We start from the raw sequence: 99229 nt of genomic DNA, 5'->3' as shown, positions 1-99229 counted from the left end.
GGGCCTGTCAGGAATTTTGTGTTTAAGGCATAACATGCTCCCAAGGAGAATTTATGCCTCGCAAACCGAAAGCCCAGCCGGCGGCTCTGCCGGCGATTCCGGCCGAGTTGCTTGAGCAGTTCGGCAACGGTCCGATGACGGCTGAAGCCATCAATGCCGCGACGCTGGCGCTCAAGAAGGCGCTGATCGAACGGGCACTGGGCGGCGAGATGAACCATCATCTCGGCTACCCTCCCGGTGCTGCCAAGCCGGCCAACGCCACGAATCAGCGCAACGGCAAAGGGGCCAAGACGGTTCTGACCGAAGACGGTCCGATCCGTATCGAGGTGCCGCGTGACCGCGACGGCAGCTTCGAACCCATCCTGATTCCCAAGCATGAACGGCGCTTCACGGGCTTCGACGACAAGATCGTCGCCATGTATGCCCGAGGCATGACCGTACGCGAGATCCAAGGCTTCCTGCTGGAACAGTAAGGCACTGAGGTCTCGCCCGACTTCATCAGCTCGGTCACCGACGAGGTCATGGCCGAAGTAACCGCCTGGCAGGCCCGGCCGCTCGAGCCAATGTATCCGGTCGTGTTTTTCGACGCACTGCGGGTCAAGATTCGCGAAGACGCCGTCGTGCGCAACAAGGCGGTGTACCTGGCGCTGGGTGTGCTGCCCGACGGCACGCGAGAGATCCTGGGCCTGTGGATCGAGAATACCGAGGGCGCCAAGTTCTGGATGAAGGTGTTCAATGACTTGAAGACGCGCGGCGTTCACGACATCCTGATCGCCGTCACTGACGGACTGAAGGGCATGCCCGAAGCGCTGGCAGCAGTGTTTCCGGCCACGACGCTGCAAACCTGCATCGTCCATTTGATCCGCAACAGCCTCGATTACGCCAGTTGGAAGGACCGCCGAGGACTGGCCGCCGCGATCAAACCGATCTACGCCGCCCCCAGTGCGGAAGCCGCTCAGGCCGAACTCGATGCGTTTGCGGATGGTCCGTGGGGCCAGAAATTCCCGACCGTCAGTAGCGCGTGGCGCAACGCCTGGGATCGCGTGATCCCGTTCTTTGCGTTTCCGCCGGGTGTGCGCAAGATCATCTACACGACGAACGCGATTGAAAATATCAACTCGCAGTTGCGCAAGATCATCAAGACCCGTGGTCACTTCCCGACCGACGAGGCCGCCACCAAGCTCATCTGGCTGGCCTTGCGCAACATCACCGCGAATTGGGGAAGTGCCGCGCATGACTGGAAGACGGCCATGAACCAATTCGCTATCCTTTATGCAGATCGGTTCGTCCGACCTTCCGTGTAATTGTTCCACCCGCCTTGAACACGGAAATCCTGACACTCCCTGCAGGTACGCTTCGAGCGTGTGATGACACGGCATCGTGAGCGCCTTGCCGCGTTTTTCGTACAGATGCACCTACAGTCAGTGCTGTCGCACATAGACGTCGTCGACTCGCATCGTGAGCGCTGCGCCGATCTGCGTGAACGAAAGCACCATCAACGCGATCAGCGCGCGGTCACGTAGCCCGATCGGCATCCTCACATCGACACTGTCGAGCAGTTGCCCCGCTTCGGTCGCGTCGAGCACCGTCATCTTGCCCTGCTTTGTGGTGTAGTTCGGGCCCTTCATCGGCGCAACCGGGTTGCACGACACAACGTGGCCGGTAACGCGCCAGTCGAACAGGTGACAGATCGCTGCCAAGCGCTGCTTGACGGTCGTGATCGACGATACTTTTTGCGTGAGCGAGATCGCACGTGGAATGGCGAATGAGCGCCTCCAATGCGACAACGTTGATCTGATACCGTCGATCAAACATTGCGTCATATACCACCATCGCCAAATATTCTCCGATCATTTTCTGCCTGCTGACATGGGCTACATCCCTCACATGTAGAAAGTAGCCAATTATTCAAAGACAACTTATTGAGACTGCGGACATCTTTTCTGAGAGACAACAACAAAAGCACACGCCCGCAACCCCATCCCCCTCCCCCCGTACCGGCATTCGTCAACCCATCTGTACCGGTACTGTACAGAAAACCGTCGCTAAACTGACCTCCATCCCAGTCCAGAACCGAATGGAGAATCCGCGATGGAATTCCTCACCCTCAGCGCGTTGCCCGCCGGCATGCTGTTCGCGCTCGTCACGTCGATCACACCCGGCCCGAACAACACGATGCTGCTCGCATCCGGCGTCAATTTCGGTTTCCGCCGCACCATGCCGCACCTGTTCGGCATCAGCATCGGCGTCGCGATCCTGATGCTCTGCGTCGGCTTCGGCCTCGGCGAAGCGTTCAAGCGCATGCCGCTGCTGTACACGATCCTCGAAGCCGCGAGCGTCGCGTACCTGCTGTACCTCGCGTGGCGCATCGGCACGTCGGGCGAAGTGAAGGCGCACGGCGGCAAGCCGCGCCCGATGACGTTCATCGAAGCCGCCGCGTTCCAGTGGATCAACCCGAAGGCCTGGATGATGGTGCTGACCGCCGCGACGACGGTCCGCCTGTCCGCCGACTACGGGATGAACGCCGCATGGATGGCCGTCGTGTTCATCCTGATCGGCTTCCCGTGCATCTGCCTGTGGGCCGCTTTCGGCCTCGGCCTGCGCCGCTTCCTGTCGAACCCCCGCGCGCTGCGCATGTTCAACATGACGATGGCCGTGCTGCTGATCCTGTCGCTGTATCCGCTGGTCGCGCACCTGCTGGCGTAGTGAGCGCTCACCGCGCGCCCGTTGAGATTCGCCCGATGCAGGCGTACCCTTTTGATACGGGCGCGCGCCGCCGTTTCGCCGGTTGCGCCGCTGCTGCCGGGAGAGTATCGATGAAGCCATTGCTGAGGGCGGGCGAACACATCGAGGGGATGCACTGGATCGCCGAGTATCACCCGCTCACGCACGAGATTCGCGTGCTGCGCGAGGACATCGAGATCGGTATCTACAGCGCGCCGCCGACGATGTTTGGCGAAGAGGAAGACATGGGCGCCGCGAATCTCGCCGATCATCGCAGCCGGGAGGCCGCGCTGCGCGCGTATCTGCGCGACTTCGTGAAGAAACACGACGCGGAGGAATAGCCGGCGGCCCGCCGGCCGCCGTATCGACGGGCCGGCGCATCGCACCGGCCCGCGCTTCGCTCAATGCCCGAGCGATTCGATCTTGCCTGCCGGCTGCGTCACGCCATGCGGCCGCGCCATCTGCTTGATCAGCAGCGCGACACACGCGAGCAAGCCCGCGACGGCGATTGTCGCGAACACGCCCGCGAACGAGAAATGCCGGCGCGTCAGCTCGGCGACGAGAAACGATCCCGCAATCCCGCCGAAGCGGCCGACGCCGAGCATCCACGCGACACCCGTGCCGCGCCCTTCGGTCGGATAGAACGCGGCAGCCAGCGCCGGCATCGACGATTGCGCGGTATTCATCAGCACGCCGGCCACGAACACGACCAGCACGAGCAGCCCGACGTTACCGGCCGCCTGCCCGATCGCATAGACGCTCACCGCGGTCAGCGCGTAGCACACCGCGATCACACGGTTCGCGTTGAAGCGGTCCATCAGCACGCCGCACAGCACTGCGCCGACGCCGCCGAGCGGGAACAGCGCGGAGATCAGCGTCGCGCTCTTCGGCGTCAGGCCGGCATCCTTCAACAGGATCGGCATCCAGTTGATCGACGCGTAGAAGATCACGAGGCCCATGAAGTACGCGAGCCACAGCATCACCGAGCCGACGATGTACGAGCGCGACAGCACGACGCCGAGGCCCTTGCTGCCGGTCTGCGGTGCGGCTTCGGTCATCGCGAACGAGCCGGCGTTCAGCGCATCGCGCGAGATGCGCGCGAGCGTCGCGCGAACTTTATCGACAGCGTGGTTGTTGGCGACCATGAAGCGCACCGACTCCGGCATCTTCAGCAGCAACAGCACGCCGAGCAGCAGCGGCGTCACGCCGCCGAGGATCAGCACGCTGCGCCAGCCGAAATGCGGAATCATCCATGCAGCCAGGAAACCGCCGAACGCGGCGCCGAGCGGAAAGCCGCAGAACATCAGGTTGATCACGGTCGCGCGGCGCTTGTCCGGGCAGAACTCGCCCATCATCGTGACCGCGTTCGGCATCGCCGCGCCCAGCCCGACGCCGGTGATGAAACGCAGGATCGTCAGGTGTCCGATGGTCGTCGAGAATGCGGACATCAGGCATGCGACGCCGAACAGGAATACCGAGCCGAGCAGCAGCGAGCGGCGCCCGAGCTTGTCGGACAGCGGGCCCGACACGAGCGCACCGCACGCGAGGCCGAACAGCGCGGCGCTCAGCACCGGTGCGAGATCCGGTTTGGTGAGGTTCCATTCGCCGAGCAGCGACGGCGCGATGAAGCCGATCGCAGCCGTATCGAAGCCGTCGAGCAGCACGATCACGAAACACATGAGGAATACGAGCCATTGAAAACCGCCGAACGGCTGCTCGTTGATGAAGGTCTGGACATCGACCACGGGTGCGCGATTCATCGCGAGTCTCCTGATATATAAGCGACGCGGCCTCGGAACCACGTCTTGCCCTTGTTCGCGCACCAGCCATCCGGTGCGCCGCGCGCCGATGCTCTGCCGGCGCGTTCATTCATCGTCGAGGCCCGCCAACCATCAGCGGGCCCCGACTTCAACATCGCACTACAGCCGGCACTTAACCAGCCGCATCCTGTTCCTTGAAGATCTTGTCCGCGAGATGAAACGCGGAATTCGCGGCCGGCACCCCGCAATAGATCGCGGTCTGCAGCAGCACTTCCTTGATCTCGTCACGCGTCACGCCGTTGTTGCGCGCGGCGCGCAGGTGCAGCGCCAGTTCCTCGCCGCGGTTCAGCGCCACCATCATCGCGATGGTCAGCAGGCTGCGCGTATGGCGCGGCAAGCCGTCGCGCGTCCAGATCTCGCCCCACGCATAGCGCGTGATCAGGTTCTGGAATTCGTCGGTCACCTCGGTGCGGTTCTCGAGCGAACGGTCGACGTGCGCGTCGCCGAGCACCGCGCGACGCACCTTCATCCCTGCTTCATAACGTTCCTGGTCATCCATCGCCGGTGCCTCACGCGGTCAGGAAATCGAGCAGCGCGCGGTTGAAGCCGTCGGTGCACTCGATGTTCGAAATATGCGCGGCGTCGAATTCGACGTGCTGCGCACCCGGAATCGCGGCAGCCAGCGCGCGGCCCTGATCGGGCGGCGTCGACATGTCCTTCGCGCCGGTCACGACGAGCACCGGCAGCGCGATGCCTTTCACTTCTTCGCGCAGGTCGGCCGCGTTCAGCGCGTCGCAGTTCGCCGCGTAGCCGTCCTTGTCGGTATGCACGAAAGTGTCGCGGATCGCGTCGAACAGGCGCGGCTCGCGTTCGACGAACGCGTCGGTGAACCAGCGCGGCAGCACGGCGTCGGCGAGCGCGGCCATCCCTTCGGCACGCGCCTTCTGCGCACGCGGCGCCCACACTTCCGGCGAGCCGATCTTCGCGGCGGTGTTCGACAGCACCGCGCGAACGATGCGCGACGGGAAGCGTGCGGCCAGCGCAGCCCCCGTCAGCCCGCCCATCGAGATCCCGCAGAAATGCGCGCGTGCGATGCCGACGTGGTCGAGCAGGCCGATCACGTCGCCGGCGAGCTGCTCGATCGTGTACGAACCGGCCGGCGCGTCGGAATGGCCGTGGCCGCGCGTGTCGTAGCGCAGGATGTTGAAGTGCTGCGTGAGCGGGCGGATCTGCGGCGCCCACATCTGCAGGTCGGCACCGAGCGAGTTCGAGAAGACGAGCCACGGCGCGTCGTCGCGCGCGGCACGGTCGATCCGGTAATGCAGTTTCACGCCGTTGACAGTGGCGAAAGGCATCAATGTTCTCCTGGTGATTGCGCGCCCGCATGCAGCGCGAGCACGGCGTCGACGTAGGCCTGCGCCTCGCCGACGTATTGAGCGGGATCGAGCAGCCGCGCGAGCGCGTCGCCCGACAGATGCGCCGACACGGTCGCATCGGCGGCGAGCACGTCGAACAGCGTCGCGCCCGTGCGCACGGCTTCCTTCGACGCCTGTTCGACGACGTGATGCGCGTCGAGCCGGCCGATCTTGTCGCCGAGCGCGAGCATCACCGCTTCGCCGAGAATCAGCCCGCGCGTCAGGTCGAGGTTCGCGGCCAGGCGTTCGGTGTTCACGTCGAGGCCCGCGACGATCTGCGCGATCTGCGCCAGCGCGCCGCCGGTCAGGCGCGCGAGATCGGGCAACGCATCCCACTCGGCCTGCCAGCCGCCGAGCGCGCGTTCATGTTCCTGGACCATGCCCGCGAACACGGTCGCGACGAGGTTCGGCGCACGTACGGCAGCCGTCAGCACGGCTGCGCAGCCGACCGGGTTGCGCTTGTGCGGCATCGTCGACGAGCCGCCCTTGCCGGCGGCGGCCGGCTCGCCGAGCTCGCCGACTTCGGTCTGCATCTGCAGCGACACGTCGCGCGCGATCTTGCCGAGCGTGCCCGTCAGCATCCCGAAGCAGGACGCGGCTTCCGCAATGCGGTCGCGCTGCGTGTGCCACGGCACGGCCGGCGCCGCGAGCTTCAGGTCCGCCGCCAACGCAGCCGTGACGCCGGCCGCCTGCTCGCGCAGGCTCGCGAGCGTGCCGGCCGCACCGCCGAACTGCAGCACGAGCGCACGCTCGCGCAATTCGGCGACGCGCGCGCGATGGCGCAGCAGCGCATCGAGCCATTGCGCGAATTTCAGGCCGAGCGTGATCGGCAGCGCCTGCTGCAGCCATGTGCGGCCGATCATCGGCGTCGCGCGATGCGTGCGCGCGAGCGCCGCGAGCGATGCGCATGCTTCGTCCAGCATCGGCTCGAGCACATCGAGCGTGTCGCGCAACTGCAGCACGGTGGCGGTATCGATGATGTCCTGGCTCGTCGCGCCCCAGTGCACGAACTTCGCGGCCTCGGGATCGTCGGCCTTCACCTGCGCGGTGAGCTGCTTGACGAGCGGAATCGCGAGATTGCCGCCGAGCGCCGCACCGTGCGCGAGCGCGTCGGCGTCGAGCCGGCTGGCATCGCATGCGCGTTCGATCGGCGCGACCGCGGCGGCGGGAATCACCTGCTGCGCGGCGAGCGCACGCGCGAGCGCGGCCTCGACGTCGAGCATCCGCTGGATCGTCGCGCGGGGCGACCAGATCCGGTTGAGCGGCTCGGTGCCGCAGATGAGGGAGGTCAGGCGGGCGCTGTCTTCGAGCATGGCATCAGATTGGGGAAACGGCGTGCGCCTATTGTCCACCCAAGCGTGCCGGCATGCGCGCAAGCGCACGCGCCGGCACGCCCGGGGTTCAGGCAGCGGCCTTTTGCGTCGCGTCGATCAGCGGCACGCCGGTCAGCTTCTGCAGTTCGTCGAACGACAGGTCGGTGAAGATCTCGCTCACCGCGAGGCCGTCGGCCGTCACGTCGAGCACGGCGAGATCCGTATAGATGCGGCTCACGCACTGCACGCCGGTGACCGGATACGAGCACTGCGCGACGATCTTGCTCTCGCCCTGCTTCGTCAGGTGCTCCATCATCACGAACACCTGCTTCGCGCCGATCGCGAGGTCCATCGCGCCGCCGACCGCCGGAATCGCATCGGGCGCACCCGTATGCCAGTTCGCAAGGTCGCCGGTCGCGGATACCTGGAACGCGCCGAGCACGCAGTAGTCGAGGTGGCCGCCGCGCATCATCGCGAACGAATCCGCGTGGTGGAAATACGCGCCGCCGGTGAGCAGCGTCACGTGCTGCTTGCCGGCATTGATCAGTTCGTCGTCTTCCTCGCCGGGCGCGGGCGCGGGGCCCATGCCGAGCAGGCCGTTCTCGCTGTGCAGGAAGATTTCCTTGCTCGGGTCGAGGTGGTTCGCCACCAGCGTCGGCACGCCGATACCGAGGTTCACGTACGCGCCTTCGGGGATGTCCTGGGCGACGCGCTTGGCCATTTCATCGCGGGTCAGTCGTTTCATGTCGAATTCCTCGAGGCAATCAGGCGGCTTGGGACGTGGCGTGTTCGGCGGCCAGCTCGGCCGCGTGCGCGGCCTGCGGCACCTCGACGACGCGCTGGACGAAAATGCCCGGCGTCACGATGTGTTCCGGGTTCAGCGCGCCGAGCGGCACGACTTCCGACACCTGCACGATCGCGACCTTCGCGGCGCTGGCCATGATCGGCCCGAAGTTGCGTGCCGTCTTGCGATACACGAGATTGCCCCAGCGGTCGCCCTTGTACGCCTTCACGAGCGCGAAATCGGCGTGGATCGGCGTCTCGAACACATACGGCTTGCCGTCGATCACGCGCGTTTCCTTGCCTTCCGCGAGCTTGGTGCCGTAACCCGTCGGCGTGAAGAAGCCGCCGATGCCGGCGCCCGCCGCGCGGATGCGCTCCGCGAGGTTGCCCTGCGGCACGAGCTCCAGCTCGATCTCGCCCGCGCGGTACAGTCCGTCGAATATCTGCGAGTCGCTCTGGCGCGGGAACGAGCAGATGATCTTGCGCACCTGCTTCGCCTTCAGCAGCGCCGCGAGGCCCGTCTCGCCGTTACCCGCGTTGTTGTTGACGATCGTCAGGTCGCGCGCGCCCTGTTCGATCAGCGCGTCGATCAGCTCGGACGGCATGCCTGCCGTGCCGAAGCCGCCGATCATGATTGTCGCGCCGTCGTGGATGTCGGCCACCGCCGACTGAAGCGATTCGAAAATCTTGTTGACCATGTCTCTTCCTGATACGAACCCGCGGCTCGATGCGCGGCCTGTCGAGGGGACACGCGCGTGCCGCGTGCCGCGCCGGGGCCGATGTCGATCCCGGTTTTGTTCGCTATTCGAACCTAGATTCGATTAGCGAACGATGGGCCGATCATAGAGTCGCGCACAGCGCGTTGTCAAGGCGGGTTGCCTCGGGGGCCGCTGCGTCGTCGAACGGCAAGCCGACGTAGTTTTCGGCGAGCGCCTGCGCGGCGGCCCGCGAGCGCGTCACGTATTTCAGCTCGGCAAACTTCAGGCGATTGACGAACGGCGAGTCTTCCGGCGACGAATGCAGCATGTTCGTCATGAAGTACGAGAAGTGCTCGGCGCGCCACACGCGCTCGAGGCAGGTCGCGGAATACGTGTCGAGCAGCGTCGCGTCGCCGTTGCGGTAGCGCGCACCGAGCGCGCGGGACAGCGCGCGGACGTCGGCCACCGCCAGGTTCATCCCCTTCGCGCCGGTCGGCGGCACGATGTGCGCGGCGTCACCGGCGAGGAACAGGCGCCCGTGCTGCATCGTCTCGGACACGAAGCTGCGCATCGGCGTCACGCTTTTCTGCGTGATCCGGCCCTCGGTCGGCGTCCAGCCCGTATCGTTCGAGAAGCGCGTGTGCAATTCGTCCCAGATCCGCGTGTCGGACCATTCGGTGAGGTCTTCGTCGGGCTTGCACTGCAGGTACAGGCGCGTGACCGTCGGCGAGCGCATCGAGAACAACGCGAAACCGTTGTCGTGATGCGCGTAGACGAGCTCGTCGAGAGACGGCGCCGCGTCGGCGAGGATGCCGAGCCACGCGAACGGGTAAACGCGTTCGAACGTGTTCAGCCGCTCGGCCGGAATCGTCTGGCGTGCGACGCCATGGAAGCCGTCGCAGCCGGCGATGTAGTCGCAGTCGATGCGGTCTTCGCGGCCGTCGGCATGCTTGAACGTGACGAACGGGTGCTCGCCCTCGACGTCGTGCAGCGCGACGTCGCTCACTTCGAAGTGCATCGCGTGGCCATGCTCGACGCCGGCCGCGATCAGGTCGCGCACCACTTCGTGCTGGCTGTAGACGGTAATCGCGCGCCCGCCGGTCAGCTCCGACAGGTCGATGCGGTGGCGCTGGCCCGAGAACAGCAGTTCGATACCGTGATGTTCGAGCCCTTCGCGGCGCATCCGGTCGCCGAGGCCGGCTTCGTTCAGCGTGTCGACCGTGCCCTGCTCCAGCACGCCGGCGCGGATGCGGTTCTCGCAGTATTCGCGCGAACGCGCTTCGACGAGGATGGAATCGACGCCTTGCAGGCGCAGCAGATGGGAAAGCAAAAGGCCGGACGGGCCGGCGCCGATGATGGCGACCTGGGTACGCATTGTTCGTCTCCTGAACATTGGTTCGAGTAATGGAACACATTTGAGCGCTTTCCCGACTATGCGGCAACGCGATTCAGGAGATATGTTGTATACGTTTTGGAGATACTGGCCCGGCGATGGATGCGCTCGATCTGAACCTCATTCCCTACCTCGTCGCGCTCGACGACACGCGCAACGTGAGCCGCGCGGGCGACCTGCTCGGCGTCAGCCAGCCGCGCGTGAGCACCGCGCTCGGCCGCCTGCGCGAGTACTTCGGCGATCCGCTGTTCGTGCGCACGTCGCGCGGGATGGAGCCGACGCCGCGCGCGCTCGCGCTGCTGCCGGCCGCCCGCGACGCGCTCGCGCAGATCGAGCGCGGCCTCGTCGCACCGCACGATTTCGACCCGGCCGCGAGCACACACACGTTTTCGATCGCGCTGTCGGACGTCGGCGAGATCGTGTTCCTGCCGAAGCTGCTGCAGGCGTTCGCGACGCGCGCGCCGCACGCAAACCTGCGCTCGGTCTCGCTCGCGCACGACGAAGTCGGCCGTGGCCTCGAAGCCGGTTCGATCGATCTCGCGGTGGGCTACTTCCCGGATCTCGACGGCAACAACTTCTTCCAGCAGCGCTTGTTCACGCACCGGTTCGTGTGCCTGATGCGACGCGGCCATCCGTTCGAGCAGGCGCCGCCGTTCACGGTCGAGCAATTCCTCACGTGCGGGCACGCGGTGGTGCGGGCCGAAGGCCGCAGCCAGGAAGTGCTCGAGAAATATCTCGCGAAGCAGCGCATGCAACGCCGCGCGGTGCTCGAGACACCGCACTTCATGAGCCTGCCGTTCATCCTGAGCCGCACGGACCTGATCGCGACGGTCCCGCATGCGATCGGCTACGCATATGCGGCCGAGCATGCGTTCATCGTGCCGGTCGAGCCGCCGCTGGCGCTGCCGCGCTTCGACCTGAAGCAGCACTGGCATCGCAAATATCACAACGATCCGCGCACCGCGTGGCTGCGCGGCGTCGTCGCGTCGCTGTTCAACGACGAGCAGGACGAATGGCCGAAGTGAAGTGAGTGCCGGGCCGCACACGCGCCCCGCGAAAGCATGAAACAATGCCCGGATTCCGCGCCGCCCCGGCGGCGGCATTCAATGGAGCAGATAGATGGCTAAAAAGAAGTCCGCGCGGCCCGAGCCGGCCGCATCCCGCCCGAGCCGTGAAGAAGCGGAAGACGCCGTTCGCGTGCTGTTGCGCTGGGCCGGCGACGATCCCGCGCGCGAAGGCCTGATCGACACGCCCGCACGTGTCGTGCGCGCCTATGAGCAGTTCTTCGCCGGCTATGCGCTGGAGCCGCGCGACATCCTCGCGCGCACGTTCAGCGAAGTTGACGGCTACGACGAAATGATCGTGCTGAAGGACATCCGCTTCGAGAGCTACTGCGAGCACCACATGGTGCCGATCATCGGCCGCGCGCACGTCGCCTATCTGCCGAACCATCGCGTGGTCGGCATCTCGAAGCTCGCGCGCCTCGTCGACGCGTTCGCGAAGCGCCTGCAGATCCAGGAAAAGATGACCGTCCAGATCGCCGACACGCTGTTCGACGTACTGGAGCCGAAGGGCGTCGGCGTGATCCTCGAAGCCGCGCACCAGTGCATCTCGACGCGCGGCGTGCACAAGCCGGGCGTCGAGATGGTCACGTCGCGCATGCTCGGCTCGTTCCGCACCGATCCGTCGACGCGGCGCGAATTCCTGTCGATCGTCGCGAATCCGTCTTCAGTGAACCTGACGAATACGTAATGGAGCAGACGAAGCAAGCGGCGCACGCGCCCGTCGTGCTCGTGACCGGCGCCGCGCGCCGGGCCGGGCGCGCGTTCGCCGAGTATTTCGCCGCGCACGGCTATCGCACCGCGGTGCATTACGACCGGTCAGCCGATGCCGCGCAGGCAACGTCCCGTGCGATCGCCGACCGCGGGCACGATTCGGTAGCACTGCAGGCCGACCTGTCGGATGCCGCGCAGATCACCGCGCTGATCGACCAGGTGTATGCGCGTTTCGGGCGCCTCGACGTGCTCGTCAACAACGCATCGGTGTTCTGGCAGGACCATTTCCCGAGCTTCGACCTCGCGGCGTTCGACCAGGCGTGGGCCGTCAACTGCCGCGCGCCGATCCTGCTCACGCGCGCGTTCTACGAACGGGCTCGCGCGGCCGGCGCGCAGGGTGTCGTCGTGAATGTGGTCGATCAGAAGATCAAGGAAAACTTTCACCGCGACCATTTCAGCTATACGGTCGCGAAGGCCGCGCTCGGCAACCTCACGCAGATGCTCGCGCTGTCGTCCGCGCCGGTGCTGCGCGTGAATGCGGTGTTCCCCGGGCTGATGCTGCCGAGCGACGACCAGACGCAAGCCGACTTCGAACACGCGAGCCGCGCATCGACGCCGCTCGCGCGCATCGCGGGCCCCGACGATGTCGCGAGCGCGATCCTGATGCTGACGGGCAATGCGTACAACGGCGTGGATTTCGTCGTCGATGCGGGGCAGAACCTGATCCGCGTCGACCAGGACGTGCTGTACAAGCACCGCGCGCCCGACGGCAAGCACTGACCGGTGCGCGCCGTGGCGGCCGGCAGCCGTCGGCCGCGCGCCGCGTTACGGCTTGTCGGCGCTCCCGCCTTCGCGAACCTTGCCCTGCGCGACGCTCGTGCCGGGCGGCACGCTGTGCGTGAGCCACACGTTGCCGCCGATCACCGAGCCGCGCCCGATCGTCACGCGGCCGAGAATCGTCGCGCCCGCGTAGATCACCACGTCGTCCTCGACGATCGGGTGCCGCGCATTGCCCTTGACCAGCGCACCGTCGCCATCGGCGGGGAAGCTCTTCGCGCCGAGCGTGACGGCCTGGTACACGCGCACGCGCTCGCCGATGATCGCCGTCTCGCCGATCACGACGCCCGTGCCGTGGTCGATGAAGAAGCTCGGGCCGATCTGCGCGCCCGGGTGGATGTCGATGCCGGTAGCCGAGTGGGCGATTTCATTGATGAATCGCGCCAGCAGCGGCACGCCCAGCCGGTGCAGCGCGTGCGCGAGCCGGTGATGCATCATCGCCAGCACGCCGGGGTAGCACAGCAGGATCTCGGTGATGTGCTGCGCGGCCGGATCGCCGGCATACGCGGCCTGGATATCGCTGACGAGCAGCGCGCGGACCGCCGGCAACTGCCGGCCGAATTCGCGCGCGATTTCGAACGCGCGTTCGTCGAGCTCCGCGAACGGCGTATCGGCATGCTCGGGCAGGAACGGCAGCGCGCGGCGGATCTGTTCGGACAGAATGCGCAGCGTGCTCTCGAGCGTGTGGCCGACGTAGAAGTCGACGCTTTCGTCGGTCAGATCGGGGGCGCCGTAGTGCGTCGGAAACATCGACGCGCGCAGGCCGGTCACAATCTTGCAGATCGCATCGCGCGACGGCAGTTCGCGAATGCCGCGTGGATGGCGCGTGCGATGGAGTTCCTCGCGCGACTCGCGCAAGCCGGCAACGATTTCTTCAAGGCCCCACTGACGGGCGGGTGATGTCGACATATGCCAATGCAGGCGGCCGCGCTCGGTCGCACGGCCGCTAATAAAGTGACGGGTTCCGCAAGATTACCGCGTTTTCCGTCCGGGAGCGGCACGCCGGGGATCGGCCGGACGGCCGATGGCACTGGATCGCGACGGCGTCAGATCGTGATGCTGCTCGCGTCGATCCATCGCACGGCCCAGTCGCGCGCGTGCGCGATCGCGTCGCTTTCGTCGTTGAACTGGAGCTCGATCGGGAAAAATCGGTTCGCAACGAGTTCCCCGTCGCTCGATCGGGAGATCACGACGTAGGGTTTGAACGAACCGTCACTGGTACGCGCGGGCGCGCAGTTCAACAGATAACCGCGGTGCGTGAAGGCAGTAGTCGCTTGCATGAATCCGCCACCTCTAGTCCCTTGCTTTGTTGTTCACTACCCGTCTTTAAGGGTGCTGCGGCCCCCGGCGCGGGCAGAGGCGGCGCGACCGAATCCCCTGTCGCCGCTTCGCAGGAAAAGAATCATACTCTGTAGAAAACGGGTCTTCTAGCTGAAATAAATCATGACAAATCAGTGCGCGTCGCGCGACCGCGGCGATCGCCCGCGCGCCTTTTCCCGTCACGCCCGGAACGGGATTTGCTTCGATCCGGAACGCTTCGCCGCGAGGAGAGCCGCGATGGAATCATCCGATCAAACCGATCGTTCGCGTCCGCGCAGCATCGAGCTCGACAACGACGACACGCACGACAGCACGGTCGACACCGACGGCAAGAACCGAGAGGCGTCGCGCCTTGCCGGCGGCGGACCGATCTCGCCCGACGAAATCACGCGCAGCAACGCGTCGCTCGTCAATGCGATGCCGGAAGCCGGCGACGGCTTCGCCGGTTTCGACAGCCGCCCCGGCGGCAATCATCCGGCGTTCGCGCTGCGTGCCGGCTACATGGTGATCGAGAAGGGCTTCGACGCGCCGCCACCCATGAGCGACGCGCTGTTCGGCCCCGTCCACCGGATGTACGGCAGCACGTACTGGCCCGGCCACCAGCGTCGGCCGGAACGCGTCTTCGAGCTGACCGCCGTGCCGAGATAGCCGGCGCGGCGTTTGAATCGATCGTTCGATTGCGCACCGGTATCGGCCGGCAGCCGATGGCCGGGGATCGGCATACGCGATCGTGTGCCGATCCTGCACCGGCAACCGCACGATGCACGAACGAACGATTCCACGCAGCGGCACCGGCAGTGCCATGCACGCCGTGAATTGCGCTGACGCACATGCGTTGATCGAGGTCATGTCGAAACGCCGCGGTTGCGATTGAATGGCGATGCGGGCAATGCATCCGCGTGACCGTCGTGCCGTGTCGATGCGATCGGCGTGCGCGTGTGCGTGCGCCACGCGCGACGCCGATGCGCGCGCATGCCTTCCCGTCGACGATGCAGACGACAGCGACCACCACGTCGCACGACACGCGTCGCGCGTCGCGCGTCGCAGCATGCGCCAGATGCATGGCAGTGCGCCGCGGAAACGGAAGCGGCGCCGCCGCGCGGCACGACCGGCACCTCACTGCAAAGTCCCGGTCATTGGTTTACTCTGCCTCGCAGCCTGCGCATTGCCCAGCCCGATCGGCCATCCGGCCGACTTCGTTTCAACCCGCCACTCGGAGACACTATGTACAAGCGTATTCTGGTTGCCGTCGACGGCAGCGACACGTCCCGCCATGCGTTCGATGCCGCACTGGCGCTCGCGAAATCGCACGGTGCCGAGCTGCAACCGTTCTACGTCGTCGAGAACGCCGCGATCTACTACAACGTGCCCGGCTACGATCCATCCGTGCTGCGCGATCAGCTCGTCGCGCAGGGCAACGCACTCGCGAAGGATTTCACCGCGCTGATGCAGGCAGCGGGCGTGAAAGGCGAGACGAAGCTGGGCGAAGCGACGTCGCTCAACGACGTGTCGTCACTGATCCTCGACGGCGCGAAAGCGTTCGGTGCCGATCTCATCGTGCTCGGCACGCACGGCCGCCGCGGGTTCCGCCGTCTCGTGCTCGGCAGCATCGCCGAGCAATGCGTGCGCCACGCGACGCTGCCCGTGCTGCTGATTCCGGCGGCCGCCAACGTCGACGAACCGGCCGCGTGAGCAGCGTTCGGCATGCGCGCGCGTCGCGACGTTTTGTCACCCGACAGCGCCAAGTTGCGGTGGGACAATGATTCCGTCGATTCAACGCCGGAGTAAACGATCATGCTGACGCCCGTCGCCACACGTCCCGCCGCCACGCCTCATGCCGGTAGCTGGGCTCCTCGCCAGGCCGCGCACTGCTCGTCGTGCGCAATGCGGCACCTGTGCATGCCGCAGGGCCTGGCGCCCGAGGCGCTCAGTCGCCTCGAGTCGGTCATCTGCGCGGCGCGCCCCGTCAAGCGCGGCGAAGCGCTGTTCCGCGAAGGCGACGCATTCGACAACCTGTACGCCGTGCGCTCGGGTTCATTGAAAACCATCGCGACGCGCCACGACGGCCGCGAGCAGGTCACCGGCCTGCATCTCGCCGGCGAAGCGCTCGGCCTCGACGGCATCTGCGACGACACGCATCCGCGCACCGCGGTCGCGCTGGAAGACAGCTCGGTCTGCGTGATTCCATACAGCGCGCTCAAGACGCTCTGCTCCGAAGCCGGTTCGATGCAGCTGCGCATGCACAAGCTGATGAGCGAACAGATCGTGCGCGAAACGTCGCAAACGATGCTGCTCGGTTCGCTGAATGCCGAAGAACGTGTCGCCGCATTCCTGCTCGACGTCTCGTCGCGCTACCTGAAGCGCGGTTACTCGCCGTCGGAATTCAACCTGCGGATGACGCGCGAAGACATCGGCAGCTACCTCGGCATGACGCTCGAAACGGTCAGCCGCACGCTGTCGAAATTCCAGAAGCGCGGCCTGATCGAAATGCAGGGCCGCCACGTCCAGATCGTCGATTTCGACGGTTTGCATCACGTCTGATGTGATGCCGCACGGCGCGCCCCTCTCGCGCGCCGCCTGCGTCACGCGATCAGTCAATCGAGAAACAGCGCGGCGCGCGCCTTCAGCGCCGCGCTGAAATCGTCGAGCCAGCCGATCGACAAACGCCAGCTCTGCCAGTAAAGGTCGATGTCGATCGTTCGCCCGCGCGACATGTCGACCAGTTCACCCGCCACCAGCTGGCGGTCGACCATCCGGTCCGGACACATCCCCCATCCCAAGCCCGTTTCGCACGCACGCAGGTAGCCCGCGACGTGCGGTATCCAGTGCTGCGGCGGATCGAGATCCGCACGCGTCACGCGCCGGATGAAACGCGCCTGCAGCCCGTCCTTCGGATTGAACATCACGCACGGTGCGCGGCGCAGCGCATCGCGCGTAATGCCCGCGTCGAAGTAGCGTTCGTAAAAAGCCGGCGAGCACACCGCGCGATAGCGGATGCGCCCGAGCCGCTCCGACCGGCACCCCTGGATCGGCTCCGCCTGCGCGGTCACCGCGCCCTGCACGCTGCCGTCGCGAATGCGCGACGCGGTGTAATCCTGGTCGTCGATCACGAGGTCGAGCAACGTCTCGCGCTCCGTGCAGAACGGCCCGACCGCGTCGATGAACCACGTCGCGACGCTGTCGTCGTTGACGGCCACGCGCAACGTCGGCCACGCGCTCGCGATCTGGCCCGGCAACGCCGGCATCCGGCCCCCCAGTTCGGCCTCGAGCAGTTGCACGCGCTCGGTGTGCCGGCACAGCAGCGCCCCCGACGTCGTCGCAACGCATGGCTGCCCGCGCTTGACGAGCACGCTGCCGACCCGCTCCTCCAGCAGTTTCACGCGCTGCGACACGGCCGACGCCGTGACGTTCAGTTCCTTGGCCGCCCGCTCGAACGAGCCGTGCCGGATCACGGCCGCGAGGGCATCGAGCAACGCGTAGTCGAGCATTAGATTTCCTTAATCCGCATTAGGTGATTTAGCTTCTCTTATTTTCAAGCTGACCGCAGACTAGCGCTACCCGATTCATCCGTCCACTGCTTCCACTGTTGTCACCCACCATGAACTGGCTCGCTTTTTCCCACGGCGCCGTACTCTGCGGATCGCTCATCGTCACCATCGGCGCGCAGAACGCATTCGTGCTGCGGCAGGGCATCATGCGCTCACACGTCGGCAAGATCGTGCTGCTGTGCGCACTGTCCGACATGATCCTGATCGGCGCGGGCGTGGGCGGCGCATCGGTGCTCGTCGAACGCTATCCGACCTTCGTCCACGCGGTGCTGTACCTCGGCCTCGCGTATCTCGCGTGGTTCGGCATCAACGCGCTGCGCCGCGCGTTCAAGCCGGGCCACGAAACGCTCGACGTGCGCGGCGACGCGGTCGCGCCGCCGCCGCAGAGCGGCCTCGCGATCGTGCTGATGACGCTCGCGTTCACGTGGCTCAACCCGCACGTGTATCTCGACACGTTCCTGCTGATCGGCACGGCCGGCGCACGCGAGCCGGAAGGCGCGCGGCTCGCGTTCGCGATCGGCGCGATGTCGGTCAGCGTCGTGTGGTTCCTCGGGCTCGGCTACGGTGCGCGACTGCTGGCACCGTGGTTCCGCAAGGCCATGGCGTGGCGCGTGCTGGATGGCGCGATCGGCAGCATGGTGCTGTTTCTCGCGGCGGTGCAGTTGCGCTGACCGGTTCACCGTCGCACGGGCGGCCGCTCGCCGCCCGTCGTCCCGCCCGCTCCGGCGCCACGCTGGAGCATCCCTTCCCGCCCTTCCACCCGCTCCCGCCCACGCGCGGTTCCGCGCCCCGCCACGCCAGCCGCAACAAAAATCGGTTCCTGATCGAACGCAGCCACGCGAAGCGCTCACGCAACGGACGGGGTGTCCGTCAACTGCGTCAAATCGCCTGCCATCGCGACGGCGCGCCGCCTGCACGAATCGGAGCGATCGGCGAGAATGTCCGGCGTCCCGCGACAACGGCGTGACCGCACCGCGTACCCCGTCGTCTCGCCGTGATCGTTGCGGCCCATCCCGAAGTTCCATTCCGTCACCCCGCAGATATCGGAGCAGAACATGGCACTACGCACCCTCGGCACGTCGAACATCCAGGTTTCGCCGCTAGCGTTCGGCGGCAACGTCTTCGGCTGGACCGTCGACGAGAACACGTCGTTTGCGCTGCTCGACGCGCTCGCCGACACCGGCATCAACTTCATCGACACGGCCGACGTCTATTCGGCCTGGGTTCCCGGCAACAGCGGCGGTGAATCCGAAACGATCATCGGCAAATGGCTCAAGCGTACCGGCAAACGCGAGCGGGTCGTGATCGCGACCAAGGTCGGGCTGCTGGGCGCGCGCGCGGGGCTGACCCGCGACAACATCCTGAAAGCCGCCGACGATTCGCTGCGCCGCCTCCAGACCGACTACATCGACCTGTATTTCTCGCATCGCGACCTCGCCGATACGGCCCCGCTCGAAGAAACGCTCGGCGCCTATCAAACGCTGATCGACGCGGGCAAGGTGCGCATCATCGGCGCATCGAACTACAGCGGCGCACGCCTGCGCGAAGCCGCCGACATCAGCCAGCGCGACGGCCTGCCCGCGTACCAGGTCATCCAGCCCGAATACAACCTGCTCGACCGCGCCGACTACGAGCGCGATCTCGAACCGGTCGTGCGCGACCTGAAGCTCGGTGTCGTCAACTACTACGCGCTCGCGAGCGGCTTCCTGTCGGGCAAGTACCGCAGCGAGGCCGACCTGAAGAAGAGTGTGCGCGGCGATCGCGTCGCCGGGTATCTCAATGAACGCGGGCTGCGCATTCTCGCCACGCTCGATGCGGTGGCCGAGAAGCACGGCACGCAGCCGGCCGCGATCGCACTCGCGTGGCAGATCGCGCGGCCGACGATCACCGCACCGATCGCGAGCGCGACGTCGCTGGCGCAGCTGGCATCGCTCGGCGAAGCGATCCGGGTTCAGCTCGATCAGGATGACATTCGCCGGATCGACGAAGCCAGCGCGGGCTGAAGTCGCTGGTAGCAGGCCGGTCGATCGGATCGCACGTCGTCGTCGAATCCGGCGCGTTCGTCGACACCACCGGCAGCGGCCGCCCGGACATTCAGTTCCACGTGCTGCCGACGCTCGTCGGCGACGTCGATCGCGAACCGCTGCCCGGCCATGGCCTGTCGATCAACCCGTGCCTGCTCAGGCCGCGCTCGCGCGGCTCGGTGCGACTGCGCGGCAACGATCCGGCCGCGCCGATGCTGTTCGACAGCGGCGCGCTGTCCGACCCGGCCGATGTCGACGGCCTCGTGCGCGGCGTCGCGCTCGCGCGGCAGATCATCCGCGCGCCGTCGCTCGCGCGCATCGTACGCGAAGCCGAGACGTTGACCGATACGGCACTCGCCGACTACGTGCGGCACCGCGCGAAAACCGTCTATCACCCGGCCGGCACCTGCCGCATGGGCAACGACGAGCAGGCGGTCGTCACGCCGCGACTCGCGGTGCAAGGTGTCGACGGATTGCGGATCTGCGATGCATCGGTGATGCCGCGCATTGTGTCCGGCAACACGAACGCGCCGACGATCATGATCGCGGAGCGCTGTGCGGAGTTCATGCTGACGGAATAACGCAACGCCGCACGCAGGCGCTTTCGTTCACGACAATAAAAAACGGCGCGTGAGACACGCGCCGCCACATCAACTGCCGGAATCAGCCCCTGTCCGCCCGCGCCGCGTCGCGCAGCGCCATCGGCGACGCGCCATAGCGATCTCGAATCGCACGGCTGAAGTGCGCCTGGCTCGAAAAGCCCCAGCGAAACGCGATTTCGCCGACGCTCGTCTTGCGCAGCCGCGCATCGGTCAGCTCGCGATGCGCATGCGACAGCCGCTCCGACCAGATGTGCTGCGTGATCGACTCGCCTTCGGCCGCAAAGAGCCGGCTCAGATGCCGCAGCGACAGCCCGACCGCGTCGGCGACGGCCTGGGGCCCGAGCTCCGGGTCGCCGAGATGCGTCGCGACGTACTGCTTCGCGGTCAGCAGATACGACAGCGACGCACGCGACGCGCCTGCACCGTTCACCTCCGCATCGATGAGTTCGGCGATTAGCGTGCGCGTGTGTTCGGCGAACCGCGCAGCGTCACGCTCGACCGGATCCTTCATGAAGCGCACGACGCTCGCGCGCAAGGTCGTGCCGAGCATCGCGCCCGCGCCGGGTTTCGGCGCGATCCGCAGCGGCAGCGCCGCCAGTTCCGCATCGAGCCGGTCGTCGAACGTCGTGATCGGAATATCGATCAGCAGCTGCCGCATCGGCGTCAGGAATCCGAACAGATAAGGGACGCGCGTGTCGTAGACGACGACATCGCCGGCGTCCGCGAGCAGGCAACGATCCCGCTGGATGAAATACGCACGCCCGCTCAGGATCTGGCACGCGAACAACGACTCCTTCGGCAACTGGCGCACCAGCGCGGGGCTGCGCTCGATCACGTGATCCTGGCCGCTGATGTCCGCGATGCCGAGGCCCGGCAGTGCGATATCGGTCTTCTCGACCTCAAGCCCGGCCGGCGACAGCGACGAGCAGCGCAGCCCGACCAGCGTCGCCGCATTGAACGCATCCCAGTACGCCATCCTGTCGCGCGCCGGCACGTCGGCCGTCGAGCCTCGCGTGCGGGAAAAAACGGTCGTATTCGTCACGTCGCCTCCTGCTGGCGCCTGTCGTGCGGAGCAGCACGGATTGGGGGATGGTTCGTCCGGAATTTGTTGCGATGCAATGTCCGGCGCGATCAAGCAATGCGTCCAGCCCAGTCAAGAGCGGCGCGCACCGGCTGGCTAAAGTCGAGCCCACGACACCCCCTATACCAGGAGACAAACCGTGGTCGACAAAGCCGTAGCCGAATTCTGGCAAAACATTCCGCCGATTGCCAATCCGTTCAAGCCCGATGCACTGCCCGAAGCGTACATCGCGAACGCGGCCACCGACGACGAGCGCTATTACGTTCCGTTCACCGAAACGGTTTCGTCGCGGCCGCTGTGGATCTCGCCGTCGCAGAACAAATGGTGCGACATCCTGATGGCCAAGGAAGCAGGGCTCGTGAACCGGCACTATCACCCGCACGAGGTGTTTGCTTACACGCTGTCGGGCAAGTGGGGTTATCTGGAGCACGAATGGACCGCGACGCGCGGCGATTTCGTGTACGAAACACCGGGCGAAGGCCACACGCTCGTCGCGTTCGATCACCCGGAGCCGATGCGCGCGTTCTTCATCGTCAAGGGGCCGCTGATCTGGCTCGACGAAGCAGGCAATCCCGACGGCTACTTCGACGTGCATTCGTACATCGCGATGTGCAAGGCGCATTACGAGAAGGTCGGCCTCGGCGCGCAAGCGATCGAGAAGCTGTTCCGCTGACGCGCGGCGAGGCTCACCATGACATCCCCTTCCTCCTCCCGATCCGCGTGGACGTACGAGAACAGGCTGCTGCTGATCCTGTTCATGACGTTCGGCTTCGTGTTCTTCGACCGCCTCGCGCTGTCGTTCCTGTTCCCGTTCATGTCGGCTGAGCTGCACCTGACGAACACGCAGCTCGGCATGGTGTCGTCCGCGCTCGCGCTCACGTGGGCATTGTCCGGCGCCGCGACGGGCGCGTGGTCCGATGCACGCGGCACGCGCAAGCCGCTGCTGATCGCGGCCGTGCTCGGCTTTTCCGTGTGCTCGGCGCTGTCAGGGCTCGTCGGCGGCTTCGCGAGCCTGATCGCGTTCCGCGCGCTGATGGGCATCGCCGAAGGCCCCGTGCTGCCGCTGTCGCAATCGCTGATGGTCGAAAGCTCGACGCCGAGCCGCCGCGGGCTGAACATGGGCCTGCTGCAAGGCTCCGCCGCCGGCCTGCTCGGCGCGATGATCGGCCCGCCGGTGGTCATCGGCATCGCGACCAGGTACGGCTGGCGCGAGGCGTTCTACGTGTCGTGCATTCCGGGCTTCCTGATCGCGTTCTGCATCTGGCGCTGGGTGCGCGAAGTGCCGCCCGGCGGCGTGCGGCACGCGCAGGCCGAACCCGCCGGCGCACCGGCCGCGAGCGGCGCGGCAGTCAGCCGCTGGGCGTTGCTGAAGGAGCGCAACATCCTGCTCTGCATGCTGATCAGTTGCTTCTTCCTGACGTGGTTCATCGTGATCATCTCGTTCGCGCCGGTGTTCCTCGTGGAAAGCCGCCATCTGTCGCCATCCGACATGGGCGTCGTGATGACCTGCCTCGGCGCCGCGTGGGTGTTCTGGGGCTTCGCGGTGCCGGCGATCTCCGACCGGATCGGCCGCAAGCCGACGATGATCGCGTTCGCGCTGATCGCGGCCGTGTGCCCGGTCGTGATGATCCATGCCGGCTCACTGTGGGCGCTCGGCGCGCTCGTGTTCGCCACGTACACGGGCCTCGGCTGCTTCACGCTGTTCATGGCGACGATCCCGGCCGAAACGGTGCCGCCGCGCGCGATCGCCAGCGCGCTCGGCCTGATCATGGGCGCCGGCGAACTGATCGGCGGCTTCGTTGCACCGACCGTCGCCGGCTTCGCCGCGGACAAGTACGGCCTGCCGTTCGCGATGTGGACGTCGGCCGCCGGCGCGATCCTCGCGTGCGTGCTGTCGTTCGGCCTCGTCGAGACCGCACCCGCCGTGCTGCGCAAGCGCGCGCTCGCCGGCTCGGCCGCGAGCCGTCTCGATGCACAAAACCTCGGAGGCCACTGACATGCGGGCACTTCAATGGCATGGTCCGCGCGACGTCCGTCTCGTGGAAATCGACACGCCGCGCGTCGGCCCCGGTGACGTACGCATCGCGGTCGCGTACTGCGGAATCTGCGGCAGCGACCTGCACGAATATGCGGACGGCCCGCACGCGATTCCGGTCGACACGCCGCATCCGCTGTCGCGCCGCACCGCGCCGCTGACGCTCGGCCACGAGTTCTGCGGCACCGTCGTCGAAGTCGGCGACGGTGTGACGGCGCTGCGCGCGGGCGATCGCGTCGCGGTCGAGCCCGAGTATCGCTGCAGCCAGTGCGCGTATTGCCGCTCGGGGTCATACAACCTGTGCGTGTCGATGGGCTTCGCCGGGTTGATGGGCGACGGCGGCATGGCCGACTTCGCGGTCGTGCCGGCGTATATGCTGCATCGCCTGCCTGATGACGTGAGTCTCGAACAGGCCGCGGTGATGGAGCCGGCGGCTGTCGCGCTGCACGCGTTGCGGCGTGGCGAACTGCGGCTCGGCGAGACCTGCGCGGTATTCGGGCTCGGGCCGATCGGCCTGCTGCTGATCATGCTCGCGAAGCTGCAGGGGGCGACCACGATCGTGGCCGTCGACGTCTCGCCCGAACGGCTCGCGGCGGCCGTGCGCTTCGGCGCCACGCACACGTTCGACGCGCGCGCACTCGGCGCATCCGCGCTGCAGGACGCGATCCGCGCGGCCACGGGCGGGCTCGGCGTCGATGCGAGTTTCGAAGCGGCCGGGCTGCCGGCCACGTTCGAATCGGCGATGCAGGCACTGCGCAAGGGCGGCCGCGTCGTAATGGTCGGCCTGATGCCGCATGCCGGCTTCGACGCGTTCCGCGCGGTCAACGACGAGCTGACCTTCACGGCGAGCGTCGGCTACCGGCATGCGTACGAAGACCTGCTGCGCATCGTCGCGTCGGGCGCGCTCGACCTCACGTCGATCGTCACGCGCACCGTGTCGCTCGAAGACGCCGTCACCGACGGCTTCGACGCGCTGCTCGCCGACCGCGCGCAAATCAAGATCCTCGTTTCACCCGCGCAACGGCCGGCCCGTCGCGCACACACCATCGGGAGCGTCGAGCATGAGTCGTCAGTGGGCGTTTGAAGGCAAGACCGTCGTCGTGACGGGCGGCACGTCGGGCATCGGTGCGCGCACGGCGATGCGGTTCGCGGAAGCCGGCGCGTCGGTCGTCGCGCTCGGGCTCGATGCGGGCGGCCCGCATGCGCCCGTGCATGCGGGCGTTCGCTGCGTGGAACTCGACGTGACCGACAGCGATGCGCTGACGCGCACGATCGCGGCCCTGCCGCGGCTCGACGTGCTCGTCAACGGCGTCGGCATCAGCCGGCACGCGGACGAATACCGGATGGACCAGTTCGAGCTCGTGCTGAACGTGAACCTGACGTCGGTGATGCGGGCCTCCGACGCCGCGCGGCCAGCGCTGTCGGCGCATGGCGGCAGCATCGTCAACGTCGCGTCGATGTACACGTACTTCGGCAGCAAGGACCGCCCCGCGTACAGCGCAAGCAAGGGCGGCATTGCGCAGCTCACGCGCTCGCTCGCGCAGGCGTGGGCCGAGCGCGGCATTCGCGTGAACGCGGTCGCGCCCGGCTGGATCGACACGCCGCTCAGCAGCGGCCTGATGGCCGACATGCAGGCATCGCGGCGCATCCTCGAACGCACGCCGCTCGGGCGCTGGGGCACGGCCGACGAAGTCGCGGACGTGATCCTGTTCCTGTGCTCGCCCGGCGCGTCGTTCGTAACCGGCGCGGTCGTGCCGGTGGATGGCGGATATTCGACGGTCTAGCGCGCGGCTCGGCTGACATCGGCAGGCATCGGCGGGCCCGCGACTTCTGCCGATGCCCGTCACACACCGGCTTCCTTCGGTTACGGCTGAACCGGAATTCGTCCGGCCCAGCCTTGTTCAAATCAATCAGTAGTCCAATCAAAAATATCCGATCCAATCGGAAACATGTGAGGAGCATATTGGAGATGACGAAAAAGACCTTTCTGGCGCTCGCGGCATGCGCCATTCCCGCCGTGTCGTTTGCGCAGAGCAGCGTGACGATGTTCGGGCTGATGGATGCCGGCATCAGCTACGTCAGCAATCAAGGCGGCCACGGCGCCGCGAAGTTCGACGACAACATCTTCTTCCCGAACCTGCTCGGTTTCGAAGGCAAGGAGGATCTCGGCGCGGGCACGCGCGCGATCTTCCGGCTCGTCAACCAGTATTCGCTCGGCAACGGCTCGATCATCGGCGGCGGGCTGTTCGCGCGCACCGCCTATGTCGGGCTGCAGAACGACCGGTACGGCACGCTGACGCTCGGCAACCAGTACGAGTTCATGGTCGATTCGCTTGCCGCGGGCGGCAACGAGATCGCGCAGGATCTCGTCGGCCTGTACGGCTTTCGCAACGGCCCGTTCGACAAGCTCGCGTTGCCGAACAACCCGACCGGCGCCTTCGACTGGGATCGCGTCGCGGGCAGCAATCGCGTCGCGAATTCGGTCAAGTACACGAGCCCGTCGCTGTCGGGCCTGACCTTCGGAGCGCTGTACGGCTTCGGGAACGTCGCGGGGTCGGTCGGCGCGAACAACACGGTCAGCGTCGGCGCGAGCTACGACAACGGCCCGTTCGGCGCGGGCGCGGCCTATACGAACCAGAAGTACGGCGCGACGGACGGGCTGCCGCCGACCAGCGTGCGCAACTGGGGCGCGGGCGTGCATTACACGCTCGGTACGGTCACGGGGAAGGCGCTCGTCACGACCGTACGCAACGCGCGGAACGGCGCGGGCGCATGGTCGGCGGAAGCCGGCGCCGCATGGCGGCCGTCGCCGGCGTGGGTGATCGGCTCGAGCTACACGTACATGAAGGGCAACGACACGCTCGGCAACGCGCACGCGCACCAGCTCCTGGCCGCCGTCCAGTACTGGCTGTCGAAACGCACGATGGTGTACGTGGCGGGCGTGCATCAGCGCGCGAACCACGGCAGCAACGCACAGATCAACGGCGTGATGGATGCGAACGGCGCGTCGAGCCGCGCGCTGCAGTCGATTGCGCGGATCGGGTTCAGCACGCGGTTCTAGGCCAGCCTCGGCGGATTCTGGCGGCGGACCCGCGTACGGATCGCCTGACGACGCAGGCGCGGTGCCGGCCCGCGCGGCCGCGTTCGTCGTCACACGCTGCCGGCCATCCTCCGATCGAGTCGGTTCGAATCGCAACGAATGCACGCCGCGACTAACCCGACGATCCCGCACCGCCCCCGTCCTGCATCGCCGCATCCCGACACTGCGACGGCGTGACCCCGAAGCGCCGGCGAAACAGGCGCGCGAAATACGCCGGATCGGAAAAACCCGACTGCAGCGCGAGGCGCGTAATGCTCGCCCCGTCGGCGCCGGTCTGCGACAGCACTTCGTGGCACTTCTCGAGCCGCAGTCGCTGGATCATCGCCTGCGGCCGCTCGCCGATCGATTCGAATGCCTGGTAAAGCGTGCGGCGGCACACCTTCAATGCGGCGGCAATGCGATCGGGCGAGAGTTCGCCGTCATCCAGATGCCGATGGATGTATTGCTGCGCGTCGCGCAGCAACGTCTCGCGGATCTTGCGCCGCGAAGCGGGCGCCGTGCCGTCCGTGAAATCGATGGTCTCGGCGAGCAACGTCGCCACCAGTTCCAGCACGCCGAAGCGGCTGCGCGGATTCATGCGCCGGCCCTCGGCGATCATCGCCTGCAGGCTCGCGAGCGCCACGGCCGCGCCGCCCGTCGTCGGCATCGCGCGGCCGATCGCTTGCCGGGCCAACGCCAGCAGCGCGTCGTGGTCGGCCACTTCGCACAGCATCGTGACGAATTCGCCGTATGCGTCGTTTTGAATCCAGTACGGGCTGCTCGCCTCGTACAGCGTGAAATGCCCGGGCGGCACGATCACTTCGCTGGCACCCTGCTCGAGTCTCGCCACGCCGCTCAGTTGCCAGATCACCTTGACGTAGCGGTGCTTCAGCGTCTTGCAGGCGTCGCGCCCAATGGAGGCGCTATGCGCGCTGGCCGCAATGCGCGCCACGCGGCAGCGCGCATGATCGAACACGTCGACGCTCGCGTCGAATTCGCCGGACGCGCCGGCGTTCAGCTCCAGCGGAAAGAACCGATGCCGGATCTGCTCCGACCAGCACGACACGCCGCCCGCCTGCAGCGGCGGATGCGCTTCCGAATCGATCATGACGTTCGCCTCCAGAAAAATCCGGCTTTCAAGTACGTCCGTTGCGTGGCCGCCTGCATGCACAAGCAGCGGGTGCGGCGATCGACTCGCCCGACTTCCGGTCATGTGCGACGCCACGCGCCCGGCCGGCATCGATGAGAGGGGATCGGCTCGTAGCGTACGGCGCGTCGACACAAAAGAACATTCGCACAACTCCCATGCACGGCCGGAGCGCTACCTGACGCCGTAAAGATTTCACCTAGATGCACCGCACTCCTGATGGCGCTGCACGCAAACACATGCGAGCGGGAAACTGGCGCGGCACCCTGCTGACGGGCGGAAACCGGCTTCCGGCCACGCTTCGTGCGCGTGGCCCATGCCGTCCCGCACGCCGCCCGAAGACAAACGGCGGCCGCTCGTGCGCCGCAGGAGGAGACAACCGATGAAACGACGATCCCTTTCCGTGATGCTGTCCGCGCTCGTCGTCGCGCACGGCGCTCACGCAACCGAAGGCGGCGGCTCCGTCTACCCGACCGGGGCGGAAGGCTTTCTGTGCTGCGCACTGCCGCCGCCGGGGCTCTATGCACTGATCTACGCGGAGCGCTACCACGCCGGCGAACTGCGCGACAACGACGGTCGCAATGTCGCGCCGCCGGACTTCAGCCTCACCGCCTATTCGGTGACGCCGCGGATCGTGTGGGTCACGCCCTACACGTTTGCCGGCGCGTCGCTGGCCATGCATGCGCTGCTTCCGCTCGTCACGCTCGACGTGCACGCGGGCGGGCAATCGCAGCGGCGCACCGGCACCGGCGACATGACGTTCGGGCCGGCGCTCGGCTGGCAAGTCACGCCGACGCTTCACACGCTGCTCGCCGTCGATGTCTTCGCGCCGACTGGCCGGTACGACAAAAGCGACCTGGCCAACATCGGCCGAAACGTCTGGGCGATCCAGCCGATCGCGGGGATCTCGTACGGCGGCCGTACCGGGCCGGTGTTCGATGCAAAGCTGATGTGGACCTTCAACCAGCGCAACCACGCGACCGACTACCAGTCCGGCAAGGAGTTCATCGTCGACTACTCGGTGGGCTGGGGTTTCGGCAACGGGCTGACGGTCGGCGCGGGCGGCTATGTCTACCGGCAGATGACCGACGATTCACAGGCCGGGCAGACCATCGCCGGCAATCGCGGCCGTGCGTTCGCGATCGGGCCGTCGATCAAGTACGACAGCGGGAAGGGCTGGTTCGTGACCGCCAAATACCAGATGGAAACCGATGTGCGAAACCGCCCGGAAGGGGCGGCGTTCTGGCTCAAGGCCGTGTTTCCGCTCTGATGTGAGCGGCTTCGCGTCGGCGTCGCCCGACGCGAAGCCCACGCGAAAGCCGCGCAGGTCATCCCCGCGCCGCCCGTTTCAACGACCGAGCAACAGATCGGCGCCGCGTTCGCCGATCATGATCGCCGGCGCATTGGTATTGCCGCTCGGCACCTGCGGGCAGATCGAGCAATCGATCACGCGCAGATTGGCGAAGCCGTGCACGCGCAGCGTCTTCTGGTCCACCACCGACGTCTGCGGGTCCGTACCCATCCTGCAGGTGCCGGCCGGGTGATAGACGGTCTTGATGTCCTGCCGCACGAATCGCTCGATCGCCGTCAGATCGTCCGGATCGATCCGGGCCGGCGCGACGATTTCCTTCACGTGCGCCTGCAGCGCCTTCGCCGACAGGATCCTGAGCCCGGCCTGAACGGCCCGGATCTGGCCGTCGAGGTCGGCCGGGTCGCTCAGGAAGTTCGCATCGATCCTCGGCAGATCCGACGGATCCTTGCTGCGCAACGCCACCCGCCCGCGCGATTTCGGTTGCAGATGGCCGACCTTGACCGACATGCCGTGCTCGCTCGCCGGTGGCTTCTCTCCCGGCGTGTTGTCGAAGTTGTCGAGCAGCGGCAGGAAATGGAACTGAACGTCCGGCCGCCCGGTGCCCTGCGTGTCGATGAATGCGCCGCCTTCGAGGATGTTGCTGGTCAGCAGCCCGCTCCTGAAGCACTTCCATTGCAGGAAATGGCGCATCGCCCGGAGCCCGGTGTTCTCGCCGTAGAGGCTCGCCGGCGTGCGAATCGACGCCTGCACCGACATGTGCAGATGATCGTGGAAATTCCGGCCGACCGGCAACGCGGCAACCGTATCGATCCCGAGCGCCGCAAGCTGCTCCGCCGGCCCGATGCCGGACAGCATCAGCACCTTCGGACTCCCGATCGCCCCCGCGCTCACGACGACCTCGTTGCGCACGCGCACCGACACGGGCGCATGACCGCCTTCGCTGAATTCGACCGCGACCGCACGCCCCGCATCGGTCCGGATCCAGTGCACGAGCGCGCCGGTCACCACCTTCAGCTTCGCGTCGTTGCGCACCGACGCCAGATAGGTCTGCGCGGTGCTTGCGCGTTCGCCGTTGCGCGTCGTCGTCTGGTAATAGCCGATGCCCTGCTGCACTTCGCCGTTGAAATCGTTGACGTAGCGCAGCCCCATCTCCTGCCCGGCCCGGATGAACGCAGCCGTCAACGGATGGCGATAACGGTTCTCGCTGACCGGGAGCGGGCCCGTCTGGCCGTGATACGCAGGCCCCAGGCTTTCGTTCGCTTCCGCCTTCATGAAATACGGCAGCACGTCGTCGTAGCGCCAGTCCGTGCATCCCCACTGCGTCGCCCAGTCGTCGTAGTCGTCGCGCTGCCCGCGGATGTAAATCATCCCGTTGACCGAACTGCCGCCGCCCAGCACCTTGCCCTGCGCGATGATCATGCTGCGGCCGTTCGCGTTCGGTTGCGGGTCGGTCATGTAGGGCCACGATTTCTTCTGGAACACCTGCATCACGCCGCCCGGAATCCGGTGAAACGGATTGTCGTCGCGCGTGCCGGCTTCCAGCAGCAGCACCGAACCGGCGTTCTGCTGGATCAGCCGCGCGGCCACGACGCAACCGGCCGAACCCGCGCCGATGACGACGTAATCGAAGGTCAGGTCTTGAGTAGTCATGTGTCTGTCGAATGGGATAGGCGGGCGAGCAACGCCCGCGATCTTGTTGTTGTGGGGTCTCCGTGCCGGCACGTGCGAGGCTACATCGCGATCGTGACGACCTTTTCCTCCAGGTACGCATCGAGCCCGCTTTGCGACAGGTCGCGCCCGACGCCGCTTTCCTTGAAGCCGCCCCACGGCAGCCGTGCGTCGAGCGGGCTCCACGCGTTCACCGCGACCGCGCCGACCCGCAGACGGGCGGCAGTACGGTGCGCGGTCGCGAGATCGCGGGTCCACAGCGTGGCGGACAACGCGTAGACGGTGTCGTTCGCCAGCGCGACGGCCTCGTCTTCCGTATCGAACGGCATGATCGTGCCGACCGGCCCGAACACTTCGTCGCGCGCGATGCGCATCGCCGGATCGACGTTCGCGAACACCGTCGGCCGCACGAAGAAGCCTTGCGACGGCACCGGCTCGTCGCCCGCGACCATCGTCGCGCCGTCGCGCAGCGCCGCTGCGATATGCGTCTTCACGCGATCGGCATGGCGGGCGCTGATCAGCGCGCCCATCTGCGTCGCCGGGTTAAACGGCGTGCCGACCCTGACCGACCGGGCCGCATGCGCGAGCGCGCCGACGACGTCGTCGTAGTGACGGCGCTGCACCAGCACGCGCGTGCCGGCCGCGCACGTCTGCCCCTGGTTGACGAACAGCCCCATCGCGACGCCGGCGATCGCCTGCTCGAGATTCGCATCGTCGAAGATGATCTGCGGCGCCTTGCCGCCGAGCTCCAGCGTCAGCCGCTTGAACTGTGCACCGGCTTCGCGCGCGATCGTGCGGCCGACCTCGGTGCTGCCGGTGAAACTGATCTTGTCGACGCCCGGGTGATTGACCAGCGCGGCGCCGACCGACGCGCCGATGCCGTGCACGAGATTCACAACACCCGGCGGAAAGCCCGCCTGCACCGCCAGGTCCGCCAGCGCGCCGACCGCGAGCGGCGCGTCCTCCGACGGCTTGATCACGACCGTGCAGCCGGCCGCGAGCGCAGGCGCCAGCTTCCAGCACGCGATCATCAGCGGCGCATTCCACGGCACGATCAGGCCGGCGACGCCGACCGCTTCGCGCACCGTGTAGTTGACGGTCGGGCGCCCCATGAAGCCGCCGGTCGGAATCTGGCGGCCTTCGAGCTTGTCCGCCCATCCGGCGAAGTAGCGCAGCGTGTCGATCGACATCGGCAGGTCCATCATGCGCACCTCCATGGCCGGGCGCCCCTGTTCGCGCGCCAGCAGCTCGACGAAGCGTTCCGCGTCGTGTTCGAGCAGGTCGGCCAGCCGATGCAGCAGCTTCGCCCGTGCCGCGCCGGGCAACCGGCTCCAGTGCCCGCCGTCGAATTCCGCGCGGGCCGCGCGCACGGCGCGGTCGACGTCGGCGCCGGTGCCGGCCGCCACGCGTGCAAGCAGGTGTCCGGTGCACGGTTCGAATTTCTCGAACCACTCGCCCTGCGCGGCGTCGCATGCCTCGCCCGCGATCCGGTGTTGAAGGGTGTACTCGGCTGTCATGGGGTTGTCTCCAGATGATCGAACGCCGATCCCGCGCTGAAAGCCGGATCGGCCTATCTGGCCCACTGTAGGACGCGGGTTGCGGCGCCGCTGGGACATCCGTGCATCGAATGCAGGATTCAGATGCACATGCGCGTGACGTGTTCGTCGGCGCCGAACGCGGGTGCGTCCGCGCCGCGATCGGCTTGCGCGGCCAGCGCGCGGTTGACTCGCGCATGGTTGGCGCGCCGCACGGCCGGCGGCATCGACGCGTACGCCGCGTCGCGAATCAACGCATGGCGGAACGAATAGAACACGCGATCGCGCCGATGTTGCGCGTACATGACGCGCTCTTCGAGCAGCAGCTGCAGATGCGCGTCGAGCGTGACGCGATCATGCGGCGAGGCCGCGGCCAGCAGTTGCGCATCCACCTCGAGCCCGATCGTCGCGGCGAGCTGCGCGGTGTCGCGCGCGTCGTCGATCCGGTCGAGCGCGCGACCGAGCATTCCGCCGAGACTGAGCGGAAGCGGGCACGGGTCCATCGTCCGCAGCCCCGCGAGCGAGCCGTCCGCGCCGCTCATCGTCAGCTCGCATGCAACGGCTTCGATGAACAGCGGAATACCCGCCGTACGACGGACGAGCAGGTCGAGCCAGGCCGGATCGAGCGCGCCCTGGCCCAGGTGCGCCGACATCAGGCGCCGCGCGTCGTCGCGCGGCAGGCGGCGCAGTATCAGGCGATCGGTCGCGCCACGCCAGCGCGCGAGCCTGGCGGGCCGCGACGTGAGCACTATGCAGAGCGCCGCCGCGCGCGGCGAGCGCTGCAGGTACGCCAGAAAATCCTCGGTCGAGCGGTCGATCCACTGGACATCCTCGACGACGAGCAACACCGGCGCGCCATTGCCGAGCGACACGATCAATTGCTCGAGCACATCGAACAGCGCGTCCTGTTCGCGCGCGCTCGGCCACCTCACGGCCTTCGCATCGCAGGGCAGCCCCAGCCAGGTCGCGAGCGCGACACCGGCCGCCACACGATCGCATTCGAGCGCCGCGAGCATCGCGTCGATCGCCGCATGCGTGATGTCGGCCGGACTGTCGGCGTCGAGTTGCCAATGCGCGCCGATGAACCGCAGGATCGGAAACAGCGCATGATTCTGCCGCTCCGGCAGGCACCCGCAATGCGCCAACGCGTGGCCCTGTGTCCGCACGGCCTCGCACAGCCCGTGTACGAGGCGCGACTTGCCGATTCCCGCATCGCCGACGACGAGCCGCGGCACGCTGCGTATCGCACGACGATGGTGTGCGGGCGTCGCCTGCCACGCGCGCAGCAGCGCATCGAGTTCACGCGTACGGCCGATCATCGGCGCCCGCATGCCGCCGTCGAGCGAATCGAACGGCGTGCCGGACCGACGCTCGCCGAGCAGTTCATGCACCGGCTGCGGCGCGAGGCCCGCCCGTGCCAGCCGCAACCCGGTCGGCCGGAAGTCGGCATGCCGTTCGAGCGCGAGCCGCGCATCGTCGCTGATCAGGATCTGCCCGGGCCCGGCCAGCCGCAACAGCCGTGACGCGGCGGCCGGCGTCGATCCGCCCGCCCTCTGCGCCGCATGCACGAGAACCTGCCCGACGTGAATCGCAGCGGCCACTTCGACGTGCCAGCCTTCGCCGCCGACGGCATCGCGGGCGTCGGCGGGTACCGGCAACCGCGCGCGCCCGGCCACCCGCACCATGTCGAGTGCCGCACGCGCCGCGCGGCGCGCGGGCCAGTCGAGATCGCCTTGCAGGCCGAAATGGAACAGCAGCGTATCGCCGAGCCGCTCGTCGACCTGCGCGCCATAGCCGACGGCGATATCGGCGCACTTCGTCAGCCATTGCGCCTCGTAGCGGTCGAGCAGGGCGCCGTGATCGGTTCCCGCATGGCGTTGCCGGCCGTCTCCGGCGATCGTCACGCAACAGCACAGCGTGGTGACCTGCCGGTATTCGCCCGCCGTTGCGACCGCATCGCCGCGCGGCGCGAACGGATGCGGCCGTGTGCGGCGGCTTGCGCGGCCGGCATCGAACGGGCCGACGAGCGCGGCGAAATTGAGCGCGCGAAACTGCGCCGCGAGTTCGTCGGCCGAGGCGGCACGCCGCGCCGGATTCTTGTTCAACGCGTGCCGCAGCACCGAGCCGAGCGGATGCGACGCGATCGACGGGGGAAGCGCGACATCCACCGGGCTGAGTTGCTGATAAAGAATGTCGGCCACGCTTGCGCCCTGCATCACGACTTCGCCCGTCAGGCATTCGATCACGACCAGGCCCCACGCATACAGGTCGCTTCCGGGCGTCGGCGGTTCGTGGCGCAATTGCTCGGGCGCGCAGTATGACGGCGAGCCGATCACCTCGGCCGCGAGCGTCGCCGCCTGGGGCGCGATATCGGTCGTGCCGGGCAACAGCGCGCCGATCCCGAAATCGAGGAGCTTCGCATGCGGCCCGTCTTCGGCCATCGCGAGCACGATGTTTTGCGGCTTCAGGTCCCGGTGCACGATGCCGCGGCGATGTGCAGCCGCGAGCGCATCGAGCACCTCCGTCATCAGCCGTCCGGTGTCGACGGCCGACAGCGGCCCCTGCGTTGCAAGCCAGTCGTGCAGAGTCTGGCCCTGCACGCGTTCGAATACGGCGAACAGCCGCCCGTCGGGCGCTTCCCCCTTGTCCAGCAGCGCCACGATGTTCGGGTGCCGCAGCGCCTCGCACAGGCTCGTCTCGCGCCGGAAGCACATGCGCTGGCGGGTGCGCTCGGCTTCGGTCCGCGCGACATCGTCCCGCATCAGCTTGATCGCGACGTCTTGCGCCGTCTCGCCGCAGGTCGCGCGAAACACCACGCCACTGCCGCCTTCGCCGAGCAACGCACCGAGCCGGTAATGCCGCTTGCCGGCCAATGTCGCGAAAGGCGCGGCGGGCCGCTGCGATTCTCGCGCATGAGGCACGACACGTGCGCGTGTCGCGGTCGGCAACCCGGGCTGTCGTTCTTGCGCGTTCACGAGCAATGGACGAGCTGATCCGGCACCGGACGATGCATGCCGATGCGCGGCTCGACGCCCGGCACCGACTGGCATTCGAGGCGCTCGCCGCGCATGACGCGGAACGGGAAATCGCCGAAGCGGACGCTGCCGCGCCGCCGCTCGACCAGTTGACTCGCGTCCAGCCCCGGCAGCGCCGCGAACTGGCTCCGGGCGCGATGAATCTGCACGTTGAGATGGGACGTATCGATACCGAGCATGCGCGCCAGCCGGTCGAGTTCGATCCAGCCTTGCGTGGCCGCGTCATAGCCGGCCTGCATGTCGGCCGAGCGGGCGCGGGCGAGCGTGACGAGACTATAGTGATGCGCGCGCTCGCCGAGATCGACCACGCCGCCGCGAACATGCAGCAGCGCACGCGCGTGCTCTTCGTCCCGGCTGACGAGGAATTCGAGCAATCGGGCCGGTGCGGCCGGATCGGCAGGCGCGCGCAGCGTCATCGTCGAGCCGTGGCGCACGAGCGCCACGCGCCACGTGACGTCGCCCGTCGACACTTCATCGCCGTCATGGAGCGCGCGCGGCGGCAACGTGTCGTCGCACAGCCAATCGCCGGCCGGCGAACGGACGATCGTGACCGGCTGCGCGGCGTGGGCAGCCAGGATCTGGCGCGGTGTGAGCACGATCGGATGCACGGCGCCCCGTACCGGCCATAGCGTATCGGCCGGATCGTCGAGCGCATCGACGCGCCAGGGCGCGACACCCGCCCTGCCGAACCGGATCACGTCGCCTCGCTGCAGCACCGCGTGCTCGCCGTCGCGCAACGGCACGCCCGATACCGACGTGCCGTTGCTGCTGTGATCGTGGAGCTCCCATTGCCCGCCGACCCAACGGATATGGGCATGGACCCGGGACACCGACGCGTCGCGGATGACCGTATCGCAGCGCGCGGCATCGCGGCCGAACACGTGATACGCGCGGAGCAGGCACACTTCTCCGGAAGAATCGTTCTTGAGTATCGCCATGACTGCCCCGTATCGGCTTCGCCCGGATCGCTCGAGTAACGCGTCGACGCCCGGAAAGCGACTGATTCAATGATCGCGAACGGTGTCGACCGTTCGCCGCCTCGTTACCAGTTTCTTCGTCAGCTTCCTTTCGAATCGTTGCTCATCCGGTGTGTGTTATTTCGACTGATTGAATAGCCGGTCATTTTGTTGTTTTAAATCCGAGCAACCTGATGAAAATCCTGCCAAACAAAATCATGCGTCGCAATCGAAATGCTCAAATCCCGCTTTGATATTGCAATGCTTTACATTTTCAACGAAGCCTCACTTCAAATATAAAGGGTCGAAAATCTTCACCGTCTCGCGACCCAATGCAGGCTTGCGTCAAGCAGAAGCACATTGAATGACGGGGTGCATTTAAACACCTTTGCCGGCGCGGAAATTTTGTTTGATCAAAAGAAAATAAATTAAACAGTTCAAACGATTTAAATAATGAGCGTCGGTGTTTTAATAGATCGTATTACGTGAATTACTGCGAAGCCCAGGTCCATCACGGCCAATGTCTCGCGGTGTCGTCGGCACGCGGATACATGCCGGCACGCCGCTGCATCACGATCAACGGCTGGCGAAGGCTGCAGAAGCCGGCAAGGCATCGACCGTCCGATCGTCGTGGCCGACTCGCCCAAGAGCCAGATGACGCACATCGACGGCAATCTCCGCCGCAAGCGGCCCTCCTCACCCCACCATCCAGCCCCCAATAAATCCCCTTGACGACCTATCTTTCGATATATATCTTTAGATATGTTTTACGACATATAGGACTCGATCATGCGACACACCCCTTCCCGCGGCCATGCCCGATGCGACGGTCATGGTGCGCATGCGCGCCCTGACTGGTTCGCCGGTCTCTGGTACGCGATCGGCCGCCATCGGCGCGGCGGCGATCCGTTCGGTGGCGGCCCGTTCGGTGGCCGTGGCGGGCGCGGCGGCTTTGGCGATTTCGGCGACGACGGCATGCCGCGCGGCCGCCAGTTCAGCTCCGACGATCTCCAGCTGCTGTTGCTCGCGCTGGTCGCCGAGCAACCGAGCCACGGCTACGAACTGATCAAGGCGCTCGACACGCGTTCGAACGGCTTCTACAGCCCGAGCCCCGGCATGGTGTATCCGGCGCTCACGTATCTCGAAGAAGTCGGCTTCGTCGCATCGCAGGCGGAAGGCAACCGCAAGCGCTATGCACTGACCGACGCCGGCCGCGCGCATCTCGACGCGCAGCGCGAACGCGTCGACACGCTGTTCGCGCGCCTCACGCACCTCGCGCGCAAGATGGAGTTCATGCGCCGCGCGTTCGCCGGAGAATCGGCGGGCAACGAAACGCCGGACGAAGCGCAAGCAGGCTGGCTGCCGGAGTTCGTCGAGGCACGCCTCGCCCTCAAGCGCGCGCTGCTGCACAAGAGCGCCGCCGACGCCGACGAACAGCGCCGCATCGCCGCCATCATGCGCCGCGCGACGGCTGAAATCGAAGGCGGGTCCGGCGCGTAATCCGCGTCGCCCCTTCAAACCCTAAGGAGAACGGATCGATGCAGAATACATCCGACCGCACCGTGACCCGCGTGCGCCACACCCTGAAGTTCCGCTTGCTGCAAGTCCTGCGCGTGCACGCCGTGACGCCGCACCTGCTGCGCGTCACGCTCGGCGGCCCCGATCTCGCGGATTTCGAATCCGCGTCGTTCGACGATCACGTGAAGGTATTTTTCCCGCCGCCCGGCGCTGAACGGCCCGTGCTGCCGACGCTCGGCACGAACGGTCCCGAGTTTCCGGAAGGCGAACCGAAGCCGGTCGCGCGCGACTTCACGCCGCGCCGCTTCGACCGCGCCGCCGGCGAACTCGATCTGGAATTCGTGCTGAACCACCCGGGCCCCGCGTCGCAGTGGGCCGCCCAGGCACGTGTCGGCCAATGGCTCGGCATCGGCGGCCCGCGCGGTTCATTCGTCGTCCCGACCGGTTTCGACTGGCACCTGCTGATCGGCGACGATACGGCGCTGCCGGCGGTCGCGCGGCGTCTCGAGGAATTGCCGGCCGGCGCGCGTGTAGCCGTCGTGATGGAAGTCGCGGATCGTACCGCGCAGATCTCGTTCGACACGCACGCCGACGTGCATGAAATCTGGCGCTTCCGCGCCGAAGCCGACGCGGCGGACGGCGACGTGCTGCTGAATGCCGTGCGCGACCTGCCGCTACCGCCGTCCGGCGACGGCTACGTGTGGGCGGCGGGCGAAGCGCTGTCGATGCGCGCGGTACGCCAGCACCTGACCGGCGAGCGCGGCGTCGACAAATCGCGCATCCGTGCGGCGGCCTACTGGAAGCGCGGCGCGGCAGCCGTGCACGAAACGCTGGAAGACTGATGGATGCGGGTGCCCGGCAAACGGGTACCCGATCGAGGTTGAGCGGCCGATGACACAATCGTGGCGTCGGCGCACCAGCGGGCTTGGCACCGCTATCGCGACTGGTATATATCTGTGGGTGCGACGCCGCTGTCGGGCGACAGCCGCCGCAGCCCGCCCAGGAGCGCCCGGTCATGACAAAAGAAAGCCACGCTTCGCCGTTCCTTCGCAACCTGAAGATCGCCGGCTATTGCGGCCTTGCCGCGGTGGTACTCGCTCTGTTCGTCGCGATGTGCGCGATCCTGAAGGAAAGCGCCCTCGACCGCGACGCCGCGCAACACCCGGCCGATACCCCTGAACTGCACGATGCGGGCGGTGGCCCGTCCGCATCGGCCGAATCGGCCAAGACGCCCGGCTGACGGCGTCCTGCCCGATCTCCTGCCGCTTACGGCGCGTGCCGGCGGCCCATCACGACGGCATGCACCGAATCGCCGAGCCGTTCGAGCAGCGCGATCACGCGTTGCCCGTACAGGTGCGCAGCCAGCGCGCCGGCCGTGCCGACCAGCACGCCGCCTGCCATGTCGAACGGCCAGTGCACGCCCGCATAGATACGTCCCCATGCAATCGCCGCGGCCATCGCGACCATCACGAACCCGGTGAAGCGGGTCGTGCCGCCGAGCATCAACCCGACCGCCATGCTCCACGCGAACGTCATGTGATCGCTCGGAAACGAGCTGTCCGGCGCGTGCGGAATCAGCTGCGTGCCGACGCCCGCCATGAACGGGCGCGGCGAGAACCAGAAATGTCCGATGACCTGCGCGAGCGCGAGCGCCACGCACACGCCGACGCCGGCTTCGATCGCCTGGCGCCGCGTCGGACGCGCGCCGAAGATCCAGGTCAGCAGCAGCATCGCGGGCAACGCATAGACGAGCCAGTCGGCGGCGAAGATGGCGAGGCGGGCAACGCCCGGCTGCGGCGCAACCCCGGCGTTGATGGCGGAAAAGAGGGTGAGATTGAGGGTATGCATGAATCCGGTTGCGTGGGGCGTAAAAAATCGGCCGGTTGCCCGGCCTGATACGAACGATGCTAAGGCGCACCCGCTTAAGTGATGCTTAATGAGACGACCGCGCGCGACGAAGCCCGCCGCGGCGAACGCACTTAGAGCCTGCACTGCAACACAAGTTCACACAATTGTCACATTCCCGCGCGACCGTCTCCCGGAAAGGCTCACCTGGCATCCCGTAAAGGCTCACCTTTTTTACATCGCGGCGTCATCGACGTGTGCAAACATCGGGGCGCCGGATGCCATCCAGACCGTTTACGTCATTCATCTCAATATTTACGCGGCGAATGCTTCGAAATCGGCAACAATTAATTCCATATGCGGCATCGCACAACGGCAACGCACAGGCATAGGATTACGAGCTTACGAGCACTCATCCACGAAGCGATCAACAACAAGGAGTCCGCATGAAACCCAGCGATGTCCGATCGAAAGCGTTTGCGATGCCGTTGACCAGCCCCGCCTTCCCGATGGGCCCTTACCGTTTCGTCGATCGTGAGTTCCTGATCATCACGTATCGCACCGATCCGGACCGTCTCCGCGAAATCGTCCCCGAGCCGCTGCAGGTCACCGAGCCGCTCGTGCATTACGAATTCATCCGCATGGCCGATTCGACCGGCTTCGGCGACTACACCGAAAGCGGTCAGGTGATTCCCGTCGAATACAACGGCCAGCCGGGCGGCTATACGCTCGCGATGTATCTCGACGATCACCCGCCGATCGCCGGCGGCCGCGAACTGTGGGGCTTCCCGAAGAAGCTCGCGTCGCCCACGCTGCACGTGAACACCGACCACCTCCTCGGCACGCTCGATTACGGCAAGGTGCGCGTCGCCACCGGCACGATGGGCTACAAGCACAAGGAACTCGACATCGACGAGCAGGCCAAGCGTCTCGCCGGCCCCAATTTCCTGCTGAAGATCATCCCGCACGTCGACGGCACCGCGCGCGTCTGCGAACTGGTGCGCTACTACATGCAGGACATCAAGATGAAGGGCGCGTGGACGGGCCCCGCATCGCTCGAGCTGGCGCCGCACGCGCTCGCGCCCGTGGCCGACCTGCCCGTGCTCGAAATCGTCGAGGCCCGCCACCTGGTCGCAGATTTGACACTGGGCCTCGGCGAAGTCGTCTACGATTACCTGGCTCAGTAACACGTCCGCAGTCCTTTCTCCCTGTCAATCCTTTCACCACGGGAATTCGAACATGAGCAACCTGAATGGCAAGACCGCAGTCGTCACGGGCGCCGCGAGCGGCATCGGCAAGGAAATCGCACTCGAGCTCGCGAAAGCGGGCGCGGCCGTCGCGATCGCCGACCTGAACCAGGACGGCGCGAACGCAGTCGCCGACGAGATCGTCAAGGCGGGCGGCAAGGCGATCGGCGTCGCGATGGACGTGACGAACGAGGACGCCGTGAACAGCGGTATCGACAAGGTGGCCGAAACGTTCGGCTCGGTCGACATCCTCGTGTCGAACGCGGGCATCCAGATCGTCAACCCGATCGAGAACTACGCGTTCTCCGACTGGAAGAAGATGCAGGCGATCCACGTCGACGGCGCGTTCCTGACGACCAAGGCGGCCCTCAAGCACATGTACAAGGACGATCGCGGCGGTGTCGTGATCTACATGGGTTCGGTGCACTCGCACGAAGCGTCGCCGCTGAAGTCGGCGTACGTGACGGCCAAGCACGGCCTGCTCGGCCTGGCGCGCGTGCTGGCGAAGGAAGGCGCGAAGCACAACGTGCGTTCGCACGTCGTGTGTCCGGGCTTCGTGCGCACACCGCTGGTCGACAAGCAGATTCCGGAGCAGGCGAAGGAGCTCGGGATCAGCGAAGAGGAAGTGGTGAAGAAGGTGATGCTCGGCAATACGGTCGACGGCGTGTTCACGACCGTTCAGGACGTCGCGCAGACGGTGCTGTTCCTGTCGGCCTTCCCGAGCGCCGCGCTCACGGGCCAGTCGTTCATCGTCAGCCACGGCTGGTTCATGCAATGAAGCCGCACGCCCGCACCGAAAAGCAGGCCGTCGATGCGGCGGACCTGCATCACGAGGCCGGCGCACCGGCCGCCGCGCGCACGCTGCCGTACGAGACGATCGCGCTCGTGCTGCAAGGCGGCGGCGCGCTCGGCGCGTACCAGGCCGGCGTGTTCGAAGGGCTGCACGAGGCGGGCATCCCGCTCGACTGGATCGCGGGCATCTCGATCGGCGCGCTCAACACCGCGCTGATCGCGGGCAATGCGCCCGAGCATCGTGTCGAGCGGTTGCGCGAGTTCTGGGAAACGATCTGCAAGCCGGCGTTCTTCCCGACGATTCCGGCCGCGTTCGAGTTCGCGCTGTTCAACAGCATCGACCAGGTCCGCACGTTCTTCACCGCGTCGCAGGCTGCAAGCGCGATGATGCAGGGCCAGCAGGGCTTCTTCGTGCCGCGCTTCCCGCCGCCGCTGCCGGGCGTGTCGGATCATCCGGAGAAGATCAGCTGGTACGACACGTCGCAACTGCGCGCGACGCTGCTGAAGCTGTGCGATTTCGACCGGATCAATTCGGGCGAAACGCGCGTGTCGGTCGGCGCGGTCAACGTCGGCACCGGCAACTTCGTGTACTTCGACAACTCGCGCATCCGTCTCGCGCCCGAACACTTCATGGCGTCCGGCGCGCTGCCGCCCGCGTTCCCGCCGGTCGAGATCGACGGCGAGTACTACTGGGACGGCGGAGTGGTGTCGAATACGCCGCTGATGGAAGTGCTCCGCGCACGGCCGCGCCGCGACACGCTCGCGTTCCAGGTCGATCTGTGGAGTGCGCGCGGGCCGCTGCCGCGCACGATGGCCGACGTCGCCGAGCGCACGAAGGACGTGCAGTATTCGAGCCGCACGCGTTTCGTCACCGACACGCTGCAGCGCGAACAGCGCTACCGCAACGTGCTGCGCCACGTGCTCGACCAGGTGCCGGAAGAGCAGCGCAAGGCGGATCCGTGGTGCGTCGAGGCCGATGCGATGTCGTGCAGCAAGAAGTACAACATCCAGCACCTGATCTACCAGCAGAAGGCGTACGAGCATCACTACAAGGACTACCAGTTCGGTCTGTCGACGATGCGTGACCACTGGTCCGCGGGTCTCGACGACATCCGCAAGACGCTCGCAGTCAAGGACGGCCTCGCGCTGCCCAACAACGACGCGGGCTTCGTGACGCACGACATTCACCGCAAACGGTAATGCCGTGCGCGACGGATCGGCGCGATGCATGCGCCGGTCCGTCCTCTTCTCCGACCAGACATGCCGATTTTCATTGCACTGTTCGCGCTCATCGCTGCCGGATGGGGCGCGGTTCATCTGTTTCACGTCATCGCCGCGCAGTTCGGCCAGCCGGTCGCGATCGCGGCCGCCGTGCTCGCCGCCGCGATCCTGATCGCGCTCGTCGCCTGGTGGATCAAGCGCCGCCGCGACATCGCACCGAATACGAAGGAAGAAGGCTGGACCCACGTCGTGCACCGCGCGTGGGGCGAGCTGCGTGTGTCCGCGACGCAGGGGTTGCTGTGGCTGTCGCACGACGGCGCAGACGGCCGCTATACGCTGTCGCAGCTCGACGGCTGCCAGGCCGCACCGATCGGCGGTCGCTGGCATCTCGTCGTGCGCGTGCGCGACGCCGTACGCAGCGAATGGAAGCTGCCGATGATGGACAAGCGCGATGCGCAACGCTGGGCGCGCGTGCTGACGCTCGCGAAGGACAACCGGCTCTGACACGGCGCGCGGCCGATGCGCACGTGCGCCCGGCACGAACCGCCGCGCCGGCTGTCCCGCATGCCACGCGCTAGCGCGCCTTCAGCGCCCACAACGCATCGAGCACGTGCTGTGTCGCCCGCTCGACCGGCCCCGCCCGATGCGCAATACCCAGTTCCCGCCACAACGCCGGGCGCAACGCCCGCATGACGATGCGTGCGTCGGGTAGCGGCGCACCCGCCTCGTGCGGCAGCAGCGTCGCGCCGTAACCGGCCGCGACCAGGCTCTTGATCGCATCGTTGTAGTTGAGTTCGATCCGCGGCTCCGGCCGGTGGCCGCCGAGCGCGAACCATTCCGTCGTGAGCCGCGACAGGCGCGTGGTCGCATCGTTGAGTATCAGCGGGCGGGCAGCCAGATAGCCGGGCGTGACGCGCGCCGGAAGCGGCCAGTCCGCCGGCAGAAACGCCATCACCGGATCGCGCCGCCACGCGCGGATCGACAGCCCCGCGACCGCCGTCTGCGGCAGCGCCACCAGTCCGACATCGAGCGTGCCCTGCGCAATGCGCGCCAGCGTGTCGTGCGACGTGAGCACCGCGATCTGGACATCGATGTCCGGATGCGCGTCGCGCAACCGGGCCACCGCCTGCGGCAACAGGTGCGCGATCGCCCCGGTCGATGCGCCGAGGCGTACGCGCCCGGACAGCCCCTGCACCTGCCGCTGCACATCGTCCAGCGTGGATTCGACTTCGGCCAGCAGGCGGCGTGCCCGTTCCACCAGCACTTCACCGATGGGCGAAGGCCGCACGTTTCCACGCGCACGGGACAGCAACGGCGCGCCGATGCGGCTTTCCAGTTCGGCAATGTGAAGGCTGACGGTCGGTGGCGCGAGATGCAGCCATTGCGCCGCCGCGACAAAGGACCCGTGGTCCGCGATGGCGACCAGCGTGCGCAGGCGGTCCAGGCTGATCTCTCGCATCCTTCACCTCTCGTTCAAGAAAACTGAATTTCGCAGTCAGCAAATTCAACTTTTCCTATTCTAGGTGTTCGGCGGAAGATATGGCTTTCCCGACGACCGAACCGAAGGAACGCGACCATCATGAGCCAGCCCACTGTCTACATCGACGGCGATCAAGGCACGACCGGATTGCTGATCCACGAACGCCTGCGCGGGCGCGACGACCTGCAGCTCGTTACGCTGCCGGATGCCGAGCGCAAGGATCCCGTGCGGCGCGCCGAAGCGATCAACGCAGCCGACATCGCGATCCTGTGCCTGCCCGACGCGGCCGCGCGCCAAGCGGTCGGCTTCATCCGGAATCCGGCGGTGCGCGTGATCGACGCGAGTTCGGCCCATCGCACGCAGCCGGATTGGGTCTACGGCTTTCCCGAGATGGCGATCGGGCACGCGCGGACGATCGCGCACGCACGGCGTGTCACCAATCCGGGCTGCTACCCGACCGGCGCGATCGCGCTGCTGCGGCCCCTGCAACAGGCCGGCCTGCTGCCGCGCGACTACCCGGTGAGCATCCATGCCGTCTCCGGGTACTCGGGCGGTGGACGGGCTGCCGTCGACGCATTCGAGTCGAGCGATGCTTCGCAAGCGAAACCGCTACAGGTCTACGGCCTCGCACTCGCGCACAAGCATGTGCCGGAGATCCAGCTGCATGCCGGTCTGACGAATCGCCCGATGTTCGTGCCGGCCTACGGTGCCTATCGGCAAGGCATCGTGCTCACCATACCGATCGAGCTGCGCCTGCTTCCTGCCGGCGTGACCGGTGAGCAGTTGCATGCGTGTCTTGCGCACCATTACGCCGGCGCGCGTCACGTCGACGTCACGCCGCTCGCGGAGACGCAAGCAATCACGCATCTCGATCCGCAAGCGCTGAACGGCACCAATGACCTGCGGCTCGGCGTGTTCGTCAATGCGGATCACGGCCAGGTGCTGCTGTCCGCCGTGTTCGACAATCTCGGCAAAGGGGCGTCCGGCGCGGCCGTGCAGAATCTCGACCTGATGCTCGGTGCGGCAGACGTGGCGAAAGCGGCGTGAGTCGCGTGCGGGCACCATCGTCAGCCGGCCCGGTACATCGTGGCCGCGATGCGTGAGTGCCCGTTGGACGCTACCGGCTCGCGACGCGGTTGCGAGCCGGAAACGGGGGCCTGTCGATGCTCCGCACATGCCCCCGTAAAAGCTCACCTTTAGCCGGTTTCAGGCCATCTCGTCACCCGCGGCGGCATTCAAGCCGGCCAGCGTCTCCACCAGAAAATCCACGCATACGCGCACTTTCGCCGACGCCGCAACGCGCTCCGGATACACGGCCCAGATGTTCGCGGGCTGGATGGCGTCCGGCAGCACGCGACACAGTGCGCCGCGTTCGATCAGCGGCGCGGCTTCCCAGATCGAACGCAGCACGATTCCGCGCCCGGCCAGTGCCCACTGCACCGCCACTTCGCCATGGTTCGTCGACAGCGCGCCGCCGACCTTCACCGTTGCCGTTTCGCCGCGCACGTTCAGCCGCCACACGCCGAACGGGTGGTCGCGCTCCTTGATGGCCAGACAGTCGTGCGACGCGAGATCCGCGAGCGAGCGGGGCGTGCCGCGCCGTGCGAGATAGTCGGGCGATGCACACAGCACGCGGTAGTTCGCGGCGAGGCGGCGCGCGATCAGGTGATCGGCGATCTCGTCGCCGATGCGCACGTCGAGATCGTAGCCTTCGCCCGCGACATCGACGAGCCGGTCGAACAGATCGAGCCGCACGTTCAGCTGCGGAAAGCGCGCGGTGAAGTCGAGCAGCGCCGGCGCGACGATGTGCCGGCCGAAGCCGAAGCTGCTCGAAATGCGCAGCGTGCCGCGCGGCACCGTGCGCGTGGTCGACACGTCCTCGACGAGATGATCGACGTCGTCGAGGATCTTCTCGGCGCGCGCGTACACGCGTTCGCCGGCTTCCGTGACCGTCACGCGCCGCGTCGAGCGATGCAGCAGGCGCGTGCCGAGCTGCGCCTCGAGCAACGCGATGCGCTTGCTGACATAGGCGGGCGATACCGCGAGCTGCTCGGCGGCCGCGCTGAAGCTGGTCAGGCGGACGACCAGGCTGAACACGCGCAGGTCGTCCAGATTCGGCGATTTATTCACGATTCGTGGAAAGTCGATTAACCTTTCACGCGATTTTAACCTGAATGGAAATAAATAGAATGGTGTAACGCGCCGCTACCGCCCCAGGCAGCCGGCCGCCCAGCCAAGGAGATTTGCATGACCGACAGGACTTACAAGATTGCCGTGATTCCCGGTGACGGTATCGGCCGCGAAGTGATGCCCGAGGGCCTGCGCGCACTCGACGCCGTGACCGCGCGCTTCGGCGTCCGCTTCGACTTCGTCCAGATCGACTGGGCGAGCTGCGACTACTACGCGCAGCACGGCAAGATGATGCCGGACGACTGGAAGGCGCAACTGTCGGACATGGACGCGATCCTGTTCGGCGCGGTCGGCTGGCCGGCGACGGTGCCCGATCATATTTCGCTGTGGGGCTCGCTGCTGAAATTCCGCCGCGAGTTCGACCAGTACATCAACCTGCGGCCCGCACGCCTGTTCGACGGCGTGCCGTCACCGCTCGCCGGCCGCCGCGCGGGCGACATCGACTTCATGATCGTGCGCGAGAACACCGAGGGCGAGTATTCGTCGGTCGGCGGCACGATGTTCGAAGGCACCGAACGCGAGATCGTGATGCAGCAGTCGATCTTCACGCGTCACGGCACCGAGCGCGTGCTGAAATTCGCGTTCGACCTCGCACAGCGGCGCGCGAAGCGCCTTACCGTCGCGACGAAGAGCAACGGCATCGCGATCAGCATGCCGTGGTGGGACGCGCGCACGGCCGAGATGGCCGAACGCTATCCCGACATCGCCGTCGACAAGCAGCACATCGACATCCTGTGCGCGCGCTTCGTGCTGCAGCCTGACCGCTTCGACGTCGTCGTCGCGTCGAACCTGTTCGGCGACATCCTGTCGGATCTCGGGCCGGCCTGTACGGGCACGATCGGCATCGCGCCGTCGGCGAACCTGAATCCCGACCGCAAGTTTCCGTCGCTGTTCGAACCCGTTCACGGCTCCGCGCCCGACATCGCGGGGCAATACATCGCGAACCCGGTCGCGATGATCTGGTCGGCAGCGTTGATGCTCGACTTCCTCGGCAACGGCGCGGGCCGCGAACGCGAAGCGCACGACGCGATCGTCGCCGCGATCGAGGACGTGCTGCGCACGGGGCCGCATTCGCGCGATCTCGGCGGCAACGCGGGGACGCAGGAAGTGGGTGAGGCGATCGCCGCACGGATCGCGGGCTGACGATCATGCCCGGCGCGTTCGCACGCGCCGCGGAGTGACTGCGTGAATCGGTGAGCGGTGAGCGAAGTGCGGTGAGCAACACGCAACACATTTGCGCACGCGTGCGAATTCCGTCGCCTGCACGGTGAAGTCGAGTGGTGAGCAACACCGCACCGCAACGCGCACGGCTCTCGCTATCCGTCGTCGACGTCGACACGGTCGGTGAGTTGCACATCGCGCGCGTGCACACCGATCGTCACTCCACTGCCGGCGCCGTGCGATCGGTGAAATGCATCACGCGGTAAAGCACACCGTTGCGTGCAAACACGTGCATCACGTGATGCCACCATGTGCGGCGCGTCCGCTTTGCCCGATGCGATGCCGCGTCGAACGGCTCACTGCACACAGTCCGACGCAACATTTCACCTCCTCCCGAAAAATCTCACCTTCGACGCGCCGACTCCCGGATTTCCTCACCGTTGCATCCCGGTGATGCGTTCGTCGATCCGTCGAGTCGAGCCGACGCGCGCATCACAACCCGAGGTCGGACAGCCCCGGATGATCGTCCGGACGGCGACCGAGCGGCCAGTGATAGAGACGATCCTGCTCGCGGATCGGCAAGTCGTTGATGCTCGCGTGACGATGCGCCATCAGGCCGTTCTCGTCGAACTCCCAGTTTTCGTTGCCGTACGAACGGAACCAGTTGCCGGCGTCGTCGTGCCATTCGTAGGCAAAGCGCACCGCGATGCGATTGCCGTCGAACGCCCACAGCTCCTTGATCAACCGGTAGTCGAGCTCGCGCGTCCACTTGCGCTGCAGCAGCCCGACGATCTCGTCGCGGCCGGTCACGAATTCCTCACGGTTGCGCCATCGGCTTTGCGGCGTATAGGCGAGCGACACGCGCTGCGGGTCGCGCGTGTTCCACCCGTCCTCGGCGGCGCGCACCTTCTGGCGCGCCGTTTCGAGCGTGAAGGGCGGAACGGGCGGACGGACTTCGGGGGAAGCGGACATGGATTGCTCCTGTTCAGGTTCAGGCCGCGGACAATCGCGGCCGGTTCGGATTCGCTGCTTCGACTAGCGGGACACCGCGTCGAGCAGCAGTTCGGCCGTTGCGCGCGCGTCGCGCGCAGCGTTTGCATCGCCGGTTACGAGTGCCACGCCGATTGCACCGTCGATCAGCACGAGCCACTGGCGCGCCAGTCGCGCGAGCCCGCGACGCTCGATGCCCGTTTCGTCGGCATACGCATCGAACCGCTCGCGTACGAATGCCAACAGGCGTGCCTTGTGCTCGCGTGCGACGACGCGCACGGGGTCATCCGCGTCGGGAATCTCGCCCGACGCGTTCAGGAACGCGCAGCCGTGAAAGTCGTGCTGCCCGAACCAGTCGCGCAGCACGTCGAACATGCCGAGCAACTGCACGCGTGGCGCCTTGCCGCGCGCCAGCGTTGCATCGACGAACCAGCGCATCCAGCGCTCGTCGCGACGTTCGAGCGCGGCCACGACCAGCGCCTCTTTCGATTCGAAATGCGAATAAAAGCTCTTTCGGGCCGCGCCGGATCGCTTGACGATCGCATCGACGCCGGTTGCATGGATACCGCCCGAATAGATCAACGCTTCGGCTGCATCGAGCAGCCGGTCGCGAACGCCCGGTTCGGCGGAGGAGTCGTGAGGTGTGTTCATGGGTTTACGGTAGAACGATCGTTCTCCGTCGTCAACACCCGCATGCAAAAGCCCTGTCGGCGAGAGGGCTGAACCGCGGCCTGGACGGGCAACGTGGGCCGCTTCGTTTACGACATTTTTTCTTGAAGCGGACGCGCGACGCTCACTACACTTCGGTCACCCTGTCTGGGCGAAAGGACATCATGCAGCAACCGGAATCCGCGCGCCCCGTGCGCGCCTATGCGGCTTATGCGAAGCGGCTCGACGGCCGCGTCGTCGTGCGGCGCTTCGACCCGCGCAACGATTCGTACGACACGTTGACCGCGCTGCTGCATCGCGCGTTCGCACCGCTCGGCGCACTGGGCTTCAACCACCCGGGCGTCGATCAGCCGGCCTCGGCGACCCGCGAGCGCGTGCTCACCGGCGAGTGCTTCGTCGCGCTCGGCAATGCCCACCTGGTCGCGACGATGACGATGCGTTCGCACGATCCCGATTCCCGCTGCGATCCGTACCGCAGCCGGCACGTCGCGACACTCGGCCAACTGGCCGTCGATCCCGTCTGGCAGGATCGCGGCATCGGCCGTTCGCTGCTCGCGTTCGCGCAACGGCGGGCCGCCGCGCGCGGCGCGACGCACCTCGCACTCGACGCGCCGTACGCAGCAGTCCGGCTCATCGATTTCTATCGCCGCGAAGGATTTCAACCGGTCGACGTGATGCGCTTTCCGGGACACAACCACGACAGCACGATCCTGTGCAAATCCGTCAGCGTCGGGAGCAGTCGCATCGTTGCCGGCGATACGGCGCAGTTCGACGTCACGCGGCACGTCGGAGCCGCTTCATGAAACACGACATGCCGAAGCGCGAGGGCGACGACGATCACACCCGGCTCGACGTCCGGCAGGCACGGTTGCGTGCGGCGCGGCGGCTGCGCGGTGTGTTGAAGCTGACGATTCTCACGATCGCGGTCGCCCAAGCGCTGGCGTTCGCGTTCGAAAGCCTGCTGGTGATGGCCGGCTTCGCGCCGGATGCCGCGACGGTGCTGCTGTTCCGCTTCGTCACGTGCGCGCTCGTCAGCTTCTGGCTGCAGGCGGACGCGTTGCGCGCCTATCAATACGCGGCACAACACGGGTTCGTCACCGTTCCCGGCGCGCACGGCGATCCGGCCGACATCGCGCCGCAGTGCCCAAAGCGCTGGCTCGTCATGTTGAGTCTTCAGCTCGACCCGCGCGGGTTGAATGGTGAGCGGATCAAGTAGCGGCCTGCGCACCGGTCGATGTCGATTGATATCGATCGCTTCGCGCATGAGTGAGTCGCAACGACACGTGAAGGCTCACGGTTGATGGTGCGGTTCGGCATGGCATCACATGGCGTGCGTAGCGCACGATCACGCGGCAAGTCACGAGGGAAGTGCCGGGAAGAGGGGGAGCAAGTGCCGAACGGCGTAATGGCGTGATGGCGGGAAGCGGGACGACTGCCGACAGGTGAAGTGAACGTGCGATTGCAGGTCACCGATGTGCGATCGTGTCGCGATTCGGCGCGCAAACACAGCTCCCGAATAATCTCACCTTGAGCGCGGCTTCGCGTGTTTCGACTCGAAAACGCAGACGTAAAACAAAGACGGGGCAGGCGGCAAACACGCCGCACCGCCCCTTCGGCACTCAGACCGTCCAGTCGAGAATCACCTTGCCGCTTTCGCCGGACAACATCGCGGCGAAGCCTTTCTCGTAATCGTCGGCCGCGAAGCGGTGCGTGATGATCGGCGACAGGTCGAGGCCGCTCTGCAGCATCGCAACCATCTTGTACCAGGTCTCGAACATCTCGCGACCGTAGATGCCCTTGATCTCGAGCCCCTTGAAGATCACCTGGTTCCAGTCGATCGCCGTCTGCGCGGGCGGAATGCCGAGCAGCGCGACCTTGCCGCCGTGGTTCATCGCCTCGAGCATGCTCGTGAACGCGCTCGGCACGCCCGACATTTCGAGGCCGACGTCGAAGCCTTCGGTCATGTGCAGGTCGGACATCACGTCGCGCAGCGACTCGCGCGCGACGTTGACCGCGCGCGTCGCGCCCATCTTGCGCGCGAGTTCGAGCCGATAATCGTTGATGTCGGTGATGACGACGTTGCGCGCGCCGACGTGCTTCGCGATCGCGACGGCCATGATGCCGATCGGACCCGCGCCGGTGATCAGCACGTCTTCGCCGACGAGGTTGAACGACAGGGCCGTGTGCGTCGCGTTGCCGAACGGATCGAAGATCGATGCGAGATCGTCGGAGATCTCCGGCGGAATCTTGAAGGCGTTGAACGCAGGAATCGCCAGATACTCGGCGAACGCGCCTTCGCGGTTCACGCCGACGCCGACCGTGTTGCGGCACAGATGCCGGCGCCCCGCGCGACAGTTGCGGCAGAAACCACACGTGATGTGGCCTTCGCCGGACACGCGATCGCCGATCGCGAAGCCGCGCACCTCCTGCCCCATCTCGACGATCTCGCCGACATACTCGTGACCGACGTGCATCGGCACGGGAATCGTCTTCTGCGCCCAGTCGTCCCACTTCCAGATATGGATGTCGGTGCCGCAGATCGCCGTGCGGCGGATCTTGATCAGCACGTCGTTGTGGCCGACTTCGGGGCGCTTCACGCGCGTGAGCGTGAGGCCGGGGCCGCGCTCGAGCTTTGCCAGTGCTTTCATGATCGCGCCTCCGTCAGATGATGCCGAGCGACTTGCCGACGCGCACGAACGCGGCGACCGTTCGGTCGATCTGCTCGGGCGTATGCGCGGCGCTCATCTGCGTCCGGATGCGCGCGCGGCCGCGCGGCACGACGGGGAACGAGAAGCCGATCACGTAGACCCCTTCGTCGAGCAGCTTGTCGGCCATGTTCGTCGCCAGCTGCGCGTCGCCGAGCATCACCGGGATGATCGGATGCGCACCCGGCACGAGCGTGAAGCCGGCTTCGGTCATCTGCTTGCGGAACCGCGCGCCGTTTTCGCGCACGCGCTCGCGCAGCTTCGTGCCTTCGTCGCTGCCGAGCAGCTCCAGCACCTTCAGCGATGCCGCGGCGATGCTCGGCGTGAGCGTGTTCGAGAACAGGTACGGGCGCGAGCGCTGGCGCAGGAGTTCGATGACCTCGCGACGCGCGGCGACATAGCCGCCCGATGCACCGCCGAGCGCCTTGCCGAGCGTGCCCGTGATGATGTCGACGCGGCCTTCGACGCCGCAGTGCTCGGGCGTGCCGCGGCCGTGCGTGCCGATGAAGCCGACCGCGTGCGAATCGTCGACCATCACGATCGCGCCGTAACGATCGGCGAGATCGCAGATGCCTTTGAGGTCGGCAATGATGCCGTCCATCGAGAATACGCCGTCGGTCGCGATCAGCTTGTGGCGAGCGCCCGCCGCGTCGGCTTCCTTGAGCTTTGCCTCGAGGTCGGCCAGGTCGTTGTTCTTGTAGCGGAAGCGCTTCGCCTTGCAGAGGCGAACGCCGTCGATGATGCTCGCGTGGTTCAGCTCGTCGCTGATCACCGCGTCGTTCTCGTCGAGCAGCGTCTCGAACAGCCCGCCGTTCGCGTCGAAGCAGCTCGAATAGAGGATGGTGTCCTCGGTGCCGAGAAACGCGGCCAGTGCGCTTTCCAGTTGCTTGTGCACGGTTTGCGTGCCGCAGATGAAGCGTACCGATGCCATGCCGAAGCCGTCCTGGTCGAGGCCGGCCTTCGCCGCGTCGATCAGGCGCGAATCGTTCGCCAGACCCAGATAGTTGTTCGCGCAGAAATTGAGCACGCCGGCACCGCCGGCGAGCCGCACGTCCGCCGCCTGGGGACTCGCGATCTCGCGCTCGGTCTTGTAAAAACCGTCCGCGCGGATCTGGTCCAGCGTCCCGCGCACCTGGGCGAGAAAGGCATCACGCATCGCAAAGCTCCTGACAGGGTTTCGCATTCCGCAACGCGCCACTCGTGGCGGCGGCGCAACGGCCTGCTACTGTTATAGTCGGTCGTTCGGTTGACCGCATTTATCCAATATTCCGAACTAGAATTCGAAATATCGAACAACTCTAAGCGAACGGAATCCAAATGGCAAGTTCCTCCGGTTCGCGGCGCACGCCTGCCAGCGCCGCACCGCAACCGCCGGCCGCCACGCCGCCGCGTGTCGGCGAGCAGATCCAGCGGCTGCGCAACGAACGCAAGCTGACGCTCGACGACCTGTCGCGCGCGGCCGGCGTATCGAAATCGATGCTCTCCGAGATCGAACGCGACAAGGCCAACCCGACGATCGCCGTTGCGTGGCGGTTGACGAACGCGCTCGGCATCACGCTCGACGAACTGTTCTCGCAGCCGAAGGCAGCCGAGACGATCCGCGTAGACGGCCCGCACGACATCCCGACGCTCGCCGGCCACGACGGCCGCTACCAGTTGCGCGTATGGGGCCCGATCGACCTCGCCGGCAAGTTCGAGTGGTACGAGCTGACGCTGCCGGGCGGCGGCGCACTGATATCGAACGCCCACGAGCCCGGCACGCGCGAGCACCTCACCGTGCTGCAGGGCGCGATGGAAATCGAAGCCGCGGCAGCCAGCCGGCGCCTGAAGGTAGGCGACACCGCGCGCTACCCGGCCGATGAGCCGCACGCAATCCGCAATCCCGGCAAGACCGAGGCGCGGGCATTGCTGATCGTGATCCATCGCTGACGGCGCGAATAGCTGGCCGAACGGCCAATTGCAGGCCAGTTGCGGAAAACACTGTATGTTTGTACAGTATACGGACATTCCGCCATGCATGGGCCGGAGCCGGCGCACCGAGGCGCCTGCCCGGTCGACAGGAGCCTGCAATGACAGAAGAACAAGATTTGGCCGCGCTCAGCTTCAAGGCTGCCGCGCACGACCTCGAGCTGATCGTCCGGCATATCGCCGGGCGCTACATCCACCAGCGCGTCCCGCTGACGTGGCGGCTGCTGCACGCCATCGAGGCCGAGGCGCTTGCCGATCTCGGCTTTGCCAGCCGGCACGAGGCCGGCATGCGTCAATTGTTCGAACGGCAGTTGGACATGACGTTTCCCGAAACGGACGATCCGATCGACTTCGGGCGCTCGAATGCGCTGCCCGCCGTATTTTCGTTCGCGGTTCTCGCCTATGAAGCAGCGTCAACTGCGTCGAACGACACGGCGTCGCACGGGCGCGTTCATCGCTCGTCCAAGGCGTGGGGTGACTGACTCCCAGCCCGGGCCGCTTCGTATGGCGGCCTTGTCCAGCCTCTTGCTGCCCGAGACGTTGCGGAAAGGGCTACCATATACGCAACTAACGGAATAAATCACATGTCTCTTCCCACCTCTCCCGACACCCCGGCACGCCCGGAAGAAACAGATCTGTTCGACCGCGGCGCATCCGACTGGATCGTCTCGCCGGAAGCCGCATTCGATGCCTGGCTGGCGATGCAGGACTATCGCCGCTCGTCAGCCGACGTCTATCGCGCGCAATGGGGCGCGTTTCTCACATGGATGCGCGCACACCAGAAGAATCTGGCCACGGTCGATACCGCAACCATCGCAAATTTCGTCGGCGAACTTCCGATCCGGAAAACCCAGCGAATGCGCTATTTGCGGCTGATCGAGCGCGTGCTCGACCACATCCGGCGCGCCGAATACGCGTCGACCAACCCGGCCCGGTTCATTGCTCAGGATGGCGAAGCGAACTGGCGCAAGGCGCGCGATAACGAACCGACCGGTTTCCTCACGCCGGCCGAGCGCGCGACGTTGCTCGCGTACCTGTTTTCGCCAATCGGCGTATCCGGTTCCGCGTACTGGAAAGAGCGGCGCGACCGCGCGCTCGTTGCCGCCTTTCTCGGTGCCGGCATCAAAACCGGCGAAGCGCGAGCGCTCACCATTAGTTGCATCAATACGAGTGGAACGTCACTGCAGATCGAGTCGACACATCCGGATTTCGCACGCGAAACCCACCTGGCATCGTTCGCGATCGCCCTGCTGGAAGCCTGGCTCACCGAGCGCAAGCGCCAGGATATTCCGGGGGAGCTCGTGTTCCCGGCATCCCATGCCGGGCGGCCGATGCACAAGGCGACGATGCTGCGCGCGATCGACGCAATCGTCGAATCCGCCGGGCTCACGTCGTCACGCACCGCGCGCGCGAGCCCGCAAACGCTGCGCAATACCTATGCGGCTGAACTGTTCGAACACGACGTGCCGCCCGAACGGGTCGGCAAATGGCTGGGCTTCATGCGGCCGATCTCGTCGAACCGCTTGCATCGTGCATGGAAGAACTGGCGTGACGGGCTGGCCGACGGCAACGGTGACGCGTCCGATAGCGACGAAACTCACTGATCACTCATTGGCTGCTCACGCGAAGCGATCCGTGAGCAGCCTTGTGTAGCGTAGCCTCACCGTTTCACAGCTCCCGAAAAACCTCACCTCAAGCTTCCCGGATCGTCTCACCTGTGTGGCGCGGCCTATGCTGGCGTCACGTGTGCGCGAATCGCGCGACCGCTTCGAAGCGGGACGGCCATGCGCCCGAAGCATGCTCGCACTCGGGGCAGGCCACTTCGAAACCTTCTTCGCCGTGTGACAGCTCCGGCTCACCGTCGCAATGCGGACAATGGGCCGGCACCGGAATCTCCTGATCCAGCGAGGTGCCGATCGCGGCGAATGCCTCCGCATCCAGTTGCCCGGCATCGGCCAGGCGGCGGATCAGCGCGGCGATTTCCGGATTCATGCCGCGGCTCGCGCGCAACGAACTCACTTCGCGCGTCGCACGTTCCAGTTCATCACCCTGGCTGCGCAACTGTTCTTCGAGCCGGTCGGCGCGTGCCTTGGCCGAACTGAGTTGCTGCAGGAAATCGAACTCCTTGCGTTGAACGTCGCGCAAACCGCTCTGGTAGGACGACGCCATGCTGCGCAACGAATCCAGCTCGACCAGCATCGGCTTGACGCGGCGTTCGGCTTCGGCCACTGCGTCCTTGATTTGCTGCGCGTAGTGCTCGGTGCGCTGCTGCAGTTCGGCCTGCAGCGCATCGATGCGATCGCGCAGCGTCGCATTTTGCGTCTGCTCGGCTTCGACGCGACCGGCGGCCGCGGCCAGTTCCTTCTCCAGTCGGGCGACTGTGGCGAGCAGCGTCGCTTCGCTGGCCGAACCGTGCGTCGTTTGCGACGCGAGCTGGATCTCGAGTTCGGTCACACGAGCCTGCAACTGCTCGTTTTTCGCTTCGCCACGCGCGAGCGCGCCTTCGAGCGTCTCCTGGCGGACGGTTGCGTCGCGCAACCGCTGTTCGGCCTCGGCAATGCCGGCGCGAACCTGCTCGCGATCTCCATCGAGACTGTCCCGCGCGGCTTTCAACGCTTCTTCATAGAGTGCGCCGAGCAATGCCCCCGCCTTTTCCTCGACGGCTTTCGGGATGGCGGCACCGTCGAGCCTGATTTTGGAGGCGGAACGGATGCGCTCCCAGAAATGGTCGATGTCTTTCGGGATATCGCTGGCGCTGCCGGTCTGGGTGAGATCGCGAACGTTGGCAGCCGACGGCCTGATGCCGAGATCGAAGAACAACCGCTTGCATGCGTGGAGCGACAGTTCCTGCCGTCGTGCACCGTTCGCACGCAGCGATTCCAGTTCGTCCCGAATGGCTTGGCGTATGTCGTCCAGGGTCATCGCTGTGCTCACAGACATTGAAATGTTGCAATCATAACGAAATACGTATCTATTGATACTTGTTTCAGCTTGCCGTTGTGAATTTACGTCGCTTTGCACAGAAATCAGGTCTGTGAGCCAATCCGGACGACTGTGGTCCAGGATCCCGTGAAACAAAGCGAAGAAAGTCAGCCAAGTCCTTGTCTCGCAAGCATTTTCCTGCAGACCCCGAATTTCGGCATTTGTTTCACATGACAGCGGATCCGATTGCCTGTCGGTGTTCAGGGGTTGGGGTGTCTGTGGAAAACTCGTCAGCCGATGTCTTGAGAGTATTAGAAGTAAACACCCTTGAACCCTTAGTTAAAAACGTTAACGCCACGGCACAGCCTTATGCTGCAAGGCTTTCCGGCCGACAAGGTGAAGTTTTACGGGAGCCAAGGTGATCTTCTGCGGGAGCTGACGTGATTGGGTTCAGGGAGCTGCGTGAGCCGTTGCGGGAAAGGTCGTGAGCGGATTCGGGATCACAGTGAAACACGAGATTTGCCAAAGGTGAGGTTTTTCGGGGCCTCACAGCCACAGAACCCGCGCGGTGCCTGACTGCACAGTTTTCTGCCTGTGCAGACATAGGTGAGAATTTGCGGGACCTTCTTCGCGCCCCGATTCTGCCCATCTTTTAGGCAGTTTTTCCGAAAGGTGAGGTTTCACGGGACTCCACGGGTGTTTGGTGTGAGGATTTCCGGGAAACGACCGCCATTTTGCACCGCAAAGGCGCTCGTGGGGGCCGGTGAAGCCCTAAAGGTGAGGCTTTTCGGGAGGGAAATCCGGGTTTTCCTGCCCGGATCCCCTTGAGGTGAGATTTTTCGGGGCCCCGATCATAGGCTGTGATTCCGGCCACAGGTGAGACTTTTCGGGAATGGAATTTGCCCGAAAAATGGTCAAAGGTGAGGTTTTTCGGGACCTGTGAGCGGCTGAATTCGTCGAAAAGCCCGCCAGGACTGGAAGACATCTCATTTTTGCTGTGCCACTTTTTGGCACAGGTGAGATTTTTCGGGGCCTGACATGAGGTTGTCGCATGAAGGAATTTGGTCGAAAGGTGAGGCTTTTCGGGGGATGCCGGCGACGCACAGCCAAATGCCTTCTGTGCATAAGTATCGGAAGGCATTGGGATTTTTGATACCGAGGCGGTTACGGTGAGGTTTTTCGGGAGTCATTCCCGTGCCTGGGGCGGCACAGCGATTTTTAGGTAAGGTGAGCCTTTTCGGGAGGCCTTGGTAGTGAATCCCGCGCGTGTCGGGCATTCGCCGATATCCGGACAAATGAAGACACTGTGCTTGAGGTGAGTATTTTCGGGACCCGATACGGTTGGTGCGCTGTACAATGCGCGCCCGGGCCGGCAAAGCACGCCTGATCGGGTCGCGCGGGCCGGTTTCGCAGGCGTCTTTCGGGAAGTCGGATCCGATTCCGATTACCCGGTAAGTCACGCCTGTACATGCATACAGGCCGATGGAGGGCGATCGGGAGGCGCGCCGACGTGGGATCGCAACGCTGTGCCGAACGCACAGCTGCGCAGTCGTAAAATTACGACAAATCGAAAGGTGAGCCGATACGGGAGCTCATTCCGCACGTGTCGTGCACAGGTGAAATTCTGTGAATCGGCGCATCCCGCAGCACGTCTGGACGAGTCCGGAACGCTGCAAATCCGGAGCGGTGAGGGTTTTCGGGAGCGCCTGGGGTGAGTGCCGTTTTGCACGCGCACTTCACCCGCTATGGTGAGCATGTCGTTCTGGACGCACTTCACCGCAGGCGCTATCCTTCCGGGAAACTTCTCCTCCGACCCGACGTATGGCCACGACGAAGCGCGCCAAGAAAACCGATGTGGATGTGGTGAGTGCCAGTTCAGCCGAATTGCGGAAGGCCGTCGAGGCGATCGCAATTCAGCCGAAGAGCGGCAAGATCACGCTCCTCACTCGCAAGCTGTTCAATGTCCTGCTGGCCGTGGCGCAGCAGGCCGACGACTCGGGCGATACGTATCGCGCGCTGCTGTCGGACATCGTTGCCAACTCCGCCTTTGATTCGAACGACACCGCGCTGGTGAAGGAACACCTGCGCCGTATGGTGTCGGTGCAGGTCGAATGGAGCACGGGGACGTCGAGCCAGAAGCCGGGCCGCAAGTGGGGGATCTCGACGCTGATCGCCGATGCGGAAATTCTCGAGGATCCGGCGACCCGCCGCGTGTGGGTCGAATTCTCGTTTGCGCCGAAGATCAAGAAGAAGCTGCTCGACCCGGTCCAGTATGCGCGTCTGAGCCTGCAGTTCCAGAGCCAGCTGCGCAGCAGCGCCGGTCTCGCGCTGTACGAAATCTGCGTGCGCTACCTGACGAACCCGAGCCACCTGACGATGCGCGAGCCGTGGGAATGGTGGCGGCCGATCCTGTCGGGCACGCCCGACACGGAAGCCGGCGACGAGGCGAAGCGCGAGTACAAGTACTTCAAGCGCGACTATCTGCGTCCCGCGATCGCGGAAGTCAACGCGGTCACCAACATCTTCGTCGAGCTGATCGAGCACCGTGAAGGGCGCCGGGTTGCGGAGATCCAGTTCCGCGTGACCGAACGCAAGCAGCCGATGCTCGCGCTCGACGAACACCCGAATGTGTTCGACAGCACGCTGGTCGACCGGATGGTGAAGCTCGGAATTCCGTTGAAGGAAGCGCAGACGCTCTATGCGGACAGCGAGGAGAACCGCATTCGTGCCGCACTGCAGATGACCGAGCAGCGGATGCGCAGCACCACGCTGCCGCCGGTGCGCAGCGCGCCGGCGTTGTTCAAGGATGCACTGAAGAAGGGTTATGCGCCGCCGGTCGAGTCGGTCGACGCGCTGCCTTCCGGCACGCCGTCCCCGAAGATTGCAGCGGCCCAGCCGGACGATCTGAAGGCGCGCCTGCTGAGCGAGTTCGCGGCGTTCCGCCGCAAGGAAGCGAAGGTGCTGTACGAAGAGCAGGGCGACGCGGAGCGCGAAGTGGCACGCGAGTCGTTCGAATCAGAGGCGCTGCCGACGATGGGCACGCATCTGCGCGATGACTGGCGCAAGCGCGGCCTCGATTCCAAGCTGGCCGAGACGGCCTTCTTCGACTGGCTGGCCCAGAGGACCTGGGGCGAGCCGACGGACGGCGACCTGCTGTCGTTCACGCTGAATCAGTCGCGGGCCGCCTGAGGCCTGCTCAGGCCCGCTGACGGGCCGCCGCCGGCCCCGCCCTCGATTGGCGGGCCCGGCGTCCTCACCAGGCCCTGCCGGCCGTTTCCATCACTCCGACAACAGCATCCGCTCGAGCTGCTCGAGGATCGCGTCGCGCTTGTCCTTCGGGAGACCGCGCAGGCGCAATTCGATACGATCTTCGCCATACGACTTCAGGTCGCCGACCGACTTGCCGCCGAGCTTGATCTCGAGACGCTGCGCATAGCGCTGACGGCCCGTGGCCTTCGGCGTTTCCTGCGCCGCGACGCGGCCCTTGACGATGTCCGACACCTGGCGCGTGCTGAGATCGTCGGACACGATCTTGTTGATCAGCCGCAGCGTCGCCTCGGTGCCGCGCGCATTGTGATATCGGCCGACCTGATACGCCATGTTCGAACCGAAGCGATCAGGGCGCGCGACCATTTCCTGCATGATCGCTTCCGGCAGCTTGCCGATCGACAGTGCGACGGCCACCGTCGATTCGTCGAGGCCGAGGTGCTCGGAGAGCTCCTTCTGGCTCTGGAAATGCTTGTCGTCGAGGAAGCGGCGCCATACGACGGCGTTGTCGAACACCGTTTGTGAATCGCGCTGGACGTTGAGATCGTAGCCGAGCTTGTAGCTCTGGATGCCGATCGGCACGTCGATCACGATCGCCTTGACCGATTCCTTGTTCGCTTCCTTCAGTGCCCGCACGCGGCGGCCGCCGTCGCTGACGAAATACGTGCCCGGGTTCTCATAGTCCGGAATCACATGGATCGCCTGCTGCTGCCCTTGCTTGGCGAGGTTGACCGCGAGTTCGGCGATCGACGACTTCAGATAGAAGTGCCGCGGATTGAACGGGCTATGCTTGATCGCCTTCAGCGGCAGCTCGATCACCTGCCCCGGTGCATAGCGGTTCTCGAGACGCCACGCGCGATATTGCGCCGATTCATCGATCGACGGATCGAGCGTGAGTTCAGGAGCGGACGGCGGCGCGATGTCTTTCTTTGCCGACTTGGTCGGTGCCGGAGTGGGCGTCTCGGACTTGACGATGCCGTCGATCGCATTGAGTCGATCAAGCGCCGTGCGCTTCTCGCTCGTCGTGATATCCGGGCGCGCTTGGAATCCTTTGGCAAATTGGGAGGGTTTCATGTGACTCCTTTGTGCGCATAAAGTCAGGGCAGCATGGCGACGATTTCGTCGGCGCATGCGCGAATTTCTGCGGCGGCCAGCTTACCGCCACGATCGTTCATCTGCAGCACGGTCTGACCGAGCGCCATCGCCTGCTTGTACGCCTCCCGGGTCGGGATCTGCGTTTTCAGCAACGGGAAGCCGAGTTCCTCGAGCGCACGCTTGAGCTCGCGGGTCAGCATGCGCTTCTCTTCGGTCTTGTTCAGCAGGAAGACGGCGCGGAGGTCTTCGTTCATGACCTGCGCCTGCTGGATCAGTTTGACCAACCCGACGCTCGACCAGTAATCCGCCGGCGACGACGACGTCGGGATCACGGCAATCGATGCGGCCAACAGGACCACGCCCGATACCTTCTCGGTGATCGACGGCGGGCAGTCCACGACGATGATGTCGTAGTCGTTGATGAACTTCTTGATCTCGCGATGGATCTGGCCATCGGCTTCGGCCAGGTTGACGACCGGAAACGGAATGCCGGTGTCGCTGTCGCCGGATGCGCTCGACCAGTGAACCAGTGTGTTTTGACGGTCTGCGTCGATGACGAGGACGCGCTTCCCTTTTTCATGGAACGCGGCACCGAGGTGCATGGCAATCGTGCTTTTGCCGACGCCACCTTTTTGTTGAGTGACTGCAATGATTTCCGCGGCCAATTTTCACTCCTATTTTGGTCGTTGGAATTCTACAGGACGATATTTGGATTTCAATGAAATTGTCGTTCGACAACTACGTATTGGCCATTTGGGCTATCGGTTTATGCGCATAAACGAACCGACGATGGATGATGACTCGATCGCATGGTGAGGCGGATGGCTGAGAGGTCGGTGAGCGACTCGGTGGGGTTCCAAGTGGTGCCGTCGGTGTGAGTAGCGAGTTGCCGCGCGTGCCGTGTGCACTGCCCTATCGCTCGATGAGGTAGCCTCGGCTGAGAGCTGGAGAGTTTGTGCGCATAAACTCTCCGCGGAAACCGTGGCGCGGGATCGTGCCGGGAGGGCAGGCGCTTCTGATCGTAGGTGTGAGTGGTACACCCTGGCTGGGTATGCAGCATCGAGGTATGCCACTTGACCTGCGTACGTCGACCCAACGCGCTATCCAGGCGCTACGTTTATGCGCATAAACCGCGAGCGATAGATGGCGAGTAACGAAGGTCACCTCCCGACCGCACCGGAATCCAGTGCCGGGCGACTGACTTGCGGGGCAGAATACCGACGCAGCAATCCCACCGAGCAGGCATCACACCGAGCAGGCATCACACCGAGCAGGCATCACACCGACGCGCCTGCATTCACCGCTCCGCGAATTGCGAGGTCCCCGTGCTCGGCAGTCGCCCGCTTTATGCGCATAAACCGGCCGTCCTACGAAGCCACCGGCTACACCCCTTGCAGACCGAACCCCACCGTATTGGCCACACGTGCAGACCTTTATTCATCATCCCGCGATTGAGTCCCGCTCGCCTTTATGCGCATAAACCCACCAATTCATTGAAGCGCATTCCGACCAACACTCCCCTCTCGCGATCCATCGCACCGCCTCATCCACGTGGCGTTACGAAGCAGCGAATCCGCGCCCGATCTCCCGATTCCTCGTCGCCTGCCCCACCAAGCCCCCAATACAGACTGGCTACAATACAGGGCTCTACCTTCCAGGCCTGAATGATGATCACGATCTACCACAACCCCCGATGCTCGAAGTCACGCGAGACGCTTGCGTTGGTCGAGTCGCTGAATACCACCGGTGCGCCGTTGAATGTCGTCGAGTACCTGAAGACGCCGCCGACGGTCGAGGAACTGGAAGCGCTGCATCGGCAGCTTGGCCGCCCGGTTCGCGACATGCTTCGCGACGGTGAGGAGCCATACAAGGCGCTGAATCTGGCCCGCACCGATCTGACCGATGCGGAAGCCTATGCGGCAGTTGCCGCTCATCCGATTCTGCTGCAGCGACCCATCGTCGTTTATCGCGGCAAGGCCGCCATCGGCCGCCCGCCCGAATCGGTGCAGGCGCTGTTCGAATAATTCTTGCCCGTCGTATTTTTCTGATTGCGTCAGCCCGGCGCAAGCACTAGCACTAGCGCGAGCATCGGCAATCGAAGCCCGCTCGCTCGATCACCGGGCTGCACGCGACCACGGCCCTCACGATCGCCGTCACGCGATCCGGGCCTAGCCTTCCCCGGACGACACTCCGTCATCATCCGGGGCAGGCCCCCGCCCCGCCGCCGCTTTCGCGGCCGTCCGCAGCAGCGCGATCTGTCCGCGATAGGCCCTGCAGCCACTACAGGTCGGCAGGTGTATGCGCACCTGCAGGCGCTCATGCAGGGTCAGATGGCGGTCGAGCGCATCCGACAGCAGTCGCGTCACGTCAGTACATTTCCCCGGCAGCATCTTCGGTCGTCAGTCCTTGTTCGCTCAGGCAGGTTCGCAGGCGCGTGCGCGCCCGGTAAAGCAGCACGCTGCAATGATTCGTCGTCAGCGTCAATTCGCTGCAGATGTCCGTCATTTCGAAGTCGAGGAATTCGCGCATCATGAACACGCGCCCGATCTGCTCCGGCAGATGATCGAGGCAGGCCTCGAACAGCGTCCAGAACTGCTGCTGCTGCAACAGCGTTTCGGGGCGTGGCCACGGTCGCGGCTTCGCATGCGCGGCCCAGTGCCCGTTTTCCTTGAACAGCTCGCGATCGAGCACCGACTCGCCGTCGAGCTCGGCATCGAGCGCGGACAAGCTCACCGTCCGCTGCCGCGCGCGCAGCACGTCGATCAGCTTGTTGCGCAGGATGCCGAACACCCAGGTCTTGTGCGCCGACAGCCCCGCGAAATCGCCCGCATGCGACCACGCGGCGGCGAGCGCTTCCTGCACGGCGTCTTCGGCCGCATCGGCATCACGGAGCTGGAGCCGCGCGAAGCGCAGCAGGTCGCGCCGCAATTGGGCGAGATAAACGGGATCGTCGAAGGCGGACGGCATGGATGGGTTGCAAGTGTCTCGAGGCGATCGCGCGTGCGCCACAGGGCAGGCGCATCGCAGTGCGAGCAGCTTACTGGGCGCGGTGCCGGCCTGCAATGCATGTTCCGACACGAATTCACGAAACCGGCCGGCGCGCTGCGCTATGCTTGCCGAACCCTGTGTCGCGTGTCGGCAACGACCCGCGGTAGGCAATCTGTAACGTCAGAACATCACGGCCGAGTTATCCACAATTTCTGTGGAAAACCTTGTGGAAAGTCGGCCGGACGGCCCCGTGGGGCGGTTCGCGGGCTGGCTTGCCTATAAACAGACCTTTGTCGCCCGTTCGGAAGCAATCGATCCGATTCCTCACTCACCGGAAGGAGAATGCCATGTCCTATCGCATTGCTGTGGTCGTCGGCAGCCTGCGTCGCGCTTCGTGGAACCGCGCGCTCGCACACGCCGTGATCTCGCTCGCGCCCGCCGATTTCTCGTTCGAGTTCGTCGAGATCGGCGAGCTGCCGCTGTACAGCCAGGACTACGACGCGGATTTCCCGGAAGTCGCGAAGCGCTTCAAGCAGTCGATCGAGGCCGCCGACGCGCTGCTGTTCGTCACGCCCGAGTACAACCGCTCGATTCCGGGCGTGCTGAAGAATGCGCTGGACTGGGGCTCGCGCCCGTGGGGTTCCAACTCGTGGGCGGGCAAGCCGGGTGCCGTGCTCGGCACGTCGCCGGGTGCGACGGGCACCGCGCTCGCGCAGCAGCACCTGCGCAACGTGCTCGCGTATCTCGACGTGAAGACGCTCGGGCAGCCCGAGATGTTCATCAAGCACGATCCGGCACGCATCGACGACCAGGGCCAGATCGTCAGCGAAGACACCCGCAAGTTCCTGCAGGGCTTCGTCGATCGCTACACGGGCTGGGTGCGCTTGCTGAAGTCGGCCTGAGCGCCACACCCGATCACGCCGCCGGCACCGGCGCGGGCCCGCACGCAGCGGGTCACGTGCCTGCGTGCCGCGCGTGTTGTGCATCGCGCGCTTCACGGATGCCCAGCAGGATCTCGTCGAGCAGCGCGATGTCGAACGGCTTCGACAGCACGCGGACGTTGACGGTGCGCGTGCGGTCGAGCTCCTCCGCGTAACCCGTGACGAGTATCACGGGCAGTTTCTCCGGCCGCTGTTCGACCGCTTCGGCGAGGTCGATGCCGTTCAGGCTGCCCGGCATGTGGATATCCGAAATCACGAGATCGAACGCGTCGTTCGCGGCCGCGCCTTCGATCAGGCGCAACGCGTCGTCGGCGGTGGGCGCGTAGGTCACGCGGTGCCCGAGCAGCGACAGCAGCGCTTCGGTGCCGGCCGCGACTTCGCTGTTGTCCTCGACGAGCAGCACGTGCAGCCCGGCGAGCGCCGCCGCCCCCGCATCGTGCGCGACCGCCGGCGGACGCGCGACGACATCCTCGACGCGTGCGCGCGGCAGGTAGAGGCGCACCGACGTGCCGGCGCCGACCGCGCTGTCGATCGTCGCGAGGCCGCCCGAGCGTTCGCAGAACGCGAACACCTGCGGCAGGCCGAGCCCCGTCCCCATCCCCTGCGCCTTCGTCGTGAACAGCGGCTCGAACGCGCGCGCGAGCACGTCGGGCGCCATGCCCGAACCCGTATCGTCGAGCGAGATCTGCACGAAATCGCCGGTGAGCGGAAAGCCGTCCTCGCGACGCAGCGTCACGTTGCGCGCGCCGACCGTGAAGCGGCCGCCGGTCGTCATCGCGTCGCGCGCGTTGACCGCGAGGTTGATCACCGCGAGCTCGAGCTCCGCGACGTCGACGCGGATCGGCCAGACACCGGGCTCGATCGCGACGACCAGCGACGATTTCGAACCGAGCGATGTCTTCAGCAATTCGCGGCACGTGTCGACCCATTGTCCGACGTCGATCGTTTCGTTGTGCAGCGGCTGCTTGCGCGCGACACCGAGGAGCTGGCGCGTGAGCGACTGCCCGTTCTTCAGCGCGCGTTCGATCGCACCGAGTTCCTTGTCGAGATGCTGGACCCCGCGCCGCCGCGCGATCTGCACGTTGCTCGAGATGATCATCAGCAGGTTGTTGAAGTCGTGCGCGACACTGCCGACGAGGTTGCCGAGCGCCTGCATCTTGCGCGACTGCCGGTACGCCGATTCGATCGAGCGCCGCATCGACGCTTCGGCCTGCCAGCGGTCCCACGCCTCCTCTTCCGCTTTCAGCCGCTTGAGCGACAGCCAGATCACGGACCACAGCGCGACCGACGGCGCGAACATCGAGAGGAACAGCACGCTCAGGTGTTCGTACCATTCATGCCAGATCGCCGATGTGCGGTACGAGCACGTCACGTAGACGGGATAGCTGCCGACCTGGCGATACGCGACGATTTCGCTGCTCGCGCCGTCGTGGCGCACGCGCACGACGCCGGCGCGCGGATCGTTGCGCGCGTCGCCGAACGTGATCGCGCGATCGGTGTGCGCGAGTGCCGGCGGCGGCGGATACGACGCGATCACCGCGCCGTCCGAGCGCGCGAGCGCCATCGTCATCGGCGTGCTCGCTCCGCCGAGCAGGTCGCGGTAGAACGCGTTGAAATACGACGACTTCAGCGCGATCGACACCATCCCGGCGAACGAACCGTCGCTATGGCGCCGCGCGACGCCCGTGTTGAACACGGGAATGTTCTCGAGCTTGAGCGGCCCCATCATCAGCCGCGAGATGTGTTCGATGACCTTGCCGTCGCGGATGCCGGCGAAGTCGTCGCGGTTCGCGATCGACGCATAGGGCGCCGGATAGTAGAGGCTGTTCGCGAGCAGCATCCCGCTCGCGCCGAAGATCGACACGGCGGCCACCTGCGGATAGCCGCCGCCGATCGTGTTCAGCGCTTCATGGATGTCGGACTCCCGGTTGCGCACGGTCGCGTCGTCCATGTCCTGCACGAGATCGACGATGCGCGCATCGAGCGTCTCGCTCAGGTCGAACACCTTGAGCGCATGCTCCTCGGCCACCCGCACCGTGCGCATCGTCACGTCGCTTGCAGCGGCCTCGCGCGTCTTCAGGTCGTTGTACGCCATCACCACGACGTAGATGCACGGCAGCACGATCGCCGCGACGAGCAGCACGATCAGCGTCACGCGACGCACCGCGAAATCGTGCTCGGGCGCACCGGACGCATAGGTGCCGTCGTCCTGCCAGTCGTCGGCGGGTGGAGAGGCGGGAGCGTGGGAATCGGCGGGCCGGTCGGACGTCATCGAGGAAGCGGGTGAAGCGGAAGTGTCTGCCATCATAAACGAGTTGCGACGGCCCGCTGCGCGGCCCCGGACGTCAGCCATCCTGTCGATTTCGACAGGGGAAATTGTCAGATTGAAAACGCGACGAATCCGGCAGCGCAAACGTACACAAGGAAAAATTTTGCGTACTTATCTCGAAAATGGTCGTGGCTGTTTTCGGAATGGCGCGTGTTCGGACCAATTCTGTTCGAAATGGTGAAAATGGCGAGTTGCATCGCCTCCGGTTTACTCAGAGAATCGCGCCTTGCTTTCCCTATGACAGATATATGCGCCCGCCGGTGTTCGCCGCGCGGTGCGTCGCGCGCACCCGCGCCGCGGCGCCCGCGCGCGGCCGCCAGACGGTTGCCCGCACCCGAACGCATGGCGCCTAAAGAAGTGCGCCGCGCGGTCGTTAACGCGAGAGAGACCATTCCGTATACCGCATCGCCCCATGCCTTTGCCGATTGTAATTGCCGACGATTCGCTGCTCGCTCGCAAACTTCTGACAAAGGCGCTGCCGGGAGGCTGGGACGTCGAAGTCGCGTATGCCGCGAATGGTCGAGAGGCTCTGGCGCTCTATCGTGACGGCAAAGCTTCCGTGATGTTTCTGGACCTGACGATGCCCGACATGAGCGGATATCAGGTTCTCGAGACACTGCGCCACGAAGATCTGAACACGTTCGTGATCGTGGTATCCGCCGATATTCAGCCGCAGGCGCAAGCACGCGTGCGCGAATTGGGCGCGATCGCATTCGTAGCCAAGCCCGTGACGTCGGAGGCATTGCTGCCCATTCTCAAGGAGTATGGGTTGTATGCCTGACTCGGTGTTCACGGCGGAGCAACGCGACGCGTTGCAGGAGATCGCCAACCTCGCAATGGGCCGCGCCGCCGCGCGGCTCGCGTTGTTGCTCGAGCACTTCATCGAGCTGTCGGTGCCGCGCGTGCGGGTCGTGAAAGCGACCGACGCGGGTGACGCGCTGCGCGAGATGACGGGCATTCACGACAACGTGACCGCCGTGCGCCAGGGTTTTCGTTCCGACATCAAGGGCGAAGCGATCGTGTTGTGCCGCACCGCGAGCATCGCGCGGCTCATGTCAGTCGTCGACCGCACGTTCGGCGATGGCGTGTACGGCGGGATGGCGACACCCGACGAAGTCGTGTTCGACGTCGCGAACGTGCTGATGGGCGCGTGCGTCGCGTCGATCCTCGACGAGCTCGGCCGCAAGCCCGTGTTCTTTCCGCCGGGGCTGCTCGGCGCAAACGTGTCGTTCGACGACGTATTCCAGCCGACCGAGCTGGCATGGAGCGTGGCATTGCTGCTGGAAGTGAACTTCGGGCTCGAGGACCACGCGTTCCGGGCCCACTTCGTGATGCTGATGGCCGAGGATTCGATCCGGCTGATGGGCGACGCGCTCGACGCGTTGCTGTCCGCGCTATGACGGCCGCCACCTCGTCGCTGAGCGACCTCGTGATCGAGCGGGTGGGCTTCGGCCTGTTCGTGCTCGACCGCGCGATGACCGTGCTGATGTGGAATCGCTTCATGCAGGACCACAGCGGCATCCCCGCCGCGGACGTGATCGGCCGCAACCTGTTCGACTGTTTTCCCGACCTGCCGCGCGCGTGGCTGTCGCGCAAGCTCGAGAGCGTGTTCCAGCTCGGCAGCTTCGCGTTCAGCTCGTGGGAGCAGCGGCCCTACCTGTTCCGCTTCGAGCACGACCGGCCGATCACGGGGGGCGTCGACTACATGCAGCAGGACTGCACGTTCATGCCGCTCACGCGCGGCCGCGACGTCGAAGCCGTGTGCGTGACGATCTCGGACGTCACGCATGTGAGCGTGATGCAGCGCGAGCGCGAGGAAGCGGTCGCGAAGCTGCGCGAGCACGCGAATCGCGATGGCCTGACCGGCATCGCGAACCGGCGCTTCTTCGAGGCGCGGCTCGGCGACGAATTCGCGCGCTGGCAGCGCTACGGCGGCGACATGTCGGTGCTGCTGTTCGATCTCGACCACTTCAAGACGATCAACGACCGTTTCGGGCATGCGGCCGGCGATGCCGTGCTGCGCGAGACCGCGCGTCGCGTCGCGTCGATCGTGCGCGCGCAGGATACGTTCGGCCGTTTCGGCGGCGAGGAATTCGCGCTGCTGCTGCCGTGCACGAATCTCGACGAGGCGATGCTGGTGGCCGACAAGGTGCGCGATGCGATCGGCAGCGTGCCGGTCGATGCCGAGGGGGTCAGCGTGCCGGTGACGGCGAGCGTCGGCGGCGCGTGTGCGAAGGCGGGCGCGCCGTCCAGCGATGTGCTCGTCAACGAGGCCGACGCCGCGCTCTATCGCGCGAAGCGGCTCGGGCGCGATCGGTCGGTCGCGTATGCATAGGTAGCGCATCCGCCCCGCGGTGCGTGGCGCGGATGCCCTGGGCGCGTGCCGCGCTCAGCTTTTCGCGATGTCGGCCAGTACGCCGGCGAGCACGGCCGGCTGCGACATGAACGGCGAATGGCTGCTGTCGAGCTGGTGCACGTGGGTCGGGTTGCCGGGCGCGAACGCGTCGGCTTCGTCGATGAAGCGCTGCTGCAGCGCGGGCAGGATCACGCGATCCTGCAGGCACTTGATGTAGTGACGATCGATCGCGCCCCAGCGTGCGGCCGTCGTCGGGATCGCGGTCGCGAACGGCGCGGCCGGCACGTCGCAGCTCATCAGGTTCGCGACGGCCTCGAAGTCGGCCTGCGGCACGTCGTCGTACAGCGCGCGCTTCGCGAGGTCGCGATACGCGGCGTCGCCGCTGCGCGGATCGATGCGCAGCGCACCGGCGACGCGCGGGCTCGCCAGCATCAGCGGGCCGAGCATTTCACCCTTGTTTTCAGGTGCGCGCACGTAATCGAGGCCCGGCACGCCCGACGCGGGCATGAAGGCCGCGAGATAGACGATCTTCGCGATCTTGTCCGGCGCGCGTTCGGCGGCCGCCGTGATCGCGAGGCCGCCCATGCTGTGCCCGACGAGCACGACCTTGCCGTGGCCGAGCGCGTACGCGTCGTCGACCGCCTGCATCACCTGCGTGGCGTAATCGTCGAGCGTCGTGTTCGCGACCGGCGACGGCTCGGCGCCGAACGCGTCCTTGTCGAGCGGGCGTGCGAAGTAGGAAGCGGGAAAGCGGGCATGGATGCCGTGCGCGGGCAGGTCACGCGCGATCGACAGGTGGCCGCGCGCGGCCAGCGCGGCCGCGACGTGCGCGTAGCACCACGCGCCGTGCCAGGCGCCGTGCACGAGCACGAAAACGGGATGATCGGACTGCGGGGTGGCGCTTGCGTTCGTCTCCATGGTGTCCGGGTCTTCAGATCTTGAGAAAGGTGTCATCTTAGACGAACCTGTATGCGCCCAGACGGGCCGGATTCGATCTGTCCCTCTTGTCTCGTACAGGCCACATTTCGTTCGTATCTGATTTGAATTTATCGCGAAGCACGCTACTTTGTTGCTTTGCCTGCGATTGCGCCCCATGAACGTCGACTATCTCTTCTACCGGAGGCCGGACAAGCCCGGCCCCTATTCGCTCGACGACCTCGGCGACATCGCGCCGCCGATCGGCCCGGGCGACCTGGTGCGTGCGGGCATCGCGCGCGTGTTCGCGCAGATCGACTGGCAGGAATCGCCCGATGTGCCGGGCGCGTGGTTCGGCACGGGCGGCGCGACATTCCAGTTCACCGCGGAGCCCGACGGCCGCGTGACGAGCTTCATGGGCTCGCGCCTCGAACGCCGCTCGATGCTGCAGCTCACCCGCGAAATGGGGCTGATTGCGCTCGACCTGCAACGCGACATCGTTTACGGCTGACGCGCCGCCGGCGCCGGGGCCAGCCCGGGCCGGCCAACGGCTTCCGGCATGCCGCCGCACGCGGCGCGTGTCCGCCATCGAACTTCAAAGATTGCTATACTTTCGCCCAATTCCGGCTTCCGGCCGGTAATTTGTGCCTGTCTGCGTCGATCGTTCGCATATCTCGCACGCATTTGACACCCTGACCATCCCAGCCGGGCATGGCTTCTTCAATCGCCCCGCGTGGGTGTCTCCGTGGAGCTTGTCTTGGCCGTTTCCAATTCCGTCGTGGACGAACAAGAAACCGACGCCGCTGCCGTCACATCGGGCAGTTCTTTCTATCTTGCGATGCGCATCCTGCCGGCCGTGCAGCGCGATGCGATGTTCCAGGTCTACGCGTTTTGCCGCGCGGTCGACGACATCGCCGACAGCGACCTGCCGCGCGCCGAGCGCAACGCGGGCCTCGACCGCTGGCGCGCGGACATCGACGCGTGCTTCGCCGGCCGCCCGCCGCGCCACCTGGCCGCGCTCGACCGCGAGATCCGCGCATTCGACCTGCAGCGCGACGACTTCCACGCGATGATCGACGGGATGGCGATGGATGCGGTCGAAGACATCTGCGCGCCCGACGAACCGACGCTCGACCTCTTCTGCGATCGCGTGGCGAGCGCGGCCGGCCGGCTGTCGGTGAGGATATTCGGGATGCCGGAAGCCGAAGGGATCAAGCTGTCGCATCACCTCGGCCGCGCGCTGCAACTGACGAACATCCTGCGCGACATCGACGACGATGCGGCGATCAACCGTTGCTACCTGCCGCGCGAACTGCTCGCGCGCGAAGGCATCGCGATCACCGCCCCGGCGACGATCGTGCGCGATCCGGCGCTGCCGCGCGTGTGCGCGACGCTCGTCGAGCGCGCGCTCGAGCACTTCCGCCAGGCCGACGCGGTGATGGACACCTGCGCGCGTGCGCAGGTGAAGGCGCCGCGCATCATGTCGGGTGCATATCGCTGCATTCTCGAAGCCGCGATCGCACGCGGCTTTGCCTTCCCCCGCGCGCCGCTGCGCAAGCCGAAGGCGCGCATGCTGATGATCGCCGCGCGCTACGCGCTGTTCTGAGCCGACCGAGTCGATGCCCAGGACCGTCCACGTGATCGGCGCCGGCGTTGCCGGCCTGTCGGCCGCGGTCGAGCTGCAACGCCGCGGGCGACGCATCGTGCTGCACGACGCGCACGCGCATGCGGGCGGCCGCTGCCGCTCATGGTTCGACGGGACGCTGAACACGACGCTCGACAGCGGGCTGCACACGGTGTTCGCGGGACAACCGGCGACACAGCGCTACCTGCGTGCGATCGGCGCGGCCGACCAGCTCGTGGGGCCCGCGCAGCCTGAATTGCCGGTCGTCGACGTCGCGTCGCAGCAGCGCTGGACGCTGCGCTTCGGCAACGGGCGCTGGCCGTCGTGGCTGTTCGATGCCGCGTCGCGCGCGCCGGACACGACGCCGCTCGACTACCTCGCGCTCGCCCCGCTCGCGTTCGCGCGCATGGGCCGCTCACTCGCACAGACGATGCGATGCGACGGCATGTTGTGGGAACGTTGGCTGCGGCCGTATTTCCTCGGTGTGCTGAACGTCGAGCCGCGTCACGCGAGCGCCGAGCTCGCGCGTGCGGCGCTGTGCAGCACGTTTGCCATGGGTGGCCCCGGCTGCCGTCCGCTCGTCGCGCGACACGGCCTCGGCAGTGCATTCGTCGAACCGGCGCTGCGGATGCTGCAGCACGGCGGCGCGCAGATCCGGCTGAACTCGCGGCTCGACGCGTTCGAATTCGGCGCGCACGGCAATGCGGTCGATGCGGTCTCGGTCGGCGGCGAGCGGATCGATCTCGCGCCGGGCGACGCTGTCGTGCTGGCCGTGCCGCCGGAGGTCGCGCAGCCGCTCGTGCCCGAACTCACCGCGCCAGATACCTTCAGCGCGGTCGTGACCGCGTATTTCGCGGCTGAAGCGCCGGCCGGTCACCCGTTGCAGACGTCCGTGGTCAACGGTGTGGTCGATACGGTGCGCACCGGCGGCGGCCAGCTCGCGGCGACGATCCGCGACGCGGGCCGCTGGCTCGACACGCCGCGCGACACGCTCGCGCGGCGCATCTGGGAAGACGTCGCGCGCGTGACCGGCGCGAACCCGGAAACCATCCCCGCGTGGCAGCTCGTCGTCGAGCCGCGCGCGGGCTTTGCGGCGGTGCCGTCGCAGGAAATGAAACGTCCGGCCGTGCGTACGCGCTGGACGAATCTTGTGCTGGCGGGCGACTGGATTGCCACCGGCTTGCCCGCCACGATCGAGGGCGCGATCCGCTCCGGCCAGCTGGCCGCGGACGTGCTCCAGACACAGTAAGTAAAAGAGGGACCGATGAACGATCTCACCGAAATGGCTACCTTGTCCGCCGGCGCCGTGCCGGCCGGCGTCGACACGGCCGTCGCGCGTGCGACCGACGCGCTGCTGGCCGCGCAGAACGCGGATGGCCACTGGGTCTACGAACTCGAAGCCGATTCGACCATTCCCGCCGAATACGTGCTGCTCGTCCACTATCTCGGCGAGACGCCGAACCTCGAGCTCGAACAGAAGATCGGCAAGTATCTGCGCCGCATCCAGCAGGCCGACGGCGGCTGGCCGCTGTTCACCGACGGCGCGCCGAACATCAGCGCGAGCGTGAAGGCGTATTTCGCGCTGAAGGTGATCGGCGACGACGAGAACGCCGAGCACATGCAGCGTGCGCGCCGCGCCATCCACGCGATGGGCGGCGCCGAGATGTCGAACGTGTTCACGCGCATCCAGCTCGCGCTGTACGGCGCGATTCCGTGGCGCGCGGTGCCGATGATGCCGGTCGAGATCATGCTGCTGCCGCAGTGGTTCCCGTTCCATCTGTCGAAGGTGTCGTACTGGGCGCGCACCGTGATCGTGCCGCTGCTCGTGCTGAACGCGAAGCGCCCGCTCGCGAAGAACCCGCGCGGTGTGCGCATCGACGAACTGTTCATCGATCCGCCCGTCAACGCCGGGCTGCTGCCGCGCCAGGGCCACCAGAGCGCCGGCTGGTTCGCGTTCTTCCGCGTGGTCGACCATGCGTTGCGCGCGGTCGACGGGTTGTTCCCGAACTACACGCGCGAACGCGCGATTCGCCAGGCCGTGTCGTTCGTCGACGAGCGCCTGAACGGCGAGGACGGCCTCGGCGCGATCTATCCGGCGATGGCCAACTCGGTGATGATGTACGACGCGCTCGGCTACGCGGAAGATCACCCGAACCGCGCGATTGCGCGCAAGTCGATCGAGAAGCTGCTCGTCGTGCACGATGACGAAGCGTATTGCCAGCCGTGCCTGTCGCCGGTGTGGGACACGTCGCTCGCCGCGCATGCGCTGCTCGAAACGCGCGACGCGCGTGCCGAGGATGCCGCGATCCGCGGCCTCGAATGGCTGCGCCCGCTGCAGATCCTCGACGTGCGCGGCGACTGGATCTCGCGCCGGCCGCACGTGCGGCCCGGCGGCTGGGCGTTCCAGTACGCGAACGCGCACTACCCGGACGTCGACGATACGGCGGTGGTCGCGGTGGCGATGGAGCGCGCGCAGCAACTCAAGCAGAACGACGCGTATCGCGATTCGATCGCGCGGGCGCGCGAGTGGGTCGTCGGGATGCAGAGCAGCGACGGCGGCTGGGGCGCGTTCGAACCGGAAAACACGCAGTACTACCTGAACAACATCCCGTTCTCGGATCACGGCGCGCTGCTCGATCCGCCGACGGCCGACGTGTCGGGCCGCTGCCTGTCGATGCTGTCGCAGCTCGGCGAGACGCCGCTGAACAGCGAGCCGGCGCGTCGCGCACTCGACTACATGCTCAAGGAGCAGGAACCGGACGGCAGCTGGTATGGCCGCTGGGGGATGAACTACGTGTACGGCACGTGGACGGCACTGTGCTCGCTGAACGCGGCCGGCCTGACGCCGGACGATCCGCGCATGAAGCGCGGCGCGCAGTGGCTGCTGTCTATCCAGAACAAGGACGGCGGCTGGGGCGAGGACGGCGACAGCTACAAGCTGAACTATCGCGGTTTCGAGCAGGCGCCGAGCACCGCGTCGCAAACCGCGTGGGCGCTGCTCGGCCTGATGGCGGCCGGCGAGGTGAACAACCCGGCGGTGGCGCGTGGTATCGGCTACCTGATCGCCGAGCAGAACGAAGAAGGCTTGTGGGACGAGACGCGCTTCACGGCGACGGGCTTCCCGCGCGTGTTCTACCTGCGCTACCACGGCTATCGCAAGTTCTTCCCGCTGTGGGCGCTTGCCCGCTTTCGCAACCTGAAGCGCGACAACACGACGCGCGTGACGGTCGGGCTGTAACGCGTGGCGACGCAATCCACCGGCTCGTTGCCCGTCATCGCCGTGACGGGGATGGCGTTCGAGGCGCGCATCGCGCGCGGCGACGGCGTCGAAGCCGTCTTTGCCGCACGGGCCGACCGGCTCGAACGCGCGCTGACCGAGGCGACCGCACGCGGTTGCGCGGGCATCGTGAGCTTCGGCACGGCAGGCGGGCTCGCGCCCGACCTGGCACCCGGCGCGCTCGTGGTCGCGAGCGCGATCGACGGGCCGTTCGGTCGCGTCGAGACCGACGCGGGCTGGAGCGCACGGCTCGTCGCCGCGCTGCACGACACGCCGGTCTGGGCGCGCGTCACGCGCGGCACGATCGCGGCCGTCGGCGCACCGGTCATCAGCGAGCAGGAAAAGACGTCGCTGTATCGCGCGAAGGACGCACTTGCCGTCGACATGGAGTCGCATATCGCTGCGGCCTTCGCGGCGGCGCGCGGCGTACCGTTCGCGGTGTGCCGCGCGATCGTCGATCCGGCGTGGCGCACGTTGCCGCGCGCGGCGACGGCCGGCCTGCGCGACGACGGCAGCACGGCGATCCTGCCGATCCTGCGCGAACTGCTGAAGCAGCCGTCGCAACTCGGCCCGCTGCTCCAGGTCGCAAGCGATGCGCGCGCGGCGCGTACGACGCTGATCCAGGCGCGGCACGCGTTCGAGCGTGCCGGTGCGATGCGGATCGTCTGAGCGGCTCGCGCCGCCTTTCTCGCCCTTCTCCCCCCGGTTTTCCGTTTCTCGCGGACAAAAAAAGAGCGCTGCATTGAACTGCAGCGCTCTTTGTCTTTGTGGCGACCGCCGTTGCAGCGTTACTGCTGCGCGGCCGGAGCGCTCGCAGGCGTCGCCGGTGCGACCGCCGATGCCGCAGCCGGTGCCGATGCCGGTGCAGCGGCCGAAGCAGCGGCAGGCGCGCTCGCCGGCATCGCGTTGTCCGCACCCGGATCGTCGTACTGCGGAAGCCCCGGCGCGGCCGGTGCGTTGTTCGGCGTGGCGCCCGATGCGCCGCCCGCATCGCCCGGATCCTCGTAGTTCGGCAACCCCGGCACGGCCGGCGTCCCGGCCGGCACGGCGCCCGATTCACCCGGTTCGTTGTAGGTCGGCACCGTGGCCGACGACGACTGGCTGCGATACGTTAGCGACTTGCGCTGCTGCAGGTACGCGTCGCGCACGAACGAATACGGATCGAGCGCGGCCTGCTTCAGCAGGTCGGTCGCACCGAGCAGGTCCGAACGCGCGCTGATGAACTGCGCGATGTACATCGGGTTGCGCGCGGCCGGTTCGATGTAGTTCAGCAGGTTGAAGCGCACGTCCACCGCGCGGCCGACGCCGTCGCGGATCGTGCTCGGCCCGAACACGGGCAGCACGAGATACGGGCCCGACGGCACGCCCCAGCGCGCCATCGTCAGGCCGAAGTCCTGGTGATGCTTCGGCAGCCCGGCGGGCGTCGCGATGTCGATCAGGCCGGCGACGCCGAACACCGAGTTCATCGCCACGCGCATCAGATCCTCGGTGGCATCGGTGATGCGGAGCTGCAGCAGGTTGTTCGCGATGTTGCCGAGATCGCCGAGGTTCGAGAAGAAGTTGCTGATCGCGGTGCGCACGGGCGTCGGCGTGACCTTCTGGTACCCCTTCGCGATCGGCTGGGCGATGTTCGTGTCGACGGTGTCGTTGAACTTGTACATCGCCCGGTTCATCGGCTCGAGCGGGTCGTTGGGGTTGCGGTTCGGTCCCGTCGCGCAGCCGGTCAGCGCTGCGCTGGCGGCAACGGTCGCCGCAATGATTCGCACCTTATTCATTGATTCCTTGCGATTGGTTCTTGGCGCGTTTGACGCGCGGTTTGCCCATCAGGACGGGCTGGAACACCACGGCGCCGATCAGCGTGCAGGTCAGGGCCAGCGCGAGCAGCTTGCCCATGCTCGACGTGCCCGGGTGGTGCGACAGCCACAGGCTGCCGAATGCGGTCGCCGTCGTCGCGGCGCTGAACAGGACGGCATGCGTGAGGCTCGAGTGCAGCAACCCGGTTTGCCCCGCGCGCCACGCCATCACGAAATACACCTTGAACGCGACGCCGACGCCGAGCATCAGCGGCAGCGCGATGATGTTCGCGAAGTTGAGCGACATGCCGAGCACGACGCACAGCTCGAGCGTCACGATACCCGACACGAGCAGCGGCACCAGCGTGCGCAGCACGTCACCGAAGCGGCGCAGCGTGACCCACAGCAGGACCGTGATCGAGATGATCGACCACAGCGCCGCATGCAGGAACGCGTTGATGATCGTGTCGGCCGAATGCAGGATCGAGATCGGCCCGCCGGTCGTGCCCGGTTCCGCGGCTTTCACGGCCTTCGCGAAGCGGCGCAGCATCGTGTCGTCACCCGGGTCGACGCCCTTCGGCACCTTCGGCGAGATCTGCACGAGCGCGTGGCCGTCCGGCGCGACCCAGTCGCGCACGATTTGCGGCGGCAGCGATTCGCGCGTGACGTCCTGCGGCTGCAGCAGCGACGCGAGCTGGTTGAGCGCGATGCGCAGCGTATCGGAGAACGCGCGTTCGGCGCGGTCGCGCGTCGCGGCATCCGCGGCGGCGAGCTTCGCGAGCGACGCCGACAGGTGCTGCGCGGCGGCCGCGCCCGGGCCCGGGTGATCTTCGGCCGCGTAGCTCAGCAGGTCCGACACGCGCTTGAGCGCGGCGACGCGCTGGACATCGGTCGCGGGCGGCGCGGGCGGCTGCGTCAGCGCAGGCAGCAGGTCGCTCGCGGCGGCGGCGATCGCCGCGCGCTTGGCCGGCTGGTCGGAGGGGATGAAGGTCGACAACGTGGTCGTGCGGCCGACCTCGGGCAGCGCGTCGAGGCGCTTCGCGGCCGCATCGGCCTCCGCCAGCGACGGCGCGAGCAGCGTGACGTCGTTGACGGCGGCTTCCGGCGAATCCTTCAGGGCGAGCAGCGTCGCCATCGATTCGCTGTTCGGGTCCTTCAGGTGCAGCGGATTGAAGTCGAAGCGCAGGAACGCGAGCAGCGGCAGCGCGCCGATCACGACCACGAGCGTGCCGATCAGGATCGGCTTGCGATGGCGGTCGAGGTAATCGTCGACCGGCGCGAGCCACGGAAAGCCCGGCGTCTTCGATTCGCCCGGCGGCGCGAACAGGCGCAGCAACGCGGGCAGCAGCGTGATCGTGGTGAGCAGCGCGACGAACATCCCGACGCCCGCGATCAGGCCGAGCTCGGACACGCCGCGATAGGCGGTGGGGATGAACGAGAAGAAGCTCGCCGCGACGGCCGCGGTGGCCAGCGCGAGCGGCATGCCCATCGAGTGCGCGGCGCCGATCAGCGCGTGGTCGATGCGCGGATCGCGGAAGCGCTCCTCGCGGTACTTCACGCCGTACTGGATCGAGAAATCGACGCCGAGGCCGACGAACAGCACCATGAACGCGACCGAGATCATGTTCAGCGAGCCGACCATCGCGAGGCCGAGCGCGGCGGTCACGACGAGGCCGACGAACAACGTGACGAGCACCGAGCCGATCATCCGCTTCGAGCGCAGCGCGAGCCACAGGATGACGAGCACGGCGAGCAGCGTGAAGACGCCGTTGAGCGCCGCGCCATCCTCGACCGATGCGAATTCGTCGTCGGCGAGCGGCTGTTCGCCGGTCAGGCGCACGACGGCGCCGTAGCGCTTCTCGAGGTCGATCGCACGGGCCGCGTCGCGGATCACCTGGCTGGTTTCCGCGCCGGCCTTCAGCGCGCCGTAGTTGACCACGGGCTGCACGGTAACGAACGCGCGCGCAGGCTGCCGCGCGGCATCGTTGTCGACCAGCGCGCGCCACGAGAACGCGGCCGGCTTGCCGGCCAGCACGTCGTCGACCGTCGCGGCGCTGCGGGCGAGCAGCTTCGCCATCGTGGGCAGCTTCACCTGGCCGGTCAGCAGCGGCTGGCCGAGCGTGGTGGAGAGCGTCGTGGCGAGCCCGGTCAGGCTCGGGTTCTTCGCGAGTTCGTTGACGAGCGGGCGCGCGCTCGCTAGCTGCGAGGTCGTATCGGTGACTTCCTGCGGCGACAGGAACAGCAGCCCGTTGTGCTCGAAGAACGGCCCGCCGCCGGGCTCGGCGACCTGGCCGATGCGGCCGGCGGCGGCATCCTTCTGCAGCGCTTCGGTCAGCGCCTGCGCGGCGGCATTCGCGAATTCGGGCGCGGGCGCCTCGACGACCGCGAGGATCGTGCCGTTGCGTTGCGGGAACGCTTTGTCGACGGCGTGGCCGAGCGCGGCAAATTGCGGTTCCGCATCGACGAGCTTGCTGATGTCGGTGTTGATCTTGAAATGCTGCGCGACATAGACGCCGCTGAGCGCGGCGATGACGAGCGACAGCACGACGACCCAGACGGGTCGGCGTACCGACCATGCAACGAGTCGGACGATGAGAGATGTCACCATGTGGCGGTGGGGAGCGGCTGGAAAGGGCAAAGTAGCCAAGTATACCGGCGCAGCGTGGCGGCGGTCGTGACGTTGGGGGTTGCGAGAAGGGAAGGAGATTTGTTCGCGGCGGCGGAATCGATACCGCCGGCCGAACCGTTTGTAAGGGGATCTTTACATAAACGGCGCCGCGCTGCTTCGACGCGCCGCCGCGGGGCCTGTGACAAAGGATCTGAAAGGTAACAGTCGGTCACGGCGGCACACCGGGGCGTCAGGCCCGGTATACTTTGCTTCGTCGGCCGGTGCAACGAACCGGTCGTTTTTTCTCATCGAGCGATATTCGTATGAAACGTCATCTGTTTGCTTTCGTCGCGGCGGCCGCCGTGTCGGTTTCCGCTTTCGCGCAGAGTGCGCCGGTCGATATCGTCCGCAATGCGGTCGAGGGCACCGTCAACGCGATGAAGGCCGATCCGGCCGCACGCGGCGGTGACATGGCGAAGGTCTCGGCGGTGGTCGAGCAGCGCTTCCTGCCCGCGACCAACTTCGAGCGCACGACCCGCATCGCGGTCGGTGACGCGTGGAAGCAGGCCACGCCGCAACAGCAGCAGGAGCTGTATAAGCAGTTCAAGCTGCTGATGACGCGCACCTACGCCGCGTCGCTCGCGCAGCTCGGCAGCCAGGACGCGAAGTTCTCGTTCAAGGCCGGCGGCGCGTCGGGCGCCGACGCGCTCGTGCAGTCGACGGTCACGACGCCGGGCGACAGCCAGTCGGTCGGCTATCGTCTCGGCAAGGTCGGCAACGACTGGAAGATCTACGACATCGACATGTCGGGTGCGTGGCTGATCCAGGTCTACCAGGGTCAGTTCAAGAGCCAGCTCGCGTCGGGCGGGATCGATGGCCTGATCGCGTATCTGCAGAAGCACAATTCGCGGACGAACTGACAGCCGCTGCCGGGCTGCAGTCCGGATGCACAAAGGGCGCCCTCGGGCGCCCTTTTTCATGGTTACGCGCCGGCGCCGAGCATCCGCAGGCAATCGTCGACCACCGCGTCGACGAACGCGGCACGATCCGTTTCCGGCGCCGCGATGATGTGATCAGTCGCGCCATGCACGCCCGCATAGATCAGCAGCGCGGTCACCTGCGGATGCGCGAGCCGCCAGGTGCCGGCCCGTGCGCCGCCGTCGAGAATCGCGCCGAGTTGCTCGAGGATCGCGTTCTTGTCCGCATTCGCGCGATCGTGGTGATGGTGGTTCGCGTAGACGATGTCGTGCGTGCGGTAGGTCGCCGCGTAGGTTTCGATGCTGGCGCGGATCCATGCGCGCAGGCGCGCGAGCCAGTCGTCGGCGTCGCACGCGTCCACCGCGTGCTGCAGCCGGTCGAGGAACGACGACGTGTAGCGCTGCGCGAGCGCGGCGAGCATGTCGGACTTCGATTCGAAGTAGTGATAGAACGTGCCTTTCGCGACCTGCGCGTGCTCGACGATCTCGCTGATGGTCGTCGCCTCCACCCCCTGCGCGAGGAACAGCGTCTCGGCCGCCGCCATCAGTTCCTCGAGGCGTACTTCCGCCGGCTTCGTGCGCGGCTTGCCTGCCGGCGCGTCGTCCTTCACTGTCGTGGTCCCTGCCCTTGTCCTGTCCGTCATCGCGCGGCTCAACGCCCGTTCGTGCAAAGCCCGCAGTTTAGGCCAGCACCCCGCTCGCGGCCAACGCAATCCATTGACCGACGGTCAGTCGATATATATGATGAGAATCATTCTCATCCCCATGCCCGTGAAGGGCCGACCGCCATGCCTCGCTACCGCCGCGCCGCACTCGTCCTGGCCGCCTGTCTCGGCACCTTTCTCGCCACGCTCGACATCAGCATCGTCAACGTCGCATTGCCGACGCTGCAAACGGCGCTCGACACCGATATCGGCGGCCTTCAATGGGTCGTCAATGCGTATGCGCTGGCGCTGTCCGCGTTCATGCTGTCGGCCGGGCCGCTCGGCGATCGCTACGGACACAAGCGCGTGTGGCTCGCCAGCGTCGTCCTGTTTACGGCCGGATCGGTGGTCTGCGCATGCGCGGGCAGCATCGAGCCGCTGCTGATCGGCCGCGCGATCCAGGGGCTTGCCGGTGCATTACTGATACCGGGCGCGATGCCGATCCTCGCGCATGCGTTTCCCGATGCGCGCGAGCGCGCCCGCGCGATCGGCGGATGGTCCGCGTTCAGCGCGCTCGCGCTGATTCTCGGGCCGTTGGCAGGCGGCCTGCTCGTCGAGCACGGCGGATGGCAGAACATCTTCCTCGTCAACGTGCCGATCGGCATCGTGACCGTGCTGCTCGGCGCGTGGGGCATTCCGGAGCGCCGGCATCCGCAGCATGCGGCGTTCGATCCGTTCGGCCAGGTGCTGAGCGTGGCCTGGCTCGGGTTGCTCACGTACGGGCTGATCGGTATCGGCGAAGCCGGCGCGTCGCACGTGAACGTGCTCGCGCCGCTGGCGGGCGCCGCGGTGGCGTTCGTCGTGTTCGTGCGGGTCGAAACGCGCGTCGAGCGGCCGCTGCTGCCGGTCTGGCTGTTTCGCGACCGGCGGCTGGTGCGAGCCAATCTCGCGTCGTTCGTGCTCGGGTTCTCGGGGTACAGCAGTTTGTTCTTCCTGTCGCTGTTCCTGCAGCAGGCGCAGGGGCGCACGCCGGCCGAGGCCGGCTGGCAACTGATGCCGCAGTTCGTGATGACGGCGATCACGTCGATGATGTTCGGGCGCATCGCGGCGCGTATTCCGTTGCATGCGCTGATGGTGGCTGGATACGGGCTGATCGGCGCGATGCTGTCGCTCATGGCCGGCTTCGGCGCGGACACGTCGTATGTGCCGGTCGGTGTCGCGCTGGCGGTGCTCGGGGTCGGCATGGGGCTCGCGGTGCCCGCGACCGGCATGACCGTGATGGAACTGGCGCCGGCCGAACGCGCGGGCATGGCGTCGGCGACGATGAACGCGTTGCGTCAGACCGGGATGAGCATGGGCATCGCGGTGCTCGGCAGCATGATGAGTATCGGTGCATTACACCGGATGACGGCCGCGATGCAGGCGGCCGGCAGCGCGCAAGCGGATACGCTCGCGCGGCAGTCGGTGATGGAGCATGTGTTTGCGGCAGGGCGGCCGGCGCTGCTCGGTGCGTATCGGGACGCGATGGCGCACGGGTTTTCGATCGCGGTATTGTGTTCCGGAATCCTCAGTATTGTGATTGCGGTGATGCTGATGGTGCGGCGTGAAGTCAGTCGAAAGCAGGGTATTGCGCCGGTGTCGTGCTCGACGCAATCGCGGCCGGAACGACCGTGACCGGTCAACTTCGCCACCTATCGAATCACATATGACGCGATGTAGATCAGCATCGTGGGCGTTGCCAAGGCGGCCAAGGAAAGCACCCATTTTCGTGCTGTGACACGTTGACGCGCGATCCACCAACCCGCGAAGGCGAATGCAAGCGATGGGCCGAGCAGCAACACGATGAGCAGCGCGAAAACTGACCAGGGTGGTGAACAGAGATCGATTTCGCGGCAGGAATGTTGACCGACGTGCATTCGCCAACCGGTATGAATCCGCCAATCGATCCGGCTTCCGATCCAGCATGCGAGCCAGGTAGTTACCAGACCTGCGATCCCGTACAAGAGCGAGAGTCCTACACGTCTTATTCTTGGCCGCATGTCCGAGGATTAACGTGATTTCCTGGGAGTCACGATGCTCGCCGAAACGATCGCAAAGATGGCAGACAGCCCACCCCATCCTGCGAAGAACGCATCCGCGATTTCCGGGTTCGTATCGAAAAGGCTACCTCTGCCATGCAGGACGAGTGTTCCGTATGCGTAGAGAGAGCCCCAGCAGATCAAGGTGGCGAAGGCTACGCCGACAAGTGCGCTCGCTACAGCGGCAACGAATTTCATTTGACGGGAAAGAACAAAATGGTTTTTGAGTTGCGGAAATCCGACCAGAAACCCGCTATGACAATATTCCACGAAATCCGAATGCCTGATGCGAAACCGGTGAACCTGCCTCAATTCCAGAGGTCGATATGGCCGCCGCTCAAATTGTCCGGCGAATCGCCGTCCTGCAGCCAATAGCCATCGAAGAAGACAATTCCGGTTCGACTTGCTACCTTGCTCGCCCAATCGCGTCCCGTAATGTTCTCGGGAGCCAGTACGCCGGCGACCGGCCGTAGCTTCAACCACTCGGCGAACTCGTACGCGCGTGTGGCTGTCGGTTTTCCTCTGAGCATGAGGCGGCTCAGTGTCGGCTTGCCTGGCATTGGCCGGACCCGTTTCTGCGAAAACGACTTCATCTCGATGCCGACGTTGTGCAGCGTTACACTCATCCGGATGGCGCACTGGTTCTGGTACTGTCCGTTTGGATCGGCGTACGGATTTCCGTGAGCATAGTTGTTCCAGAGTTCGGAAAACGTCACGGACTTCAGCTGGACTTCCTTGTGAGAGTTTTGAACAGTGGTTGTCTTCACGACTGTTTTTGCGTTTGGCATTACGCATCTCCGCTCAGTCGTGCGAGCGCTTCGTCGCCCCAATAGACCGTATACGTGCCCTCATGGCTCGTATGAACACGCGGCAGGTATCCGGTGGCATCGAGTCGGCCCGAGTGAACACGCCCGTCCGATGTTTCGATGATGTACGGATAATCCGGCACTGCGCCGTTTCCGACGGCGCGAACGCATTCGTCATAGACGCCCGTGGCTATGGTCGTCACATTGCCTTGCGGATTCGATCCAGAGGAAACGATGCTTTCCGTTTCCGCTTCGTCATCGCACCATGAATTGCCGGAGAGCACCGCGACGATGCGTGGCGGTGTCGCGCACCGACATAAAACGATGTCGCCATCGGCTGCCGTTTCGCCCATGAATTTGATGCGCTTCGGTCCGCCGGCCTTGGCAATCTGCCCAGTACTTCCGCATGCTTCGCAGAACGCGAGGCCGCCGATCAGCGCAACCTGATGGCCAGCGTCGCCAAACGTGAATCGTGGCCCTGCGTAGGCAATGACGTGTCCCCCGGTTTCCAACTCGTCGCCGACAACGGCGATACGGCGCATCATGATTTCGCTCCTCGGCCTAGATCACCGATATCTGCCGGTGATGCCGGGTGCCGCACGACGAGTTCATGCAGGCGTCATGCGAAACACGAGCACGATGCTCGTTCCGGCAAGCGAAAGGATTCCATCACCCTCGGGGTGAGGTCGATTGGACAAGTATGAAATTGGAAACTGCCTTGCGCGTGACCTGCGCCACCGGGATGTTGCCCTACCTTCTCCGATGCTCCACCGCGAACTTGATCAGCTCGGCCTGCCCTTCGATTTCCAGCTTGCGCTTCAAATTGAGCCGATGCGTCTCGACCGTGCGCACCGACAGTCCAGTCTGCTGCGCGATCTGCTTGCTCGACAGCCCTTCCGCCAGCGCGTCGAGGATGTCGCGTTCGCGTGGCGTGAGCCGGTCGAGCGGCGACGCGGTCGCGCTCGCGTGGATCATCCGCGCGGCGAGCCCTTCGCTGAAGAACGTCTGGCCGGCCAGCACCGCGCCGATCGCGCGCACGATCTCGCTCGCGGGCGAATCCTTCAGCAGGTAGCCGCTCGCGCCGGCACGCACGGCCTGCGTCACGTATTCGGTGTTGTCGTGCATCGACAGCATCAGCACGCGAATACCTGGAAAGCGCTCGTGGAACACGCTCGCGAGCGTGATGCCGTTCATCCCGTTCATGCCGACGTCCATCAGCGCGAGATCGGGTTCGAGCGACGCGGCGAGCGCGAGCGCCTCATCGGCGTTGCCGGCTTCGCCGACCACGGACAGGTCGGCCGCTTCGAGCCGCATCCGCAAGCCGTCGCGCACGAGCGGGTGATCGTCGACGAGCAGCAGTCGGGCGACGGGCCGGGCGGTGTCGGGGGCGCTCATGCGTGAAAGGTCTCCTGTTATGGGGCGCGTCATGACGCGGCGCCGGGCAGCGGCACGCGCGCGGCGACGATCGTGTGGCCGACCTGCGACGTGATCGTCAGCGTGCCACCGAGCGCGTCGAGGCGCTCGCGCATGTTGCGCAGGCCGATGCCGCGGCGCGCGTCGGCCTGCGAGCGTTCGGCGTCGAAGCCGCAGCCGTTGTCGGCGATGGTCAGCATGACGGATTGCGCGCCGACGTCGAGCGTGACGGCCGCACGCGACGCCTGCGCATGATGCACGATGTTGCTGAGCGCTTCCTGGGCGATCCGGAACAGCGCGGTGTTGACGGCTTCGGGCAGCGGCCGGGTGCCGCTGTGCGCGACCTGCGTATAGCCGATGTCGATGCCGCTTTCGGCGCCAAGCTCGCGCACCAGTTGCTCGAGCGCGGCCGCGAGGCCGAGGTCGTCGAGCATGGACGGACGCAGCGCATGCGAGATGCGCCGCACTTCGCGCAGCGTGTCGCCGAGCCGCCCGACGCCCGACGCCAGCGCCTGCTCGGCTTCGGGCATGCGCGCCGTGCCGCGTTCGAAACGCGCGAGCGCGGATTCGAGCATCAGCTTCGCGGACACCATCATCTGGCTGATCCCGTCATGCAGCTCGCGCGACAGCCGCGCCCGCTCCTGCTCCTGCGATTCGACGACGCGCTGCGCGAGCAGCTTGAGCTTCGCGTCGGCGCTGCGCGACTCGCTGACGTTCAGGACCAGCGCGCACACGACGATCGCCGCCGCGCCGGTGAGCGCGATCGCGGTGAGCCAGCTCATCGTGCGCTCGATGTTCGCGGACGCGCGTGCGTCGATGCGCTGCAGCGCGGTGTCGACGTCGTCGAGATAGATGCCGGTGCCGACCATCCAGCCCCAGCGCTCGAGCGCGACGACGTAGCCGAGCTTCGGCGCGACGCGGCCCGTCGACGGCCGCTGCCATGCGTAGCGCACGTAGCCGCCGCCGCTCGACGCCGCGCCGATCAGCTTCTGGATCGTCAGCGCGCCCTGCGGGTCGCGCATCGACCAGTAGTTGTGGCCAACGCGTTCGGGCTCGCGCGGATGCATCAGCGAATTGCCGTGCAGGTCGTACACGAAGAAATAGCCGTCGGGGCCGAAATCCATCTTCTGCAGCATCGCGAGCGCCTGCATGCGCAGCATCGCGTCGTCGCGTGCGTTGCGGCCGCTCGCGTCGTAGAGCGGCATGATCGCGCTCGTCGCCAGCTCGACGTAGTGCTTCAGCTCGACTTCCTTGCTCGACAGGTACGCGGCCTGGATCGTCGCGTGCTGGGTGCGCGCGAGGGACGTCGCCTGCTGGCGCACGCCGAAGCCGATGCCGGCGATCGCGAGCAGGAACGGCACGATGGCCAGAAGGAAGATCTTTGCCTTGAGTCTCATGGTGGTGCGAAGCAGCCGTGCACCGGCGCGGGCCGGCCGGATGCGTCAGCCGTGCGGCGGCATGTCGAGGCGACATTGTCGGCGATTTTGCGCATGGGCGGCGGCGTCGGCGGCCCGGCGACCGCCCGGCCGTCGCTCGGCGGCGTGGCGTGTCCGGCCGCTCAGGCCTGCCGCGCCGCGAGGCCGCCTGAAGCGGCCGGGTGCACGACGATGCGGTTGCGCCCGCCTTCCTTCGCGCGATACAGCGCGTCGTCGGCCAGCTTCAGCGCGCCCTGCATGTCGTCGTCGTGTTCGGGATAGCTGGTCGTCACGCCGATGCTCACCGTCAGGCGGCCGGACGTGCCGGCGTCGTGCCGGATGCCGAGATCGAGGATGCCGGTGCGGATCGTCTCGGCGATCGTCACCGCGCCGTCCGTGTCGATGTCGGGCAGCACCACGACGAATTCCTCGCCGCCGTAGCGTGCCGCGTAATCGGCCGGGCGGCGCAGGCAGCCGGCGATGCAGTGGCCGACCGCGGCAAGCGCGTCGTCGCCGGCCTGGTGCCCTTGCGTGTCGTTGTAGCGCTTGAAGTAATCGACGTCGATGAACAGCAGCGACAGCGCGTGCTGCGAGCGCGCGGCACGGCGCCATTCACGCGCGAGCGTGACGTCGAGCATCCGGCGGTTGTCGAGGCCCGTGAGGCCGTCGGTGCGCGCGAGCGCCTGCAGTTCGGTTTCCGCGCGGTGGCGCTTGCGTAGCTGCACGTCGAGCAGCAGCGACAGGCCGACGAAGCCGATCGCGAGCGCGACCATCGCGGAGCCGATCGGAATCGCACGGTCGTACCACGCGGCGTAGGTGTCGGCTTCCGAGCGCGCGACCATGATGATGAGCGGCAGGTTCTCGAGGTGCCGGAACACGTACAGGCGCCGCACGCCGTCGATCGACGCGGTGTCGGCGAAGCTGCCTTCGTTGGCGGTCATGAACCGCCGGAACGTGCTGGCATGGCTGATGTCGCGGCCGACGATCTTCGGGTCGTACGGCTCGCGCGCGAGCATTTTGCCGTCCGTGTTGATCAGCGCGATCGACCCGCGATCGCCCAGCGACAGGCGCGAGAACAGGTTCTGGAAATATTCGAGCCGGATCGACATCACGGCGACGCCGCCGAACGAGCCGTCGGGCCTCGTGATCCGCCGGCTGAGCGCGATGCTCGGCGAGCCGCCGCGCAGCCGCGAGTGATACGGCGGGCTGACGTACAGGCCGGCGCCGGGGTGGTCGCGGTGCACGACGAAGTACGGCTCGTTGCTGAAGTTGGCCTTGCGCGGCACGTCGCTCTTGCCGTCGACCGCGATGTCGCCCTTCGCGTCGAGCACGTAGATCCCGCCGAGGTACTTGGCGGTCGTCGCACGGTCGAACAGCACCTGGCGGCGCAGCGCCATCGGCAGCTTGACGACGTCGCGGTCGTTCTCGCCTTCGACGACGGCCTGCAGCGACAGCGAATAGATCTCGATGTTGCGCTCGATGTCCCACGACGCCATCAGCGCAAGATTCTGCTGCATCGCGGCCGAGCGGTCGCGCGCGTCGATGCGGCCTTCGTACAGCACGACCCCGCACAGCAGCAGCAGGACCAGCGCGATCAGCAGCCCGGTATAGAAGATCAGGTGCGGCAGCAGGAACCGGCGCAGATGCGCGGCGACACGGCTCGTCAGGCCGGATTCGCGGGGCATTGCGTAGTCGGTTTCTGCCATGGTCGATGGATCGATGGGCATTGCCGCCGGGAGGCGGGCCGATGCGATTGTTCGTATGTCGTGCCGGCGGCGATCCGTGACGCGGCCATTCCGACGCCTTCCTGCCGGCCCGCGGGAAAATGGACGCCGATTATCGGTAATCGCGGCCGGATATACCAGTAAATCAAGCATTTACTGGTGACATCTGCGCCGATTCAACGATCCGACGAATCGGGCAACGCGAATTCAACGGAGTATAACCCGCGCGTCCGCACGCGCGAGAAATGTTGCGGACGGTTGATCCGGATCAAATTACTGTGCAATCCCGTGCTTGCGAATTCCGGGCAGAGCGTTGCGGCACAAGGCTTTGCGGCATGAACGGTCGTGGCGCGCGGCATGCAGCCGTCGATTCCCTCCCGTTAACGGCACACGCACGCGAAAAATGAAGGCATGCGATATGCGCCGATTATTCGTTTCAACGGCCGGGCGAACGTAAAAATGAAAACGGGCGGCCGGAGGCGGCCGCCCGTTTCGTGAAGCACGCCTGCGCTTAACCGCCGTGCTGTTGCGCCTTGAACGCGAGGCGGAACCGGTGCAGCAGCGGCTCGGTATAGCCGCTCGGCTGCGACGTGCCCTGCAGCGCGAGCGCACACGCGGCCTTGAACGCGGTCGACTGGTCGTAGCCGGGCGCCATCGGGCGATAGTTCGGGTCGCCGGCGTTCTGCTGGTCGACGACGCGCGCCATCCGCTTGAACACGTCGAGCACGAACGCTTCGGTGATCACGCCGTGGCGCAGCCAGTTCGCGATGTGCTGGCTCGAGATGCGCAGCGTCGCACGGTCTTCCATCAGGCCGACGTCGTGGATGTCGGGCACCTTCGAGCAGCCGACGCCCTGTTCGACCCAGCGCACGACGTAGCCGAGGATGCCCTGCGCGTTGTTCTCGACTTCGCTCAGGATCTCGGCCTCGCTCCACGCGGCGCGCTCGACGACCGGCACGGTCAGCAGGCCTTCGAGCAGCGCGTCGCGTTCGCTTGCGTACGGCGTCTTCTCGAGTTCCTGCTGGACGGCCTGCACGTCGACGAGGTGGTAGTGCAGCGCATGCAGCGTCGCGGCGGTCGGCGACGGCACCCATGCGGTGTTCGCGCCGGCGCGCGGATGCGCGATCTTCTGCTCGAGCATCGCGTGCATCAGGTCCGGCATCGCCCACATGCCCTTGCCGATCTGCGCGCGGCCGCGCAGGCCGGCCGACAAGCCCGCGAGCACGTTGTTGCGCTCGTACGACTGGATCCACGCCGACGACTTCATGTCGCCCTTGCGGATCATCGGGCCCGCTTCCATCGCGGTGTGCATCTCGTCGCCGGTGCGATCGAGGAAGCCGGTGTTGATGAATGCGACGCGTGCGGCGGCCGCGGCAATACACGCGGCGAGGTTCACGCTGGTGCGGCGCTCCTCGTCCATGATGCCCATCTTCAGCGTGTTGCGCGGCAGGTTGTACAGGTCCTCGATGCGCGCGAACAGCGTATCGGCGAACGCGACTTCGACCGGGCCGTGCATCTTCGGCTTCACGATGTAGATCGAGCCGGTGCGCGAGTTGCGCTTCGCCTTCAGGTCGTGCAGCGCGCACAGCGTCGTGACGACGCCGTCGAGGATCCCTTCCGGAATCTCGTTGCCGTCGCGGTCGAGCACCGCGCCGTTGGTCATCAGGTGGCCGACGTTGCGCACGAACAGCAGCGAGCGGCCGTGCAGCGACAGCGTGCCGCCCGCAGGCGTGGTGTACTCGCGATCGGCGTTCAGGCGGCGCGTGAAGGTCTTGCCGCCCTTCGCGACTTCCTCGACCAGCGTGCCCTGCATCAGGCCGAGCCAGTTGCGGTAGAGCTGGACCTTGTCTTCCGCGTCCACCGCCGCGACCGAATCCTCGCAGTCGATGATCGTGCTGACCGCGGCTTCGAGCACGACGTCCTTCACGTTCGCGAGATCGGCGCGGCCGATCGGCGTCGACGCGTCGATCTGGATCTCGAGGTGCAGGCCGTTGTGCTTCAGCAGGATCGCGGACGGCGCGTCGGCCGCGCCCTGGTAGCCGACGAACTGCGCCGGCTGCGCGAGAGGCACGACGCCCTTCGCGGTTTCGACGGCGAGCTGGCCGTCCTGCACGCGGTAGCGCAGCGCGTCGCGGTGCGAGCCGCCCGCGAGCGGCGCCGCGTTGTCGAGCACGTTGCGCGCGTAGTCGATCACGCGCTGGCCGCGCGTCGGGTTGTAGGCCGTGGTGCGCTCGGCGCCGCCGTCTTCAGGCAGCGCGTCGGTGCCGTACAGCGCGTCGTACAGGCTGCCCCAGCGGGCGTTCGCGGCGTTCAGCGCGTAGCGCGCGTTCGACAGCGGCACGACGAGCTGCGGGCCGGCCTGCGTGGCGATCTCGCTGTCGACGTTCGCGGTGGCTGCCGCGACGTTCGACGGGACCGGCACGAGGTAGCCGATGTGTTCGAGGAACGCGCGATACGCGGCGTGGTCGCGCACGGGGCCGGGGTGGGCACGGTGCCAGGTGTCGAGTTCGTGCTGCAGGCGGTCGCGTTCCGCGAGCAACTCGCGGTTGAGCGGCGCCAGGTCGTGCACCAGGGCCGAGAAACCGCTCCAGAACGCGGCCTTGTCGATGCCGGTGCCCGGCAGTGCTTCGTTTTCAATGAACTGGCTCAGCGCTGGCGCGACTTGCAGTCCTGCTTGGTCGATCATCGTTAATCCTCCCGGGGAAAAAATCGCGCGCGGCTTTGGCTGGTTACGCTGCGACGCTTTGTGTGCCGGCGCGGGCGATCTGCGCGTCCTGTTCGGACTTTACGCCAGACACGCCGATCGCGCCCGCGATCCGGCCGCCGACCGTGACCGGCACGCCGCCTTCGAGCAACCCCGTCAGCGGCACGCTGAGAAACGCGGTGCGGCCACCGTTGATCATATCCTCATACGCTTTCGTTTCCCGCCGGCCGAGCGCCGCCGCGCGCGCCTTGTCCTGCGCGATATACGTGCTGGCCGGCGATGCACCGTCCAGGCGTGCAAAAGCGAGCAGGTGGCCGCCGTCGTCGACGACGGCGATCGACACGGCCCAGCCGTGGCGCTCCGCTTCCGCGCGGGCGGCGGCGAGCATGCGGTCGGCATCGGCGAGTTCGAGTTCGGGTTTCGTCTGCATGGCAATCCTCCGGAATCAGGTCAGTTGACGAGATGGTTGTCGACGAGCTCGATCCAGTGGCGCACGGACGTACGGCCTGCGCCGTTCAGGTGAGTCTGGCAGCCGACGTTGGCCGTGACAATCAGGTCCGGCCGCGCGGCTTCGAGCGCGTCGAGCCGGTTGTCGCGCAGTTTCGTCGCGAGTTCGGGCTGTGTCAGCGAATACGTGCCGGCCGAGCCGCAGCACAGATGGCCGTCGGCGACATTCGTCAGATCGAAGCCGAGCTGCGTCAGGATGCGTTCGACCGCGCCGCCGAGGCGCTGCGCGTGCTGCAGCGTGCACGGGCAATGCACCGCGATGCGGCGTGGCGTCGAGCCGGCCAGCGCGTCGAGCGGCTCGGCCGCGATCACCTCGGCGAGATCGCGCGCGAGCGTGCTGACGCGCTGCGCTTTTTCTGCGTAGACGGGGTCGGAGCGCAGCAGGTCGCCGTATTCCTTGACGAATGCGCCGCAGCCGCTCGCCGTCAGCACGATCGCTTCCGCGCCCGCTTCGATCGCGGGCCACCAGGCGTCGATATTGCGGCGTGCGCGGGCGAGGCCCGCATCCTGCGCGTTCAGGTGATATTCGGTCGCGCCGCAGCAGCCGGCTTCGCGCGCCGGGCTCACGCTGATGCCGAGCCGGTCGAGCACGCGCGCGGCGGCTGCGTTGGTGTTCGGCGACAGCGACGGCTGCACGCAGCCTTCGAGCATCAGTACGCGCCGTGCGTGGCGTACGGGCGGGCGCGGTGCGGCCGCGGGGACGGCGGCCGGGATCTTGGCCTGCAGCGAGCCGGGCAGCAGCGGGCGCAGCGCGCGGCCGGCCTTCAGCAACGCGGCGAACGTCGCCGGGCGCGGCACGACATGCCGCAACCCCGCGCGCAGCAGGCGCTCGCGCGCGGGCCGCTGCACGCGCTTCTCGGCTTCCGCGCGGCCGATGTCGAGCAGCGTGTGGTAGCGCACGCCGGACGGGCAGGTCGTCTCGCAGTTGCGGCACGTCAGGCAGCGGTCGAGATGCTGCTGCGTGCGCTCGCCGCACGGCTCGCCTTCGAGCAACTGCTTGATCAGGTAGATGCGCCCGCGCGGCCCGTCGAGCTCGTTGCCGAGCACCTGGTAGGTCGGGCAGGTCGCGTTGCAGAAGCCGCAGTGCACGCACGCGCGCAGGATCGCTTCCGCTTCGTCGGCCCGGGCGAGGGCCTTGCTTGCTTCGCTGAGATTGGTTTGCATCGGCGGGTCGGGATCGGGTTCGCGTCAGAAGTCGGCGTACAGGCGGCCGGGATTGAAAATCGCGTGCGGGTCGAGCTGTGCCTTGATCTGCCGATGCACGTGCAGCAGCGCGGGCGGCAGCGGCTGGAACGGCTCGCGCGTCGCGCCCGGTGTGAAGCAGGTCGCGTGGCCGCCCCATTGCGCGGCGAACCGCTGCACGTCGGCCGGCGCGGCATCGCACTTCAGCCAGCGCTGTGCGCCGCCCCAGTCGACGAGCTGCGCGCCGGGCAATGCGTCGAGCGGTGCAGAGGCCGGCACCGACACGCGCCACAGCGGGCGCGGATCGTCGAAGAACGGCAGTGCGAGGTCGCGCAGCCGAGCCCAGAACGCGTCGTCGCGATCGTCCATGCGTTCGCCGCCGATCGTGTCGCGCGCGGCTTTCACCGAGCCCTCGCCGCCTTCGATCCGCACGCGCAGCACGCCGTCCGCGTGGCATGCGCCGGCGAGCGGCAGCCCCGCGCGACGCCATGCGGCGACGCGCGGCACGGCTTCGTCCACGGCAAGCTGTAACGCGAGATCGCCCGTCGCGCGCGGCTTCGGCAGTACCTTCAACGACACCTCGGTCACGACGCCGAGACAGCCGAAGCTGCCCGCGAGCAGCCGCGGCACGTCGTAGCCCGCGACGTTCTTCATCACCTCGCCGCCGAAGCGCAGGTGCTTCGCGTGGCCGGTGATCACGCGGCAGCCCAGCACGAAGTCGCGCACCGCGCCGGCCCACGGGCGGCGCGGGCCCGACAGCGCCGTCGCGAACATGCCGCCGACCGTTGCCGCGCCGCCGAACGTCGGCGGCTCGCACGGCAGCATCTGGCCGGCCGCGTCGAGCATCGCTTCAAGACCGGCGAGCGGCGTGCCCGCGCGCGCGGTGACGACGAGTTCGGTCGGGTCGTACGAGACGACGCCGCGATGCGTGCGCACGTCGAGCGTGCGGCCTTCGACGGGGCGGCCGAGGAACGCCTTCGTGCCGGCGCCGCGGATGTGCAGCGGCTGGCGATCGTGGATCGCCGCGTCGACCTGCGCGACGAGTGCCGCGCTGTCGTCGATCGATTCGATTTCGCGTCGCATCAGAAGCGCTCCAGTTCGGGAAACGGCAGTTTGCCGTGATGGACGTGCATCGCGCCGAATTCGGCGCAGCGGTGCAGCGTCGGGATGTTCTTGCCGGGATTGAGCAGGCCTTGCGGATCGAATGCGGCCTTCACCGCGTGGAAGAACGTGATCTCGTCGGCGTTGAACTGCACGCACATCTGGTTGATCTTCTCGCGCCCGACGCCGTGCTCGCCGGTGATGCTGCCGCCCGCCGCGACGCACAGCTCCAGGATCTTGCCGCCGAGCGCTTCCGCGCGGTCGAGCTCGCCGGGCCGGTTCGCGTCGAACAGGATCAGCGGGTGCATGTTGCCGTCGCCCGCGTGGAATACGTTCGCGACCGGCAGCCCGTATTCGGCGGACAGCGCGGCGATGCCTTCGAGCACGCGCGGCAGCTCGCGGCGCGGGATCGTGCCGTCCATGCAGTAGTAGTCGGGCGACATGCGGCCGACCGCGGGGAATGCGTTCTTGCGGCCGGCCCAGAAGCGCTGGCGCTCGGCTTCGTCGCGTGCGACGCGGATCTCGGTTGCGCCCGTGTCGCGCAGCAGCGTGGCGACGCGTTCGGCGTCTTCGTCGACGTCGGTCGGCGAGCCGTCGAGTTCGCACAGCAGGATCGCCTGCGCATCGACCGGGTAGCCCGCGTGGATGAAATCTTCCGCCGCGCGGATCGCGAGGTTGTCCATCATCTCGAGGCCGCCGGGGATCACGCCCGCGCCGATGATCCGTGCGACCGCCGCGCCGGCTTCCGCGACGTCGTCGAAGCTCGCCATCAGCACCTTCACGCTCGGCGGCTTCGGCAGCAACTTCACGGTCACTTCCGTGACGATGCCGAGCATCCCTTCCGAGCCGGTGAACAACGCGAGCAGGTCGAAGCCGGGTGCGTCGAGCGCGTCGGCGCCGAGCGTGAGCGTATCGCCGTCGATCGTCAGGATCTCGACCTTCAGGATGTTGTGCACTGTGAGGCCGTATTTCAGGCAGTGCACGCCGCCCGCGTTTTCCGCGACGTTGCCGCCGATCGAGCAGGCGATCTGCGACGACGGATCCGGCGCGTAGTACAGGCCGTGTGGCGCGGCCGCCTGCGAGATCGCGAGGTTGCGCACGCCGGGCTGCACGCGCGCGATGCCGGCATCGGGGTCGATGTCGAGAATCCTGTTGAACTTCGCCATCACGAGCAGGAGGCCTTTTTCGAGCGGCATCGCGCCGCCCGACAGGCCGGTGCCCGCGCCGCGCGCGACCACCGGCACGCCGAGCGCGGCCGCGACGCGCAGTACCGTGCGCACCTGCTCGACCGTGTCGGGCAGCACGACCGCGAGCGGCACCGTGCGGTACGCGGCGAGGCCGTCGCATTCGAACGGCTTGAGCGCCTCGCGTTCGTGCAGCACGTCGAGGCCGGGCGCCGCCGCGTGCAGCGCGGCGACGAGTGTGTCGCGGCTGACGGTCGCGAGTGGGCCGTCGATCCGTTCGTCGTAGATGAAACTCATCGGGTTGTCTCCACCATGCGGCGGCTGCGCGAGGCGCGGCACGCCGGAAGGGAGGGATTCTTGGCGGGCGGCGCGCGCGTGTCCAGACGTGGCGGGCATGGTCATACCAGTTTTTATGGGGCGGCCGGAAAGCAGCTGTGTCGATCGCCGTAAAACTGAATGGCTAGAAGGGTTTGTGGGAAAATCGCCGATATCCTTCCGAAGTGGTCATACCAGTATGGAAATGCAGGATCGAGTGGGGCCGGCGCGGAACGTGGCCGACGTCGTTGCCGAGCGCATCGAGAAGCTGATCGTCGACGGCGTGCTGAAGGCCGGGCAGGCATTGCCGTCTGAACGGCGGCTGACCGAGAAGCTCGGCGTGTCGCGCACGGCCGTGCGCGAAGGGATGAAGCTGCTGCGTGCGCGCGGGATCATCGACACCACGCACGGCAAGGGCTCGTTCGTGGCGAGTCTGACCCCGCAACGCGAGATCACGCCGATGATGCATCTGCTCGGCTCGCAGCCGCGCACGCTGTACGACCTGTTCGAGGTGCGCGGGATGCTCGAGACGGAGGCCGCGCGGCTCGCGGCGCTGCGCGGCACGCCGGCCGATTTCATCCTGATCAAGCGTCGCTATGAAGAGATGACCGCGGCGGATGCGCAGGATCTCGACCCGGCCGCGCGCGCGAAGCTCGATCACGCGTTTCATCTCGCGATCTGCGAGGCGTCGCATAACCCGGTGCTCGTGAATACGCTGCAGTCGTTGACGGATCTGCTGCTGAGTTCGGTGTTTGCGTCGGTGAACAATCTCTATCACCGCGAGCCGTTAAAAAAGCAGATCGATCGGCAGCATGCGCGGCTCTATAACGCGGTGACGGGGCGGTTGCCCGATCAGGCCCGCAAGGCGGCGAGCGAACATATTCGCCAGTGTGTCGAGTATCTGCGGGAGATCGAGCAGGAGGAGCAGCGGTTGGTGCGGTCGACGTTGAGGCTCGAAGGGTGGACGTGATGTCGGCTGTGCGTCGCGGTGTGTGTTGATGCGCATCACGCACAGCGAGTCGTCCGCAGATGCATGTCACAGGGCTATGTCAGACTGTGAGCCATTCTTCGTGTGGCCCCGCTGCCGCGTGAGCAATGCCTGACGGAACCACGTCGGACGAACCGGTGCGCCACCCTTCCTGAAACGGAGGACATCGCATGTCGAACCGGACCCACGACGACGGGCACGACGCCCGCCCCGCCAAAGCAGCGGACGAATCCGTTGATGCGCAGCGCGACGCGTTGCTCGCGTTGTTGAATGAGCTGCTGGAAGCCGAGCGCGCAGGTGCGCGGGTTGCGTCGGAGACAGCGGTGGAAATCGACGATCCCGAACTTCATCGGCTCGTGGCGAGTATTCGGCAGGATGAGGCGCACTGGTGTGCGGTGCTGGTCGATGCGATTCGGTCGCTCGATGCGACGCCGACGCATGCCACGGGTGCGTTCTATGAGAAGGCGATGGCGATCGAGGATCTGGCGGAGCGGCTGGCGTTTTTGAATCGTGGGCAGCGGTGGGTGGTGAGGAAGTTGCAGGCGTTACTGCCGACGCTTGCGCAGCCCGACATGCATCACGCGCTCACGCAGATGCTGGTGGCGCATGAGAAGAACATCGGGTCGGTTGATGCATTGCTGCGGCTCAAGCGCTGCGCCCCGAGCTCAGCGTCGCAGTAGCGGCCAGGGGAATCGTTCATCGCAGTATTTCCGTGGATGTCGCTTCTCGACCCCAAGCGGCCAACCAGCTTTCTTTGCAGTGGACGTTCGGCCGGCACTACTCACTGTAGTTCGTTCTCAACGGATAAGCGGGTGTGAATTCCACGTCGAACCAGCCTGGTCCATGAGTTACAACACCAAGACTACCTTGATGCGCGGCCGAGTTGAAATTGATGTAGCAATGCGTATCGGCGGGGAGTTTCTTGTAGGAACCGTCGCGACTGTCAAGCAAGAAAGCCGCACCGTAAATATTCAAGAAAGCATACCGGCCACCTGGAAGCACCCGACCATCTCGTTGCCAGAGTCCGTCCATTTCATGCCCTTTTATATTTTTATAGGGTCTTAACCGTATGTATGGGGTGACGGAATAATTCCTGCGGAAAATGCCGACAGTCCCATCTTGAAGCTTGCGCATGAAGAAGCCATAGTGCGTTAACCATATTTCCGTTTCGTGAATATTCCCGTTGTAGGACGCAAACGGTTTTCCGGAAATTATTGTGCCATCGTCGAATACGATTTCGTCGTGAGAAATCGATCTAACCTCTTTCACGCCTCCACTCAACTGACATTTCCATATTATCTTGTTTGCGTTTACTTCAAAATTGAAGCAAACGGTCTCGCTATTGATCAGAAAAAATGATGAGCTTCGAAATTGGCCCGCCGGAATCACTTCGCGGACGACGGTGGGATTGTCAGTATCAATGCGCACCAGTGATTTGTCGGGCGAATAAAATTGTTGCGATATTTGAAGTTGTTTTCGATCTCGCTGAATCAATATATACCGCGATGACGGATCCCATTGAAGTCTAAAGTGCCGATAGAATTGGGCTTCGGGCGCATGCAAGCTTCCCACCTCGTTGTCGGCTTCGCTCAGGATAAGGTAAGGTTTTTTTCCCGCCTCGACCACGTACAGTTTTTTCCCAATAACTACGATCGCCCTTTTCTCGTTTGGAGATGGGTACACGGCGTTGTGCAAGCTATCTGAAAAATCACCCTCGAATAATGTTGGCGCAGAGTCCACAATGGCTCTGCCATACTTCAGCTTGTTGCCGATAGAAAAAAAGAATGGCGTATCGGCTAGCTCAGAAAATGTCGAGGGCCTGTAGTCAACAATGTTGCTTTTATTGAGCGATTTATCGTCGGCGTGCGCTGCGGCGCAGATCATCCGGCTTGCCACAAGTAATGCGAGTAGTACTTTCGACGCATTTGAATACCAAGCGCTGGCTCTGCTACGTCCGAGGTCTTTTTGTTTGTTTTCTGTGCTCATCGCTCATTCCGTTTAGCTAAAACGATGTTGAGAGGCCGAGGTCAACGCGGCCAAAGGTGCTCACCAATGCAGCACGTTTACGGTTCGCGAGCGATTTGTCAACAATCGTGATTCGGACATCGAAGGTCCGAAACTGGGGGAGTGTCAGGATTTCCGTGTTCAAGGCGGGTGGAACAATTACACGGAAGGTCGGACGAACCGATCTGCATAAAGGATAGCGAATTGGTTCATGGCCGTCTTCCAGTCATGCGCGGCACTTCCCCA

At 66.1% G+C, this 99229-nt stretch carries 89 protein-coding genes and 4 pseudogenes; 47 read left to right on the top strand and 46 right to left on the bottom strand.

Annotated features, from left to right (window positions below):
- Window positions 1-53 precede the first annotated feature (53 nt).
- Window positions 54-1304, top strand: a pseudogene (locus tag CFB50_RS18265) (IS256 family transposase).
- 117 nt (window positions 1305-1421) lie between these two features.
- Here the strand turns inward: CFB50_RS18265 and CFB50_RS18260 are convergent.
- Window positions 1422-1811: a hypothetical protein gene (locus tag CFB50_RS18260; RefSeq protein ID WP_174948439.1), complete on the bottom strand. Its 390-nt coding sequence runs from the start codon at window positions 1809-1811 to the stop codon at window positions 1422-1424.
- Between the two features lie 280 nt (window positions 1812-2091).
- On the opposite strand from CFB50_RS18260, the gene CFB50_RS18255 reads away from it, so the two are divergent.
- The gene (locus CFB50_RS18255) at window positions 2092-2706 is read left to right on the top strand and encodes a LysE family translocator (protein WP_069250406.1); all 615 of its coding nucleotides are present in this window, start codon (window positions 2092-2094) and stop codon (window positions 2704-2706) included.
- 110 nt (window positions 2707-2816) lie between these two features.
- Complete coding sequence (locus CFB50_RS18250) at window positions 2817-3065, top strand: hypothetical protein (protein WP_089446783.1); 249 nt, start codon at window positions 2817-2819, stop codon at window positions 3063-3065.
- A 60-nt stretch (window positions 3066-3125) separates the two neighbouring features.
- Here the strand turns inward: CFB50_RS18250 and CFB50_RS18245 are convergent, their stop codons facing one another.
- From CFB50_RS18245 to pobA, 7 genes are all read right to left on the bottom strand, one after another.
- A complete protein-coding gene (locus tag CFB50_RS18245; protein WP_089446782.1) occupies window positions 3126-4484 on the bottom strand; it encodes an MFS transporter in 1359 nt (452 codons plus the stop codon).
- A 172-nt stretch (window positions 4485-4656) separates the two neighbouring features.
- Window positions 4657-5043 (bottom strand): 4-carboxymuconolactone decarboxylase, encoded by a 387-nt coding sequence (gene pcaC, locus CFB50_RS18240; RefSeq protein WP_034206288.1) that lies wholly within the window; start codon window positions 5041-5043, stop codon window positions 4657-4659.
- A 10-nt stretch (window positions 5044-5053) separates the two neighbouring features.
- Window positions 5054-5839: a 3-oxoadipate enol-lactonase gene (gene pcaD / locus CFB50_RS18235; RefSeq protein ID WP_039344475.1), complete on the bottom strand. Its 786-nt coding sequence runs from the start codon at window positions 5837-5839 to the stop codon at window positions 5054-5056.
- Window positions 5839-7212 carry a 3-carboxy-cis,cis-muconate cycloisomerase gene (locus CFB50_RS18230; RefSeq protein WP_089446781.1) on the bottom strand — a complete coding sequence of 458 codons (1374 nt, stop codon included), beginning with the start codon at window positions 7210-7212 and terminating at the stop codon, window positions 5839-5841. The genes pcaD and CFB50_RS18230 overlap by 1 nt, the downstream gene beginning before the upstream one ends.
- Before the next feature lie 88 nt (window positions 7213-7300).
- Window positions 7301-7957, bottom strand: coding sequence for a CoA transferase subunit B (locus CFB50_RS18225; protein ID WP_034189746.1), 657 nt, complete (start codon window positions 7955-7957; stop codon window positions 7301-7303).
- A 19-nt stretch (window positions 7958-7976) separates the two neighbouring features.
- The gene (locus tag CFB50_RS18220) at window positions 7977-8693 is read right to left on the bottom strand and encodes a 3-oxoacid CoA-transferase subunit A (RefSeq protein WP_069250401.1); all 717 of its coding nucleotides are present in this window, start codon (window positions 8691-8693) and stop codon (window positions 7977-7979) included.
- Window positions 8694-8835: 142 nt separating this feature from the next.
- Window positions 8836-10068, bottom strand: a complete 1233-nt coding sequence (gene pobA / locus CFB50_RS18215; protein ID WP_089446780.1) for a 4-hydroxybenzoate 3-monooxygenase — start codon at window positions 10066-10068, stop codon at window positions 8836-8838.
- 116 nt (window positions 10069-10184) lie between these two features.
- On the opposite strand from pobA, the gene CFB50_RS18210 reads away from it, so the two are divergent.
- The 3 genes from CFB50_RS18210 to CFB50_RS18200 all read left to right on the top strand — a co-directional run bounded on the left by CFB50_RS18210 (window position 10185) and on the right by CFB50_RS18200 (window position 12641).
- On the top strand, window positions 10185-11111 hold the full coding sequence (locus CFB50_RS18210; protein WP_069250399.1) for a LysR family transcriptional regulator: 927 nt from the start codon (window positions 10185-10187) through the stop codon (window positions 11109-11111).
- A gap of 94 nt (window positions 11112-11205) precedes the next feature.
- Window positions 11206-11838 (top strand): GTP cyclohydrolase I FolE, encoded by a 633-nt coding sequence (folE, locus tag CFB50_RS18205; protein ID WP_069250398.1) that lies wholly within the window; start codon window positions 11206-11208, stop codon window positions 11836-11838.
- The gene (locus CFB50_RS18200) at window positions 11838-12641 is read left to right on the top strand and encodes an SDR family oxidoreductase (RefSeq protein WP_069250397.1); all 804 of its coding nucleotides are present in this window, start codon (window positions 11838-11840) and stop codon (window positions 12639-12641) included. Before folE ends, CFB50_RS18200 begins: the two co-directional genes overlap by 1 nt.
- Before the next feature lie 45 nt (window positions 12642-12686).
- Here the strand turns inward: CFB50_RS18200 and epsC are convergent, their stop codons facing one another.
- Window positions 12687-13607: a serine O-acetyltransferase EpsC gene (epsC, locus tag CFB50_RS18195; RefSeq protein ID WP_069250396.1), complete on the bottom strand. Its 921-nt coding sequence runs from the start codon at window positions 13605-13607 to the stop codon at window positions 12687-12689.
- A gap of 137 nt (window positions 13608-13744) precedes the next feature.
- Entirely contained in the window at window positions 13745-13978 is a 234-nt protein-coding gene (locus CFB50_RS18190; RefSeq protein WP_069250395.1) for a hypothetical protein, read from the bottom strand.
- A gap of 277 nt (window positions 13979-14255) precedes the next feature.
- Between CFB50_RS18190 and CFB50_RS18185 the strand changes: the two genes are divergently transcribed.
- The 3 genes from CFB50_RS18185 to fnr all read left to right on the top strand — a co-directional run bounded on the left by CFB50_RS18185 (window position 14256) and on the right by fnr (window position 16559).
- Window positions 14256-14666 (top strand): DUF3005 domain-containing protein, encoded by a 411-nt coding sequence (locus CFB50_RS18185; RefSeq protein ID WP_069250394.1) that lies wholly within the window; start codon window positions 14256-14258, stop codon window positions 14664-14666.
- A gap of 576 nt (window positions 14667-15242) precedes the next feature.
- The gene (locus tag CFB50_RS18180) at window positions 15243-15710 is read left to right on the top strand and encodes a universal stress protein (RefSeq protein ID WP_069250393.1); all 468 of its coding nucleotides are present in this window, start codon (window positions 15243-15245) and stop codon (window positions 15708-15710) included.
- Between the two features lie 102 nt (window positions 15711-15812).
- Window positions 15813-16559 (top strand): fumarate/nitrate reduction transcriptional regulator Fnr, encoded by a 747-nt coding sequence (gene fnr, locus CFB50_RS18175; protein WP_069250392.1) that lies wholly within the window; start codon window positions 15813-15815, stop codon window positions 16557-16559.
- A 53-nt stretch (window positions 16560-16612) separates the two neighbouring features.
- On the opposite strand, the gene CFB50_RS18170 is transcribed toward fnr, so the two are convergent.
- Window positions 16613-17506 (bottom strand): LysR family transcriptional regulator ArgP, encoded by an 894-nt coding sequence (locus CFB50_RS18170; RefSeq protein WP_089446779.1) that lies wholly within the window; start codon window positions 17504-17506, stop codon window positions 16613-16615.
- A 110-nt stretch (window positions 17507-17616) separates the two neighbouring features.
- Here CFB50_RS18170 and CFB50_RS18165 point away from each other — a divergent pair, with 110 nt between their 5' ends.
- From CFB50_RS18165 to CFB50_RS18150, 3 genes and pseudogenes are all read left to right on the top strand, one after another.
- Window positions 17617-18237 carry a LysE/ArgO family amino acid transporter gene (locus tag CFB50_RS18165; RefSeq protein WP_089428680.1) on the top strand — a complete coding sequence of 207 codons (621 nt, stop codon included), beginning with the start codon at window positions 17617-17619 and terminating at the stop codon, window positions 18235-18237.
- Between the two features lie 384 nt (window positions 18238-18621).
- Window positions 18622-19569: an aldo/keto reductase gene (locus tag CFB50_RS18155; RefSeq protein WP_089446777.1), complete on the top strand. Its 948-nt coding sequence runs from the start codon at window positions 18622-18624 to the stop codon at window positions 19567-19569.
- Between the two features lie 38 nt (window positions 19570-19607).
- Window positions 19608-20171, top strand: a pseudogene (locus CFB50_RS18150) (GMC family oxidoreductase); the annotation flags it as partial.
- An 82-nt stretch (window positions 20172-20253) separates the two neighbouring features.
- Here CFB50_RS18150 and CFB50_RS18145 read toward each other — a convergent pair.
- On the bottom strand, window positions 20254-21234 hold the full coding sequence (locus CFB50_RS18145) for a helix-turn-helix domain-containing protein (protein ID WP_089446776.1): 981 nt from the start codon (window positions 21232-21234) through the stop codon (window positions 20254-20256).
- Window positions 21235-21412: 178 nt separating this feature from the next.
- On the opposite strand from CFB50_RS18145, the gene CFB50_RS18140 reads away from it, so the two are divergent.
- The 5 genes from CFB50_RS18140 to CFB50_RS18120 all read left to right on the top strand — a co-directional run bounded on the left by CFB50_RS18140 (window position 21413) and on the right by CFB50_RS18120 (window position 26369).
- Window positions 21413-21946: a 2,4'-dihydroxyacetophenone dioxygenase family protein gene (locus tag CFB50_RS18140; RefSeq protein WP_043186175.1), complete on the top strand. Its 534-nt coding sequence runs from the start codon at window positions 21413-21415 to the stop codon at window positions 21944-21946.
- 18 nt (window positions 21947-21964) lie between these two features.
- Window positions 21965-23269: an MFS transporter gene (locus CFB50_RS18135; protein ID WP_089446775.1), complete on the top strand. Its 1305-nt coding sequence runs from the start codon at window positions 21965-21967 to the stop codon at window positions 23267-23269.
- A 1-nt stretch (window position 23270) separates the two neighbouring features.
- On the top strand, window positions 23271-24392 hold the full coding sequence (locus CFB50_RS18130; protein ID WP_089446774.1) for a 2,3-butanediol dehydrogenase: 1122 nt from the start codon (window positions 23271-23273) through the stop codon (window positions 24390-24392).
- A complete protein-coding gene (locus CFB50_RS18125) occupies window positions 24370-25092 on the top strand; it encodes an SDR family NAD(P)-dependent oxidoreductase (RefSeq protein WP_089446773.1) in 723 nt (240 codons plus the stop codon). The genes CFB50_RS18130 and CFB50_RS18125 overlap by 23 nt, the downstream gene beginning before the upstream one ends.
- Before the next feature lie 185 nt (window positions 25093-25277).
- On the top strand, window positions 25278-26369 hold the full coding sequence (locus tag CFB50_RS18120; protein ID WP_089446772.1) for a porin: 1092 nt from the start codon (window positions 25278-25280) through the stop codon (window positions 26367-26369).
- Window positions 26370-26520: 151 nt separating this feature from the next.
- Here CFB50_RS18120 and CFB50_RS18115 read toward each other — a convergent pair whose 3' ends face one another.
- Window positions 26521-27495: a helix-turn-helix domain-containing protein gene (locus CFB50_RS18115; protein ID WP_231937872.1), complete on the bottom strand. Its 975-nt coding sequence runs from the start codon at window positions 27493-27495 to the stop codon at window positions 26521-26523.
- Between the two features lie 421 nt (window positions 27496-27916).
- On the opposite strand from CFB50_RS18115, the gene CFB50_RS18110 reads away from it, so the two are divergent.
- Window positions 27917-28804, top strand: a complete 888-nt coding sequence (locus CFB50_RS18110; RefSeq protein WP_089446771.1) for a SphA family protein — start codon at window positions 27917-27919, stop codon at window positions 28802-28804.
- A gap of 78 nt (window positions 28805-28882) precedes the next feature.
- Here the strand turns inward: CFB50_RS18110 and CFB50_RS18105 are convergent, their stop codons facing one another.
- The 4 genes and pseudogenes from CFB50_RS18105 to CFB50_RS18090 form a co-directional block, all read right to left on the bottom strand.
- Window positions 28883-30496 carry a GMC family oxidoreductase gene (locus CFB50_RS18105; protein ID WP_089446770.1) on the bottom strand — a complete coding sequence of 538 codons (1614 nt, stop codon included), beginning with the start codon at window positions 30494-30496 and terminating at the stop codon, window positions 28883-28885.
- An 80-nt stretch (window positions 30497-30576) separates the two neighbouring features.
- Entirely contained in the window at window positions 30577-32031 is a 1455-nt protein-coding gene (locus CFB50_RS18100) for an aldehyde dehydrogenase family protein (protein WP_089446769.1), read from the bottom strand.
- A 131-nt stretch (window positions 32032-32162) separates the two neighbouring features.
- Window positions 32163-35024, bottom strand: a pseudogene (locus CFB50_RS18095) (TOMM system kinase/cyclase fusion protein); the annotation flags it as partial.
- Window positions 35021-36022: an FHA domain-containing protein gene (locus CFB50_RS18090; protein ID WP_089446768.1), complete on the bottom strand. Its 1002-nt coding sequence runs from the start codon at window positions 36020-36022 to the stop codon at window positions 35021-35023. The gene CFB50_RS18090 and the pseudogene CFB50_RS18095, both read right to left, overlap by 4 nt.
- 807 nt (window positions 36023-36829) lie before the next feature.
- Here CFB50_RS18090 and CFB50_RS18085 point away from each other — a divergent pair.
- From CFB50_RS18085 to CFB50_RS18075, 3 genes are all read left to right on the top strand, one after another.
- Complete coding sequence (locus CFB50_RS18085; RefSeq protein WP_089446767.1) at window positions 36830-37540, top strand: PadR family transcriptional regulator; 711 nt, start codon at window positions 36830-36832, stop codon at window positions 37538-37540.
- 38 nt (window positions 37541-37578) lie between these two features.
- Complete coding sequence (locus tag CFB50_RS18080) at window positions 37579-38400, top strand: siderophore-interacting protein (RefSeq protein ID WP_089446766.1); 822 nt, start codon at window positions 37579-37581, stop codon at window positions 38398-38400.
- 173 nt (window positions 38401-38573) lie between these two features.
- Complete coding sequence (locus CFB50_RS18075) at window positions 38574-38798, top strand: hypothetical protein (RefSeq protein ID WP_089446765.1); 225 nt, start codon at window positions 38574-38576, stop codon at window positions 38796-38798.
- Between the two features lie 26 nt (window positions 38799-38824).
- Here CFB50_RS18075 and CFB50_RS18070 read toward each other — a convergent pair whose 3' ends face one another.
- Window positions 38825-39406: an undecaprenyl-diphosphatase gene (locus tag CFB50_RS18070; protein WP_089446764.1), complete on the bottom strand. Its 582-nt coding sequence runs from the start codon at window positions 39404-39406 to the stop codon at window positions 38825-38827.
- Window positions 39407-39849: 443 nt separating this feature from the next.
- Here CFB50_RS18070 and CFB50_RS18060 point away from each other — a divergent pair, with 443 nt between their 5' ends.
- Genes CFB50_RS18060 through CFB50_RS18045 form a run of 4 tightly spaced genes read left to right on the top strand, consistent with a single transcriptional unit; the run spans window position 39850 to window position 43167 of the window.
- Window positions 39850-40590, top strand: coding sequence for an acetoacetate decarboxylase (locus CFB50_RS18060; protein WP_089446763.1), 741 nt, complete (start codon window positions 39850-39852; stop codon window positions 40588-40590).
- Between the two features lie 52 nt (window positions 40591-40642).
- The gene (locus CFB50_RS18055; RefSeq protein WP_069250369.1) at window positions 40643-41428 is read left to right on the top strand and encodes a 3-hydroxybutyrate dehydrogenase; all 786 of its coding nucleotides are present in this window, start codon (window positions 40643-40645) and stop codon (window positions 41426-41428) included.
- Entirely contained in the window at window positions 41425-42642 is a 1218-nt protein-coding gene (locus tag CFB50_RS18050) for a patatin-like phospholipase family protein (RefSeq protein WP_069250368.1), read from the top strand. Before CFB50_RS18055 ends, CFB50_RS18050 begins: the two co-directional genes overlap by 4 nt.
- A gap of 60 nt (window positions 42643-42702) precedes the next feature.
- Complete coding sequence (locus CFB50_RS18045) at window positions 42703-43167, top strand: hypothetical protein (protein WP_069250367.1); 465 nt, start codon at window positions 42703-42705, stop codon at window positions 43165-43167.
- Between the two features lie 70 nt (window positions 43168-43237).
- Here CFB50_RS18045 and CFB50_RS18040 read toward each other — a convergent pair whose 3' ends face one another.
- Window positions 43238-44122: a LysR family transcriptional regulator gene (locus CFB50_RS18040; protein ID WP_089446762.1), complete on the bottom strand. Its 885-nt coding sequence runs from the start codon at window positions 44120-44122 to the stop codon at window positions 43238-43240.
- A 120-nt stretch (window positions 44123-44242) separates the two neighbouring features.
- Between CFB50_RS18040 and argC the strand changes: the two genes are divergently transcribed.
- On the top strand, window positions 44243-45190 hold the full coding sequence (gene argC / locus CFB50_RS18035) for an N-acetyl-gamma-glutamyl-phosphate reductase (protein ID WP_089446761.1): 948 nt from the start codon (window positions 44243-44245) through the stop codon (window positions 45188-45190).
- Window positions 45191-45349: 159 nt separating this feature from the next.
- Here the strand turns inward: argC and CFB50_RS18030 are convergent, their stop codons facing one another.
- A complete protein-coding gene (locus CFB50_RS18030; protein WP_089446760.1) occupies window positions 45350-46273 on the bottom strand; it encodes a LysR substrate-binding domain-containing protein in 924 nt (307 codons plus the stop codon).
- Between the two features lie 117 nt (window positions 46274-46390).
- Here CFB50_RS18030 and CFB50_RS18025 point away from each other — a divergent pair, with 117 nt between their 5' ends.
- A complete protein-coding gene (locus CFB50_RS18025; RefSeq protein WP_089446759.1) occupies window positions 46391-47476 on the top strand; it encodes a tartrate dehydrogenase in 1086 nt (361 codons plus the stop codon).
- A 510-nt stretch (window positions 47477-47986) separates the two neighbouring features.
- Here the strand turns inward: CFB50_RS18025 and CFB50_RS18020 are convergent.
- Both CFB50_RS18020 and CFB50_RS18015 read right to left on the bottom strand, forming a co-directional pair.
- Window positions 47987-48466 (bottom strand): nuclear transport factor 2 family protein, encoded by a 480-nt coding sequence (locus CFB50_RS18020; protein ID WP_089446758.1) that lies wholly within the window; start codon window positions 48464-48466, stop codon window positions 47987-47989.
- Between the two features lie 63 nt (window positions 48467-48529).
- A complete protein-coding gene (locus CFB50_RS18015; RefSeq protein ID WP_069250361.1) occupies window positions 48530-49135 on the bottom strand; it encodes a TetR/AcrR family transcriptional regulator in 606 nt (201 codons plus the stop codon).
- A 182-nt stretch (window positions 49136-49317) separates the two neighbouring features.
- On the opposite strand from CFB50_RS18015, the gene CFB50_RS18010 reads away from it, so the two are divergent.
- Together CFB50_RS18010 and CFB50_RS18005 are read left to right on the top strand one after the other, a co-directional pair.
- Entirely contained in the window at window positions 49318-49956 is a 639-nt protein-coding gene (locus tag CFB50_RS18010) for a GNAT family N-acetyltransferase (protein WP_089446757.1), read from the top strand.
- Window positions 49953-50369: a hypothetical protein gene (locus CFB50_RS18005; RefSeq protein ID WP_089446756.1), complete on the top strand. Its 417-nt coding sequence runs from the start codon at window positions 49953-49955 to the stop codon at window positions 50367-50369. Before CFB50_RS18010 ends, CFB50_RS18005 begins: the two co-directional genes overlap by 4 nt.
- A 403-nt stretch (window positions 50370-50772) precedes the next feature.
- On the opposite strand, the gene tdh is transcribed toward CFB50_RS18005, so the two are convergent.
- Window positions 50773-51801 carry an L-threonine 3-dehydrogenase gene (tdh, locus tag CFB50_RS18000; RefSeq protein ID WP_063550911.1) on the bottom strand — a complete coding sequence of 343 codons (1029 nt, stop codon included), beginning with the start codon at window positions 51799-51801 and terminating at the stop codon, window positions 50773-50775.
- Between the two features lie 13 nt (window positions 51802-51814).
- On the bottom strand, window positions 51815-53014 hold the full coding sequence (locus tag CFB50_RS17995) for a glycine C-acetyltransferase (protein WP_089446755.1): 1200 nt from the start codon (window positions 53012-53014) through the stop codon (window positions 51815-51817).
- Between the two features lie 161 nt (window positions 53015-53175).
- Between CFB50_RS17995 and CFB50_RS17990 the strand changes: the two genes are divergently transcribed.
- The 3 genes from CFB50_RS17990 (at window position 53176) to CFB50_RS17980 (ending at window position 55430) form a co-directional block, all read left to right on the top strand.
- On the top strand, window positions 53176-53787 hold the full coding sequence (locus tag CFB50_RS17990) for a helix-turn-helix domain-containing protein (RefSeq protein ID WP_069250357.1): 612 nt from the start codon (window positions 53176-53178) through the stop codon (window positions 53785-53787).
- A gap of 140 nt (window positions 53788-53927) precedes the next feature.
- Complete coding sequence (locus CFB50_RS17985; RefSeq protein WP_089446754.1) at window positions 53928-54308, top strand: DUF2471 family protein; 381 nt, start codon at window positions 53928-53930, stop codon at window positions 54306-54308.
- Between the two features lie 102 nt (window positions 54309-54410).
- Window positions 54411-55430: a tyrosine-type recombinase/integrase gene (locus CFB50_RS17980; RefSeq protein WP_089446753.1), complete on the top strand. Its 1020-nt coding sequence runs from the start codon at window positions 54411-54413 to the stop codon at window positions 55428-55430.
- Window positions 55431-55566: 136 nt separating this feature from the next.
- Here CFB50_RS17980 and CFB50_RS17975 read toward each other — a convergent pair whose 3' ends face one another.
- On the bottom strand, window positions 55567-56748 hold the full coding sequence (locus CFB50_RS17975) for a DNA-binding protein (RefSeq protein ID WP_089446752.1): 1182 nt from the start codon (window positions 56746-56748) through the stop codon (window positions 55567-55569).
- Between the two features lie 1821 nt (window positions 56749-58569).
- Between CFB50_RS17975 and CFB50_RS17965 the strand changes: the two genes are divergently transcribed.
- Window positions 58570-59937: a replication initiation protein gene (locus tag CFB50_RS17965; protein ID WP_089446751.1), complete on the top strand. Its 1368-nt coding sequence runs from the start codon at window positions 58570-58572 to the stop codon at window positions 59935-59937.
- 90 nt (window positions 59938-60027) lie between these two features.
- Here the strand turns inward: CFB50_RS17965 and CFB50_RS17960 are convergent, their stop codons facing one another.
- Complete coding sequence (locus CFB50_RS17960; protein ID WP_069252809.1) at window positions 60028-61089, bottom strand: ParB/RepB/Spo0J family partition protein; 1062 nt, start codon at window positions 61087-61089, stop codon at window positions 60028-60030.
- A 23-nt stretch (window positions 61090-61112) separates the two neighbouring features.
- The gene (gene parA, locus CFB50_RS17955) at window positions 61113-61775 is read right to left on the bottom strand and encodes a ParA family partition ATPase (protein ID WP_011353621.1); all 663 of its coding nucleotides are present in this window, start codon (window positions 61773-61775) and stop codon (window positions 61113-61115) included.
- A gap of 999 nt (window positions 61776-62774) precedes the next feature.
- Between parA and arsC the strand changes: the two genes are divergently transcribed.
- Window positions 62775-63134 carry an arsenate reductase (glutaredoxin) gene (gene arsC / locus CFB50_RS17950; protein WP_089446750.1) on the top strand — a complete coding sequence of 120 codons (360 nt, stop codon included), beginning with the start codon at window positions 62775-62777 and terminating at the stop codon, window positions 63132-63134.
- Window positions 63135-63278: 144 nt separating this feature from the next.
- Here arsC and CFB50_RS17945 read toward each other — a convergent pair whose 3' ends face one another.
- The gene (locus tag CFB50_RS17945) at window positions 63279-63500 is read right to left on the bottom strand and encodes a zf-HC2 domain-containing protein (protein WP_089446749.1); all 222 of its coding nucleotides are present in this window, start codon (window positions 63498-63500) and stop codon (window positions 63279-63281) included.
- Window positions 63478-64077, bottom strand: coding sequence for an RNA polymerase factor sigma-70 (locus CFB50_RS17940; RefSeq protein ID WP_089446748.1), 600 nt, complete (start codon window positions 64075-64077; stop codon window positions 63478-63480). Before CFB50_RS17940 ends, CFB50_RS17945 begins: the two co-directional genes overlap by 23 nt.
- 368 nt (window positions 64078-64445) lie before the next feature.
- Here CFB50_RS17940 and CFB50_RS17935 point away from each other — a divergent pair, with 368 nt between their 5' ends.
- Complete coding sequence (locus CFB50_RS17935; protein ID WP_089446747.1) at window positions 64446-65000, top strand: NADPH-dependent FMN reductase; 555 nt, start codon at window positions 64446-64448, stop codon at window positions 64998-65000.
- Window positions 65001-65052: 52 nt separating this feature from the next.
- On the opposite strand, the gene CFB50_RS17930 is transcribed toward CFB50_RS17935, so the two are convergent.
- Together CFB50_RS17930 and CFB50_RS17925 are read right to left on the bottom strand one after the other, a co-directional pair.
- On the bottom strand, window positions 65053-67311 hold the full coding sequence (locus CFB50_RS17930) for a hybrid sensor histidine kinase/response regulator (RefSeq protein WP_089446746.1): 2259 nt from the start codon (window positions 67309-67311) through the stop codon (window positions 65053-65055).
- Between the two features lie 107 nt (window positions 67312-67418).
- Window positions 67419-67760, bottom strand: a complete 342-nt coding sequence (locus CFB50_RS17925) for a hypothetical protein (RefSeq protein ID WP_083266192.1) — start codon at window positions 67758-67760, stop codon at window positions 67419-67421.
- 20 nt (window positions 67761-67780) lie between these two features.
- Here CFB50_RS17925 and CFB50_RS17920 point away from each other — a divergent pair, with 20 nt between their 5' ends.
- Genes CFB50_RS17920 through CFB50_RS17910 form a run of 3 tightly spaced genes read left to right on the top strand, consistent with a single transcriptional unit; the run spans window position 67781 to window position 69703 of the window.
- Window positions 67781-68149, top strand: a complete 369-nt coding sequence (locus CFB50_RS17920) for a response regulator (RefSeq protein WP_039344648.1) — start codon at window positions 67781-67783, stop codon at window positions 68147-68149.
- Window positions 68142-68768, top strand: coding sequence for a chemotaxis protein CheC (locus CFB50_RS17915; protein WP_069252804.1), 627 nt, complete (start codon window positions 68142-68144; stop codon window positions 68766-68768). Before CFB50_RS17920 ends, CFB50_RS17915 begins: the two co-directional genes overlap by 8 nt.
- Window positions 68765-69703, top strand: a complete 939-nt coding sequence (locus CFB50_RS17910; RefSeq protein ID WP_089446745.1) for a GGDEF domain-containing protein — start codon at window positions 68765-68767, stop codon at window positions 69701-69703. The genes CFB50_RS17915 and CFB50_RS17910 overlap by 4 nt, the downstream gene beginning before the upstream one ends.
- Window positions 69704-69757: 54 nt before the next feature.
- On the opposite strand, the gene CFB50_RS17905 is transcribed toward CFB50_RS17910, so the two are convergent.
- Entirely contained in the window at window positions 69758-70642 is an 885-nt protein-coding gene (locus tag CFB50_RS17905) for an alpha/beta fold hydrolase (protein ID WP_069252802.1), read from the bottom strand.
- Between the two features lie 175 nt (window positions 70643-70817).
- On the opposite strand from CFB50_RS17905, the gene CFB50_RS17900 reads away from it, so the two are divergent.
- The 5 genes from CFB50_RS17900 to CFB50_RS17875 all read left to right on the top strand — a co-directional run bounded on the left by CFB50_RS17900 (window position 70818) and on the right by CFB50_RS17875 (window position 76209).
- On the top strand, window positions 70818-71150 hold the full coding sequence (locus CFB50_RS17900) for a hypothetical protein (protein WP_046548815.1): 333 nt from the start codon (window positions 70818-70820) through the stop codon (window positions 71148-71150).
- A gap of 246 nt (window positions 71151-71396) precedes the next feature.
- Window positions 71397-72245 carry a presqualene diphosphate synthase HpnD gene (gene hpnD, locus CFB50_RS17890; protein WP_089446744.1) on the top strand — a complete coding sequence of 283 codons (849 nt, stop codon included), beginning with the start codon at window positions 71397-71399 and terminating at the stop codon, window positions 72243-72245.
- Window positions 72246-72258: 13 nt separating this feature from the next.
- Complete coding sequence (hpnE, locus tag CFB50_RS17885; RefSeq protein ID WP_089446743.1) at window positions 72259-73512, top strand: hydroxysqualene dehydroxylase HpnE; 1254 nt, start codon at window positions 72259-72261, stop codon at window positions 73510-73512.
- Between the two features lie 15 nt (window positions 73513-73527).
- The gene (shc, locus tag CFB50_RS17880) at window positions 73528-75501 is read left to right on the top strand and encodes a squalene--hopene cyclase (protein WP_089446742.1); all 1974 of its coding nucleotides are present in this window, start codon (window positions 73528-73530) and stop codon (window positions 75499-75501) included.
- 51 nt (window positions 75502-75552) lie between these two features.
- A complete protein-coding gene (locus CFB50_RS17875) occupies window positions 75553-76209 on the top strand; it encodes a phosphorylase (protein WP_235986647.1) in 657 nt (218 codons plus the stop codon).
- 119 nt (window positions 76210-76328) lie between these two features.
- Here CFB50_RS17875 and CFB50_RS17870 read toward each other — a convergent pair whose 3' ends face one another.
- The gene (locus tag CFB50_RS17870) at window positions 76329-77315 is read right to left on the bottom strand and encodes an MlaA family lipoprotein (protein WP_089446740.1); all 987 of its coding nucleotides are present in this window, start codon (window positions 77313-77315) and stop codon (window positions 76329-76331) included.
- Complete coding sequence (locus CFB50_RS17865; protein WP_089446739.1) at window positions 77308-79941, bottom strand: MMPL family transporter; 2634 nt, start codon at window positions 79939-79941, stop codon at window positions 77308-77310. The genes CFB50_RS17870 and CFB50_RS17865 overlap by 8 nt, the downstream gene beginning before the upstream one ends.
- A gap of 323 nt (window positions 79942-80264) precedes the next feature.
- On the opposite strand from CFB50_RS17865, the gene CFB50_RS17860 reads away from it, so the two are divergent.
- A complete protein-coding gene (locus CFB50_RS17860; RefSeq protein WP_027790211.1) occupies window positions 80265-80861 on the top strand; it encodes an MlaC/ttg2D family ABC transporter substrate-binding protein in 597 nt (198 codons plus the stop codon).
- Window positions 80862-80923: 62 nt separating this feature from the next.
- On the opposite strand, the gene CFB50_RS17855 is transcribed toward CFB50_RS17860, so the two are convergent.
- Window positions 80924-81562, bottom strand: coding sequence for a TetR/AcrR family transcriptional regulator (locus tag CFB50_RS17855; RefSeq protein WP_089446784.1), 639 nt, complete (start codon window positions 81560-81562; stop codon window positions 80924-80926).
- Window positions 81563-81706: 144 nt separating this feature from the next.
- Here CFB50_RS17855 and CFB50_RS17850 point away from each other — a divergent pair, with 144 nt between their 5' ends.
- Window positions 81707-83236 carry an MFS transporter gene (locus CFB50_RS17850; protein WP_089446738.1) on the top strand — a complete coding sequence of 510 codons (1530 nt, stop codon included), beginning with the start codon at window positions 81707-81709 and terminating at the stop codon, window positions 83234-83236.
- 712 nt (window positions 83237-83948) lie between these two features.
- Here CFB50_RS17850 and CFB50_RS17845 read toward each other — a convergent pair.
- The 10 genes from CFB50_RS17845 to glcD form a co-directional block, all read right to left on the bottom strand.
- Window positions 83949-84407: a type VI secretion system amidase effector protein Tae4 gene (locus tag CFB50_RS17845; protein ID WP_306427274.1), complete on the bottom strand. Its 459-nt coding sequence runs from the start codon at window positions 84405-84407 to the stop codon at window positions 83949-83951.
- Window positions 84408-84427: 20 nt separating this feature from the next.
- Complete coding sequence (locus CFB50_RS17840) at window positions 84428-84991, bottom strand: PAAR domain-containing protein (protein ID WP_089446736.1); 564 nt, start codon at window positions 84989-84991, stop codon at window positions 84428-84430.
- A gap of 205 nt (window positions 84992-85196) precedes the next feature.
- Window positions 85197-85841 (bottom strand): response regulator, encoded by a 645-nt coding sequence (locus tag CFB50_RS17835; protein ID WP_069252793.1) that lies wholly within the window; start codon window positions 85839-85841, stop codon window positions 85197-85199.
- A gap of 29 nt (window positions 85842-85870) precedes the next feature.
- Entirely contained in the window at window positions 85871-87256 is a 1386-nt protein-coding gene (locus CFB50_RS17830) for a cache domain-containing protein (protein ID WP_089446735.1), read from the bottom strand.
- A gap of 161 nt (window positions 87257-87417) precedes the next feature.
- On the bottom strand, window positions 87418-88980 hold the full coding sequence (locus CFB50_RS17825) for a sensor domain-containing diguanylate cyclase (protein WP_089446734.1): 1563 nt from the start codon (window positions 88978-88980) through the stop codon (window positions 87418-87420).
- Between the two features lie 529 nt (window positions 88981-89509).
- Complete coding sequence (locus CFB50_RS17820; protein ID WP_089446733.1) at window positions 89510-91684, bottom strand: malate synthase G; 2175 nt, start codon at window positions 91682-91684, stop codon at window positions 89510-89512.
- 43 nt (window positions 91685-91727) lie between these two features.
- Window positions 91728-92132 (bottom strand): GlcG/HbpS family heme-binding protein, encoded by a 405-nt coding sequence (locus CFB50_RS17815; protein WP_069252790.1) that lies wholly within the window; start codon window positions 92130-92132, stop codon window positions 91728-91730.
- Between the two features lie 20 nt (window positions 92133-92152).
- Window positions 92153-93373: a glycolate oxidase subunit GlcF gene (glcF, locus tag CFB50_RS17810; RefSeq protein WP_089446732.1), complete on the bottom strand. Its 1221-nt coding sequence runs from the start codon at window positions 93371-93373 to the stop codon at window positions 92153-92155.
- A gap of 24 nt (window positions 93374-93397) precedes the next feature.
- Complete coding sequence (glcE, locus tag CFB50_RS17805; RefSeq protein WP_089446731.1) at window positions 93398-94474, bottom strand: glycolate oxidase subunit GlcE; 1077 nt, start codon at window positions 94472-94474, stop codon at window positions 93398-93400.
- Window positions 94474-95973 carry a glycolate oxidase subunit GlcD gene (gene glcD / locus CFB50_RS17800; RefSeq protein ID WP_089446730.1) on the bottom strand — a complete coding sequence of 500 codons (1500 nt, stop codon included), beginning with the start codon at window positions 95971-95973 and terminating at the stop codon, window positions 94474-94476. The genes glcE and glcD overlap by 1 nt, the downstream gene beginning before the upstream one ends.
- 217 nt (window positions 95974-96190) lie before the next feature.
- Here glcD and glcC point away from each other — a divergent pair, with 217 nt between their 5' ends.
- Window positions 96191-96961: a transcriptional regulator GlcC gene (gene glcC, locus CFB50_RS17795; protein WP_089446729.1), complete on the top strand. Its 771-nt coding sequence runs from the start codon at window positions 96191-96193 to the stop codon at window positions 96959-96961.
- Between the two features lie 251 nt (window positions 96962-97212).
- Window positions 97213-97659: pseudogene (locus CFB50_RS17790) on the top strand (DUF6306 domain-containing protein); the annotation flags it as partial.
- A 97-nt stretch (window positions 97660-97756) separates the two neighbouring features.
- Here the strand turns inward: CFB50_RS17790 and CFB50_RS38800 are convergent.
- Window positions 97757-98965 (bottom strand): hypothetical protein, encoded by a 1209-nt coding sequence (locus CFB50_RS38800; protein WP_144020668.1) that lies wholly within the window; start codon window positions 98963-98965, stop codon window positions 97757-97759.
- Window positions 98966-99229: the final 264 nt, after the last annotated feature.

This window comes from Burkholderia sp. AU33423, assembly GCF_002223135.1.
Classification (GTDB): domain Bacteria; phylum Pseudomonadota; class Gammaproteobacteria; order Burkholderiales; family Burkholderiaceae; genus Burkholderia; species Burkholderia lata_D.
This window is presented reverse-complemented; position numbering and strand designations above follow the sequence as displayed.

Excerpts from the sequence above, each read along its gene's own strand:
- CFB50_RS18255 (WP_069250406.1), top strand. The coding sequence starts at position 2,092 with ATGGAATTCCTCACCCTCAGCGCGTTGCCCGCCGGCATGCTGTTCGCG.
- CFB50_RS18250 (WP_089446783.1), top strand. The coding sequence starts at position 2,817 with ATGAAGCCATTGCTGAGGGCGGGCGAACACATCGAGGGGATGCACTGG.
- CFB50_RS18245 (WP_089446782.1), bottom strand. The coding sequence starts at position 4,484 with ATGAATCGCGCACCCGTGGTCGATGTCCAGACCTTCATCAACGAGCAG.
- pcaC (WP_034206288.1), bottom strand. The coding sequence starts at position 5,043 with ATGGATGACCAGGAACGTTATGAAGCAGGGATGAAGGTGCGTCGCGCG.
- pcaD (WP_039344475.1), bottom strand. The coding sequence starts at position 5,839 with ATGCCTTTCGCCACTGTCAACGGCGTGAAACTGCATTACCGGATCGAC.
- CFB50_RS18230 (WP_089446781.1), bottom strand. The coding sequence starts at position 7,212 with ATGCTCGAAGACAGCGCCCGCCTGACCTCCCTCATCTGCGGCACCGAG.
- CFB50_RS18225 (WP_034189746.1), bottom strand. The coding sequence starts at position 7,957 with ATGAAACGACTGACCCGCGATGAAATGGCCAAGCGCGTCGCCCAGGAC.
- CFB50_RS18220 (WP_069250401.1), bottom strand. The coding sequence starts at position 8,693 with ATGGTCAACAAGATTTTCGAATCGCTTCAGTCGGCGGTGGCCGACATC.
- pobA (WP_089446780.1), bottom strand. The coding sequence starts at position 10,068 with ATGCGTACCCAGGTCGCCATCATCGGCGCCGGCCCGTCCGGCCTTTTG.
- CFB50_RS18210 (WP_069250399.1), top strand. The coding sequence starts at position 10,185 with ATGGATGCGCTCGATCTGAACCTCATTCCCTACCTCGTCGCGCTCGAC.
- folE (WP_069250398.1), top strand. The coding sequence starts at position 11,206 with ATGGCTAAAAAGAAGTCCGCGCGGCCCGAGCCGGCCGCATCCCGCCCG.
- CFB50_RS18200 (WP_069250397.1), top strand. The coding sequence starts at position 11,838 with ATGGAGCAGACGAAGCAAGCGGCGCACGCGCCCGTCGTGCTCGTGACC.
- epsC (WP_069250396.1), bottom strand. The coding sequence starts at position 13,607 with ATGTCGACATCACCCGCCCGTCAGTGGGGCCTTGAAGAAATCGTTGCC.
- CFB50_RS18190 (WP_069250395.1), bottom strand. The coding sequence starts at position 13,978 with ATGCAAGCGACTACTGCCTTCACGCACCGCGGTTATCTGTTGAACTGC.
- CFB50_RS18185 (WP_069250394.1), top strand. The coding sequence starts at position 14,256 with ATGGAATCATCCGATCAAACCGATCGTTCGCGTCCGCGCAGCATCGAG.
- CFB50_RS18180 (WP_069250393.1), top strand. The coding sequence starts at position 15,243 with ATGTACAAGCGTATTCTGGTTGCCGTCGACGGCAGCGACACGTCCCGC.
- fnr (WP_069250392.1), top strand. The coding sequence starts at position 15,813 with ATGCTGACGCCCGTCGCCACACGTCCCGCCGCCACGCCTCATGCCGGT.
- CFB50_RS18170 (WP_089446779.1), bottom strand. The coding sequence starts at position 17,506 with ATGCTCGACTACGCGTTGCTCGATGCCCTCGCGGCCGTGATCCGGCAC.
- CFB50_RS18165 (WP_089428680.1), top strand. The coding sequence starts at position 17,617 with ATGAACTGGCTCGCTTTTTCCCACGGCGCCGTACTCTGCGGATCGCTC.
- CFB50_RS18155 (WP_089446777.1), top strand. The coding sequence starts at position 18,622 with ATGGCACTACGCACCCTCGGCACGTCGAACATCCAGGTTTCGCCGCTA.
- CFB50_RS18135 (WP_089446775.1), top strand. The coding sequence starts at position 21,965 with ATGACATCCCCTTCCTCCTCCCGATCCGCGTGGACGTACGAGAACAGG.
- CFB50_RS18130 (WP_089446774.1), top strand. The coding sequence starts at position 23,271 with ATGCGGGCACTTCAATGGCATGGTCCGCGCGACGTCCGTCTCGTGGAA.
- CFB50_RS18125 (WP_089446773.1), top strand. The coding sequence starts at position 24,370 with ATGAGTCGTCAGTGGGCGTTTGAAGGCAAGACCGTCGTCGTGACGGGC.
- CFB50_RS18120 (WP_089446772.1), top strand. The coding sequence starts at position 25,278 with ATGACGAAAAAGACCTTTCTGGCGCTCGCGGCATGCGCCATTCCCGCC.
- CFB50_RS18115 (WP_231937872.1), bottom strand. The coding sequence starts at position 27,495 with ATGATCGATTCGGAAGCGCATCCGCCGCTGCAGGCGGGCGGCGTGTCG.
- CFB50_RS18110 (WP_089446771.1), top strand. The coding sequence starts at position 27,917 with ATGAAACGACGATCCCTTTCCGTGATGCTGTCCGCGCTCGTCGTCGCG.
- CFB50_RS18105 (WP_089446770.1), bottom strand. The coding sequence starts at position 30,496 with ATGACTACTCAAGACCTGACCTTCGATTACGTCGTCATCGGCGCGGGT.
- CFB50_RS18100 (WP_089446769.1), bottom strand. The coding sequence starts at position 32,031 with ATGACAGCCGAGTACACCCTTCAACACCGGATCGCGGGCGAGGCATGC.
- CFB50_RS18090 (WP_089446768.1), bottom strand. The coding sequence starts at position 36,022 with ATGGCGATACTCAAGAACGATTCTTCCGGAGAAGTGTGCCTGCTCCGC.
- CFB50_RS18085 (WP_089446767.1), top strand. The coding sequence starts at position 36,830 with ATGCGACACACCCCTTCCCGCGGCCATGCCCGATGCGACGGTCATGGT.
- CFB50_RS18080 (WP_089446766.1), top strand. The coding sequence starts at position 37,579 with ATGCAGAATACATCCGACCGCACCGTGACCCGCGTGCGCCACACCCTG.
- CFB50_RS18075 (WP_089446765.1), top strand. The coding sequence starts at position 38,574 with ATGACAAAAGAAAGCCACGCTTCGCCGTTCCTTCGCAACCTGAAGATC.
- CFB50_RS18070 (WP_089446764.1), bottom strand. The coding sequence starts at position 39,406 with ATGCATACCCTCAATCTCACCCTCTTTTCCGCCATCAACGCCGGGGTT.
- CFB50_RS18060 (WP_089446763.1), top strand. The coding sequence starts at position 39,850 with ATGAAACCCAGCGATGTCCGATCGAAAGCGTTTGCGATGCCGTTGACC.
- CFB50_RS18055 (WP_069250369.1), top strand. The coding sequence starts at position 40,643 with ATGAGCAACCTGAATGGCAAGACCGCAGTCGTCACGGGCGCCGCGAGC.
- CFB50_RS18050 (WP_069250368.1), top strand. The coding sequence starts at position 41,425 with ATGAAGCCGCACGCCCGCACCGAAAAGCAGGCCGTCGATGCGGCGGAC.
- CFB50_RS18045 (WP_069250367.1), top strand. The coding sequence starts at position 42,703 with ATGCCGATTTTCATTGCACTGTTCGCGCTCATCGCTGCCGGATGGGGC.
- CFB50_RS18040 (WP_089446762.1), bottom strand. The coding sequence starts at position 44,122 with ATGCGAGAGATCAGCCTGGACCGCCTGCGCACGCTGGTCGCCATCGCG.
- argC (WP_089446761.1), top strand. The coding sequence starts at position 44,243 with ATGAGCCAGCCCACTGTCTACATCGACGGCGATCAAGGCACGACCGGA.
- CFB50_RS18025 (WP_089446759.1), top strand. The coding sequence starts at position 46,391 with ATGACCGACAGGACTTACAAGATTGCCGTGATTCCCGGTGACGGTATC.
- CFB50_RS18020 (WP_089446758.1), bottom strand. The coding sequence starts at position 48,466 with ATGTCCGCTTCCCCCGAAGTCCGTCCGCCCGTTCCGCCCTTCACGCTC.
- CFB50_RS18015 (WP_069250361.1), bottom strand. The coding sequence starts at position 49,135 with ATGAACACACCTCACGACTCCTCCGCCGAACCGGGCGTTCGCGACCGG.
- CFB50_RS18010 (WP_089446757.1), top strand. The coding sequence starts at position 49,318 with ATGCAGCAACCGGAATCCGCGCGCCCCGTGCGCGCCTATGCGGCTTAT.
- CFB50_RS18005 (WP_089446756.1), top strand. The coding sequence starts at position 49,953 with ATGAAACACGACATGCCGAAGCGCGAGGGCGACGACGATCACACCCGG.
- tdh (WP_063550911.1), bottom strand. The coding sequence starts at position 51,801 with ATGAAAGCACTGGCAAAGCTCGAGCGCGGCCCCGGCCTCACGCTCACG.
- CFB50_RS17995 (WP_089446755.1), bottom strand. The coding sequence starts at position 53,014 with ATGCGTGATGCCTTTCTCGCCCAGGTGCGCGGGACGCTGGACCAGATC.
- CFB50_RS17990 (WP_069250357.1), top strand. The coding sequence starts at position 53,176 with ATGGCAAGTTCCTCCGGTTCGCGGCGCACGCCTGCCAGCGCCGCACCG.
- CFB50_RS17985 (WP_089446754.1), top strand. The coding sequence starts at position 53,928 with ATGACAGAAGAACAAGATTTGGCCGCGCTCAGCTTCAAGGCTGCCGCG.
- CFB50_RS17980 (WP_089446753.1), top strand. The coding sequence starts at position 54,411 with ATGTCTCTTCCCACCTCTCCCGACACCCCGGCACGCCCGGAAGAAACA.
- CFB50_RS17975 (WP_089446752.1), bottom strand. The coding sequence starts at position 56,748 with ATGACCCTGGACGACATACGCCAAGCCATTCGGGACGAACTGGAATCG.
- CFB50_RS17965 (WP_089446751.1), top strand. The coding sequence starts at position 58,570 with ATGGCCACGACGAAGCGCGCCAAGAAAACCGATGTGGATGTGGTGAGT.
- CFB50_RS17960 (WP_069252809.1), bottom strand. The coding sequence starts at position 61,089 with ATGAAACCCTCCCAATTTGCCAAAGGATTCCAAGCGCGCCCGGATATC.
- arsC (WP_089446750.1), top strand. The coding sequence starts at position 62,775 with ATGATGATCACGATCTACCACAACCCCCGATGCTCGAAGTCACGCGAG.
- CFB50_RS17945 (WP_089446749.1), bottom strand. The coding sequence starts at position 63,500 with ATGCTGCCGGGGAAATGTACTGACGTGACGCGACTGCTGTCGGATGCG.
- CFB50_RS17940 (WP_089446748.1), bottom strand. The coding sequence starts at position 64,077 with ATGCCGTCCGCCTTCGACGATCCCGTTTATCTCGCCCAATTGCGGCGC.
- CFB50_RS17935 (WP_089446747.1), top strand. The coding sequence starts at position 64,446 with ATGTCCTATCGCATTGCTGTGGTCGTCGGCAGCCTGCGTCGCGCTTCG.
- CFB50_RS17930 (WP_089446746.1), bottom strand. The coding sequence starts at position 67,311 with ATGACGTCCGACCGGCCCGCCGATTCCCACGCTCCCGCCTCTCCACCC.
- CFB50_RS17925 (WP_083266192.1), bottom strand. The coding sequence starts at position 67,760 with ATGGTCTCTCTCGCGTTAACGACCGCGCGGCGCACTTCTTTAGGCGCC.
- CFB50_RS17920 (WP_039344648.1), top strand. The coding sequence starts at position 67,781 with ATGCCTTTGCCGATTGTAATTGCCGACGATTCGCTGCTCGCTCGCAAA.
- CFB50_RS17915 (WP_069252804.1), top strand. The coding sequence starts at position 68,142 with ATGCCTGACTCGGTGTTCACGGCGGAGCAACGCGACGCGTTGCAGGAG.
- CFB50_RS17910 (WP_089446745.1), top strand. The coding sequence starts at position 68,765 with ATGACGGCCGCCACCTCGTCGCTGAGCGACCTCGTGATCGAGCGGGTG.
- CFB50_RS17905 (WP_069252802.1), bottom strand. The coding sequence starts at position 70,642 with ATGGAGACGAACGCAAGCGCCACCCCGCAGTCCGATCATCCCGTTTTC.
- CFB50_RS17900 (WP_046548815.1), top strand. The coding sequence starts at position 70,818 with ATGAACGTCGACTATCTCTTCTACCGGAGGCCGGACAAGCCCGGCCCC.
- hpnE (WP_089446743.1), top strand. The coding sequence starts at position 72,259 with ATGCCCAGGACCGTCCACGTGATCGGCGCCGGCGTTGCCGGCCTGTCG.
- shc (WP_089446742.1), top strand. The coding sequence starts at position 73,528 with ATGAACGATCTCACCGAAATGGCTACCTTGTCCGCCGGCGCCGTGCCG.
- CFB50_RS17875 (WP_235986647.1), top strand. The coding sequence starts at position 75,553 with ATGGCGTTCGAGGCGCGCATCGCGCGCGGCGACGGCGTCGAAGCCGTC.
- CFB50_RS17870 (WP_089446740.1), bottom strand. The coding sequence starts at position 77,315 with ATGAATAAGGTGCGAATCATTGCGGCGACCGTTGCCGCCAGCGCAGCG.
- CFB50_RS17865 (WP_089446739.1), bottom strand. The coding sequence starts at position 79,941 with ATGGTGACATCTCTCATCGTCCGACTCGTTGCATGGTCGGTACGCCGA.
- CFB50_RS17860 (WP_027790211.1), top strand. The coding sequence starts at position 80,265 with ATGAAACGTCATCTGTTTGCTTTCGTCGCGGCGGCCGCCGTGTCGGTT.
- CFB50_RS17855 (WP_089446784.1), bottom strand. The coding sequence starts at position 81,562 with ATGACGGACAGGACAAGGGCAGGGACCACGACAGTGAAGGACGACGCG.
- CFB50_RS17850 (WP_089446738.1), top strand. The coding sequence starts at position 81,707 with ATGCCTCGCTACCGCCGCGCCGCACTCGTCCTGGCCGCCTGTCTCGGC.
- CFB50_RS17840 (WP_089446736.1), bottom strand. The coding sequence starts at position 84,991 with ATGATGCGCCGTATCGCCGTTGTCGGCGACGAGTTGGAAACCGGGGGA.
- CFB50_RS17835 (WP_069252793.1), bottom strand. The coding sequence starts at position 85,841 with ATGAGCGCCCCCGACACCGCCCGGCCCGTCGCCCGACTGCTGCTCGTC.
- CFB50_RS17830 (WP_089446735.1), bottom strand. The coding sequence starts at position 87,256 with ATGAGACTCAAGGCAAAGATCTTCCTTCTGGCCATCGTGCCGTTCCTG.
- CFB50_RS17825 (WP_089446734.1), bottom strand. The coding sequence starts at position 88,980 with ATGGCAGAAACCGACTACGCAATGCCCCGCGAATCCGGCCTGACGAGC.
- CFB50_RS17820 (WP_089446733.1), bottom strand. The coding sequence starts at position 91,684 with ATGATCGACCAAGCAGGACTGCAAGTCGCGCCAGCGCTGAGCCAGTTC.
- CFB50_RS17815 (WP_069252790.1), bottom strand. The coding sequence starts at position 92,132 with ATGCAGACGAAACCCGAACTCGAACTCGCCGATGCCGACCGCATGCTC.
- glcF (WP_089446732.1), bottom strand. The coding sequence starts at position 93,373 with ATGCAAACCAATCTCAGCGAAGCAAGCAAGGCCCTCGCCCGGGCCGAC.
- glcE (WP_089446731.1), bottom strand. The coding sequence starts at position 94,474 with ATGCGACGCGAAATCGAATCGATCGACGACAGCGCGGCACTCGTCGCG.
- glcD (WP_089446730.1), bottom strand. The coding sequence starts at position 95,973 with ATGAGTTTCATCTACGACGAACGGATCGACGGCCCACTCGCGACCGTC.
- glcC (WP_089446729.1), top strand. The coding sequence starts at position 96,191 with ATGGAAATGCAGGATCGAGTGGGGCCGGCGCGGAACGTGGCCGACGTC.
- CFB50_RS38800 (WP_144020668.1), bottom strand. The coding sequence starts at position 98,965 with ATGAGCACAGAAAACAAACAAAAAGACCTCGGACGTAGCAGAGCCAGC.